Origin of the sequence: Butyrivibrio sp. CB08, assembly GCF_003625485.1 — a bacterium.
Classification (GTDB): domain Bacteria; phylum Bacillota; class Clostridia; order Lachnospirales; family Lachnospiraceae; genus Butyrivibrio.
In genome coordinates this window covers 173,015-288,357 of record NZ_RAIR01000004.1, presented here as the reverse complement: position 1 = coordinate 288,357, position 115,343 = coordinate 173,015, and the positions used below count along the sequence as shown (strand labels likewise).

Below are 115,343 nucleotides of genomic sequence, written 5' to 3'. Positions count from 1 at the left end.
CTTACACCTGAGGTTGATATCAAAAAGATCAGGATAAGCCAGCCAGATATTAACAGACCTGCTCTTCAGCTGGCTGGATACTTCGAGCACTTCGAGGCCACCAGACTTCAGGTCATCGGATTCGTTGAATATACATATATGGAATCTCTTCCTGCCAACAAGAAAGAGCAGATGTACAGAGAGTTCCTTTCCTTTGATATCCCTGGAGTTGTGTTCTGCAGAGACTTAACTCCAGATCCACTTTTTGTAAAGATCGCAGTTGAGGAGAAGGTTCCGGTTCTTATCACCAAGAAGTCAACTTCTTCATTCACTGCAGAGATCATCAGATGGCTTAATGTTAAGCTTGCACCATGTATCTCTATCCACGGCGTTTTAGTTGATGTATATGGTGTCGGCGTTCTTATTACAGGTGAGAGCGGAATTGGTAAGTCTGAGACGGCCATCGAGCTCATTAAGAGAGGACATCGTCTTGTATCAGACGACGTTGTTGAGATCAGAAGAGTAAGTGAGGAGACACTTATCGGTTCTGCACCTGATATTACCAAGCACTTCATCGAGATGAGAGGTGTAGGTATCATCGATGTTAAGACCCTATACGGTGTATCAAGCGTAAGAGAGACCCAGACCATCGACCTTGTAATAAAGCTCGAGGATTGGGACAAGGATAAAGAGTACGACAGACTTGGACTTGAGGAGGAGTACACAGAGTATCTTGGAAACAAGGTAGTGTGCCACAGGATCCCTATCCGTCCAGGTAGAAACCTTGCAGTTATCTGCGAGTCTGCTGCGGTTAACCACAGACAGAAGGCAATGGGCTACAACGCAGCTCAGGAGCTCTACAACAGAGTTCAGAATTCTCTTGCACGCAGGAGAAGCGACGAGGATGACGACGAGTAATAAACAATTAATATAGAAAAGAGGTTATGGCATGGCAAGATACGTATTTGGGGCAGATGTTGGAGGAACAACAGTTAAGATCGGTCTTCTTACAGAGACCGGTGAGAAGGTGGATTTCTGGGAGATCCCTACAAGAACAGAGGATCACGGATCACAGATCATTCCTGATATTGCTGAGTCTATCAGAGCCAAGATGAAGGAAAAAGGCATTGAGGACACACAGGTAGTTGGAGCAGGTGTTGGCGTTCCTGGCGCAGTTAACGCTGATGGTGTATGCTATCAGGCTGTTAACCTTGGATGGGAAAAGGTCAACGTTGTAAACGAGCTCCACTCAAAGCTTAAACTTCCAGTTAAGGCTGGTAACGACGCTAACGTAGCAGCTCTTGGAGAAGCATGGAAGGGCGGCGGACAGGGCTACAAGAACCTTTGCCTTGTTACTCTTGGAACAGGTGTCGGCGGCGGAATCATCGTTGAAGGCAATCTCCTTTCTGGTGCTAAGGGATCAGGTGGAGAGATCGGACACATCCACCTTGTAGATGACGAGCCAGAGACTTGCGGATGCGGCAATCACGGTTGCTTCGAGATGTATGCCAGCGCAACAGGCGCAGTAAGAATTGCTAAGAGAGTTCTCGCTGCAACTGATGAGGACAGCGTACTTAGGGGCAAGGACTTCGAGTGCAGAGACATCTTTGATGCAGCTAAGGCTGGAGATAAGGTTGCAAAAGAGTGTGCTGAGAAATACGGCTACTACCTTGGTAAGGGAATAGCAGTTGTTGCTTCAGTAACTAACCCTGAGATCATCGTTCTTGGCGGCGGAGTATCCAAGGCTGGAGATATGCTCTTTGACCTTCTTATGCCAAGCTTTAAAAAATACGTATTCCCAGGCTGCGGAGATGCTAAGTTTGCTCTTGCAAAGCTTGGAAATGATGCTGGCGTATTTGGCGCAGCACGTCTGGTTATCGGCTAAAGAGGATTTGCTTTGAACAGTGAAGTTTTAGAGGGACTAAGAGAAATAGTCCCAAATGAAGACATATTAATAGATGAACTTATGAGCAGGCACACCACGTTTAGAACTGGTGGGCCTGCCAGCTTATTTTTACGACCAGGTGATGAAGAGGCGGCGCTAAAGGTTGTCAGATTCTTAAGGCAGAATGACCAGCCTTTCTTTATCCTGGGTAATGGAAGTAACCTCCTGATCTCAGATAAGGGCTATGATGGAGTTGTTATTTCCCTTGAGAAGCTCAATGACCTTCGCATCGAAGATGACACCACAATCGTGGCTGAGGCGGGAGTACTTAATTCCGCCATCGCCTCTTTTGCCAGAGATAACGCTCTTGCAGGCTTTGAGTTTGCAGCGGGGATCCCTGGGACCATTGGAGGTGCCATGATCATGAACGCCGGAGCCTACGGCGGAGAGATGAAGGACATCACAGTATCTGTAAGGGCCATAGCATCAGACGGAGTTGTTGTTACTTATAAAGGTGAAGAGTGCGACTTTGGATACAGAAACAGTGCGCTTAAGAAAAGAGGAGATGTGGTTACCAGTGTAAGGCTTACGCTTTCAAAGGGTGATCAGGAAGAGATCTCTGAGCGTATGAAGGAGCTTGCTCTTAAGAGAAAAGAGAAGCAGCCTCTTGAATATCCAAGTGCCGGATCCACATTTAAGCGCCCGGAGGGGTACTTTGCAGGAAAGCTCATTGAAGATGCAGGCCTTCGCGGATTTAGTGTGGGCGGAGCGCAGGTTTCTGAGAAGCACTGCGGTTTTGTAATTAATAAGGATAACGCAACTTCTGCTGATATCTATGAACTTATCTGCGAAGTTAAAAAGCGTGTTTATGAAAATTCTGGAGTAACACTGGAACCCGAAGTCATTATGCTTGGTGAATTTTAAGGAAGGACAGCCATCATGAGATTCGTCATTGTAACAGGAATGAGCGGCGGTGGTAAGGCAACCGCTATACATATGCTGGAAGATGCAGGATTTTACTGCGTTGATAACCTTCCGGTTTCTCTTATCGAGAAATTTACAGAGCTGATCACTATGCCTGACAGTGGCATCACCAAGGTTGTCCTTGGAATAGATGCAAGAGCCGGTCAGAGTTTTGAAGGTGTTTCAGGTATCATTGAGTCCCTTAAAGACAAGGGAATACCTGTGGAGATACTGTTTATGGATGCCAGTGATCAGGTGCTCATAAAGAGATACAAAGAGACAAGACGAATCCACCCAATGAACGCTGTTGGGGACAGACTTGAAGATGGCATAGCAAAAGAGAGACAGGTCCTTGCAGAGATAAAGAGCAAGGCCGATTATATCTTTGATACATCAAGCCTTCTTACCAGAGAACTCAAGGAAGAACTGGACAAGATCTTTGTACAGAATGAATCTTACAATTCTCTTATGATCAACGTTCTCTCCTTTGGATTTAAATATGGGATCCCATCAGATGCAGACCTTGTTTTTGACGTAAGGTTTTTGCCAAACCCATATTATGTAGATGAACTTAAACACCAGACAGGTAATGACAAACCTGTTCAGGACTATGTTAAGAGCTTTCCTGCCTGCGGCGAATTTGTGGACAAGCTCACAGATATGCTGGCGTTTCTCATTCCTGGCTATGTTGAGGAAGGCAAGTATCAGCTGGTAATAGCTATAGGCTGTACCGGAGGCCAGCACAGAAGTGTTACCATAGCCAATGAACTGTACGATAGACTTAAGGAGCTTGGGGGCAATTTTGGACTTAAGCTCACCCATAGAGATGTGAAAGAGGCCAAGTGATATGTCTTTTTCCGCAGAAGTTAAAGAGGAGCTTTTAGGGCACACCGCTTCTTCCAGACACTGCCAGCTTGCAGGGATGGCTGCCATCATTACAAGCATTGGTCATGTCGGAGAGATGGAAGACGGCGGAAAGGCACTGTATTTGCTGACTGACAACGCCCAGGTACTTAGAAAGCTCTTTACATTATTGAGAAAAGCATTTAATATAGTTACTAGCATTTTGGAAGACGTGCCAGAGGTGCGCGTAGGTGGGCGTGTTTACAGCCCTATCCTTACAGATGCCAGGCAGGTTGAAACTGTTCTGATGGCCACCAGGCTCATGGACAAGGATGGAAACATCAGAGATTTTGGTGAGGGCGCAAGCCCGTTAGTTGTCAGGAATTCCTGCTGCAAGAGAACATTTCTTAGAGATGCTTTCTTGTGTACCGGCTCCATAAGTGATCCTAATAAGGGTTATCACATGGAGTTTGTCTGCAATTATGAAGGGCAGGCAATGCTACTAAAAGACCTGATCGAGAGCTTTGATATAGAGGCCCGCATAGTACAGAGGAAAAAGTACCATGTGCTTTATATCAAGGAAGGGGCAGGGATTGTAGACCTTCTGAACATCATGGAAGCGCCCATCAGTCTTATGAATCTTGAGAATCTCAGGATCGTGAAGGAGATGCGTAATTCCATAAACCGCAAGGTCAATTGCGAGGTGGCCAACATCACCAAGACAATCAATGCCGCCAGTAAGCAGATAGAGGATATTACCTTCATCAGAGACCAGATGGGTTTTGGGGGACTCCCGGATAACCTTAGGGAGATGGCCGAGGTGAGGCTTGAACATCCTGATGCATCATTATTGGAATTAGGTAAGTTTTTAGATCCGCCTGTTGGGAAGTCTGGAGTTAATCACAGATTGCGTAAGCTATCGGAGCTTGCGGACAGGATGCGATTGTAAAAGGAGGAAATTATGATCACAAAATCTATCGAAATCAAGCTGCCAAGAGGTCTTGAGGCAAGACCAGTAGCTGAACTTGTTCAGCTTGCCAGCAAGTACGAGAGCACAGTTCATATTGAGGCTCAGTCTAAAAAGGTCAACGCCAAGAGCATCATGGGAATGATGACTTTAAACCTCACATCTGGAGAGGCAGTTACAGTTATAGCTGAGGGAACTGACGAGGAATCAGCAGTAGCTGATATGGAGAAGTTCTTACAGGGCAGCAACAAATAACTAACCCGTAAAATAAAAAAAGCCCTATAAAAGGGAGGATGCCAGGTAAGCTTCCTTACCTGGCATATTATGAAAAAGTTTTTGTTTGGTATTGTCTTAACTCATCTGACACTATTATATTAACAAGTGTATGTGTCTAAAAGATGATTTGAAGTAACCATTCTTTTAATTAATTATGAACAAATTGTAAACAATGAAAACCGCAAGAAATAAGACATTTCTTGTGGCTTTTTTATATTCCGCCTAGTAGTTATCTTTGTTCCGATAATGTATAATAAGAATACTACGACTTTACAAATTTTGGGGATGTTATGAGGAAGCTTAGATCCTGGAAGAGCTGGGGTGTAATTCTTTTCTGTATTTGCATAAATGTCCTGGGCAGAAATCTGGCACTTAAGCTGGAACTGCCGATCTGGCTTGATGCGGTAGGAACAATAGTGGCAGCAATAGGGTATGGGCCCTTTGTTGGCGCTTTTTGTGGTGTTGTTGCCAACATTATTGCATCTGCCGGGGATGTGATGGCATTCCCATATCTATTGGTTTCTGCTGGAATTGGTATTACGGTAGGACTCTTTTACCCAAGGACTAATCTGAGCTATCTTAAATGCACATCTGCAGCGGTACTTACAGGTATCGTATCTGCACTTCTTTCCACACCACTTAACTTAATAATGTACAACGGAAGAACTGGGAATATCTGGGGTGATGCCCTTATGGACATGATCTCCTTGGATATTCAGGTTCCTCTTCTCACTTCATTTATAGGAGAAGCCTTTGTTGATATTCCGGACAAGACAGTGAGCCTTCTGATCGCAATAGCCATAAAGATATTTGCTGACAGGGTATTAAAGATCCTTAAGAAGAGGGGCATTGTGCTTGCGCTGTGCATCTGTCTTCTGATTCCTTGCTTTGCGATAAATGCACAGGCTTATGACTTTGGTGCAGAATATGCCGGCGTTCTGTATGACGCAGACAGTGGTCTTGATTCTGTTGAGGTAAACGCCCTGGCCCAGACAGAGGATGGCTACGTGTGGGCTGGAACCTATACCGGTCTGTACATCTATGACGGATACAGATTCAGGATCATGGATATTGACGACAGGATCAAGAACGTCACAGAGCTTTTAGTGGACAGCAGAGGCCGCATGTGGATAGGAACCAACGACAACGGAGTTGCCTGCTACGATGTAAAATCAGGAGATATTACATTCTTTACCATTGAGGAGGGTCTGTCCTCTAACGTTATTAAAACCATTGCAGAGGACTACGAGGGAAATATCTATGTTGGAACAGCCACCCAGCTGTGCATGATAGGCCTTGATATGTCTGTTGAGAGCTTTGGCGGAAACAGTTATTACGGAATAAATAAACTTGCCAGCAGCGGAGACACTGTGGCAGGTATAAGAAGTGATGGAAGCATTGTTGTATTTAGCGACAAGAGACTTATCTATGTTCTTGGCGGAGACTTCACCACCGTGGCTGCTGAGAGCGAAGGTAACTATATTGTAGGTAGTTCAACCAACTTCACAGGAAGACTGTTCTTTAGCGAAGGTAAGACAGACCTTATGTCCAAGCAGTACTCAGATGATCTGTCCTACTACAACAAGATCCTTTATTCAAGAGATTACAAGGGAGCTTTCCTTTGCTGCGAAAACGGAATTGGCTTCTTGTCAGATAAAGGTTCACTCTCTACCCTTACCACCGATGATTTCGCAAGCTCCATCGTTGACGTCATTACCGATTATCAGGGAAATGTATGGTTTGCATCTAATAAGCTTGGAATCAAGAAATACTCATGGAACCCATTTGAGGATATCTTTGCAAGATCCGATGTGCCTTCAAACGTTGTAAACAGCGTCCTTGTATGGGGAGGCATTCTCTATGCCGGTACCAGTACCGGTCTTGTGACCATAGATCTTAAGACCTATTATTCTGTGCCGATTCCGCATCCTGAGGTTTTGCGAAACGTCCTTATCAAGAACATTATGTGTGACAGCAAAGACAATATCTGGTTCTCCACCTATGGTGAAGCAGGTGTTGTTAAAATGCGTCCGGATGGCAGTATTGTCACATTCAATCAGGAAAACAAAGGCGCTGAAGGAGATGTGTTCAACTTAACCTATGAGCTCTCCGACGGACAGATCCTTGCGGCGTCAAATACCGGACTTTCATATATCCAGGGCAATGCAGTAGTTAAGACCCTTGGAGAGTACGACGGTATCACAGAGCAGATCCTGTGCATTCAGGAAGGCGCTGGCGGCGTTATCTATGCGGGTTCTGACGGCGGTGGAATTTACGTTATCAGAAACGGAGAGCTGGTAGCTACGCTGGACGAAGAAGAGAATCTTCAGACCATGGTGGTACTTAAGATAGTTCCATGTAAAGGCGGATATATCTTTGTCACCAGCAATGCGCTGTATTATTACAACGGACAAAAGATAAAGCGCCTTGATGCCTTCCCTTACAGCAACAACTATGACGTGTTCATATCTGATGCTGGTAAGGCCTGGGTTCTGTCCAGCAATGGAATCTATGTTATTGATGAAAAAGACCTTTTGGAGGACGGAGAGTATAACTATCTGGTCCTCAACAGGAGCAGAGGCCTTCACACTTCCATAACTTCAGGCTCCAACTATGTTTTAAGCGGAGATAAACTGTATCTGTCCTGTACTAACGGAGTCAGAAGGATATCCACCACCGACTACGATTCTTTCAACAATGACTATGACATCAGGCTCTTCGAGCTTAAGGCTGGCGATGAAGTCATTCAGGAGAAGAATGGAGAATATACTATCCCTGCTACATCAAGCCGTATCCAGTTTGATGTGGCGGTCTTGAATTTCTCTTTTTCAGATCCGCTTTTGCACATATATCTTGAGGGTATTGAGGACGAAGGTATCTGGTGCAATCAGACCGACATGAGATCCCTTACCTTCACGAACCTGCCCTACGGCGACTACATGCTTCACGTTGAAGTCCTTGATACGTCGGGAACTAACGTAATTAGAGAAGAGGTATTTCCTATACATAAGGAGTCGCAGCTCTTTGAGAGGTCATACTTTAAGCTGTATCTGGCAGCTGTTGTGGCCTTCCTTGTTATGTATATTGGCTGGCTCATAAGCGGAATCCTTCAGAATTTCAGCAATGTGGAAAGGCTTCAGGAGGAAGCCACCAACGATCCTCTTACAGGTCTTTACAACAAGAGAGGGGCAAAAGAGATACTGGAGCCTCTGTGCGAAACTGAGACAGGCATACTGGCTATCTTTGACCTTGATAACTTTAAATCTGTTAACGATATTTATGGTCACGACATGGGCGACAGGATCCTTATTGAGCTCTCTGGCATCTTAAAGAGAACCAGTGGCGAGGATGACGCCCTTTGCAGAACCGGTGGTGATGAGTTTGTGGCTTTCTTTAAGGATCTTGATGAGGAAGGTCTTAAGCTAAAGAGTAAGCATTATAATGAAGAGATATTAAAGGTTGCCCATAAGATCATGGGAAAAGATATGGCGATTCCCCTTGGAATATCCATAGGAGCTGTTGAAGTCAACAAGGACGGAGAAAAAGAGACCTTTGAGCTTCTGTTCAAGAAAGCAGACAGAGCACTTTACATGGTCAAGAATGCTGGTAAGCACGACTGTCTTCTCTACAATGAAGACAGCTTAACTGCTGGCTCACGCTACGATACAGAATACATTATGGGTCTTGATGAGCTCAGGAAGGTCATCAGCGAAAGAGGTGGCAGCGACACCGCCTACAGAGCTGAGGGTGACAAGATCTTTGATGTCTACAGGATCCTTGTGAGGATGAAGCAGGGCGGAGTAAGCGATGCAGCTCTTCTTCGCTACAATATTCAGGGTCCGGTTTCAGGGGAAATAAGAAGCGATGTTTTGGAGGAGTTCTATGACATATTAAAAGAAGTCCTTGGAAGCACGGACATCTATTCTCCAGATGGCCATGGAAACATCCTTGTAATGATGACTGGAGCTGGTCTTGAAGAAGCTAATGCCGCTGCTGACAGGATAATGGAAAAATGGAATGCTAATCCTAATAGCAAGGACTATACAGTTACCTTTGAGAAGGAGATGCTCTAAAAATTGTTAAAAGCTTTAGTTTTTCTTATTGATAAAGATAAATACTGTGATGAGAAGATAAAGGCAGACATCGACGAAACCGTAAGGTACGTTCGGGAGTGCGGATATTCCTCGGAGCTTTTTCATAGCGCAGAGGAGATCGAAAGCTCTTTTGCCAGTGAAAAAGAAACCACTCTCGTGGCAACTGACAGGGGCGAGGCGTCAGAAAAGCTCCTTGCTGATGGCTACTACGTTGTTGGGGTGCTGCACGACGACAGAGACGTTCAGGAATTTAAAGGGGCGAAATATGTCTTTTCCGAGATAGAAAACGTAGATATGGACTCCTTTGTAAAGGTGTTCCAGAGGTATGCTGAGGAGCCCTGGGAGATACTAAGGACGGAGCGTCTTCTTATAAGAGAGACCACCATTGAGGATGTGGATGAGTTCTACAAACTGTACAGCGATCCGTCCATGACAGAGTTTATCGAGGGGCTCTTTGAGGATCCGGAGGATGAAAAGAGATATCAAAGGGACTACATCAAGAAGGTATATGGCCTCATGGGCTTTGGCGTGTGGACGCTTGTTAGGCTGTCCGATGGGGCAATCGTTGGAAGAGCAGGGTATTCCGTAAGGAACGGCTTTGATGAGGTTGAGCTTGGATATCTTATAGGTAAGGACTATCAGAGGCAGGGCTACGCCATGGAAGCCTGTCAGGCGATCCTTGATTATGGAAGGGATGTCCTACAGTTTGACAAGGTCCAGACCCTTGTTAAGGCAGAGAACGAGGCATCAATCGCCATGTGCGAGAAGCTTGGATTTGTGAAAGACTCTGAAGTTGACGTGGAAGAAAACATCTACGGCAATGAGTATAAAGGCGGCGGAAAGGTTGATATCAGTAAGGCTACCTTCGGAAAATACGTAAGGATGACCCGAGTCTTCTAGTCCGCAAAAGAAAAATTGACCAGACGCAAAGATTTTTATGGTAATTTTTAGGTTTATCTTGTAATATATATGCTGTAACAGAGAAAAATACTTGATTCTGGCGGATATGAAGAGGCAGGAGCCTCTTATGGAGAGTATCCACCCTGGAGGAAAAATGAGTTCTTTAGAAATCTTTAGTCTGGTAGCGGGATTGGTCGGCGGACTTGCAATGTTCCTGTATGGAATGAATGTAATGAGCGGCGGACTGACCAAGGCAGCAGGAGGCAAGCTTGAAAGCGTGCTTGCCAAGGTTACAGAGCACCCTATAATTGCTTATATCTTCGGCGTTGGAGTCACAGCGCTGGTACAGTCTTCATCAGCATCTACCGTAATGGTAGTTGGTCTTGTTAATTCAGGTATCATGACCCTGAAGCAGGCAGTAAATGTCATCCTTGGTGCAAACCTTGGTACAACCTTTACAGCATGGCTTCTTTCCTTAAACGCAATCAGCAGTGACAACTTTATAATAAATCTTTTAAAGCCCAAGTCATTTACACCGTTCCTGGCGATCATTGGCATTGGCCTTTACATGTTCTCCAAGAACGACAAAAAGAAAAACATCGGAACCATCCTTCTTGGATTTTCTGTTCTTATGTTTGGAATGAGCACCATGTCTGATGCCGTTTCACCACTTAAGGACGTGGAGAGCTTTAAGAGAGTTCTTACAACCTTCAGTAATCCTATTATAGGCTTCCTAGTAGGTATCATCTTTACCATGGTCATCCAGAGTTCTGCTGGTACCATCGGTGTACTTCAGGCATTATCACTTTCAGTTAAGATCAAATACAGCATGGCTATTCCTGTTGTTATCGGTGCAGAGGTTGGAACCTGTATCACAGCTATCCTCTCTTCTCTTGGTGCCAACAAGAATGGTAAGAGAACAGCCCTTATGCATCTGTACTTCAATGCTATCAAGGCTTCTCTTTTCATGATCATCTTCTACGCTCTTCACGCAACTCTTAACTTTGCGTTTATGGAGAACGAGATCGGAATGGTTGGAATCGCTGGTATCCACACCCTGGTTAACCTCGTGGCAACACCACTTATGCTGCCATTCTCAGGACTTCTTGTTTCCCTTGCCCTCAGGACTATTCCTATCGACGAGAAGGAGAAAAAGGAGCAGGAAGAGCAGAAGGGTATCCAGACACTGGATCCAAGATTCCTTGCGAACCCTCCATTTGCTCTTGAGCAGGCAAGGATCGCAGCCATCGCCATGGCGAACATGTCCAAGGATGCGCTGGTTAAGGCTATCAGCCTTATTGATAACTATGACGCTGAAGTTGCAGAGGATGTTGACTATCTTGAGAGAAAGGTCGACACCTACGAAGACCAGCTTGGAACATACCTTATGCAGATCAACGCCCATCACCTTGGCGTTAAGGACAGTCACACTCTGTCAGTTCTTTTGCACTGCATAACTGACTACGAGAGAATCAGTGACCACGCCCTGAACATCATGCAGAAGGCTTCTAATATGAGTGAGAACAAGAGGTCCTTTACTCCTAAGGCCAAGTCTGAGATGGAGATCTTTGCAAGCGCCGTTGAAGAGATCATGGATCTTTCAATTCAGGCTTTTGAGAATCAGGACGTTGCTATCGCCAAGAAGATCGAGCCTCTTGAGGAAGCTATCGATGGTATTCACATGGAGGTTAAGCGCCGCCACGTTAGAAGACTTCGCAAGGGCAAGTGCACCATCGAGCAGGGCTTTGACCTTTCAGATATCGGAACAGACTTTGAGCGTATCGCAGATCACTGCAGTAACATTGCAGTTGGCCTTATCGAGGTTGACGAGGACGCTTATGATTCACACGGATATATCCAGCAGCTCAAGGCTGACAAGGGCAAAGACTTTGAGAAGGAAGTCGACTTCTATCAGAACAAATATCTGCTTCCAGCAGTAAAATACTAATGATTATTTGGGGAATGTGTTATGAATATCAGAAAGCTTAACAGGCTGGATACTCTCATTGAAAAGCAGAGAGAATCAGGCGCTCTTCAGGGTGCCACAATAATAGTTGAGCACAAGGGCAAAAGAGTTTACGAAAACACTTACGAGCCAGACAGACCAGACAGCATCTACAAGATCTTTAGCATGACCAAGCCTGTCACAGCAGTGGCAGCAATGATGCTCTATGAGAGAGGCGAACTCGATCTCATGAGCAAGGTCAGTGACTATCTTCCAGGATATAAGGACTGCAAGGTCGTATCATCCGAAGGAATCCGCAAGGCCCAGAACCAGATCACAATAAGAGATCTCCTTAATATGACCTCCGGAATAGTTATGACCGGAGATTTTGGAGAGGCTGAAAGGCTGATGTCCAAGATCTACAAAGAGGCCAGAATCCAGAGAGAGTCAGGGATCCTTAAGTCCAACGTGGACATCTGCAATAAGCTTGCAGAGGCAGGAGTTGCCTTTGAGCCAGGAGAAACCTTCAGATATGGTTATTCTGCAGATATTCTCGGCGGAGTGATCGAGGTCATCTCAGGAATGAAGCTCTCAGAGTTCTTTAAAAAAGAGATCTTCACTCCCCTCAACATGGAAGACACAGACTTTAAGATCGGTGAGGGAAAAGAGTTCCGTCAGGCCGTTCTATATAGAAGAGATAAAAAAGGAAAAGTCGTAAGGGCAGAGGACGACGTAAGAAGACGCCTTGAGATGGAGACCCCCACAAGGGATCCATGGTTTGAAAGGGGCGGAGCAGGTCTTTACTCCACAGCCGGAGACTATGCCCACTTTGCGCAGATGCTCCTTAACAAGGGTTCATACCACGGAAAAGAGCTGATCGGAAGACGCACCATGGAGTTCATGACATCTCCTCAGCTTTCAGAAGCGCAGCTTCAGACCAACGACTTTGAGTCCTGCATTGGATATAACTACGGAAACCTCTTCAGGATATTAACAGACCCAGCTAAGGCTGCTTCTAATGGCAGCATTGGTGAGTTTGGATGGGATGGACTTGCTGGAACATACTTCTTTGTTGATCCAAACGAGGAGCTTATCTTTATCTACATGCAGCAGATCGCAGAGGGCCTTGATTTCAGTTTCCTTCGTGGCCTCAAGCAGATAATCTACGGCGCATGCTAAGGACTTAAGGAGTTATCATGGAATTTCAGTATATAGAAAAGAAAGAGCAGGGCAATTTCATTACCCGCTATGATGTCCATTACAAGATGATGGATGGCAATGAAAAAGTGTATGAGATGATCAGCAGGAATCCTGATCTTAAGACCTTTGACCAGCTTCAGAACATGGAGGGGGAAGATGCAGTAGCCATCATCATGCACGATGAGACCGGAGAGAAGATCCTTATTAACAGAGAGTTTCGTATGGCTACTGGCAGATGGGTCTACAATTTCCCAGCTGGTCTTATAGATGAGGGAGAGACCCCTGAGGTTGCAGCAAAGCGCGAACTCAAGGAAGAAACAGGACTTGATATTTTAAGGATAGATAAGTGGTGGGGACCATGCTACTCTGCCATAGGATTTTCAAACGAGAGAAATGCATGCTGTGTGGGAGTTGCAGGAGGAACTTTTTCTGAGAGCACTTCCTGCCAGGAGGAGATCCACTGCGCCTGGTACACTAAGGCAGAGATAAAAGAGCTTTTGGAGAAGGAGCCTTTTGCAGTGAGAACCCAGGCTTATTGCTACTGCTGGATAAACAGCTAATGGTACTTTTATGAATTCAAAAAGTGGTGTATACCGCGACGACAGTCACGGAGAAGAATTAAAATTAGGATTGGCAGGTATCAATATCTGCGAAGAATGCGGGGGCTTTTGTACCCAGAATGTCCCGCTGATGGAAGGACTTCCTGTTGACCTTCAGGTAAGCCTTATGGAGCATTCCATGCACGATTCTCTTAAAAAGGGAAGCTACCTTTTTAGAGAGGGTGAGGAAGTTGACTCCATCTGTATCATCAGAAAGGGAAGAGTTAAGCTCTGCAGGTACGACTCCCTTGGAAGAGAGCAGATCATTACCATCCTTGCTGATCACGATATCATCTGGGAGGGAATGTTCCTGGATGGAAGCGTTTATCCATATTCAGCAGTGTGCCTTACCAATTCCTCAATATGCCAGATCCACAAAGATGACTTTATCAAGGTGGTAGATGATCCGGCAGCAGCCATGAACACTATAATCCTTCTTAGTAAGAAGCTTCATGATGCCAACGAGAGAAATATGCTGTTATCTACTAAGGACCCAATGGCAAGGCTTGCTGGTTTCCTGCTCTACAGAGTTGAGAGAAGTATTGACGACGATGTGATCCTTAAGCTCGATGATATAGCAGCCAGTGTGAGCCTTCGTACTGAGACTGTGTCAAGGAAACTCCGTGACATGGAGAAAAAGGGTCTTATAGAGAGACTTGGACATGCAAGGATAAGGGTGATGGACAGAGACGCCCTCAGGAATATATATATTTCACAGTGATAGTTCTTTTACCAGATAAAAAGCCCTCAGATTATGAGTGATTCATAACCTGAGGGCTATTATTATGCGTTGTCTGTGATGGCTATCCGTCATGTGGCCAGATGAAGCAGGCTGGTTGCGATGTTGAAGTACACAAGAAGTGAAAGTGCATCAACGATGGTTGTGATGAATGGGCTGGCCATTACTGCAGGGTCAAAGCCAAGCTTGGACGCCAGCATAGGAAGGCAGCAGCCAACCAGTTTTGCAATAAGTACTACTATAAGAAGTGTCAGGCATATGACAAGTGCTACTGTTATCTGAAGTCTGTCGAGGAGAAGGAGCTTAACGAAGTTAGCGGCTGCAAGGGTGAGACCACAAAGAGCAGCAACTCTTATCTCCTTCCATATGATCTTGAACAGATCCTCGAACTCGATCTCTTTAAGCGAAAGTCCACGGATAATGGATACGCTTGCCTGGGAACCTGCGTTACCGCCGGTGTCCATCAGCATTGGGATGTAAGCTGTAAGTACAACAAAAGCTGAGAGGGCATCTTCAAAGCCTGTGATGATAGCTCCTGTAAAGGTGGCGCTGATCATAAGGAACAGCAGCCAGGGAATCCTGTTTTTGTAGGTCTCAAAAATTCCAACCTTAGGATAGGGCTTGTCCGATGGCACGATAGCTGCCATCTTTTCGATATCCTCGGTAGCCTCTTCTTCAAGGATGTCCACTACGTCATCGATGGTGATGATACCAACCATACGGGATTCGTTGTCAACAACGGGCATGGCGGTGAAACCGTATTTCTGGAAGGTTCTTGCAGCTTCCTCCTGGTCGGTCATGGTGCCAATGCTGATGACGTTGGTGTTCATGATGTCACCGATTATCTCTTCAGGCTCCATGATGAGGAGGTATCTAAGAGCAACAGTTCCGACAAGGACCTTCTGTTTGGTTACAACGTAGCAGATATTGATGGTCTCTGAATCAACACCCTTTTTACGGATGCGCTCTATGGCATCACTTACTGTCATGTCTTCCCTAAGGTCAACATACTCCACAGTCATGATAGATCCGGCGGAGTCCTCAGGGTACTGCAGAAGGTGATTGATGTCAGCTCTTGTCTCCGGGCTTGCATTAGCCAGGATACGCTTAACAACGCTGGCAGGCATTTCTTCCAAAATGTCTGTAGCGTCATCGGCCATCAGATTTTCAATTATGTTGGATGCTTCCTTATCAGACATAGATCTGATGATGTACTGCTGTACATCAGCTTCCAGATCTGCAAAGACGTCAGCCGCCATATCTTTGGGAAGGATCCTGAACATTTTAAGGGAATCTTCCTCTTCCATCTCACTCATGGCAGCAGCGATATCTGTTGTGTTCATGTCAGAGATGGTCTGGCGAAGCTTGGTGTATTGTCTGGACGACAGAAGTTCTTTAAGAACGACGGATAGAGTCTTCTCTTCTTCTAATTCCATGGTAATCTCCTTTATGTGTGATTTTTATGGTACTTCGGCCAGGAGCAGAATCGCTACTGCATAAATGATTATCTGACTTCATAAAAACCACCACCTTTCTATCGGAGATTAGTGAGCAAATGCGCGTCACCTCTATTACTTTAGCACATTAGAAAAAAACATGACAACCCTAAACCTGTATCAAAAATGAATTTTCTAAAGAGTTTATAAATATTAGCCTTTTTCTTTGCCTTTTACGAAAACGTATTCGTATAATGGTTTGTGGTTGAAAAAATAGAAAAAAAGAACAGGTATTATGAGGAGGAAAAATACTATTATGAAAAAGTCAATTGCAATGATCATGACAGGCCTTATGGTTCTTTCACTTACTGCTTGCGGACAGGCAGCTCCAGCAGAGGCTCCTGCAGCAGAGGAAACAGAGCAGGCAGCAGCTGAGGCATCTGTAGAATCTACAGAGATTGCAAACCCTTGGAGAGATGCATCTGAGGAAGAGTGCAGACAGCTTGTTGGAAACGGCTTTAGTGCTCCAGAGGGTGCAACAAATGTAAAGTGGAGCGTTATGGATTCAGGTGATCCATACAGACAGCTTGTACAGATGACATTTGACCTTGACGACAAGAGCTTTACTGCAAGACAGCAGGCTACAGGTGATAATGCAGAGGACCTTTCAGGCATGTACTTCGACTGGACAGTAGAAGATGATGTAACTCTTGCTAACTGGGCAGGCGGAAACATGGCAGGTAAGTGCAAGCGCTTTATTGGAGATACTGAGTGGGTAGATGTCTGCACATGGTACGATGTTGAGACTGGTGATTCATATTCACTTAGCACAACAGCCAAGGACCTTGACGGATTTGATATCCAGGCAATCGCTGAGGCTATCTACGATCCAAACAAGCAGTTTGGTGCAAATGCTCCAGAGGAGAGCGGAGAGCTTCAGGAGCACATTCCAATGGTAAACCTTGATGGATGCGATACATTCACACAGATCGTTGACAAGCTCCCTGCAGGAAGCGGATACACAAACATTAAGCTTGGAGATACAGATGTGCTCCTTGTAGCATCATGGACATTTGATGACCTTGAGGGACACAATGCAGCTATCGACGCAGAGGTTTACTCATACACTGACAGCGGAACACCTCAGTACGCAGGTTTTGTAGAGGCTGCCGGAACAGCATATCCACTTGCAGTTAACAACGACAAGCTCTATGTTGGTGGAAATCACTTCATGAAGGTTTATACATCATCCTACGGATTCCCTTGCTGGGACGAGTTTGCATGGGAAGAGTTTGATACAGATGGCAAGGCAACATATTACTATCGTTCAGACCTTCATGACATCGCAGATGTTGGTGCAGATGAGAACGGAGTTCTCAAGGACAATTCAGTCCTCAGCAGACTTTACGATGAATGCTTCTCTGGCGAGATCCTTAACTTTGATGTGATCAAGTAATTATTTAATGAATTCAGGGCCATGTGAGAATTAGTAAATTTCTTACATGGCTCTTTTTTTATGACTTGAAAGAACGTGGATGATGGTCTAAAATATCTTAGTTAACGAGATTAATTTGTAGAAATGGAGTATTACTTATGATGCAATCACGTACACATAACTGTGGTGAGCTGCGCATGGAGAACGTCGGCGAGAGCGTAACACTTGTTGGCTGGCTTGAGAACATGCGTGAAGTTGGTAGTGGACTTGGATTCGTTGTCCTTCGTGACTTCTATGGCACAACCCAGATCGTTTTAGAGACAGAAGAGATGGTTAAGCAGGCCAAGGCCATCAACAAGGAGTCAACAATTTCTGTAAAGGGCGTAGTAAGAGAGCGTAGCTCTAAAAACCCCAAGCAGGCAACTGGTGACATCGAGGTTGTTCCAGAGAAGATCGATGTTCTTGGAAAATGTCATCATAACGAGCTTCCTTTTGAGATCAACCACTCAAGAGAGGCTGATGAGACAGCCCGTCTTAAATATAGATATCTTGACCTTAGAAATCCTGAGGTTAAAAAGAATATCATCCTTAGATGCAATGTTGTTGCAGCGCTCAGACAGTCAATGACTGAGCACGGATTTTTGGAGATCACAACCCCTATCCTTACAGCATCATCTCCTGAGGGAGCAAGAGACTACCTTGTTCCTGCAAGAAAGCATCCTGGTAAGTTCTATGCCCTTCCACAGGCACCTCAGCAGTTCAAGCAGCTTCTTATGACAGCTGGTTTTGACCGCTACTTCCAGATCGCACCTTGCTTTAGAGATGAGGATGCAAGAGGAGACAGAAGCCCTGGAGAGTTCTATCAGCTCGACATGGAGATGGCTTTTGCATCACAGGAAGACGTATTTTCAGTATGTGAGGATGTACTTCCTCCAATCTTTGCTAAATATGGCACATACAACCGTGCTTCAGGATCACCTTTCATGAGGATTCCATATCTTGAGGCTATGGAGAAATACGGATCAGATAAGCCTGATCTTAGAATCGACCTTACAGTGCAGGATGTTACAGATAAACTTGCTGACTGCGGATTTGGTCCATTTGCAACCAAGGCTGAGGACGGAACAGCTACAGATGTGCGCATCAAGGCAGTTGTTATTTCTGATTTCAAGGAGAGCCGCAAGTTCATCGATAAGACAATCGGCGATGTAGAGGTTCAGTCTGGTAACAAGGCTTACTGGTTCAGAATGGATGAGAATAATGAGCTGGTTGGAGGTATCTCCAAGTTCGTTGCTCCAATTAAGGACGACGTAGTTGCAGCTCTTTCACTTAAGGCTGGAGATCTTGTAGTTCTTTCAGCAGGTAAGCTTGGCGCAGCCCAGAAGACAGCCGGTGTTATCGTTAAGACCTTCGGTGCAGCTGTTCCAGGACATATGGATAAAGAGCAGTATGCATTCTGCTGGATCGTAGACTTCCCTATGTACGAGATTGGTGAGGAGTCAGGCGAGCTTGAGTTCTGCCACAACCCATTCTCAATGCCTTCAGGCGGTCTTGAGACCCTTCTTAAGGCTGAGAGAGGCGAGATCGATCCTCTTTCAATCACAGCTGATCAGTACGACCTTGTATGTAACGGCGTAGAGCTTTCATCAGGTGCTGTTCGAAATCACGATCCTGAGATCATGATCAAGGCCTTCGAGATGGTAAGACTTGGCGAGGATGATGTTAAGGCCAAGTTCCCAGCTATGTACAACGCATTTACTTATGGTGCTCCTCCACACGCAGGAATCGCACCTGGAGTAGACCGTATGGTAATGCTCCTTGCAGGAGAGGATACCATCAGGGAGATCATTCCATTCCCTATGAACAAGAATGCACAGGACGTAATGATGGATGCTCCTGGCTTCGTTACAGACAAGCAGCTTGAAGAGCTTCACATCAGGACTGTAGTAGAAGACAAGACAGAAGAGTAATAACTGACGAAATTTTGATAAAATGTTTATAAAGAAATATAGCCGAAATTCGCTAAAGCAGAAAAATAGCGGGTTTCGGCTATTTTTTTATAATTCTGAGAAAAGCCAGAATTGTCTAACTTTAGTTGAGAAAAGCCCATAAAAAGTGTATTATTATAGTGTTATACTGTTTGTCGTATACACAAATATGCAGGAAGGAGCGGAAAAGAGACGTCCATGGAAGTTCGAAACGCATCAAAACTGATTGGACAGTTTGCTATGGTAGGTCAGCTTGGCTTATCACTTCTTATGCCCCTTCTGATGTGTCTTTTTGCGTGCTACCTTCTGGTAAGCAAGCTTTCTGCCCCTCTGTGGGTGTACATTATTGGCTTTATCTTGGGGATTGGGGCTTCTATGACAACCGCTTATAAGGTGTATCTGTCAGTGGTTCACAAAGAAGAAAAAAAGAAGATAAAAAAAGACCCTAATGAGGTTTACTTTAGTAAGCACATCTAATACTTTTTGCGGGAGAAATTAAGGGTATGAAAATTCAGCCAGCCGTTAAGACTGAGACGGGGAAAATAGCACTTGGCACCGGAATTGGTGTCCTTGTAATGTTTTTGGTGTTTTTTGTTTTGCACATGGTAGTTCCGCAGGATGCTCCATTTAATCTGGCGGTACCATTTGATTATAAGGTTATCCTGGGAGGCATCTGCGGCTTTTTAGTAGCTGTCGGCAATTTCTTCTGGATGGCTATCACAGTGCAAAAGGTTGCATCCATGGATGATGAGAAGCAGGCCCGCAGTACCATGGGCGTCAGCTACAGGTACAGGACTCTTCTGCAGCTTCTGTGGGTAATACTGGCTATAGTTGTTCCAGTATTCAACTTGGTAGCGGGCATTGTTCCGCTATTCATTCCTAGTTTAGTAATAAAACTACGCGGTATCATTTCTGCGGGGAAAGGAGGTTGAAGAGTAAAGCATGAGTCAGAGCTTCGAAGTTGATTACGCGAAGATATACTGCTCAATAAAAACCGGAATTCCCATTCTAGGGGATCTAAAGATCACAGAGACGCTGATAGTCAGCTGGATCGTAATGATCATTATTACCGGTTTGTGTATCTTCCTGACGAGAAATCTCAAGGTTGAGAATATCTCGAAGAGGCAGGCTTTTGCAGAGATGCTGGTTGAAACGGGCAACAATTTTGTCCGCAATAACACAGGAGGCACCAAGTTTGACAAGTTGATACCATTTGTTTCGGCGCTGTTTGCAACGAGCGTGGTATCCAATCTGATAAGCCTTGTGGGACTTAGAAGTCCAACAGCAGATCTGTCAACAGAAGCAGCCTGGGCGGTAGTCGTTTTCACAATGATTACTGCAACCAAGATCAAGACCAACGGTTTTGGCGGATATTTAAAGGGGTTCACGACACCTATTGCGGTCATGACACCATTCAATATCCTGTCTGAGTTGGCAACTCCAGTTAGTATGGCGTGCCGTCACTTTGGAAATATCCTTTCCGGCGTAGTTATCGACGGACTTATCTACTGGGCATTAGGGCTTGCGTCAGCAGCCTTGTTTGGACTGATACCGGGTGCGGTTGGACAGTTCCTGTCCAAGATCCCAATTCTCGGCATAGGTCTCCCTGCTGTAACCGGCGTATATTTTGACTGGTTCTCAGGATGTATGCAGGCGTTTATCTTCTGCATGCTGACCGTCATGTATATAGCAAATGCGGCAGAGGAATAATTCAAAAAACAAAATAATAATTCATATCTTAGGAGGCAAAGAATTATGAGTGATTTTCAGTTACTAGCTAAAGGTATTGCACTTGCAGGATGTGGTATTGGTGCCGGATGTGCGCTTATCGCAGGTATCGGACCTGGTATTGGTGAAGGAACTGCTGTTTCAAAGGCTCTTGAGGCTATCGGACGTCAGCCTGAGTGCAAGGGCGATGTAACCGGAACAATGCTTCTTGGTTGTGCCGTTGCTGAGACAACTGGTATTTACGGTTTCGTTACAGGTCTTCTTCTTATCTTCGTTGCACCTGGAATGTTCATGGGATACCTCAACTGATTAGCTTATCTGTTATCCCGGATAAAGGAGATTAAAATATGCAAACACAGGAACTAGTAACACTAGTACCCTGGACCTTTATCATTCAGATCTTGAACCTTTTCATTCAGGTGTATCTCATTAAGAAGTTTCTTTTCAAACCGATCAATGAGATTCTGGAAAAGAGAAAGAACCTAGCTGATAAGGAGATAAGGGAAGCCAGGGAGGCCAAGGATGCAGCCGATTCTCTTAAAGTTCAGTATGAAGACAGCTTGACAAATGCCCACGCTGAGGCAGCTCAGATCGTATCTGATGCCCAGAAGGAAGCCCAGAGCAAGGCAGATACCTTAGTTCATGAGGCAGAGGCAGAAGCTCAGAGCATCAAGGCTAGAGCAGCAGCTGATATTGAGCAGGAAAAGAAGAAAGCCATCAATGAGGCCAAGGATGAGATCGGATCCCTTGCAATGGAAATTGCAGGCAAGGTTGTTGAGAAAGAGATCAGTGAATCCGATCATAAGAAACTTATAGAAGATTTCATTTCTAAAGTCGGAGCATAAGGAGAATTAAAATGTCAAAAGCTGGAGATCTTTATGGGCAGAGCCTATATGATCTGGCAGCGGAAGAGAACCTATCGGATGATATTTTGGGCGAAATGGAGGCTGTGAAGGGGATATTTGATGATAACCCTGATTACGTAACCCTCCTGTCGGAGCCTTCGGTCCCTAAGAAAGAGAGACTGCAGCTGGTGGACGAAGCACTTGGCAGCTCTTTGACCGCTTATCATCTGAGCTTCATCAAGATTCTCATCGAGAAGGGGCTGCTCCGTGAATACTCAGGATGCCTTAAGAGATTCAGAAAGGCTTACAATGAGGACCACGGAATAGCAGATGCGTTAGTGACAACAGCAGTTGCACTATCAGGCGATCAGCTTAATCAGCTCAAAGAGAAACTTGAGAAGATCAGCGGTAAGAAGGTACTTCTTAAACAGAAGACAGATCCGGACATCCTCGGTGGTGTCAGAGTAGATCTGGAGGGACAGCTCTTTGACGGTTCAGTCAAAGGCAGGTTATCCGAGCTTCGCAAGAAAGTTGATGAGACTGTCATCTAAAACAATACATCGGAGGATGATATGGAACTAAAACCAGAAAAAATATCCGAGGTCATTCGAAGCCAGATAAAGAATTATCAGAACGCTATAATTCAGAACGAGACTGGAACAGTTCTTACCGTTGGTGATGGTATTGCCAGAGTTAGCGGACTTTTGAACTGTATGTCCGGTGAGCTTTTAGAGTTTGAGAATGGTACATTCGGAATGGCTCAGAACCTCGAGGAAACAGTAGTATCCGCGGTTTTGTTCGGCGAGGATGTAGGTATCAGCGAAGGACAGACCGTTAAGCGTACAGGCAGAGTCGTATCTGTTCCTGTAGGCGAGAAGATGATCGGACGTGTTGTAAACGCCATCGGTCAGCCAATTGATGGACAGGGACCAATTGAGACCACAGAGTATAGGCCCGTTGAGTCACCTGCACCAGGTATTATCGCAAGACAGCCCGTTAAGGAGCCACTTCAGACAGGTATCAAGGCTATCGATTCCATGATCCCTATCGGAAGAGGACAGCGTGAGCTTATTATCGGCGATAGACAGACTGGTAAAACTACAATCGCAATCGACACTATCATCAACCAGAAGGGCAAGGATGTTATCTGTATCTATGTTGCTATAGGACAGAAGAGATCCACAGTTACAGCTCTGGTTGAGGATCTTAAAAAGGGCGGCGCTATGGACTACACAATCGTTGTAGCAGCTACAGCGTCTGAGCCAAGCCCATTGCAGTATATTTCACCATACACAGGCTGTGCTATGGGTGAGTACTTCATGAATCAGGGTAAGCACGTTCTTTGTATCTACGACGATCTTTCCAAGCACGCCGTAGCTTACCGTGCACTCTCACTGCTGATCAGAAGACCACCTGGACGTGAGGCTTATCCTGGTGACGTATTCTACCTGCATTCAAGACTCCTTGAGAGAGCAGCTAAGCTCTCCGATGAGAACGGCGGTGGTTCACTTACAGCCCTTCCTATTATCGAGACACAGGCTGGTGACGTATCAGCATACATTCCTACAAACGTTATCTCCATCACAGATGGTCAGATATTCCTTGAGACAGAGCTCTTCCACTCAGGAATCATGCCAGCGGTTAACCCTGGTATTTCCGTATCCCGAGTTGGTGGTAATGCTCAGATCAAGGCTATGAAGAAGGTTGCTGGTACACTGAAGCTGGTTTACTCACAGTACCGTGAGCTTGCAAGTTTCGCTCAGTTCGGATCAGACCTTGATGAAGACACCAAGGCTCGTCTGGCACAGGGTGAAAGAATCGTTGAGGTTCTTAAGCAGGATAAGAATCAGCCGGTTGCTGTTGAAAAACAGGTTGCCATCCTTTATGCCGTAGTAAATAACATCCTGATCAAGGTTGCAACAACTGATGTTGCAGAGTATGAGGCAGGACTTTATGAATTCCTTGACAACGATCCATCCGGAATCGCAGCAATGCGTGAGATCCGTGAGACTGGAAAGCTTGAAGGGGATACTGAGACCAAGTTAAAAGAGGCACTGGACGCTTACACAGAGAAGTTCGTTAAGCAGAAAGAAGCGAAATAAGGAGGAATAAATAATGGCTGGATCAATGAAAGCTGTTAAACTCCGAATCAAGAGCGTTCAGAGCACGATGCAGATCACCAAGGCTATGCAGCTGGTTGCAGCATCTAAGCTGAGAAAAGCCAAGGAAAGAGCTGACGCTTCAAAGCCCTATCTCGAGACCATGATCGGCACACTTACAGATATAGCCAATTCAAACACTGATTTCCAGTCTCCATTTACGAAGACTGTGGACAATGACAAATGGTTGTACGTTGTAATTGCCGGTGACAGAGGCCTTGCAGGTGGATATAACTCCAACCTGTTCAAGTTCATGGAAGCAGAGACCAAGGACAGAGAAAACATAACAGTTCTTCCCATTGGTAAAAAGTCTGTAGAGTATTTCAAGCACAGAAACGTGCCGCTGTTCACAGAAGAGTACGCGGAAGTTGCTAAGGTAACTATTTCAGACTGTTTCCAGGTTGCAAAGATTGTCTGCGACGCATATAAGAGCGGCGAGTTTGGACACATTTTCCTTTGCTATACAAACTTCGTGTCCATGCTTTCCCAGGTTCCAACAGCAGCATCACTTCTTCCTCTCTCTGACCTTAGAACTGAGGAAAAAGAGTCTGATGGAAAAGCTAGGGACCTTATCCTATATGAGCCGGACTCAGAAACCGTGTTCAATGCAATTGTTCCGGAATACCTGGCGGGAATTCTTTATTCCAGTATCAATATTTCCTATGCAAGTGAGCTTGCTGCCCGCAGAACTGCAATGGAGGCAGCAACTGACAATGCAGAAGAGATGATCGATACTCTTAGTCTGTACTATAACAGAGCTCGTCAGGCTAGCATCACGCAGGAGATTACAGAAATCGTGGCAGGCGCGGAAAGCTGACGCACTGCTAACAAATTAAGGAGTCATAAAATGAGTGAGAATCATGTTGGAAAGGTAATACAGGTTACAGGCCCTGTACTTGACATCCGCTTCAAAGAGGGTGAGCTTCCAGATCTTCACAATGCCATAGAGATCATGATCGAGGACCGCAGGCTGATCGCTGAGGTAGCGCAGCAGGTTGGTGACGACGTGGTTAGATGTGTAGCCATGAGTTCCACAGACGGACTTGTTCGTGGAGCTGAGGCAAAAGACACAGGAAGCCCAATCACTGTTCCAGTTGGTGACAAGTGCCTGGGTAGAATATTTAACCTCCTTGGAGAACCTGTAGATAATGAACCTGCTCCAGAGGGTGTAGAGAGATGGGCTATCCATCGTCCAGCTCCTTCATACGAAGATCAGGTTCCAGCTACAGAGATCTTTGAGACAGGAATCAAAGTAGTTGACCTTATCTGCCCTTATGCTAAGGGTGGTAAGATCGGTCTTTTTGGTGGTGCCGGAGTTGGTAAGACTGTCCTTATCATGGAGCTTATCAATAACGTAGCCAAGGCTCACGGCGGTATTTCAGTATTTACCGGTGTTGGTGAGCGTACCCGTGAAGGTAATGACCTTTATGGAGAAATGAAGGAAAGTGGAGTTATTGACAAGACCGCACTGGTTTATGGTCAGATGAATGAGCCACCCGGAGCCAGAATGAGAGTTGGTCTTTCAGGACTTACAATGGCAGAGTATTTCCGTGATGTTAAGAATCAGGACGTGCTTCTGTTCATCGATAATATCTTCCGTTTCACACAGGCTGGTTCAGAGGTTTCAGCGCTTCTTGGACGTATGCCTTCAGCCGTAGGTTATCAGCCTACACTGGCTACTGAGATGGGTGCTCTTCAGGAGCGTATCACTTCAACCAAGAAGGGATCTATCACATCAGTTCAGGCCGTATACGTGCCTGCCGATGACCTTACAGACCCTGCTCCTGCTACAACATTCACACACCTTGATGCTACCACCGTTCTTTCCAGAGATATCGCATCAAAGGGTATTTATCCAGCTGTTGATCCTCTTGATTCAACAAGCCGTATCCTTTCACCTGATATCGTAGGAAAAGAACATTACGAAGTAGCCAAGGGAGTTCAGCAGGTGCTTCAGAGATATCGTGAACTTCAGGATATCATCGCTATCATGGGTATGGACGAGCTTTCAGAAGACGATAAGCTCACTGTTTACAGAGCACGTAAAGTCCAGAACTTCCTGTCACAGAGCTTCTCAGTTGCTGAGCAGTTCACAGGACTTCCAGGAAAATACGTTCCTCTTAAAGAGACTATCCGTGGATTTAAGATGATCCTGGACGGCGAGTGCGACGATCTTCCAGAGTCAGCATTCCTCCTTGTAGGAACCATTGACGAAGTATTCGAGAAGGCTAAGAAACAGTAAAAAGGAGCTACTATGTCTACTTATCATTTACAGGTTGTATCCATGGATGGCCCCGATTTCGATGGCGAAGTCCAAAAAATACTTTTGCGTACAATAGACGGTGATGTGGAGATTCTTGCAAGACACACCGACTACTGTACAGCTATTGGTATGGGCACGGCCAGGGTAACCATGGCAGACGGCACAGAAAGAAAAGCAGCCTGTATCGGTGGAATGCTTTCGGTCATGAAGGGTGAAGTCAGAGTTCTTCCAACCACCTGGGAGTGGAGCGAAGATATCGACTTGGAGCGTGCGAAGGCCGCTAAAGAACAAGCGGAGGAAAGGCTTAAGGATCAGCTTCTTGATAAAGAGGCAAGGATCCGCGCAGAGGCTAAGCTCTACAGAGCCCTTGTACGAATTGGCACCCACGGACAGGAACACGAATTATAATTAAGAGTAATAAATTAAGGCCCGGAGTTTTCTCCGGGCCTTTAAAGTGCCATAAAATAATTATTCTTTTACACCACCGATTGTAAGACCTGCAACAAAGTATCTCTGCAGGAATGGGTAGAGCATAACGATAGGAGCCATTGTGATAATGGTTGCAGCTGCTCTTACAGAAATAGGAGTGATATTTACTGATGTTCCTGTGGTTGCAGCACCTGCGTTACCCTTAAGACTTGTTACAGCTGAGAGCATCTTCATCAGCTCGTACTGAAGTGTGGTGTACTGATCTGCCATACGGTTGTAGAGCATTGTATCAAACCATGAGTTCCACTGACCTACAGCTACGAAAAGAGCTATTGTAGCGTAGATAGGTTTGCACAGAGGTGAGATAACAGATACAAAGATCTTCATATATCCGGCACCGTCAATCTGTGCTGCTTCCTGAAGGGAATCAGGAAGACCTTCCATGTAGGTTCTCATAACCAGCATGTTGAATCCGCTCAGCATTCCAGGGATAACATATACCCAGAAGGAATTGGTAAGGTGAAGATTCTTATAAAGGAGCATGATAGGGATCATACCACCGTTAACATACATGGTGATTACCCAGAAAAGTGAAAGCTGGGATCTGAATACAAAGTTCTTCTGGCTGACAATAAACGCAAGAAGAGCGTTGGCTGCAACTGCCAAAAGAGTTCCAATAACTGTACGAAGTACAGAAATAATAGCGCCACGTCCGATGTTCCTAAGGGCAAGAACTACGCTGTAGTTCTGAGTTGTAAAAATTCTTGGCCAAAGGTGTACGCCACCTCTCATGGCATCTACACCATCATTGAAGGAGATGGCCAGTGTATTGAGAACCGGATAAACGGTTACAATACAGAAGATTGTCATGAACAGAAACAGGAATATATAAAAAATTATGTCACCAAGTTTTAATTTATGAATTTCGCCTGACTTACTTAAGCTTTCCATACAGCACCTCCCCTTAGAATAACCTTTCTCCACCGTGTCGCTTAGCAATTGAATTAGCGATCACGATGATGGCTATTGATACTACGCTCTTGAAGATACCGGCAGCAGTACCAAGTGAGTAGTCATTCTGGCTGATACCCCAGGTCAGTACATAGATGTCGATGGTATCTGAAACGCTTTTAACAAGACCGTTTCCTAAGAGATACTGTACTTCAAAACCTGCATTTAACAGGTTACCCATGTTCATAATAAGCAGGATAATGATCGTAGGTTTGATTCCTGGTAATGTAACATTTTTGATCTTGCCCCATCTGCCTGCACCATCGATAGATGCAGCTTCGTAAAGACAGGGATCAATGGATGTAATAGCTGAAAGATAGATGATGGCGTTCCATCCGGTTTCCTTCCATACATGCGCAAAGGTTACGATTGGCCAGAACAGCGCAGGTATCGAGAAGAAGGGAACGGTATCTTTAACTAATCCAAATTTAACAAGTAACTCGTTTACAATACCTGTAGATGAAAGAGCATCGTTCATGATACCTGTAACGATGATCCATGAAAGGAAGTGAGGAAGGTAGGAGATTGTCTGTACTACCTTTTTTGCCCTCATCAATCTGAATTCATTTAAAAGAATGGCAAATACGATAGCTGTAAGGGTTGTGAATATAAGATTCAAAGTACCCATACAGAAAGTGTTTCTGATAACTCTAAGGAATGTGGCATCAGAAAACAGGAATTTGAATTTATCAAGTCCAACCCACTTGGAGTGGAGAAGTCCTGTCTTATTCTTATAATTTTCAAAGGCCATCAGCCAGCCGGCAAGTGGCAGATAACAGAATATGAATCCGTAAATTACAAACACTGCAGACCATGCTATAAGAACCTTTTGCTTTGCAAGCTCTTTTCTGGTTATGACCCTCTTTTTTGGCTTGGCGACGGTAGTACTCATGTTATCGGTTCCTTTCGTTTAACTATATCTCTTAAAAAAGGCAGCCATATACTTGATCGGCATATGGCTGCCCTGTAATTCAAAACCTGAAAGTTAAGCTTTATCAGCCTGCATTCTTAGCAGCTTCAACTCTTCTGTCAAGCTCTTCCTGCATCTGGTTGAGGAAGTCCTGAGGATTGCATCCCTCATAAGCCTTCATGTAGTTAGCCCACTCGCTCTCGAAGTCAGAAGCCATAACTACCTTAGGAAGCCACTCGTGCTTGCACTCGCCCATCTTTGTCCAAGCTACACCACCCTCTGTTGATGTATCGAGGTTGTTTGAGTATGACCACATTGGGAACCAAGGATGTGTTGCGTTTACATCTTCCTGAACTGAACCGATAAGGTCAGGATAGTTCTTAGCGCCGTATGCATCGAAGCACTTCTGAAGAGGCTCTGCCAACTTGTCATAGAACTCAGAAGGCTGCTCTTCTGGAAGGTTAGCGTTCTTGCCGTCATCACTTGTTCCGCCGTACTGTGGAAGGTAGCTGTACATGCACATGTGATCAGCCTTGTATGTAGGATCAGCAACCTTAGCTCTGATCTCGTCAGTTCTGTAGAAGAGACCGTTCTCATCTACGAGGTAATCTTCACCTTCAACACCCCAGAAACGGAGGTTCATGATATCCTGGTCAAGCATCTTGTCAAGGAATGAGAATGCAAGGTCAGGGTCTGAGCAGCTTGTTGTAACTGCGATACCTGAAGCTGTGTTAAGTGTGTCACCATATGTGTGCCATCTGTTTGGCATACCTTCTTCAATTGTAAGTCCTAAAGGAACATAGTTGCATCCCTGCTTGTCAAGGCCTGCTGTAAGGAGTGCGTCGTTGATCTGCTGGAAATCCCAGTACTGATCGCACATACCAAGTACGTTACCATTTGAAAGCTTCTGGATGTAATCATCGTACTTCTGTGTTCCGAAATCTTTATCTACGATACCCTTCTGGTACTCTTCGTTAAGCTTAGCGAAATACTTCTTAGCTGTAGGAGTTGTGTTGTAGTCAACGATAGTTGGCTTGTCCTTGCCTTCAAAATCTACGATAACAGAACCGTCGTTTGGATATCCATCGAGGAACTGAGGAGCGTTCTCAATACAGAAATATCTCCAGTCATCACAGAGACATGTGTAAGGGATGATGTCCATCTCGTTGCCGTTAGCGTCCTTAGTCTTAGGATTAGCTGCTGCATATCTCTCAAGAAGATCGAAGTACTGGTCAAGAGTCTTGATCTCTGGGTAGTTATCCCACTCAAGAACACGAGCCTGAATCCAGAAAGCTTCGTCGTTGTGAGCTGTTCCTGTAGGAGCGCCCTTTGTGTTCTGGAATACGTTACACCAGTAGATGTGTCCATCGTCCTGTCTGAACTGATCCCACTCGTTCTTGGTGTAGTAGTTTGTAAGGTTAGGATACTTGCCGCTCTCAAGATACTCATCCCAAGGTACAAGTACGCCTTCGTTGTAAAGGTCTGCACATCCGTCACCACCATCGATAAGATCTGGATATGTTCCAGATGCGATGATTGATCCGATAGCCTCAGCAACTGTCTGTCCAGTAAGCCATGTCTCTTTAAGACGAACGCCTGTCTTCTCAGCGATCATGTCCTGGATCTCGTTGTTGCCGCTGTTGATCTCTGTTCCTGGCATTCCAGCGAAGAATGTGAAATCAACGATGTCGCCGCTAGCTACTGTAGTATCAGTTCCTGTTGACTGAGCTGCAGTATCGCTACCGCCACTTGTTGTTCCTGTGCTGTCGCCTGCATTCTGAGCAGCGCCGCCGCAGCCAACAAGAGCAGCTGCCATGAGCATAGTACTCATAGAAAGAGCAACAACTTTTTTCATTGTTTTGTTTTTCATACTAAACCCCTTTCTCCCATATTGTTTTCAATAGATGAAAAACCAATGTGCTTCTTTTTATAAAACCATTATAAAAATTGACACCTATTTTTTAGAATGGAAATCTTTTACTTTTGTAAGCACTTTTTTTACTTTATTCACAAAAAATTAAAGATTTGTACTTATTTGTTGTGGGAATTATACAATACGAAAAGCACTTTTTGTTCAAAAGTGCTTAGGAGGATTGGCATAATGCCAATTAAATGAAAAAGATATTGGTTTATTATATTAGTAATGTACAACTTGATGAGTAATGTATCTACTCAAATAATTGCATTAGCATCTCAATAAATGACAATGGGTGACAAAGAAAACTAAATTTCGTTGTCACCCAATGCTGTCTTAGTGAATAAATTCTATTGATTCAAGTGAGCAGTTACCTGTTCCTTTGTAGATAAGATACAGAGAGCACTTTGCATCTGTAAGAGGAGCAGTAAACTTGCAGCTGTGTTCTGTCCAGATATTGGAGCCATTTCCTTCGATAACTCCGATAGGATCTTTGTCCAGAGCTGTCTTTATCTCAAGCTTTCCGTTATAGTATGCCCTGGTTTTGATCTTAAGGCCAGTTGCGTTCGTAACATCAAAGTACTTAAAGCCTACTGTGGTTCCGTCGGTAATACCCTTGATGTAGCCATCATTCTGCTCACCGTCTCCGCCTTCCTGAACAATCCTTGGAGCGCTTTCCTCCACGTACATCTTCTTTTCAGGAGTGAAGATATTGCAGGCAATGTAGGCAGGATACTCACCGTAGTCGGAGAGAGGACCACCATTAAGACCGCAGGATGTGATCTCAACCTGAGGGATCTTTCCATCTTCTGTAAAGGTTATCTTTTCAGCACAGCCCTGCCTTGAGAACCAGGTTCCATGGGTATGTCTGTGGTAAAAGATATACCAGCTGCCGTCAATCTCTACAATGCTTCCGTGGTTGTTGGCGCCGTAAGCTGATGGCTCCTCTGCGTTCTTGTAGGTTCCGATGTGCATGTCACAGTTACTTACGATAACACCGCCATAGGTAAATGGACCTTCAGGCTTGTCAGATGTTGCATAGCAAAGCTCATGCATAACCTCTGATGAATAGATGAAGTAATATGTATCCCTGTGCTTTCTAATAGAAGGAGCTTCGAAGAAAGCATGGTTTTCAAAACCTGTGCCCTTGCTGTACTGATCTCCGGGAACAATGATCTGTGGAGCTTTTTTGACAGTGAGCATGTCCTTATCAAGAACAGTGAACATTGCGCCGTGTCTTGACTTATCACCCTGTCCGCAGAATCCTGTGTAAAGGTAAGTAACGTCACCCTCTGTCATAACACCTGGATCAAACTGAGGCTCATCTCCCTCTTTATCTCCAAGCTTGGTTCCGTCTTCATAATGAACATATCCGTAGAACTCAAATGGGCCAGCTGGAGTATCAGCTACTGCAACAGATACAATGCTTACCTTATCAAGTACATAGTAGAGGTAATATCTGCCGTCAGGACCAACTGTGATATCAGGAGCATACAGGCACATGTGACCGTCAGGGTTAAGAGGGTCTGAAATCTTGGGATAGATAACTCCCTCGTAGTGCCAGTTGCCAAGATCGTTAACTGGAGCTGACCAGCATACATAATCTCCAAGGCAGAAGGTCTCGCCCTTATACAGGTCGTGGGAACCATATACATAAACCCTGTCGCCAAATACGTAGGGCTCTCCATCAGGGATGTATTCCCAGGATGGAAGATAAGGGTTAACAGCCTGTTTCTTGCTGCCCTGTCTTATGCCGCCTTCCTTTTTAAGATTAGATCCGCGGCCGGTAAATTCCATTTCGTTTCTGTTTTCTTTTGTGAAGGTCTCCCACTTTGGAAGAGGAGTGCCTCCCTTATCATTGCCATTGGGATCACCAGTCTTAATAAAGTTCGCGAAGTAATCGCACATCTGACAAGCCAGCTCGAAATGCCTTCCCTCGTATGGTCTGTGGCAAAGGTGCAGAGTGTTAAAGAAGAACCAGAGATCGCAGGAGTGGAAGGTTCCAGGATACGCATCGCCAGGATGTCCATCTCCAGGGATATCCGGATCAAATCTGTAATAGTAGAAGCTTCTGCCTGGACACTTTTGTGAAGCGCTGTCAAAGACCTGCTTAACTGAAAGCTCAACGTTATTGACACCGGCATCTGAAAACTCATCTGTGGTGTTGCCTGAAATGACAGGAACATCAAGGCCTATGCCATTCATCAGATTCTCTGTAGGGTCTCCTGTGCAGAACTGTCCATCTACAATAGGGAACATTCTTCTGTGGCCATCTGCAAATTTGTTATAGCCATCAAGGAGCTGTCTTGAAGAAAGAGCCCGTGCCTCTTCAAGGGTTGATACCCCAAGGCAGTCAAAAAACTCTTTTCCCAGATCCTCTGCCTGACTTAAGTTAAGAGGATGGAAGATATCTGCGTCAGAATTTTCTAATCTGATAATTCCGCTAAAGATAGCAGCGGCTTTGATGATATCCTTGTTGTCTTGGCAGCTTAGCTGGTGCTGAACACTTGCTCCGCCAGCTGACTGGCCGCCGATAGTGATCCTGTCAGGGTCACCACCAAAGGCGGCGATATTTCTTTTAACCCAGGCAAGGCCTGCTTTCTGGTCAAGAAGTCCAAAGTTTGAAGGAGCATCAGGAGACTCGCCTGTGATCTCAGGATGAGCCATAAATCCAAAGCATCCAAGACGGTAAGCGATGCTGACAACTATAACGCCGCGCTCAGCAAGAGGCTCTCCGTTAAATTCCATCTCGGCTGTGTAGCCCCACTGGAAGCCGCCGCCGTAGATCCATACAAGGACAGGAAGCTTATCTTCCCTGCTCTTAGCTGGAGTCCAGATGTTGAGGTAGAGACAGTCCTCACTCATTGGAATCTCAGGATCCACGTGCCACTCTCTGTTATAAACGATATCTCCAATTCCAGGGGTGTCCTGGTATGAGATTGGTCCAAACTGGAAAGCATCGAGCGTGCCATCGTAGTCCTTGCAGGGCTGAGGCGCTTTCCATCTGTTCTCGCCAACTGGAGGTGCTGCAAAAGGGATGCCCTTAAAGACAGTGACTCTTGGGTCGTTGCCAGGAAGGCCCCTTACTTTTCCGTTTTCTGTAGTAGTTTCTCTAAGCATGTAATTTCCCCCGAATGCCGGATTTCTGAACCCAGCATAATATAGTTTTTGCTAATTGTAATTTACTGTATCCGCAAAATGCCTTCCACCTAATTATTGCCATGGTCATCCCAAAGGTTGCTAACATTTTTTCGATTAGCAATTTATGAAAAGAAATTCGCAGTATCTTGGTGGAGAGGATGAGGGACCGGATTGTATAGTTTTATTACACTGTTATATTTTGGGGTTACAGCACTTATAAAGTAGGGAGAGAAGGTATGTCAGATAGCATAAACAGAGGACCGGTAGCACCTAAGGATCCAACAAAAAAGAGGCCCTTCTTCTATATTATGAAGGACAAGGAGATCTTCGGAGCTCCTCAGCCAGATGGCAGTTTTGCGCACTTTTTGTACATGGATATGGGAAGGCTTATTGATGCTGCAAAGCTTACGGGAAACGTCACTGATGAAGATATGGTGGAGTGCATGAAGTCAAGGGCTGGACTTCAGAAAATGGTCCACTCCATCGGAGTCAGCGTATCTTCTGCAGATGCAGATAAAAGTGTAAAGTTCGTGGTCGAGATGTATCCGGTAACTCCTGGGGATGAGGTTACAAATATCGAAGCGCTTGTTCCCATGGACGACATGGAGATGGTGATCGACCTTTCAAAGGTTGACTGGAAGGACGGCGACAGAGAGCTTGGCCAGATAAGATACGTCTTTGACGCAGAGGGAATTCAGGGTACCACAACCGTTAAGTTCTATTTAAATGACGGGTTTGAAGCTCCCGAGCAGCCAGCTGAAGAGCCGGTAGATTTTGAAGGCGCTGCTTATAAGGCCATGATACAAAAGAGCCTTATGCAGACCGGCAATGAAAGCAGAATAAAGAAAGTTCTTGAGAAAGCGAAAAACGGTCAGGACGTGACCCTTGGATTTATCGGAGGCTCCATAACCCAGGGTGCAGGAGCTATTCCCATAAACGAGAAGTGCTATGCAAGGGTCTTCTACGAGGACTTTGCAAAAAGATATATGAAGGGCGGAGAGTGCATCTTCGTAAAAGCCGGAGTTGGAGGAACTCCCTCTGAGCTTGGAATGATAAGGTTTGAAAGAGACGTCCTTAGAGATGGCGCTGCCAAGCCTGACCTTATCGTCATAGAGTTTGCGGTTAACGACGAAGGTGATGAGACGCAGGGTGTATGCTACGAGAGCCTTGTAAGGAAAGCTCTTGCGCTTCCCTGGAAGCCTGCAGTAGTACTTTTGTTTGCAGTGTTCTCAAACGACTGGAACCTTCAGGACAGACTGTCTCCTGTTGGAAGAAATTATTGTTTACCAATGGTCAGCGTCCTTGACGCAGTAAGCCCTCAGTTCCCGCTTTTGCCAGGTAAGGGAAGGGTGATCTCCAAGAACCAGTTCTTCTATGATGTTTATCATCCAAGTAATCTTGGACATCAGATTATGGCGGACTGCCTGTCAAACCTTATAGATACTGTAAGTGAAGATGCTGTCGAAGTTGCAGAGGAAAAGGCTCTTGAAGAAATCGCCCCTGTCATCGGAGCGGACTTTGAACATATTGAGCTTCTTGATAGAAAAGAGCTGCCAGCTCTTAAGGATAAGTTCAATATAGTAGAGGTTACCGAAGGCTCTTTTGACCAGAAGGACACAGATCTTCAGGCTGTGGAAATGGACAAGGATATCGAGATGATACCTGAATTTCCACACAACTGGTGCCACGAAGAAAGCACTGATGGCACAAGGCCATTTAAGATGACACTTACCTGCAAGAGACTTCTTCTTATCTTTAAGGATTCCGCAAGCGCAACTCACGGAACTGCAGAAGTTTTTGTTGACGGGAAGTTTATAAGGGATGCTGATCCCCACGTCAACGGATGGACTCACTGCAACGCGGTAGTTCTTATAAATGAGGCTGAGGCAAAGCCAAGAGAAGTGCTGATACAGATGAAAGAAGGCCATCAGAACAAGAAGTTTACAATCCTCGGTTTCGGGGTGGAATGACAAGAAAGTCAGAAAATGTAAAAAACATGGCGGAAAATGTGAAGGGACATGACGCCATGTTTTTATATAATGAGCAAAGAGAGTGGAAAATTATGGAGTCACAGGCAATGAATAAATTAACTCTTCCAAAGATCATTTCAGATGGAATGGTCATCCAAAGAAGAAAGAGAATACATATATGGGGATGGGATAAGCCCGGAACCACTGTAGAAGTAACATTGGACAATCTGTCTTCAAAGGGCGAAGCGGATGAGAAGGGCCGCTTTGATATCTTCCTCTCTGCCAGGGAAAGCGGAGGTCCTTTCGAGCTTATTGTTTCAGATGACAGGGGAGAATCCATAACTGTTAAGGACGTGATGATAGGACTGGTGTGGCTTGTGACCGGTCAGTCAAACATTGAGCTTCCTATCGCCAGGGTAAAAGACAGGTATCCGTCCCTCGCATCTATAGAGGAAAACCCAGGGATCAGAACCTTTAAGATCCTTGAAGATACAGATTTTAACGGACCTCTTGAGGAGCACAGAACCGGTAGCTGGAGCCATGTAAGTGCAGATACTATTATGAACTACTCTGCAACCGGATACTTCTTTGCTGCATATCTTCAGAAGATAACAGGCCAGACAGTTGGCTTTATCAATGCATCTCTTGGCGGTTCCAAGATCTCTTCCTGGATGTCAAAAGAGATGCTATCTGGATATGATGAGCTCATCGCCGAAGGTGAGAAGTACGCCGATGATGACTTCAGACAGAGCCAGATAGATAAGAATGATATAAATGAGAGTCTCTGGAGAGAGAAGCTTGATAAGCAGGACAGAGGCCTTTCTGAGAACTGGAAGGACCCGGATCTTGACGAGCGCAGCTGGAAGGAAATGGAGATTCCAGTGATGTTTAAGGACACTGAGCTCTCTGGCATGAATGGCTCTGTGTGGTTTAGAAAGAGCTTTGACCTTCCAAAGGAACTTGCAGGTAAGAGTGCAAGACTGTTCCTTGGAACTTTGGTAGACAGAGACCAGGTCTTTGTTAATGGCAAATTGGTAGGAGGTATTGAATATCAGTATCCTCCAAGAAAATATGATATCCCTGAAGGTCTTACAAAAGAAAAAGATAACCACGTTGTTATAAGACTCTGCGTTGAACACGGCCTTGGAAGGATAACTCCAGACAAGGAGTACAAGATCTTTAACGATGATGCTGAGGTGCGTCTGGATGGCAAGTGGTACTACAAGGTGGCAGCAAGATGCGATGCTATCCCTGAGCACGACTTTATCAACTGGCATCCAACTGGACTTTATAACGCCATGACAGCACCATGCCACAACTTCCCAATCGATGGAGTTGTATGGTATCAGGGCGAATCCAATACCTTTGAACCCTGGGACTACGAAGATCTCTTGCGCCGCCAGATAAGTGGTTACAGAGAAAAGTGGGGAGAGGAAAACCTCCCCTTCATCATCGTTCAGCTCCCTAACTTTGTTATCGACGTAGCGCCCGTTGACGATCCATGGCCTACCTTCCGTCTGACCCAGTCAAAGCTCCTTGACGATCCAATGGTCGGCATGACAGTAAATATGGACCTTGGCGAAGACAATGACCTTCACCCGACCGGCAAACGCCGCATTGGTAAGCGCCTTGCTCTCTGGGCTGCCCACATTAAGTACGGCTATAGCGCTGAATACACTGGCCCAAGCCCAGTCGCTGCCAAGATTGCAAAAAGCGGCCTCATCAAAGATACACTGATTGAGCTGTCACTTGATCATGCTAATGGACTTGTTGCGAGAGACATCGGAAAAGGTATAGAAATAAAAGACTTTGAAATTGTTGATAACAAAGGAAATGTTTCTTCTGCTGTCGCAGAAATTTCAGATGAGAAGATTTTACTAAAGACCAGCATTAAACCTGATAAGATCGCTAAACTCCGTTACCTTGTCAAATACACTTATTCCGGAGCAATGCTTTACAACAAGGCAAACTTGCCTATGGGACCTTTCGAAATTCCTGTATTTCACTAGATACAGCATTATCCTCCCAAGGGGATGAGACGTAAATTGGCCAAATAATAATCCTTTGTCCCCCGCAGGGCTTTTGAGCCGGAGCCAGGCGAAAAGTACTGAAAATCGGATTCGAAAGAACCTCATCTCGATTTCCAGCATAGCCTACCGCTAGGCTCGAAAGGACCTCGCCAAGCGGATATGCCAACCGCAAGCGTCCCAAGAGGACAAAGAATTATTATTTGGCCAGCTACCACTCACCCCTCGGCAGGAACATCTGCACCTTGTCGATACAGTTTGCGGAATTCTGTGGGTGAGCATCCGTTGGTCTCCTTGAATACACGGTTGAAGGTAGACAGACTGAAGAAGCCGCTCTGCAACGCAATATCCATTACGGACAGGTCAGTGTCACCAAGAAGTTCCTGCGCCATCATTACGCGGCGCTTGGTGATGTACTGATAGCAGGATATTCCCATGCAGGACTTAAAGAGCCTCTCAAAGTGATACTTGGAGAAACCTGCAAGATCTGCAAGCTGCTCAACTGAGAGGTCCTCGCTTCTGTGAGAATCAATGTAGTTAGTTACGGTTACTAACTTTTCAATATTTTTAGACTGGGCATCTGATGAGCCAGATGGCAGTACAGCATCAACAAGATGCATGCTTCCGATCTGAGCAAGGATCAGAGTCACCAGAGAATAAACTGAGATCTGCAGGAACTCATCGCTCTCTCCGTAGAGCCTCTCAATATCCCAGAAATAGTTCTGGAGGCGGGCTGCTTCCACGGGATAAGCACTCTGCTTAACATGAACGTAGGGTGGAAGAGTCTTAAGGAGGGGCACCAGCTGAGAAACCTGTGAATAACTGGTTATGTCAAAGAGCAGAATCATCTTTTCACCGCCTGGCGCAACAGCCAGATATTCGTGAAGAGTTCCGGGAGCGATCAGCATGATATCTCCAGGGGCACAGTTTACCACAGCAGAAGAGTCGTTGTGGAACTTGACCTGGAAGGAACCAGAAAGCGGCAGAATGAGCTCCACCTCGTTGTGCCAGTGGAGTGGATATTCATTTAGCGTGTTGTGGTAGAGAAGAACTCCCTTAAGGGTGTCATAGTAGATATCTTCTCTGGACTGGGCGTTAATATCAGCGATCATTACCCTGCTCCTTTGTAAGTTAACAGCTTAATACCCTGTTATTCTAGCATAAAAGCTCCAAATTAAATACCAAGATATGGAAAGAGGTTTATTAAAATGGAACCAAAAAAATGGACACAGCTATGGCTTGACTATCACAAGATGTATGAGGGACAGAAGTCCTGGATAATAGCTGTTACCGGCTTTGACAAAGAAAATAAGGTTTTGCGAAATGCCCTTTCGGAGTTTGAAAAGGGTATCCTTGCCATGACTTTAGAAACTGTCACTGAGGAAGTGAGCGCAGATGCTCTCACCTTCACAATTTCCCAGAACAGAACCCTTCCTATAGAGGGCTACCGCATTGACGGAAGCCACGACGGAATCCTTCTTGAGGCTTTTGATGAAAAGGGTGTTCTCTACGGCGTGTTCGCCATCCTTCGTCAGATCGCCTGCGGGAAAAGAGCTACAGAGGTGGAAGAAAATGCGGCTCCAACTAACCCTCTTCGAATGATGAACCACTGGGACAACATGGATGGCAGCATCGAGAGAGGTTACTCCGGAGAATCCTTCTTCTATGTAAATGAAGAGATCGTAATAGATGACAGGACCAGAGACTACGCCCGCTTCATGGCCAGCATTGGCATCAATGGCATCGTAATAAATAACGTAAACGTCAAGGGCGCAGCATCCTACCTTATCACCGACAGATATTTTGATAAGGTAAAAGAGCTTTCAGATATCTTTGAGGGTTATGGCATCAAGCTGTACATGTCCCTTAACTTTGCATCCCCTATTGAGCTTGGTGGCCTTGATACCTGTGATCCTTTAGATAAAGATGTCATCTCCTGGTGGGAGGACAAGATAAAAGAAGTTTATGACAGACTCCCGGGCTTTGGAGGTTTTCTTGTAAAGGCTGACTCTGAGGGAAGACCCGGACCATTCACTTATGGCAGAACCCAGGCTGACGGAGCCAACATGCTTGCAGATGTGATAAAGCCCTACGGCGGAATCATCATCTGGAGATGCTTTGTATATAACTGCACTCAGGACTGGCGCGACACCAAGACTGACAGAGCAAGAGCTGGTTACGATTACTTCAAGGATCTTGACGGAGCATATCATGACAACGTCATCCTTCAGATCAAGAACGGACCAATGGATTTCCAGATCCGCGAACCTGTATCACCTCTTCTTGGTGGCCTTATGCACACCAACCAGATGCTTGAGGTTCAGGTCGCTCAGGAATACACAGGTCATCAGATAGATCTTTGCTACCTTATCCCAATGTACAAGGAAGTCCTTGATTTCCACACCCACTGCAACAGGGGTAAGGACACAGTAGCAGATGTAGTAAGCGGCCGCACCATGGGCAATAAGCTTGGTGGAATGGCAGCAGTAATCAACACAGGAAACGACGAGAACTGGACTGGCAATGACCTGGCTGCAGCCAATCTCTACGGTTTTGGAAGGCTCTCTTTTAACACCCGCCTTACATCCGAGGAGATTGCAAAAGAGTGGATTGCCCAGACCTTTAACCTTCCTGAAAAAGAGAGCGACATCCTTTGCAGCATGCTCCTTAGATCCAGAGAGATATACGAGAAATACACAAGCCCTCTTGGAATTGGCTGGATGGTAACACCTATGGGCCACTACGGACCAAGTGTTGACGGTTATGAATATTCAAGATGGGGAACTTATCACAGAGCTGATCATTTGGGAATCGGCGTTGACAGGACAGATAAGGGTACAGGCTATGCTCAGCAGTACTACGAAGAGAACGCTAAGATGTACAACGACCCCAATACCTGTCCGGAAGAGCTTCTTCTTTTCTTCCATCACATTCCATATACATGGAAGCTCAAGACTGGTAAGACTTTGATGCAGCACATCTACGACAGCCACTTTGAGGGTGAGGAAGAGGCAAGAGGCCTTGCTGCTGACTGGGATAAGTTAAAAGAAGTGATCCCTGCCGAAAGCTTTGACAGAGTTAAGAAGAGATTTGACCTTCAGCTTGATAATGCCAGAGAGTGGAGAGATCAGGTGAACTCATACTTCTATAGAAAGAGTATGATCCCTGATGAGAAGGGCAGAACCATCTATTAAAGAGTCGCCCTTAACTTGCGCGATAAGACAGCTGGAACTGTTTTGGTGACATTCCGATCTGTTTTGAGAAGCGCCTTGAAAAGCTGGAATAGTTATTATATCCAACCATAAAGCAGACATCGTAAGGAGAATTGTTCTGAAGCAATAATTTTTGCGCCAGAGCAATTTTCTTTGCATTAATGTAATGTTTTAAAGAATCGCCAGTTGCTTCGCTAAAAGCCCTGCTCAAGTGGTCAGAGCTGTAGTGAAGCTCAGCAGACATGGCATTTATAGTGATATCTTCCGAGAGATGTGTGTCGATATAATCAAGGATCTTGGATACGACTACAGGCATGGAACTTCTCTTTTTCTGAGGAGGAACGTTCTCTGAATACTTGCATGTCAAAAGAAGGAACTCGGCAAGATATGCCTTGGACAGGACGCTGTGGCCATAGCTCTTTGAGTGGAGCGCTTCTTCGAGCTTACCAGCGATAGAGATAAACTTGGAGATGGACTCCTCAGGAATACGAAGGTGATTCATGTTGGCGGAGTCGCAATTTCTAAAGAGGGTACTGAAGTCTGTCTCAGCATCCCCAAGGTTCTTCAGGTATTCGTACTGCACGTTGATGACGATTCTCTCGTAGCCAGTGATATCTTCAAGGTCTATCCCATGGAAAACAAGGGGGCTGATAAAGAACATGTCCCCTCTTTTCATCTTAAAGAGCTCAGGCTCTATCATGATGTTTACATCCCCCTTAAGGAACAGAACAACTTCATAGCCATCATGATTGTGAACGGTATTTATATCTTCGGGTGTAACTCTGGCCATTTTGTGCTCACAGATGATCTCCTGATCGATCATACTGTATGGGCAGTTAAGGCTCTTTTTCATGGTTTAAACCCCTCCGGAAATGGTTGTGCAGTTTATATCGGAAAATGCAAAAAACTTACTGCATTTTGTGTATTTATTATAAAATCCCATATCTTATGATTATTTATATCATTGAAATGGGGAAACATCAACAAGCAAAAGTGAAATCAGAACCTGGTGGGGGTTAAAGTGTCTAAGGTAAGTTTCGATAACAGGTTAATGTTCACTTACGAGTCTAAATCATTTCCCGGAGTCAATAAGGTTGCAGCCCTGGTCAGACAGGACCTGTTTCTGGTCACTGGTTTTCACGCAGGTGAGTACACAAGAGGCTGTAAGTGCAGAAATCTGATAATCTTTGGAACTGTAGATAGAAGCGATTACCTTAAGGAACTGGAAGATAACGGACTACTGGATTTGGATGAGGTAAGGGGGAGATGGGAAGTCTATAGCTTTCAGGTTATAGATGCTCCGATGGAAGGCGTAGATCATGCACTGGTCATCGCCGGAAGTGACAAGAGAGGAACGATTTACGGACTGTTCCATCTGTCAGAACTCCTTGGTGTTTCACCACTTGTTAACTGGAATCATGTAATTCCCAAAAAGAGAAAGAACGTATCCCTGACAGACGAGGTCAATGTGGTTACAAAAGAGCCTTCAGTCAGATACAGGGGATTCTTCATAAATGATGAATGGCCAGCTTTTGGAAACTGGGCCATGGAGCACTTCGGCGGAATAAACGCCATGTGCTACGAACGGATTTTTGAACTGCTACTAAGACTTAAAGGCAATTACCTGTGGCCAGCCATGTGGAATTCAAACTTCAGCATGGACGGACCGGGACTTGAGAGTGCAAGACTTGCAGATGAGTACGGCGTTGTGATGAGTACCTCACACCACGAACCCTGCATGAGAAGCGGCGAGGAGTACAGACTCCTTCGCGGAGAGAACTCTCTCTACGGTGATGACTGGAGTTTTGTTAATAACAGAGACGGCATCACGAGATTCTGGAGAGACGGACTTCTTAGAAATAAGTCCTTTGAAAATGTTATAACGCTGGGTATGCGCGGTGAGAGAGACAGTAAGATCCTTGGAGAAGACGCAAGTCTTGAGGACAACATAGATCTCCTTCGTGATGTTCTTAAAACTCAGAACGACCTTATCCGCGAGACCATAGATATAGATCTTGATAAAGTACCGAGGCAGATAGTTCTTTTCTCCGAAGTGGAAGAGTTCTTCTACGGAGATGACAAGACTAAGGGTCTTATGGGAGATCCCGAGCTTGAGGGCGTGACCCTGATGCTATCTGACAACAACGTTGGATACACAAGGACGCTTCCGTCAAAAGAGATAGCAGACCACCCGGGCGGATTTGGCATGTACTATCACATGGATATGCACGGCGGACCATATTCCTTTAAATGGATCGGAGCCACATATCTTCCAAGGGTTTGGGAGCAGATGACTGCAGCCTACGAGTTCGGAGTAAGACAGATCTGGGTCGTAAATGTTGGAGATATTGGAACCCAGGAGCTGGGACTTTCCTACTTCCTGGACCTTGCATACGACATAGAAAAATGGGGCGGCACAGATGCAGCCATCACACAGGAATATGTAGATAACTGGGCAGAGAGGCAGTTTGGAGCAATGCTTCCTCTCTCTGGCAGGAATAAGATAAAGAAGATCATATGGGATTACACATCCCTTCTTGAAAAGAGAAGACATGAGATCATGAACCCATATGTGTACGACCCGCTTCATTATGGCGAGGCAGACATGGTGCTTGCTACTTCCAATGAGATCCTCAAGGAGGCAGCTGCACTTAAAAAGAAGATTCAGGAACAGGATATGTCGGCATTTATATCCCTGCTGTATTATCCGTCCTGCGGAACAGCCAACCTGATGAAGATGTGGATACTGGCAGGCAGAAACATGTTTTATGCAAGCCAGAACAGAGTAGAAGCCAACATCGTAGCTGATGAACTTGACGTGTGTGTCAGGGCAGATGCTGAGATCATAGATGAGTACGAGACAGTTGACGATGGTTACTACAAGGGCTTTGGTAAGTCCGAGCACGTTGGATTTATAAACTGGAACGAAGAGGACAACAGGTATCCGGTAAGACACCTTGTTTACGGGGCTAATTCCCCAAGGATGCTGGTGGCAAGAGCTGATGATGAGCACTACATGACAGGACTTGAGTGGTGCGACAAGCCCCAGACCTGGAGCAACATGCTCCGCCCTGATGTTAGTAGTATCCAGTTTGACCTTATAAGCGGAAGCGACAAGCCATTCAGATACAGGATAAGAACTGATTGCAGCTGGCTGAACTTCTCCAAAACAGAAGGAGAGGTTTCCGTAAGAGAGAGGATCACCCTTTCGGTAGATAAAGCTCTTTTAACTGATAAGGCAACAGGTACATTTACAGTAGAGAGCATCGGTTTTGGAACTGCTCATGTAACGGTACTGGTAGCTCCGCCAAAGGCACCGGAGGGCATGTTTGTTGAGAGTGATGGATACATCTGTATGGAAGCTGAGCACTTCGCAGAAAGCGAAGATACGTCAAAGGGTTGTTTCAAGGTACTTAAGCCCTACGGCAGAACAGGAAGCGCCATTAAGGCATTCCCTGTGATCCATGATTTTACAGGTGATAAGAAAAAACCATCTGTTACATACAGGTTCTATACCAGGGATGAAGGGGATTATGACCTGACCTTTGACCTGGCACCAACTACACCGGTTACGTTTAAAGAAGGTCAGTATCTGAGCTATTCCGTAAACGGCGGCAAGATCCAGACTGTAAACACAGTCAGAGAGCCGGACAAGGAGTTCTTCTTTAGCAAGCAGTGGCGCGAGGAAGCAAGGGATAGCGTTAAGAAGGTTTCAGTCTCGGTTAAGTGTAAAAAGGGAGAAAACACCCTTAAGTTCTACGGCGCAAGCCAGGGGATCGTACTTGAGAGAGTACTGCTTGTGAGATCTGGAATAGAGCTTCCAAAGTCCTACTTGGGACCAAGGGAGAGTTACATCAGACTGGAAGATGAATCTTCCAGTGAAAGTTAGGAGGAAGAAAATGAGTAAACCAGCACAGACGCAGTCTAAACAGAAATTCGGCGTCTATATGAAGAAGTACTGGCAGCTGTACGCAATGCTGTTTTTGCCTCTTCTGTATCTTTTGATCTTCAAGTACGTTCCTATGGTGTACGTACAGATCGCCTTTAAAAAATACAGCCTGATGGGCAGCATTTGGACACAGCCACTTGCCAAGAATCACGGATTTGAGTATTTCATCAAGGCATTCCAGAATAACGATTTCAGATATGCCCTGAAGAACACTCTTACACTTAATCTGCTGGATCTTATTTTTGGATTCCCGGCACCAATCATCTTTGCACTTATCCTTAACGAGCTCTGCTTTGTTCGTTATAAGAAGGTGGTTCAGACCATAGCATACATGCCCCACTTCCTTTCATGGGTCATCATCTACAGCTTGGCTCTGCAGCTCCTTGCACCAAACGCAGGTCTAGTTAACATGGTTATCCAGAACCTTGGCGGAGAGGCAATTCCTTTCCTTAATGACGAGGCACACTGGGTAGGCAGTTACATCGGATTTGGTATATGGCAGAACTTTGGATGGGGCTCCATCGTTTATCTGGCAGCAATTGCTGGTATCAACCCAGAGCTCTACGAGGCAGCTTCCGTTGACGGAGCTGGCAGATTCAGAAAGATCTGGCACATCACACTTCCAGGCATCAAGCCAACAATCGTCGTTCTTCTTATCATGAGCCTTGGTAACATCCTTGGCGGCGGATTTGACAGACCATTCGCATTCCAGAACAACCTCGTAATGCGTGTGGCAGACGTTATCGCAACATTCGTTTACAGAGTCGGTATTAAGGGTCTTCAGTTCTCCCTTACAACGGCCGTTGGACTATTCCAGTCCGTAGTAGGAGTATTCTTCCTGCTGATGGCTAACTGGATCTCTCGCAAGCTTGGCGAGAGAGGAATCTGGTAAAGGGGGGCTAAGAGATGAAAATTAAATCAAACGGCGAAAAAGCCTGGGATATGTTTTTTGTATTTCTTTGCCTGATTGTCAGCGCAATATGTATCATCCCAATGCTTAACCTTCTTGCCAAGTCCCTGAGCGGAACTGATTTTCTGGTAAGAAACGAAGTATATCTCATTCCAAAGGGCCTTAACTTCAACGCGTACTCAACAGTCCTTAAGGACCCTAAATACATAAGAGCCTTTGCATGGACAGTAATACTTACAGTTATCTGCACACTTCTGTCCCTGACTATGACAACACTGTGCGCATTCCCTCTCATCTTTGAGAAGCTGCGCGGCAGAAAGGCTATCAACATCTTTATTACCATCACTATGTTCTTCAACGCAGGTACAATTCCTAACTACCTGCTGATGCAGAAGCTGAACCTTCTTAGTAACCCACTGGTTCTGATCCTTCCTGGAGTACTTAGTGTTTACAACATGATCATCATGAGGAGTTTCTTTTACGGAATTCCAGACAGCCTTAGAGAATCTGCAGAGATCGACGGAGCAACATTCTTCGAGATCCTCTACAAGATATATGTTCCTCTTTCCAAGCCTGTTATGGCTACACTGGCACTGTTCTACGCAGTAGGAAGATGGAATGGCTACTCAGATGCTTTGATGTACATGAGAGAAGAGAAGTATTATCCACTGCAGCTCCTTTTGTACAACATCATCAACAACATCAACTCAGTAGAAGTAGCAACTCAGGAGGGCTTCTCAGCTCCCGGACTTTCAGAGTCACTTAAGGCAGCGATCGTAATGTTTTCAACAGTTCCGATCCTTTGCATTTACCCGTTCCTTCAGAAGTACTTCATCAGCGGAGTTACTCTTGGTGCGGTAAAAGAGTGATGGGCACAACTTACGGATCCTATCCCACGAAACGGGATCACATATTATCTATCAACAAGCAAAATGGAGGTAAAGTTATGAAGAAAAAGGTATTATCCATGCTCCTTGCTTCTGCCATGGCACTTTCAATGGTTGCCTGTGGACAGTCTAATGGGGGCGCAGCAACAACAGAAACACCTGCAGCTACAGAGACACCTGCTGCAACAGAAACTCAGGCTGAGACACCAGCTGAGCCTGCTGGCTCATCAGAGCTTACAGATGGTAAGTTCGCTGACACAAGATCTATCACAGTAGAGATCTATGACAGAGGAAATGACGGTGGTTCAGATCCTGAGAACAACATGTACACAGAGTACATCAAAAAGGGAATGCTCGAGGAGCACAACGTAGAAGTTACTTTCAAGAAGGTTCCAAGATGGACAGAGACAGAGGATATCAACAACCTCCTTGCAGCTCAGGAAGCTCCAGACATCTGCGTAACATACAGCTATCCTACAGTTCTTACATACGCTGACATGGGCGGTGTAATCGACCTTAAGGACCTTGTAGAAGAGTACAAGGCTGACACACCAAACCTTTGGGCTTGGCTTGAGGACACAAACATGCTTTGGGACAAGGATCCTAAGACTGGATCTCTTTGGGCAATCGAAGGTAGAAGAGCTGAGCAGCAGAGAATCGTTACTTTCGTTCGTCAGGACTGGCTCGATGCACTTAACATGAAGGCTCCTACAACAACTCAGGAGTTCGAAGACATGCTCGTAGCTTTCAGAGACAACGCTGATACTCTTCTTGGCAAGGATGCTTCCAAGATGGTTCCTTTCTCAACAAGCTATGATATCGGTTGGAGAGCAAGCAACATCATCACATCCTTCATGGATCCTCAGATCACAGATAAAGAGTATTACATCAACGGCTTTGATGACAGAATGGTTACAGAGCCTCAGACAAAGGAAGCTGTTAAGCTTCTCAACAAGTGGTACAACGACGGCCTTATGTGGAAGGATTTTGCTCTTTATGGAAGCGGAGACACAACAGAGGACGATATGATCAAGGCTGGTTATGTTGGTGCATTCCAGCACAACTGGGATTACGTATTCAGAAACGGTGAAGATTCAATCAACGCTAACCTTAAGAGAAACGTTGGCGAAGACGCTAAGTTCGTAGCAGTTGACTGCTTCAAGAACTCAGCTGGCAAGTATGCTAAGTGGCTCTACTCAACAGCAGGCGACAGAAAGCTCTTCTTCCCTACAACAAACGATGAGCCTTTAGCTTCTCTTCTTTACCTTGACTTCATTTCAAAGCCTGAGACAATCAAGTACCTCCAGGCTGGTGATGAGGGTGTTACACACGAAGTACTTGAGAGCGGCGCTATCCAGATCAAGGCTGCTGAAGGCGATGCAATCCAGAACTCTGGTAAGAACATCGACTACACAATCACATGTAACGGAACATACTTTGGTGACTGGGATCTCGCTAACCTTTCAATCGCTTATGGTTATGCTGAGGCTGATCCAGAGCTTGTAGATGCAGCTAACAAGATCTCACTTGCTGATGGTCTTGCTCCTATCAACGTTAACGTTGGTGTTATCGAGGCTGAGGCTGGTGTTGGTGATACACTTTCATCAAAGAGAGATCAGATCTATGACAACGCTGTAGTTGCAGCTCCTGCAGACTTTGATTCTACATGGGACAGCTACATGTCAGATTACCTCTCATCAGGCGGACAGGCTATCATGGACGAGCGTGCAGCTAAGTGGGCTGAGTACTTCGGCGATGCTGATATGCTTCCATAATAGATGCTGTAATAGATGATTTAATATAATAGGTTTATCCGGGGCCCCACGTTATGTGGGGCCCTTCTTTTATGCCCTGCCACACATATTTAATAACAACATGGCAAGATGTGGTGAGATATAACCATGTGCAAAAATATAGAATAGACTCAGTAGCATTAACACCTATTATTTTGAGAATATTGAGGGTATAGCGATGAACAGACAAGAAGCAAGAAAAAGAGCTACAGAGCTGGTTTCCAAGATGACAGTGGAGGAGAAAGCATCACAGCTAAGATACGATTCTCCAGCCATCGACAGACTTGGAGTTCCAGCATATAACTGGTGGAACGAGGCTCTTCACGGGGTTGCAAGAGCAGGTACAGCCACCATGTTTCCACAGGCCATCGGAATGGCAGCAGCCTTTGACAAGGACCTTATGAAGGAAGTGGGTGAGGTCATTGCAGAGGAAGGCAGAGCCAAGTACAACGAGCAGGCTAAGCGCGGAGACAGAGATATCTACAAGGGACTTACCTTCTGGTCACCAAACGTAAACATCTTCCGTGATCCAAGATGGGGCAGAGGCCATGAGACATACGGAGAGGATCCATACCTTACAGGAGCCCTTGCAGTTCCTTTCATCAAGGGAATTCAGGGAGATGGCGAGTACATGAAGGCAGCAGCCTGTGCCAAGCACTTTGCTGTTCACTCAGGACCTGAGGGCGACAGACATTTCTTTGACGCCAAGGCATCAAAGAAGGACCTTGAAGAGACATATCTTCCAGCTTTTGAGACCTGTGTCAAGGACGGCGGCGTAGAGGCAGTCATGGGTGCTTACAACAGGACCAACGGAGAGCCATGCTGCGCAAACAAGCCACTTATGGTTGACCTGCTTCGTGGCAAGTGGGGATTTGAAGGCCACTTCGTATCAGACTGCTGGGCTATCAGAGACTTCCACGAGAACCACAAGGTTACAGCAACAGCTGAGGAGTCAGTTAAACTGGCACTGGATATGGGCTGTGACGTCAACTGCGGATGCACATATCAGAAGATGATGAACGCATACAGAGCAGGCCTTATCACAGAGGATCAGATAACAGAGTCCTGCGTAAGACTCTTTACCACAAGATTCCTTCTTGGAATGTTTGATAAGACAGAGTACGACAATATTCCATTTACAGTAGTTGAGTGTGACAAGCATCAGAAGGTGGCACACAAGGCTGCATTAGAGGGCATAGTTCTTCTTAAGAATGACGGACTTCTTCCTCTTAATAAATCTAAGCTTACAACCATCGGCGTTGTTGGACCTAACGCTGATTCAAGAATAGCCCTTATGGGTAACTATCACGGAACATCATCCAGATTTGTAACAGTTCTTGAGGGTATCGAGGACAAGGTTGCTGGAGATGTGAGAGTCCTTTACTCAGAGGGATGCGACCTTTGGAAGCCAAACTTAAGTAACCTTTCAGATCAGGATTATCCTGACAGACTTTCTGAGGTTCAGACCATCGCAGACTACTCAGATGTAATGGTAGTTGTAGTTGGTCTTGATGAGAACCTTGAGGGAGAAGAGGGAGATGCAGGTAACCAGTTTGCATCAGGAGACAAGGTAAACCTTGAGCTTCCTATTCCTCAGAGACAGCTTCTTAATTCGGTTCTTGACTGCAACAAGCCTACAATAGTTATCAACATGTCAGGAAGTGCGATCAACCTTGGAGTAGCTCAGGAGAAGGCAAGTGCCATCATCCAGGCATGGTATCCAGGCGCAAAGGGCGGACAGGACGTGGCAGATATCCTCTTTGGTGACGTATCACCATCAGGTAAGCTTCCAGTTACTTTCTATAGTTCCACAGACGACCTTCCAGACTTCAGGGATTACTCCATGAAGAACAGGACCTACAGATACTTTACTGGCACACCTCTCTACCCATTTGGATATGGTCTTACTTATGGTAAGTGCAGGGCAAAAGAGATGTCGGTTGAGGCAGGATCTGATGGAGCAACCGTTAAGGTGACCATGGTCAACGATGGCGCTGTTAAGACTGCTGATGTACTTCAGATCTACGTTCAGGACACAGGCTATGAGCTTGCTATCCCTAACCCATGTCTTGCAGCCTTTGAGAGATTTGAGCTTGCAGCAGGCGAGGAAAAAGAGATCACAGTAAATCTTCCAAGAAGAGCATTTACTTCTGTAGATGAAGAGGGTAATCGAGATGTCTTTTCCCATAACTTCAAGATCTTCGCTGGCACATCTCAGCCTGATGAGAGGTCAAAAGAGCTCACAGGGGTAAGCTGCATCGAGAAAGATGTAACAATTTGAGCTTCAAAAAATACAAGCATAAGAAATTATGTATAAAAATTAGCGGTTATTTTCTGCAATCTATGACAATGTAAGTTTAGTATCAATAATGATACTCTAGTTGTATGGGACAGGTGTACAAGTTGCCTGTCCATACAGCGCTATAGGAAAGGGGCAAGGTATGAATTATCTTATAGGAATTGACGTAGGAACTTCTGCTACCAAAACAGTTCTATTTGATGAGAACGGAACCGTAGTAGCTGAGAAGGCCTATGAGTATCCAATGTACACACCTCAGAATGGCTGGGCTGAGCAGGAACCATCTGATTGGAAGAAGGCTAGTCTTGAGACTGTAGCAGCAGTTGTTAAAGAGGCGATTTCAAGCGGCAAGGTAGCCAATGCAGCTGATATCAAGGGAATCGGTATTTCCGGACAGATGCACGGACTTGTAATGCTTGATGAAAACGGGGAAGTTATAAGGCCATCCATTATCTGGTGCGACCAGAGAACTGGCGAAGAAGTAGAAGAAATGCTTCAGATAATGCCAAGAGAGAAGTGGATCGAGATCACAGCTAATCCACCACTCACAGGATGGACAGCAGCCAAGATCCTCTGGGTTAGAAACAAAGAGCCAGAGAACTACAAGCGCTGCAGACACATTCTTCTTCCTAAGGACTACATCAGATACGTCCTTACAGGAGAGTTCGCAACAGAGGTTTCAGATGCTTCAGGAATGCAGCTGATGGACGTTGCAAACAGATGCTGGTCTGACGAAGTACTTGAGAAGCTTAACATCGACAAGTCACTTCTTGGTAAGATGTACGAGTCATGTGAGGTTACAGGTAAGCTTACAAGCGAGGTAGCAGCACAGCTTGGACTTACAACTGATACAGTTGTAGTTGGTGGTGCTGGCGACAATGCAGCAGCTGCTGTAGGAACCGGCGTAGTAAGAGAGGGAACAGCCTTCACTACAATCGGTACTTCCGGAGTTGTATTTGCACACACAGACAAGGTAAGCATTGACCCTAAGGGACGTGTTCATACATGTTGCTGCGCAGTACCAGGCGCATGGCACATCATGGGAGTTACACAGGCAGCAGGATTCTCACTTAAGTGGTTCAGGGACAACTTCTGCCAGAGCTATATTGAGGAAGCCAAGGAAAAGGGCGTAGATCCATACGATCTTATCAATGCTGACATCGAGACAGTTCCAGTTGGAAGTGACAGACTTATCTATCTTCCATACCTTAACGGTGAGAGAACTCCACACCTCGATGACAAGGCAAGAGGAGTATTCTTTGGTCTCTCAGGTATCCACACACGCAAGCACCTCTTAAGAGCAGTTATGGAGGGAGTTTCATATTCACTCTGCGACTGCAACGATATCCTCAAAGAGATGGGTATCAGCGTAAAAGAGATGATGGCCTGCGGCGGCGGTGGAAAGAGCAAGATCTGGAGACAGATGTTATCTGACCTGTATGAGTGCAAGGTTGCAACTATCAACCAGGAGCAGGGACCTGCACTGGGTGTAGCTATTCTTGCTGGTGTTGGTAGCGGAGTATACGCAAGCGTACAGGAAGCAGCAGATAAGCTTATCACCAAGGCAAAAGAGACTGAGCCTGTAGCAGACAATGCTAAGAAGTATGCAGCATATCACGAGCTTTACAAGAAACTCTATGCAGACCTTAAGGATGATTATAAAGCACTTTCAGAGCTTTAAAATTTAAAACGTTTAGCGGCGGGGGCCGCAGGAAAGGGGATTATTATGATCAATGTACCAGAGTTAAAAATCGGATTAGTTGCAGTGAGCAGAGACTGTTTCCCAGCTTCACTTGCTGTTAACAGAAGAAAGGCATTAATGGATGCCTACAAGAAGAACTTCAACGACAAGGACGTTTATGAGTGTCCTGTATGTATCATCGAGAGCGAGATCCAGGCTATGGAAGCTCTTGAGGATATCAAGAAGGCTGGATGTAACGCTCTTTGCGTATATCTTGGAAACTTCGGACCAGAAATTTCTGAGACACTTATCGCTGAGAAGTTCGACGGACCTGTAATGTTCTGCGCAGCTGCTGAGGAGTCACAGGGTGACCTCATCGACGGCAGAGGAGATGCTTACTGTGGAATGCTCAATGCAAGCTACAATCTCCACCTTCGTGGCGTTAAGGCTTACATTCCTGAGTACCCAGTTGGAACAGCTGAAGAGTGCGCTAAGATGATCAACGAGTTCGTGCCTATCGCAAGAGCTATCTACGGCGTATCAAACCTCAAGGTTATCGCATTTGGACCTCGTCCTATGAACTTCCTTGCATGTAACGCACCTATCCAGCAGATCTACAACATCGGTGCAGAGGTTGAAGAGAACTCAGAGCTTGATCTTTTCGAGAGCTTCAACAAGCACGCTGGTGATCCTAGAATCGCTGATGTAGTTAAGGATATGGAAGCTGACCTTGGCGCTGGTAACAAGAAGCCTGAGATCCTTGAGAAGCTTGCTCAGTACGAGCTCACACTTCTTGACTGGATCGAGGAGCACAGAGGAAGCAAGAAGTTCGTATGTATCGCTGGTAAGTGCTGGCCTGCATTCCAGACACAGTTCGGATTCGTTCCTTGCTATGTAAACTCAAGACTTACAGGACGCGGAATCCCTGTATCTTGTGAGGTTGATATCTACGGCGCTATTTCTGAGTTCATCGGAACATGCGTAAGTAACGACGCTGTTACACTTCTTGATATCAACAACTCTGTACCTGCTGATATGTACAACGAGTCTATCAAGGGCAAGTTCGACTACAAGCACACAGATACATTCATGGGCTTCCACTGCGGAAACACATGCACAAGCAAGCTTGCTAGCTGCGAGATGAAGTTCCAGAGAATCATGGCTAGAAACCTTCCTGAGGAAGTTACACAGGGAACTCTTGAAGGCGATATCGCTCCTGGAAACATCACATTCTACAGACTTCAGAGCACATCTGATAACCACCTTCGTGCTTACCTTGCACAGGGCGAAGTTCTTAACGTTCCTACAAGATCATTCGGTGGTATCGGTGTATTCGCTATTCCTGAGATGGGAAGATTCTACAGACACGTTCTTATCCAGAATAACTTCCCTCACCACGGAGCAGTTGCATTCGGACACTATGGAAAGAGCCTCTTCGAGGTATTCAAGTATCTCGGAGCAGAGACAATCGGCTACAACCAGCCTGCATCTCTTCCATACCCAACAGAGAATCCATTCTGCTGCTAATGTGACATAAGTCCGGTTCCGACCGGTGCAAAATCCGCCATCTATGCGTAAAAAAATCGCATAGTATGGCGGATTTTTTGCGCTGTTCGGAACCTGGGATTGTGGTACAATGGCAGAAAAGAAATGCGGGAGGAAAGTATATGCGTATAGTAATTGCGGATAAAGATAGTGTCGGAAATGACATGGATTACAGTATATATGATGAGTTGGGAGAAGTAAGTTACTACGACGACAAGGTGACTGAGGAGAATGCGAAGGAGAGGCTTGCTGGGGCGAAGGTACTGGTTATAAATAAGAGCCAGATCACGGATAAGCTTCTTGATGATGCGCCGGACCTTGAGCTTATATGCGAGTTTGCAACAGGCTTTGATAATGCCAATATTCCTGCATGTGACAGACATGGAGTTAAGGTGGCAAATGTGGTGAACTACTCAACGGATTCTGTGGCGCAGCACACCTTTGCGATGCTCTTTTATCTTATGGAGAACCTTAGACACTACGACGAGTTTGTTAAGTCTGGTGATTATGCTAACCAGGAGCATTTCTGCTGTCTTGATATTCCTTATGAGGAGCTTGCTGGTAAGACCTATGGAATTGTCGGAATGGGAAATATCGGAAGGAAGGTTGCCCAGATAGCTACAGCTTTTGGCGCAAAGGTTATCTTCTATGCATCTTCAGGACACAGCGACTGCACAGACTATGAGCAGGTAAGCTTTGATGAGCTCCTTACAAGATCAGATATCATCTCACTTCACTGCCCGCTCAGTGACAGGACAAGAGACCTTTTTAACAAAGAGGCATTTAGCAAGATGAAGAAGACAGCTATCCTTATTAACGTGGCAAGGGGAGCAGTGGTTGTTGAGGATGACCTCTATGAAGCTCTTGCAGATGGAACTATAAGGGCAGCAGGACTAGACGTACTTAATCCTGAGCCTATGGCTAAAACTTCAAAGCTTCTTAAGATCCAGGATAGTGGAAAGCTCATAGTCACACCACATCTTGCATGGGCCAGCACTGAGGCCAGAAAGAGATGCCTTGATGAGGTTAAGAAAAACATCCAAAGCTGGATGAACGGAGAACCAAGGAATATCGTTAACTGAATCTGTGCTATAATCGCAATGTCTTTGAAATAAAAGGTCTGGACTAATGATAAGTCCAGACCTTTTTATAGTTTATTCTATAGCCTTTTTGATCTCTTCGATGACAATCTTCAGAGCCTTTATTCTGGCGTATTTCTTGTCCACTGATTCAAGAACATACCATGGTGCAAAAGCTGTGCTTGTTTTTTCTATCATCTCGTCGATGGCAGTCTCATAAAGATCCCATTTTTCCCTGTTTCTCCAGTCTTCATCTGTGATCTTCCACTGCTTTTCCGGAGTGTTCTGCCTGTCGTTGAAGCGCTTTAGCTGAGTGTCTTTGTCGATCTGAACCCAGAACTTGATGATGACTGCGCCCCAGTCCTTTAGCTCTTTTTCGAACTCATTGATCTCGTTGTAGGCTCTCTGCCAGTCGTTCTCGGAGCAGAACCCCTCAAGTCTTTCTACCATAACGCGGCCGTACCAGGTCCTGTCAAAGACAGTTATGTGACCGGTCTTTGGAAGTCTTGTCCAGAAGCGCCACAGATAGTGCCTTGCTTTTTCGTGGGGCTCAGGACTTGCAATAGGCTCAACCACAAAGTCTCTTGGATCAAGGGCCTCTGTGATCCTCTTTATATTTCCGCCCTTTCCTGCTGCGTCCCATCCCTCATAGGCGATGATAACAGGGATTTTCTTGCGGTAAACCTTATTTCCAAGATCCTTAAGCTCCTTCTGGAGGCGGTCAAGCTCAGCGTCGTACTCCGCATCGCTCATGACCTTTCCATCAAGGGAAATATCCGACAGCTTTCCGATCTTTTCCATAGGGAAGGTGTTCTGAAGGATCGGAACGTTCATCTTCTGGTTCTTGAGGGCAATATCTATTCCCTGATTAAGGAACTGAAGAACCTGAAGCTCAGCAAATTTCTTGTCCTTGGCATCAATTATGTACCATGGAGTTCTGGACTCGTTGGTGTCCTCAAGGTAGCGCTCAAATACGTCGAGGATCTTGTCGTAGTGCTTGTTCTGCAAAAGGTCATTTTTATCTACGCGCCACTTGGTATCTTTACTGCTTCGAAGGTCATCAAGTCTCTTTTTCTGTTCTTTTTTGGATATATGGAAAAAGAACTTTATGACCAGATATCCGTTGTCGACAAGCTGGCGTTCAATGACGTTTATGGAGTGTACTCTCTTTTTATACACTTCATCCGTGAGATTTCCTTCAATGACGCCGGATACAACTTCTTCCATCCAGCAGGTGTCAAAGAACCTGAATTTTCCTGCTTCAGGGATCTCCTTTATGTATCTGTAGAGGAAGGGATATCTCTTTTCCTCGGGACTTGGCTCCCTGTCCATGGTGGCAACCTTAAAGAATCTGGGATCGATGTTCCTTATGACTTTGCCAATGACAGCTCCCTTACCAGCGGCGTTCCAGCCTTCAAACAAAACCATTACAGGAAGCCCCGCCTCCTTGATCTTCATCTGAAACGCAGAAAGGCGCATGCGCTCTTCCTTAAGCTTGGCCTTAAGCTCTTCTTCCTCTGGCATTTCAACCTTAACAAAGTCCTTCAGCATAGGGATACCTCCTTTATGGCGAAATCGACGATATTCTAACAATATAATACCATAAAACCGAACAAAGATAGAGCCCGTAAAATGGCGCATTTGCGTTGACCATGGGCCATTTTTTCCGTATAATAATTGTTAAGTATTTTGTAAAGAATTGAGGGAGAGGAAGTATGTTTAAAAGTTTAAAGAAGCTCTTTATTTCTACGGGAATGCTGGTTTTCTTTTCAGCACTCCTTTTCTTAAGTCCGGCTGCAAGCTTTGAGTCAGAGGCCAGAGGTCCTGAGGTAGCAGTTGGAATCGACGTTTCCAAATATCAGGGAGGAATCAACTGGGGACAGGTTGCAGGCCAGGGCGTGCGCTTTGCCATGATCCGCGTAGGTACGACCAAGAAGGGCCTGGATGAGCAGTTCATCAACAATATCAACGGCGCCAATGCTGCTGGTATCAGAACTGGTATCTATATCTATTCATATGCGACAACTCCTGAGGCAGCAGCTGCTGAGGCCAATCAGGTTCTTGCATGGATAGCTCCTTATACTGTTACTTTCCCTGTTGCAATCGATATAGAAGATTCTTGCCAGAAGGGACTTAATCCTGGTCAGCTTCAGGCAATAGCAGATACATTCTGTGGAATCATTAACGCTGCTGGTTATGAGCCAATGGTTTACGCAAGCAGAAACTGGTTCATGGGCAGAATGCCAAATGTTTCAGCTCCCAAGTGGGTTGCTCAGTACAACACAGCCTGCGATTATCCAGGTGAGTATGCTATGTGGCAGTCAAGCAGTCATGGCTCATACGCTGGAATTCCTTCAAGAGTAGACGTTAACCACCTCTATGTTGATTATTTCTCAAGACTTATCCCTGAGGGATTCAACAGCTGGGGCGGACACGTATATTACTATCACAACTACAGAAAACAGTACGGCTGGATCAACTTAAGCGGCCAGAGATACCACGCAGATCCAAACGGATTTATTCAGACTGGATGGTTCCAGGATGAGAGCGGTATCTACTACCTTGATCCTAACAACGGCGGTCTTGCAGATGTGGGCTTTGCTGATATCGAAGGCGGTCACTTCTACTTCAACGAGAACGGTCAGAGATGCACAGGTCTTCTCAATCTTGGTGGTACTGTTTACTATGCTAATCCTGATGGACTTTGCCAGAGAGGCTTTGTTCAGCTTGAGGATGGAATCAGATACTTTGACGAGCAGTACATAATGCACACAGGTCTTACACCAGTTGGTGACAAGCTCTATCTCTTTGATGCCAACGGCCTTATGCTTACAGGTATGCACGCTCTTGAGACTGGCAGATATATGTTTGGTGCAGACGGTGTCGCATTAAGCGGATGGTATTCAAACGAGCTTGGTCAGAGATATTACTTTGGACCTGGCAATGCTGCATTAGTTGGCATTCAGACAATTGACAAGGACGTATATCTCTTTGGCGATGACGGTGTTATGTTCACTGGATGGTCAGGAGAGGTTGGTGCAAAATACTACTTCGGACCAGACGGCAAGATGGTCAAGGGATGGAATAACATCGACGGTCAGGACTACTACTTCGCAGAAGATGGAAATATGGCAGTTGGCTTTGCATCTCTCAAGGATGGAATCTACTATCTGGATCCTGCAGATGGCCACCGCGTACTTGGATGGGTTGAGCAGCCAGACGGATGGAGATTCTTTGATGGCAACACTGGAAGAATGCTTGTTGGTGTGACAGTTCCTCTTGATGGAGTAAACTGCACATTTGACAAGAACGGACTTCTTGCTGATCCTGCTGGCTGGGTTCCTGGAACACCACTTCCTGCACCAGCTGAAGCACCAGCAGATCCTGCAGCAGCTGCAGCTCCAGCAGGAAACTGATCCAGATCCACAATTGGAGGTTATAGAAATGACATTTGAAGAAGCTAAGGCGAAACTTGAAGAGTTTGGACAGCTTCATGTTCTTAAGTATTACGATGAGCTTTCTGAAGCTGAGAAAGCAGACCTCATCGCCCAGATAGCGGATACTGATTTTGCAGTTGTTGATAACTGCAAGAACCTTGGCAAGAGCCAGGGAAGAGGCGAGTTTGCTCCTCTTGCTGCAATGCAGGTTTCAGAGATAGAGTCAAGGAAGGAAGAGCTCTTTTCCATTGGCGCTAAGGCTCTTAAGGAAGGCAAGATCGCTGCCTGCCTCCTTGCAGGTGGGATGGGCACAAGACTTGGCTCAGATAATCCAAAGGGAATGTATGACATCGGACTTACCAAAAACGTATACATTTTCCAGAGGATCATCGAGAACCTTCTCGATACAGTTAAACAGGCAGATGGCACATATCTTCGTCTGTTTATCATGACCAGTGAAAAGAACAACGACGCTACAGTATCTTTCCTCAAGGAGCACAATTTCTTTGGATATCCTGAGGATAAGGTTACATTCTTTAAGCAGGAGATGGCGCCAGCTTCAGATTACGATGGCAAGGTTTACATGGAGAGCAAGTCAAGGATCTCCACATCACCTAATGGTAACGCTGGCTGGTACGCATCAATGTTAAGAGCTGGACTTCGTGACATTATTCTGAAAGAGGGTATCGAGTGGATAGATATCTTTTCCGTAGATAACGTTCTTCAGAGAATCGCAGATCCATGCTTTGTTGGAGCTACACTTGGCGCGGGCGTAAGCTGCGGAGCCAAGGTTGTAAGGAAGAATGCTCCTGATGAGAAAGTTGGCGTTATGTGCCTTGAGGATGGCAAGCCATCAATCGTTGAGTACTACGAGCTTTCACAGGAGATGATGGATGCTAAGGACGCAAACGGCGACCCGGCATACAACTACGGCGTAATCCTCAACTATCTCTTTAATGAAAAAGATCTTTATGAGATTTCTAAGAAATCCCTTCCACTCCACGTGGTTGAGAAGAAGATTCCTTATATAGATGAAAATGCACAGCTCATTAAACCTGAGAGCCCTAATGGCTGCAAGTTCGAGCAGCTGGTTCTGGATATGATCCATGAGCTTCCAAGCTGTCTGCCATATGAGGTAGTCAGAGAGTATGAGTTTGCGCCTATCAAGAACAAAGAGGGCGTAGATTCTGTGGATACAGCCAGAGAGCTTTGCAAAAAGTGCGGAATTGAACTATAAGTTAACATTTCGACAGGTAGTCATAACAAAAGGAAATTGTAATAGTTGCTGATTCTCTATACAATACTGCTGTAGGTAGACAAAAACACTTATTATGTACAACATAGAAAAGAGGTAATCATGGCTATTCTTGTAACAGGTGGTGCTGGTTATATTGGATCACACACAGTAGTAGAACTTCAGAACGCAGGGGAAGATGTAGTAGTACTTGATAATCTTGCCAATGCAAGCAGGAAGTGTTTGGACAGAGTTGAGGCTCTTACAGGCAAGAAGGTTCCTTTTTATGAGGCTGACATAAGAGACAGAGATGCTCTTGAGAAGATCTTTTCCGCTGAAAAGATCGACAGCGTGATTCACTTTGCTGGTCTTAAGGCGGTTGGCGAGTCTGTTCAGAAGCCATGGGAATATTACGACAACAACGTAACAGGAACTCTTACACTGGTAGATGTTATGAGAAAGCACGGATGCAAGAACATCATCTTCTCATCATCAGCAACAGTATATGGCGATCCTGCTATCATTCCTATCACTGAGGAATGTCCAAAGGGACAGTGCACTAACCCATACGGTTGGACCAAGTCAATGCTTGAGCAGATCCTTTCAGATATTCAGAAGGCTGATCCGGAGTGGAATGTAGTTCTCCTTAGATACTTCAATCCTATCGGAGCTCACAAGAGTGGAACAATCGGAGAGAATCCTAACGGAATCCCTAACAACCTGATGCCTTACATCACACAGGTTGCGGTTGGCAAGCTTCCTAAGCTCAACGTATTTGGTAATGACTATGATACACACGACGGAACAGGCGTAAGAGATTATATCCATGTAGTAGACCTTGCAAAGGGACATGTTAAGGCTCTTAAGAAGCTCGCTCCTGGCAGCGGACTTAACATCTACAACCTGGGAACAGGCGTAGGATACAGCGTACTTGATATCGTCAAGAACTTTGAAGAGGCAACTGGAGTTAAGATCCCATACGAGATTCAGGCCAGACGCCCTGGCGACATTGCAACCTGCTATTCCAAGGCAGACAAGGCAAAAGAGGAGCTTGGCTGGGTTGCTGAGAACGGAATCAAAGAGATGTGTGCTGATTCCTGGAGATGGCAGAGTAATAATCCGAATGGCTACGAAGGCTAATATGTGATACATTATGTATAAGGTTTACCATGTATATGGTAAGCCTTATATTTTTGCTTGAAAGGTAGAGAGATGTTTAGACTCTGGGTTAAGCTAATATCAGATAATCACCTTATGAAGGATATGGTGGTGTGCGATGACACAATGGACACCAGAACCCACAAGGTTATGAATGCAATTGAGAAGGCGTGTTATGAGATGGACCTGTCAAAACCAATATGGCTTGACAGTGTAGTTAAGGATTTTCAGCTCCACGCAAAGTGCCGTTTTACCAGGGATAGCTTCGTTGAAGAAGTATCTTTTGACTATATGGAGATAGAGGTTATAGAGGACGATTATTAATTTTTATATAAGAAATTAATCACAATTTCGACACAGAACACTTCTATACTAAAGCCATAAACGGAAAGGAAGGTACATTATCATGTATGAAGACACCAACAACAGATCATCAGTAGATAATGGATCAAATGCAAACCCTACATCTAATCCATACAATTACAACAACAGAGGATACAACTACAACAACAATCCTTACTCATATAATTCAGGATCTGGGAATTCAAGCTATTCTTATGGGCAGAACAGCTACAGTTACAATCCAAATGGTCAGCAGACCTATGGCACATATCAGTACAATGCTCAGACAGGCCCTGCTGTTCCACCTGAGAACACACCCAAGAAGAAAAAGCACACCTTTGCCAAGGTTGTTGCAGCGCTTTGCATTGTAGCTCTTCTTGCAGGCGGAGTAGGAGTTGCTTATAACACAGTTTCTAAGGGATCATTTGATCTGTTTGGAATTGGAGGAAGCAAGGCAGTTGCAGAGATAGAGCAGCAGGATGAAGATCTTACACCTGCACCAGAGGTTGCAACAGCTGACCCTGTTACAGAAGAAAAGAATGAAAAAGAGATCCAGACAACTACAGTTTCTGGAGCATCAATGGCAGTTGTGACTGACGTAACTGCAGTTGTAGAAGAAGTAATGCCAGCAATGGTAATGATCCACAACAACTATACAGCATCAGCCAGCTACTTTGGATATGTTCAGAAGGAAGAGGCAACAGCATCAGGAAGTGGAATCATAGTTGGTGAGAACGATTCAGAGCTTCTTATTGCAACCAACTATCACGTTATTGAAGGTGCTGATACCCTTGAAGTTATCTTCACTGATGACACAACAGTTCCTGCAGTAGTAAAGGGCACAGATTCAACAATGGATCTTGCTGTTATTGCAGTAATGCTTGATGATATAGATGATTCAACAAGAGATGTGATCAAGATCGCTACACTTGGAAACAGCGATACACTTAAGCTTGGTGAACCAGCTATCGCTATTGGTAATGCTCTTGGCTATGGCCAGTCAGTTACTACCGGTGTTATCTCAGCGGTAAATCGTGAAGTTGAGATCACTGAGGGCGAGACACAGACATTTATCCAGACAGATGCAGCTATCAACCCAGGTAACTCTGGTGGAGCTCTTTTAAATCTTCAGGGCGAAGTAATCGGAATCAACTCTAATAAGATCGGTGGTGATACCATCGAAGGTATGGGATACGCTATTCCTGTTTCAGTTGCTCAGCCTATCATTGACAGACTTATGAATGAGGTAACAAGAGTTAAGGTTGCAAGTGAGGACAGAGGTTACATCGGAATCTCAGGAGTAAGCGTAACAACCAGCGTATCAGAAGGATATGGAATTCCTCTTGGAGTATACGTAGCTGAGGTTACAAATGGCGGTGGAGCCCAGGCTGCTGGTATTGAGAAGGGCGATGTTATTGTTGAGTTTGATGGTGAAGAGATAACATCAATGGATGACCTTCAGACAAGGCTTCAGTACTATGAAGCTGGTACTTCAGTTACTATCAAGGTAATGAGACAGAACGGTCAGGAATATACAGAGAGAGAGTTTACTGTAAATCTCGGACATGCAGCAAATTCACAGGGCGCTGATTCAAACGCAGCAGAATCTGAAGGCGGACACTGATAAATACTTGATATTATAAATATAGGCCACGATTTTCCTTGGAAAGTCGTGGCTTTTTGTTTGCCCACTACAGGGGTTTAGTGGTAAAATTTTAATTGGGTATGATTAGTTAGGAGGAAAGTATGGGAATTAATAGTATTGATGCTGAGGACGATCAGTTCGCGTATCGCTACGATACACAGCTTCTTATTGATAGAAGAGACAAGGATCTCGATGAAGATGAGATCGCAGATTACATTACAGAGCACTTTGAAGGCAATTCTCTTATTGCAGCAGGTGATGAGGATCTTGTTAAGATCCATTTCCACACCAATGAACCATGGAAAGTTCTTGAGTATTGTAACAGCGTCGGCGAGATATATGACATCGTAGTTGAGGATATGATCAGGCAGTCTTCAGGATTACAGGGGTGAGACGGAGGATAATCCTATGGGATTATTTCACAGGCTTCATGAGCTAATAATAAAAGAATCGCCATTTGAGGATGAGGCAAATGGTCTTCTTTTTTTGATTAGAACGGTGCTAATTATATGGATGCCATTCTACCTTATTATGGGAATATATTCCCTGATAAGTGGCCTTGGAATGCAGCCCTTTATTGTTTTTGCGGCAGGACTTGTGATCTATGGCGGTGTTTTCGCAGAAACCTACACCAGAAGATCCAAACACTGTCTGTATTATCTTCTTATCAGTGCCACCATCATCACCGGTCTTCTGACCATCGTGTTTGGATGGCGTGCGTCTTTCCAAAACTTTGTCTATATTAACTTCCTTATTCTGTGGTATGATCCCACATCAGGTTCCAAGAAAAAAGCTATATCCAGTATCTTCATGGCCATATCAATGTGTGTAATATCTTTCTTTACACCTTTTGGACAGACCATTCTTACACCTGGAACAGTACCACACTATGTTGTTGTATATTCCAATATCATTCTGTTTTCCATTTGTCTTTCAATCGTTGCATATTACTTCTGCAATCAGTACATCGAGTCTGAGCACAAGCTAAGGGAGTACAACTCCAAGCTCAAGCAGATTGCGGAAACGGATCCTCTTACCAAGCTCATGAACAGAAGATCCGCTGAAAAAGAGATCCAGGAGGTGGTAAAAGAGAGCACCTCCCTCAAGTACATGTTCTGCCTGGCAATTGGTGATATTGATTTCTTTAAAAACGTAAACGACACCTATGGTCATGAGGCTGGAGACTACATTTTGCAGACTCTGGCTGAGGAGTTTAAGAACTTTATGAAGGCCAGAGGATTTGTTGCCAGATGGGGAGGAGAAGAATTCCTGTTTGTTCTTCCCAGAGTAAATGGCGATGAAGCCATGGCAATCCTGGATGAGCTTAGACACCAGATCAAGGAAAAAGAGTTTGTCTACAAAGACAACACTATAAAGCTCACCATGACATTTGGCGTGGAGGAATTCAGTAAGATCACAGGAGTTGATAAGACCATCGAGGAAGCTGACAAGAAGCTATACCTCGGTAAACAGAGCGGAAGAGATAAGGTTGTTTTCTAAATAAGGAGGCGCTATGGATCAGAAGATGAGACTTATTGGAAGAGACATGTCGATTAAGATGGGAATCACCATGAGCTTTTTTCTTTCCCTGATTGGAACTGCTACATCTGGACATTTTACTATTCCAGGTTTTTTGATAAGCTTTGTTGTCAGCACCATCATAAGCCTGATAATCGGATTTCTGATTCCAATGGGTAAGCTCTCAAATGGTCTTTTAACGAAGCTCCATCTTGTAAGAGGAACTCTTGGAGCAAGATGTGTTGAGACTTGTGTTTCTGATCTTATCTATACTCCTATCATGACCTTTGCCATGGTATTTCTTGCTTACAACATGGCAATGAAGCAGAGCGGAGGAATGGCTCAGCTTAATCTGGGCAGAATGTTTTTATCATCCCTTATCATATGCTTCCTGGCAGCTTTTGTGATCATCTTTATAGTTCAGCCTATATTCATGAAGCAGGCAATGAAGAAGCATGGAATGGTTAAGCCAGAGGAATAAACAGTTGGAGGAGATTTAATATGCACGAGATGGCTAAAAAGAGAAATGAACTGTGGGCTCAGACAGTAATAAAGGGCCTTGAATCAAGAAATATGTCAGGATACTATGCTGCAACCAAGGAAGAAGCCCTTAAAAAAGCACTGGAGCTTATACCAGAGGGAAGCACTGTATCAATGGGCGGCGCAATGAGTGCCCACGAGATTGGCCTTGTAGATGCTATCAAGAAAGGTAACTACAATTTTATTGACAGGGATGCTGCAGAAGATCCGAGAGCAGCTATGCTTGCTACTTACGATGCAGACGTTTTCCTTGCCAGTGTAAACGCCATGACCCAGGACGGAGTCCTTGTAAATATCGATGGTAACTCCAACAGAGTATCAGCTATAGCTCAGGGACCCAAGAAGGTTGTATTTATAGTTGGAATGAATAAGGTATGCGGAGATGTGGACGGAGCACTTAAGCGCGCCAGAAACGTGGCAGCACCTGTTAACGCACAGCGCTTTGGCCTTTCAACACCATGTGCCAAGACCGGAGCCTGCATGGACTGCAAATCACCTGACACAATCTGCTGTCAGTTCCTTATCACAAGATTTTCAAGACATAAGGACAGAATTCATGTGATCCTGGTTAACGAGGAGCTTGGATTCTGATCATGGGAAATAGTAGCATTAAAGCCGTACTGTTTGATCTGGACGGAACCCTTACAGATACAGAGAAATATTACCAGATAGCGTGGCCAAAGGCCCTTAAGCACTTTGGCTATGAGGCGCAGGACTGGATGCCCTTGGAACTTCGGTCCCTTGGAAGACCCTTTGCGCCAAAGCAGTTTAAGGAATGGTTTGGCGAGGACTTTGATTACAACGAGGTAAGAGAATACCGAAAGAGTCTGGTTGAAGAGATGATAGGGGAGAGCGGGATCCCGCTTAAACCCGGGGCAAAAGAGATCCTGACATGGCTAAGGGAACATGGCATTCTGACAGCTCTTGTAACCTCAAACAATTTCCCAAGAGCAGAGAGGTACCTCAAAAAGATAGATCTCTTCGACTACTTCGATAAAATAATCTGTGCGAACATGGTAAGTCAGGGTAAGCCTGCACCGGATATTTACGCCTATGCCTGCAAAGAGCTGGGGCTCGATCCCAAGGAAACCTTTGCAGTTGAGGATTCGCCAAATGGTGTGACCAGCGCATATCTTGCAGGGTGCAATGTAATAATGGTTCCAGACCTTACACAGCCAGACGAGGAGCTTTCTAAGAAGTTATACAGGAAAGTAGATAAGCTTCTTGATATAACAGAACTTTTCTAAAACAAAATACGGACATAATAAAACCCCATTAGTTTGTAACTAATGGGGCTTGTTTTTGGTTTAAGTGCCTGTTATCAGGCCTTCTTTTCAGCTTCCATTGAAGCCTTGAGTTCGCCGCTCTTGTATCTCTCAATGATGCTATTGATACGCTCAACAGGATTGAGAAGATCGCTTATAGATGCGTCGTGGTTAAGTGTATCTATGAGGTAAGCGATGTACTTACTCATATCGCAGCTGATGTACCACTCTCTTGAAAGAAGTTCAGGAGTCTGGTAAACCAGGTTGGTTGTAAGTACTCTGTCAATGATGCCTTCCTTGTAAGCCTCATCAAATCTCTCAAGACCGCCGGTGAATAATCCGAAGGTTGAGAACGCGTAGATTCTTGCTGCCTTTCTCTCTTTAAGAGCTCTTGCTACATCGATCATGCTCTCTCCGGAAGAGATCATGTCATCAACGATGATAACTGACTTGCCCTCTACACTTGTTCCAAGGAACTCATGTGAGATGATAGGATTTCTGCCATCAATAACCTGTGTGTAGTCACGTCTCTTGTAGAACATTCCCACATCCAGACCAAGTACGCTGGCAAGGTAGATAGCACGGCTCATTCCGCCCTCATCAGGTGAAATGACCATCATGTGCTCTGAATCGATCTGAAGATCATCAACGTTCCTGAGAAGAGCCTTGATGAACTGATATGTTGTACGAACGGTCTCAAAACCGTTAAGTGGAATAGCATTTTGAACTCTTGCGTCATGGGCATCAAAGGTAATGATGTTGTCTACGCCCATGTTTACAAGTTCCTGAAGTGCGATAGCACAGTCGAGAGATTCTCTTGAGCTTCTCTTGTGCTGTCTTGACTCATAAAGGAATGGCATGATGACTGTGATACGTCTTGCCTTGCCGCCTACAGCAGCGATGATTCTTTTAAGATCCTGATAGTGATCATCAGGGGACATGTGATTTTCCTGTCCAAAAAGAGAATAGGTCTCTGAATAATTACATACATCAACTAAAAGATAGAGGTCGTCTCCACGAACGGAGGTTTTAATAACACCCTTTGCTTCACCGGTTCCAAACCTTGGAATCTCGGCCTCGAGAATGTAGGTAGGGCGCTCATAACCAGTAAATGCAAGGCTTCCCTTGTGCTCATTCTCTCTCTCAGCTCTCCATTTTACGAGATAGTAGTCAACCTTCTCTGCAAGGGGCTTGATTCCCTTTAAAGGGATCATTCCCAAAGACCCAACGGGGATGGTCTCCAGATTACGCTTCTCTTCTCTTCTTGGCATTACTTAATGTCCTCACTTTCTTTTTTGGCTATCTTTTTAACCTTACGAATATCTGGTCCTGAGAGCTTTAAGAGTTTAAAGTTGCTGGCAACTCTTGAAAAGATTCGGTCAGAGTATGTGTTCTGCAACTGTTCCAATGAATAATTGGTTGTGATGATCGTGGATTTCTTCCTGGACTCACGCTCATTTAGAAGAGCGAAGAGCTCAGAAGCGGTAAATGTACTGCTCATCTCTGTACCAAGATCATCTATAACAAGAAGCTCACACTCGTAGAGGTCATCATAAATAGCCCTAAGGTTTTGCTTGGATTTATAGTCGAAAGTGTTCTCGGCGATAAGCTCAAACAAACCTTGTGAACTGAAATAAATGACGGAATGTCCCTTTTTTATCAGCGCATCAGCGATACAAACTGAAAGGAACGATTTACCAGTACCCACTGTACCATAAATAAATAAATTTTGGTAGTCGGTGCTGAAATTGTTCACAAAATCTTCAGCAGCCTTTCTGGCCCCCTGAAATCTCTTGAGGTCCTCACCTTCGTAGTACTGTTCAGAAAGAAGTTTAAAGTTAGCGCTCTTAGTCATCATCCGAAGATTGGACTTATCATAAAGCGTCTCTATAATTTTCTGTCTAAAGCAATGGCACTTCTCGTTGCCAACATAGCCAGTATCCTTGCAATCCGGACATGTATACCCCATATCCAGATAATCTCTGGAATAGCCAGAATCTGTAAGGAGAGTGAGCTTACGCCTGGCAATCTCCTCAAGCTGGCTCTTGAGTACTCGTCTGTCCAGCTTTTCTCCTGATAAGATTCTTCTTCCGAAATCTGCACTAGCACTTGCGGTCTCGTCGTCTAAATCTTTGTACCCAGGTACATTATCATAGACAATTTGAAGCCTCTCTTCCAGCTCCTGTCTATGTAAACTTCTACGATCCTCATACTCGTGCATTATAGCGTCATACTGCGCGTTAGTTAGTGCCATAGATCATTCTCCTTATACTATGCCCGGGATTTCTGTTTATCGTCCAGCTCCCAGAATATTTCCCCCTGGCGATTTTCAAACCGTGGAATTGAGACATATCAATCTCGAGCGGTTATCCGCGATGAGATTGATGCTCATGGCTCAATGGAACGCTTGGTTTGACGAGCAAAGGGGGAAATATTCTGGGAGCTGGACAATTAACACAACCCCCAGCATTTCATAAGTATGGCCCTGTACGTGTTTCAGGGAAGGCCGGAGCCGCCGCCGAACCAAAAGTACAGGGCCGAGCTTATGTAGTCTCTCCTGAAAGATTCCCCAATCTTGCAAGAGGCTCTAGTTGTCCAGAAGCTTCTTCTCCAGTTCAACAAAATCGTAGGTATTCTGCTGGAACTGATTGAAGCGATTCTGGGATCCGCCCAGACGAATAGATGATTCGCTCAAGCGGAGCTTGGTATCGATGGATGATACGGAAGCCTTGGATCTCTTCTTGAGATCTGCGGTAAAATCAGCATCTAGCCTGGCAATATCCTCCCGTGTACTTACTCCTTTTTCATGCCAGGAACGAAGAATACTATCGCAATACTTCAGACGATTCTTCTGTGTTGCCATAACAGTGCGGTCGCAGGCTTCCAGGATTATATCCATCGAAAATCCCAACTCCCCACGCCACTTACGAATGAAGGTACCTTCCTTCTCCGTGGGGCTATTTTCCATACCGAGTGCCTTCATGATAGTGATGATGTCACTGTCATGTTTGTAAATTTCCGCACGCGCCTGTTTTGGCGTTTTGATGCTTTGCTGATTCCAGTTTATGGCCACCTTTTCCATATACCTGAAATCTTTCTTATGATTATCGACGCAATACTGCATCAGATAGTCCAAAAGGTCATCTGAGAATCCGAGTTCATCGTGGATGTAATAAACTGTGGACATCTCAGTTGGTGTAAGAGTTCTGCCAAAATACTGTTCAGCTATAAATAGAAGATTGGATCCTTCTGACTGCTTGAAAGCCTTGAGCTGAGAAGCAGAATAGCTTGGCTTGGCTGGAACATCACTTACGATCTGAGCTTCAGGTTCTGCTGAAGCTACTGGTGAAAGAACGGATCTTGTAGCTGAGTCGTTCCTTCTTCTTCCATAGCGTCTTGATGCACTGGAAGTAATGTCTTCCATATGGATTCCTGTAAGGTTCTGGGCTCCGTCATACTCCAGTGAAATGAGCCCTTTCTTTTCCCAGTATTTTAAAGAACGCAACACATCTGATTCTGTATGATTGAATTTATCTGCCAGAGCTGGAACGCTGGTAGGTAAATTCGCACTCATCATACGCAGCAGATAGAGGTAGATCTTAATCTGCGCATCGTTTGCGTCCTGCATGTATTCATCAATAAAAATGTTGGAAACATAAGTAGAATCCTCCCCACAAGTAGAACTAATTGTAACTCGCCCCATCATATACTTTCATCACCTGCTTTACTAACATATCCGAAAAAGAATTGTTTGCTTCATCGGAACAATTCGAATTATAACATGGGGATTTCCAAAATGATATGGGTAAATATGCCGAAGAAATCCAGTAACCATCACGGTTTCCGGAATTTTAGATTTATTGTGGACAATGTGGATAACGTGGATTATTTTATTAAAAATCTATAAAAATAGGTCTGACTGTGGGTGTTGCCAGTCAGACCTTTATCCACCAAAAGTGATTTACATAAACCGGTTTCAAAAGTGGAAATGTGGATAAGTATTACCTGCCAAGGAGCTCATCGCCTATTTTAACCACATCTCCGGCTCCCATGGTTATCAACAAATCTCCCTTAGTGCAATTTTGCAAAAGGAATTTTTCAATTTCACTAAAGTTTTCAATTGTTGGAAAATAATTACATTCGTGACCCAAACTGACAATTTTGTCAGCAAGAGTTCTTGAACTGATTCCGAGATTATCCTTTTCTCTGGCTGCGTAAATATCAGCAAGAACAACGTGATCTGCAAGAGAAAGAGCCTCTGCAAATTCGTTTAAAAGAGCCTTGGTCCTGGTGTAGGTGTGTGGCTGGAATACGCACCAGATCTTGTTGTGAGGATAGTTCTGGGCTGCAGTTAATGTTGCCTTTATCTCTGTTGGATGGTGAGCGTAATCATCAATGATTGTAACGCCGCCAATCTCGCCCTTGTGCTCGAATCTTCTGCTGGTTCCGCCAAAGAGTGAGAGAGCATTTACGATGTGCTCATCTTCTATATTAAGTATAGTAGCAACAGCGATAGCTGCCAGAGCGTTATAAACGTTGTGGATGCCAGGTACTGCAAGCTTGATCTTTAGCTCTTTTCCCATAGGAAGGTGAGCTGTAAAGGATGGATTACCGTGATCGTCGTAGGCAATGTCAGTTGGGTAATAGTCAAAATCTGCTGATGAACCATAGGTTACAATGCTGCAGTTAAGACCATCTGTGATCTCGCCAACGTTCTCAATATCTCCGCTGATAACAAGAGTTCCGTCATCAGGAAGGAGCTGTGCAAACTTTCTGAAGGAATGTCTGATATCATCAAGATCCTTGAAGAAATCAAGGTGGTCAGCATCGATGTTGGAGATGACGCTGATCTTAGGGAAGAAGCTAAGGAAGCTGTTGGTGTACTCGCAGGCCTCAGTAACAAAGTACTCAGACTTACCAACCCTTATGTTTCCTCCGATGTCCTTGAAGACGCCTCCGATTGAAAGTGTTGGATCTGTGTCTGCCTCAAGAAGGATCTTGGATACCATGGAAGTTGTTGTGGTCTTGCCATGGGTTCCGCTTATTGCTACAGGAATCTCGTACTGCTTCATGATCTGGCCAAGAAGCTCAGCTCTTGTGAGCATTGGAATACCTGCGTTTGCGGCTGCAGCGTATTCTGGATTATCAGGGTGAACAGCTGCAGTATAAACAACTACATCGATCTTGTCTGCTGATGTTATGTTCTCGGCTCTCTGGCCGTAATTGATCTTAACATTCTGTGCTTCAAGAGCCTTGGTCATTGCTGACTCCTTGGAATCAGAACCAGAGATCTTGAAGTTCTCCTGAATAAGGATCTGTGCAAGGCCGCTCATGGAAATGCCGCCAATGCCTATGAAATATACGTGTACCGGATTATCGAAATCTATTTTATACATATTTATATATGCCTCCAAACTTCTTTATTCTAGCACTTATTCGGGCAAAGTCAAAAAAACAGATAATTCGAAAACGTTTAACTAAATTATATATCTTATTTACTTCATTTCGTATTTTTTTCATCAAAACATGTGATATACTTATAATTAAGAACAAAGCGGTTTCTGTTATATGCTGAAGTTGAGCATATTTGGTGAAATTCTTAGCAACGAGGTGGAACATGATAAAAAAGGAAATGATCGCCATGCTTCTGGCAGGGGGCCAGGGCAGCAGATTAGGTGTGCTGACAGCGAAGATGGCTAAACCCGCAGTTTCTTTCGGAGGGAAATACAGGATCATTGACTTCCCGCTTAGCAACTGCATCAATTCCGGAGTGGACACTGTAGGCGTTCTTACTCAGTATCGTCCTCTCAGACTTAATTCCCACATTGGAATAGGAATACCTTGGGACCTGGACCGTAACTTCGGTGGAGTTACAGTTCTTCCTCCTTATGAAAAGAGCGCAAACAGTGAGTGGTACACAGGTACTGCCAATGCGATCTATCAGAACATGGAGTACATGGAGAACTATAATCCTGATTACGTTCTTATCCTTTCTGGTGACCACATCTACAAGATGGACTATGAGACAATGCTTGATTTCCATAAGTCCAGCGGAGCTGATGTCACCATTGCTGTTATGCCTGTTCCCATGGAAGAGGCCAGCAGATTCGGTATCATGATCACCGACGAAAATAAGAGAATCGTGGACTTTGAAGAAAAGCCAGAACACCCACGTTCAAACCTTGCATCAATGGGTATCTACATTTTCTCCTGGAAGGTCCTTAAGGAAGCCCTTATCAAAAATAAGGATCAGGCCGGACTGGACTTTGGTAAGCACATCATCCCTTACTGCAAGGAGAAGGGACAATCCCTTTTTGCATATGAATTTGATGGTTACTGGAAGGATGTTGGAACTCTTACTTCTTATTGGGAAGCCAACATGGAGCTTATCGACATCGTTCCTGAGTTTAACCTTTACGAGGAATATTGGAAGATATACACAGCAAGCGACGTTCAGCCGCCTCAGTACCTGGGACCTGACAGCGCCATCGAGCGTAGTATCGTAGGTGAGGGCTGTGAGATCGAAGGAAAGGTTTACAACTCCGTTATCGGACCTGGCGTCAAGATCGGCAAGGGCTCTGTTGTAAGCCATTCAATCATCATGAATGACACGGTGATCGGCGACAACTGCAACGTTGAGAAGGCCATCATCGCCGAGAAGAGCCAGATTGGATCTGGAGTTACACTTGGAGCTTTTGAGCAAAAAGAAAATGAGACCAAGCCTGGAATATATTGCGAAGGCCTGTGCACAATAGGCGAGCGCTCAGTTATTCCTGACAACGTTAAGATAGGTAAGAACACCATGATCGCTGGAATTACTACTGCTGAAGACTACGCAGATGGAATCCTTGACAGCGGACGTACATTAGATAAGGCAGGTGATTGAGTATGAGGGCGATTGGTATTATTTTAGCGGGCGGCAGTAGCAGCAGGATGCAGGAGCTTTCCAAGAGGAGAGCGGTTTGTGCCATGCCAGTGGCTGGCTTTTACAGGAGTATCGATTTTGCTCTTAGTAACATGACAAACTCCCACATCCAGACTGTAGCCGTATTCACACAGTACAATGCAGGAAGCCTTAATACACACCTTAGTTCTTCCAAGTGGTGGGACTTCGGTCGTAAGCAGGGCGGCCTATATGTTTTCACTCCGGCGGTTAAGGCGTCAGGAAACCTCTGGTACAGAGGTACAGCAGATGCCATTGCGCAGAACCTTGATTTCCTACGCAGCTGCCACGAGCCATACGTGATCATCACTTCCGGTGACTGCGTATACAAGATGGACTACGGTAAACTTCTCGAGTATCACATTCAGAAGCAGGCTGACATCACAGTTGTCTGCAAGGACATGCCAGCTACCATTGACACAGAGAGATTTGGTACTGTTCGCATGAACGAGGAATGCAGGATCGAGGAGTTCGAGGAGAAACCTGTAGTATCCAAGTCAAACACCATCTCCTGCGGTATCTACGTAATCAGACGCCGCCAGCTCATCGAGCTCATCGAGAGAGCAGAGGAAGAGGAGAGATACGACTTCGTTAGAGACATCCTTGTAAGATACAAGGACATGAAGAGGATATATGGCTACAAGATCAAGGAGTACTGGAGTAACATCGCTTCTGTAGCAGATTACTACAGAACCAACATGGACTTCCTTAAGCCCGAGATCAGACATTACTTCTTCAGGGAATATCCGGGTATCTATACCAAGGTTACGGATCTTCCACCAGCCAAGTACAACGTGGGCGTCAGCGTCAAGAACGGTCTGATCTCCAGTGGCTGTATCATCAACGGAACCATTGAGGATTCAGTTATCTTCAAGGGCGCCTTTATAGGAAATAACTGCTACATTAAAAACTCCATTATCCTTAATGATGTTTACATAGGAGATAATTCACACATTGAAAACTGCATCGTTGAGAGCCACGGAACCATCCAGGCCAACTCCTTCTATAAAGAAGAGAACGGCATAAAGGTGGTTGTGGAGAACAACGAGAGATATGTAATTTAATGTTAGGAGTTTTAGTTTACTGTCACTTCAATCTGTTACCAAAGAGGGGGTACTTAAATGAAGATTACAGATATTCGCGTAAGGAAAGTAACTAAGCAAGGCAAGATGAGAGCAGTAGTATCTGTTACCTTTGATGATGAGTTTGTAGTACATGACATCAAGGTTATAGAAGGCGAGAAGGGCCTGTTTATCGCAATGCCCAGCAAGAAGTCTTCTGACGGAGAATACAGGGATATTGCACATCCCATCAACTCAGAGATGAGAGGCGTTCTTCAGAGTGCCATATTAGAGGCTTATGACAAGGCTGCAGTAGAAGAGGAAGAGGCAGCGCCAGAGGCTTGACAAGACATTCAACAAAGTGAATAATCAGTAATAAAAACAGGGGACTTAAAGTTTTTAAGCCCCCTGATTTTGTGTTGGGGTGCGGGGGATGTTTGAAGCGTTAAAAGCTTTTTTTAAGAAAAGAGATAAAGAGGAAGACGGTAAGATGTTTGTTATAGTGGGTCTTGGTAACCCGGAAAAGAAATACTTCCACACGAGACACAATGTGGGTTTTGACTGTATAGATGCACTTTCAGATAAGTATGGAATTGAGCTTACAGAGACCAAGTTCAAGGCTGCCTACGGAAAAGGTAGAATCGGGGCGGAGAGAGTCATTCTTGTTAAGCCCCTTACATATATGAACCTGTCAGGAGAAGCAGTTGCACCTATATGCAACTACTTTAAGGTAGATTCCAAAGAAGAGCTTATAGTGATCTCCGATGACGTGGAACTTGATGTTGGAAGACTTCGCGTAAGACCAAAGGGCAGCAGCGGCGGACATAACGGTCTTAAGAATATCATCGCCCAGCTTGGCCACGACGAGTTTTCAAGAGTAAGGATCGGCGTCGGCAAAAAGCCTAAGGAATGGGATATGGTGGACTGGGTTCTTGGCCATTTCGAGGGAGAGGACGCTGCGGCCATCAAGGAAGGCATAGATAACGCCTGCAGTGCAGTTGTTGAGATAATGGAGAATGGTACTGACAGTGCCATGAACAAGTTTAACGGTAAAAACTAATGCGAGCAATGACAAATCCCTTAAGGGAACTTAAGGAATTTAATGAGATAAATAGTTACCTGGAAAAGCCCTTCGCCTGCTGTCAGGTTACGGGCTGCGTGGATTCCCAGAAGCTTCATTTCATAGATGGGCTCTCCGAGGATTTCAAGTACAGGATCATCGTGACATATTCTGATCTTAGGGCAAAAGAGATCTACGAGGACTACAAGTTCTACGACAGGAATGTCACTGTTTACCCTGCAAAGGACCTTATCTTTTACCAGGCAGATGTTCACAGCAATGAGATTGCAAGACAGCGTATCAGATGTATGAGGCGTCTCATTGAGGGAAGACCTGTTACGGTAGTCACCACCTTTGCGGCTCTGATGGCTCCCCAGATCAAACCGGAAGTCATTAAGTCACACATTCTTTCCATAGACAAGAGAACAAAAATAGACGAGGTTGAGATCAGTAAGAAGCTTATCACCATGGGCTATACCAGGAATTATCAGGTAGAAGCTCCTGGAGAATTTTCCGTGCGCGGAGATATTGTTGATGTCTTTGATCTCACAGAGGAAAACCCATATAGAATAGAGCTTTGGGGCGATGAGATAGAAGCCATCAGAAGTTTTGACATTCTCTCACAGAGATCCCTTGAGAAGCTGGAATCCATCAACATCTATCCGGCATCAGAGATCATCCTTGAAGAGGACGAGCTTGAAAAGGGTATGGACAGGATCCAGGAGGACACTGACAAGATAGTTAAGGCCCTTCGTGATCAGTTCAAGACTAAAGAGGCCCACGAGCTTAAGGTCAGGACCGAGGAACTAAGAGAGCAGCTCTTTGAACTTAAGTCCGCAGTAAACCTTGAGAGCTACATCAGATATTTCTATGAGGATACAGTTACCATCCAGGAGATGTTCCCCAAGGGAAAGAGCTGTATCTTTATCGATGAACCACAGAGGGTTCAGGAACATGCTAATGCTGTGGAGATGGAATTTCGTGAGAGCATGAGCCACAGAGCCGAGAAGGGATATGTCCTTCCTGGCCAGATGGAGCTTCTTTATTCCATAGACAACGTAATAGCAAGAATGTCCAATGGCAGGAGAGTTCTTATTTCTGCCCTTGCAATGCCAGAGTCGCAAAATCTCTTTTCCCCGGAAAAGAGCTGGGACATCAAGGCGAGAAGTATCGCGGCTTACAACAACAGCTTCGAGTCTCTGGTCTCTGACCTTAAGAACTATGTAAAGAAGGGATTCAGGGTTCTGATCCTTTCTGGTTCAAGGACAAGGGCCAAGAGAATTGTTGAGGACCTTCGAGACAATCAGGTTTCAGCATTTTACAGTGAAGACCCAGGAAGAGTTCTTGATCCTGGCGAGATAATGACCTACTACGGCAGGATCTTAAAGGGCTTTGAGTACCCTGACATCAAGTTCGCTGTCATTGCTGAGAGTGACATTTTCACAGAGCACGCCAAGAAGAAAAAGAAGAAAAAGAGCCAGTACAAGGGCGAGAAGATATCAGACTTTGCTGATCTTAAGATCGGCGACTATGTTGTTCACGAGGACCACGGTCTTGGAATCTACAGAGGTATCGAGAAGATCGAGACAGACCACGTGGTTAAGGATTATATCAAGATAGAATACGGCGGAGGCGGAAACCTGTATGTACTTGCTACAGGTCTTTCTGTCATTCAGAAATATGCATCGGGATCAGATGATGAGAACGCCCACAAGCCAAAACTCAATAAGCTTGGAAGCGGCGACTGGAGTCACACTAAGAGCAAGGTTAAGGCTGCGGTTGAAGAAGTGGCCCAGGACCTTGTGGAGCTCTATGCTAAGCGCCAGCAGGCTGTTGGATATCAGTTTACCAGCGACACTGTATGGCAGCAGGAGTTTGAAGATGCCTTTCCATATCAGGAGACAGAGGATCAGCTTACTGCCATCGAGGATACCAAGAAAGATATGGAGTCCTCAGGTATCATGGACAGACTTATCTGTGGAGACGTTGGCTTTGGTAAGACCGAAGTGGCCATCCGTGCAGCATTTAAGGCAGTTCAGGACGGCAAGCAGGTGGCGCTTCTTGTTCCAACCACCATCCTTGCCCAGCAGCACTACAACACCTTTGCGGAGAGAATGAGGGCTTTCCCTGTAAGAGTGGATCTTATGTCCAGATTCAGGACAGCCTCTGAGCAAAAGAGAACTGTTACGGACCTTAAAAAGGGTCTTGTGGATATCGTTATCGGAACCCACAGACTTCTTTCAAAGGATATTCAGTATAAAGACCTTGGACTTCTCATCGTTGATGAGGAGCAGCGCTTTGGCGTAACACACAAGGAAAAGATAAAGACCATGAAAGAGAACGTGGACGTGCTTACTCTTTCAGCGACGCCTATCCCAAGGACACTTCACATGTCACTGGTTGGCATAAGGGACATGAGCGTTCTTGAGGAGGCTCCAAACGACCGACTTCCTATCCAGACCTACGTCTGCGAGTACAACGACGAGATGGTCAGGGAAGCCATAGTCAGGGAGCTTTCAAGAAATGGCCAGGTCTACTATGTCTACAACAGAGTCAGCACCATTGCTGACATGGCGGCCAACATCCAGAAGCTGGTGCCTGAGGCGAACGTGGCTTTTGCTCATGGTCAGATGAAGGAATCAGAGCTTGAGAGGATCATGTACGATTTCATCGACGGAACCATAGACGTTCTGGTATCAACAACCATCATTGAGACAGGCCTTGATATTCCAAACGTAAACACCATGATCATCCACGATTCCGACAAGATGGGCTTATCCCAGCTCTATCAGCTGAGGGGCCGCGTTGGCAGATCCAATAAAACTGCCTATGCCTTCCTTATGTATAAACGTGATAAGATGCTTAAAGAGGTAGCGGAAAAGAGACTTGCGGCCATCAAGGAGTTTACAGATCTCGGAAGTGGATTTAAGATTGCCATGAGGGATCTTGAGATAAGAGGCGCAGGAAGCCTTCTTGGTAAAAAACAGAGCGGCCACATGCAGGCTGTTGGCTACGACCTCTACTGCAAGATGCTCGGAGAGGCGGTCAAGATCAAAAAGGGCGAGGATACTGACGAAGTCCTCGATATGCTCAACACCAGTATCGATCTTGATGTTGACGCCTATATTCCAAACGAGTATATCTTAAATGAAGAGCAGAAACTCGAGATATACAAGAGAATAGCAAGCCTTGAGAACGATCAGGAGTGCGAGGATATGAAGGACGAACTCCTCGACAGATTCGGTCAGATTCCTGAGGCAGTAGATAACCTTCTTAGGATATCTCTTTTGCGAACCAGGGCGAAGGCCCTTTATATAGTAGAGATCACCGGTGGATCTTCGGAGATCGAGATCAAGGTCAATCAGGCAGCCAGGTATGACCCAGGCAAGATTCCGGGCTTCATAGCAGGATATAAAGGTAATATGTCTTTTCATCAGGGACAGACACCAGTGTTTGTCTATAAATATAAAAAGGATCCAAACCCTAAGAAAGCGGAAGCGCAGCTTCTTAAGGACGCAGAGGATCTGGTGGAGAGTATGAAAGCATTACTGAAATAGTATTAAGGAGGAGCACATGATCAACGAAACTTACAAAAACATGCTGGGAGCAAAATCTGTTATCCGCGAGCTTTCAGAGTATGCTACAGCAAGGGGAAAAGAAATCGGATACGAGAACGTTTTTGACTTTAGCCTTGGAAATCCAAGTGTTGAGGTGCCAAAGGAGTTTACTGATGAGATGATCAGGCTCCTTCAGGAAGAGGACACCATGACTCTTCACGGCTACACACCAAGCCTTGGTAATCCTCTCTATAAGGAAGAGATCGCAAAGAGCCTCAACAAGAGATTTGGAATGAACTATGGCCCTGAGCACATCTTCCCTACAACTGGAGCAGCAGGCGCTATTTCTCACGCTGTAAGAGCAGTGACAAAACCTGGAGATGAGGTTATTACTTTTGCGCCATACTTCCCGGAGTACAATCCATACATTACAGGAGCAGGCTGCAAGCTTACAGTTGTTCCAGCTGATACTGAGAGCTTTCAGATCAACTTCGATGCGTTCCTTGAGCTCATCAACGAGAACACAGCAGCAGTGCTTGTTAACACACCTAACAATCCATCAGGAGCCGCATATTCAACAGCTACCCTTGAGAGATTATCTTCTATATTAAAAGAGAAGTCTTCTGAGTTTGGACATACCATCTTCCTTTTGTCTGATGAGCCTTACAGGGAGATAGTTTTTGAAGGCGCTGATGCTCCTTACGTTTCAAAGTTCTATGACAATACACTTAGCTGCTACTCATTCTCCAAGTCACTTTCACTTCCTGGAGAGAGAATTGGCTACGTAGCAGTAAATCCTTCCTGCGAGGGAAGCGATGTTATCGTTCCTATGTGCGGACAGATTTCAAGAGGAACCGGACACAACTGCCCTCCATCAATCATTCAGCAGGCAGTTGCCAAGGTTTGCGGCCTTACAGCAGACCTCTCTGTATACGAGACCAACATGAACATCATCTACAACACTCTTGTCGAGCTTGGATTTACAGTAGTTAAGCCAGGTGGAACCTTCTACATCATGCCAAAGGCTCTTGAGGAGAGTTCGATTGAGTTTTGCAAAAAAGCTAAGGACTACGATCTCATCTTTGTTCCAGCAGATGGCTTTGGTGCTCCTGGGTTCTTTAGAGTTGCATACTGCATCGACACCGAGAAGGTTGAGAGAGCAATGGTTCAGCTTAGGAAATTTGTAAAAGAGGTATATGGCAAATGAACAGTACAGTAAAAAAGTATAAGCAGCCTATAGTTTTACTTTTTGTGACAGTTCTTTTCGCAGTACTTACATATGTGGTTGACAGAAAGCCCATAGGATACGACGGAACCTCCATTGGATTTTCATCAATAAACGGACTTTTTGCAAAGAGCTTTGGTTACAACGCAGGAATGGATCTTGCATCTGACATAGCAATGTACCTGTCATTTGTAGTTGTTGCGGTCTTCGCTGTGATCGGAGTTATGCAGCTTGTTAAGGGAAAGAGTCTTTCAAAGGTCAGCAAAGTAATTCTTGGCCTTGGCATTATTTATGTCATAGTGGCTGTTCTTTATGTGGCTTTTGATAAGATCCCAATCAACTACAGACCTATCCTTCAGCCAGGAGAGACTGAGATCGAGACATCCTTCCCATCTACTCACACACTGGTTATCTGCACCGTAATGGGCAGTGCTCTTATTGCATGCAAAAAGCTCATTAAGGATGAGAAGATCATGAGAGTGGTGAAGATACTGGCTACAGCGGTTATGGTCATCGGAGTATGCGCAAGGCTCTTCTCTGGAGTGCACTGGCTTACCGATATTGTGGCAGGAATACTGTTCTCAGTTACACTTGTGTCTCTTTATACCGCATGGATTGCGGATTGATAGAACTCATTTTCATAAACGTGCGTTGACAAGGGGAATTATAGAGTGTAAACTCTATTTCGTAATCACTTTATTGTTTTAACGAGCTACACAAATCGTTTATGATTTTGAGGAGGAAAAAACAAAGATGGCAGAAATCAAAAAGACAGAGGCAGCTGTAAAGCCTGTTGCAACAATCAAGACACCTGTAGCTGCAGAAGTTAAGACACCAGAAGTTAAGGCACCTGCAAAGACAGAGGTTAAGGTAGAGGCTAAGAAGCCTGAAGTTAAGAAAGCAGCACCTGCTAAGAAGGCAGCAGCTAAGAAGCCTGCAGCAAAGAAGGCAGCACCTGCTAAGAAAGCAGCTCCAGCAAAGAAAGCAGAGCCTAAGAAGGAAACAGCTAAGAAGGCAGCTCCAGCAAAGAAGGCAGCACCTGCTAAGAAGGCTACAACAGCTAAGAAAGCTACAACAGCTAAGAAGGCTACAGCAGCTAAGAAGCCTGCAGCAAAGAAGGCAGCTCCTAAGAAGGCAGCAGCTGCAACAGTTAATGTAAAGGTTGAGCTTCAGTATTCATATAAGCATGTTACATTTGAGGAGCTCGTTCAGAATTCTAAGAACAACTATCAGTTCGAGATGGGCGGAAACGTTGACGAGATCAAGAAGCTCAGCATCTATGTTAAGCCAGAAGAGGATGCAGCTTACTATGTAGTTAACGATAAGGTTCAGGGAAGAATTGGTCTCTAATCTTTAAATAATTAAGCAGGCGATACGTCGCCTGCTTTTTTTATGCTTATTTTAGAAAGCAGATGTTGACATTGGGTTGCGCTAGTGATATTTTATGATACAGAAGATGTTAGCACTCGAAAGAGGTGAGTGCTAACATCCCAAAAGAACCATTCCAATGAAAACCGGTTAAGCATAGGAAGAGGTGCAGTTTGGAACTTGATGAGAGAAAAAGGATCATACTTCATGCAATAGTTAAGAACTATCTGGAGACAGGAGAGCCTGTTGGCAGCCGTACTATCTCCAAGTACACAGATCTTAACTTGAGCTCCGCCACCATCAGGAATGAGATGGCAGACCTTGAGGAGATGGGACTTATTTTGCAGCCCCACACTTCAGCTGGTCGTATCCCTTCAGATCAGGGCTACAGAGTTTATGTAGATGAGATGCTAAGGGACAAGGAAAAAGAAGTTGAGAACATGAAGGAGATGCTTCTTGATAAGGAAGAGAAGCTTGAGAACCTTCTTAAGCAGGTGGCTAAGACACTGGCGATTGATACCAACTATGCCACAATGATCTCTGCTCCTCAGATCCGCAAGAACAAGCTCAAGTTCATCCAGATCTCCAAGGTTGACGATGAGCATCTGCTTGCAACCATTGTCATTGAGGGCAATGTCATCAAGAACAAGATCATTACTGTTGACGAAGTATTAGATGACGCCACGATGCTCAAGCTCAACATTCTCATGAATACAAGGCTTGACGGACTGGCTGTTGAGGATATCAACCTTGGCCTTATTGCTGCAGTCAAGCAGGAGGCAGGTATCCACAGTGAGATTATCGGTAACGTGATCGACGCAGCTGCTGAATCAATTACAGCTGATGAAGATCTTCAGATATACACAAGCGGCACCATGAACTTCTTTAAGTATCCTGAGCTTACTGATTCAACCAAGGCCAGTGAGCTTATCAGCACCTTTGAGGATACCAGCGATCTGTCCAGTATCGTTGAGGATACATTATCTGCAGAGAGCGGAGAGACAGGCATTCAGGTTTACATCGGAAACGAGACACCTGTACAGGCCATGAAGGACTGTAGCGTTGTTACTGCAACCTACGAGCTTGGCGATGGAATGAAGGGTACCGTTGGAATTATTGGACCTAAGCGAATGGATTATGACAAGGTTATTTCAACTTTGAAAAATATGCGACATGCGCTTGATGATCTATACAAGAAAGACTAGTAACTTAAGGAGGCATTAGATTTGAGCGAAGCTAAAAAGACCGCTTCTGCCAAGGGAGCTAAGCCCATGGACAAGGATAAGGAAGAAGTCCTTGAGAACATCATGGAGGAACTTGAGCAGGAAGCCAAGGATAAAGAGAAGGCTGCAGAGGAAACTCCTGTAGAGGAGGCAGCTGCCAAGGAGCCTTCCGAAGCTTCAGAAGAAGCAGAAGGCACTGAGGAAGATAAAAAGAAAGGGCTCTTTGGTAAAAAAGAAAAGAAGAACCCACTTCAGGAAAAAGTCGATGAGCTCAACGACAAAGTTCTCCGCCAGATGGCAGAATTTGAGAACTTCAGAAAGAGAACAGACAAAGAAAAGGCACAGCAGTTTGAACTTGGACAGAGCAATGTACTTGAGAAGCTCCTTCCAATAGTAGATAACTTTGAAAGAGGCCTTGCAGCAGTTCCAGAAGCTGAAAAAGATGGAGCTTTTGCAGATGGCATGAACAAGATTTACAAGCAGCTTATGACAGAACTTGAGAATCTTGGTGTAACCCCGATTGAAGCTGTGGGAAAAGAGTTCGATCCTAACTTCCACAACGCAGTAATGCAGGTTGAGAGTAGTGAATACGAATCAGGAATAGTTGCACAGGAACTTCAAAAGGGATATATGTTCCACGATACCGTGCTCAGACACAGCATGGTAGGTGTTACGCCGTAAGGGCGAGGAAGTATTTCGCCATACCGCATATATAGAATAGAGAGTTAATTACGGAGGATAATAAAATGAGTAAGATTATAGGTATCGATCTTGGTACAACAAACAGCTGCGTAGCAGTTATGGAAGGTGGTAAGCCCACCGTTATCGCAAACGCTGAAGGCGCTAGAACAACTCCTTCAATCGTTGCATTCACCAAGAATGGTGAGAGAATCGTTGGTGAGCCTGCTAAGCGTCAGGCAGTAACCAATGCAGACAACACAATTTCATCAATCAAGAGAGATATGGGTACAGACAACGGTCGTACAATCGATGGCAAGAAGTACTCACCTCAGCAGATTTCAGCAATGATCCTGCAGAAGCTTAAGGCAGATGCAGAACAGTATCTCGGCGAAAAAGTTACAGAAGCAGTTATCACAGTACCTGCATACTTCAACGACGCTCAGCGTCAGGCTACTAAGGACGCTGGTAAGATCGCAGGTCTTGAAGTAAAGAGAATCATCAACGAGCCTACAGCAGCAGCTCTTGCTTATGGTCTCGACAACGAGAAAGAGCAGAAGATCATGGTTTATGACCTTGGTGGTGGTACATTCGATGTATCTATCATCGATATCGGTGACGGTGTTATCGAAGTTCTTTCAACAAACGGTGATACACACCTTGGTGGTGATGACTTCGACCAGGCTATCATCAACTGGATGGTTCAGGACTTCAAGAACAAAGAGGGCGTTGACCTTTCAGGCGACAAGATGGCTATGCAGAGACTTAAGGAAGCAGCAGAGAAGGCTAAGAAGGAGCTCTCTTCTTCAACAACAACCAACATCAACCTTCCTTTCATCTCAGCTGGAGCAGATGGCCCTAAGCACTTTGATGTAGACCTTACAAGAGCTAAATTCGAAGAGCTCATTCATGATCTTGTAGAGAGAACAGCAATCCCTGTACAGAACGCTATGAAGGACGCTGGTCTTACAAACGCAGATATCGGAAAGGTTCTCCTTGTTGGTGGATCAACACGTGTTCCTTGCGTAGTAGAGAAGGTTAAACAGCTCACAGGCCAGGAGCCTTCTAAGAACCTCAACCCTGATGAGTGCGTAGCTATCGGTGCTGGTATCCAGGGCGGTAAGCTTGCTGGTGATGAGGGCGCTGGTGACATCCTTCTTCTTGATGTAACACCTCTTTCACTTTCAATCGAGACAATGGGTGGTGTTGCTACAAGACTTATCGAGCGTAACACAACAATTCCTACCAAGAAGAGCCAGGTATTCTCAACTGCAGCTGACAACCAGACAGCCGTTGATATCAATGTTCTTCAGGGTGAGAGACAGTTCGCTAAGGACAACAAGTCACTTGGACAGTTCAGACTTGATGGAATCCCTCCAGCAATGAGAGGTGTTCCTCAGATCGAGGTTACATTCGATATCGATGCAAACGGTATCGTTAACGTATCAGCTAAGGACCTTGGAACAGGCAAGGAGCAGCACATCACAATCACAGCTGGTTCTAACATGTCTGACGAGGATATCGATAAGGCAGTTAAAGAGGCTCAGGAGTATGAGGCTCAGGACAAGAAGCGTAAGGAAGGCATCGACGCTAGAAACGATGCAGATTCATTCGTATTCCAGACTGAGAAGGCTCTCCAGGATGTAGGCGACAAGATCGACGCATCTCAGAAGCAGGTAGTTGAGGACGACATCAAGGCCCTCAAGGAGACACTTGAGCAGACTAAGGATAAGGAGCTTTCTGACTCTGAGATCGATTCTCTTAAGAGCCAGAAGGAGAAGCTCATGAACGATGCACAGGCACTGTTCGCTAAGATGTATGAGAACGCACAGGGCGCAGCTGGTGCACAGGGTGCAGGCCCAGACATGGGACAGGCAGGTCCTGACATGAACGCTTCTTCATCTGCAAACGACGACAACGTTGTTGACGGAGATTACAGAGAGGTTTAATCCCTCACATAAAAAGTGATATACTCATAGCCAGGCGAAGAAATTCGTCTGGCTATTAAGAGACTTATAAGGAGTATTATGGCAGAGCAGAAACGCGATTATTATGAAGTCCTTGGTGTTGGCAAAAATGCTTCGGACGAAGAGATAAAAAAAGCATACAGAGTCCTTGCTAAGAAGTATCACCCTGATATGAATCCTGGTGATGAGTCTGCTGCTGAGAAGTTCAAGGAAGCTTCCGAGGCTTATGCTGTACTTAGTGACCCTGAGAAGAAGCGCCAGTATGACCAGTTCGGACATGCTGCATTTGAAGGCGGAGCCGGCGGATTTGGCGGATTCGACTTTAATGGTGCAGACTTTGGCGATATCTTCGGTGATATCTTTGGAGACTTCTTTGGAGGCGGACGCTCAAGAGGAGCCACAAGAAACGGCCCATCTAAGGGAGCTAACCTTCGTGCCAGCGTGCGCATAACCTTCCTAGAGGCTGTATTTGGCTGTGAAAAAGAGCTTGAGCTTACCATCAAGGATCCATGCCCAACCTGTCACGGAACAGGCGCTAAGCCAGGTACATCGCCACAGACCTGTACTAAGTGCGGTGGTAAGGGACAGATCGTTTATACACAGCAGTCATTCTTTGGAACAGTCAGAAACGTTCAGACATGTCCAGAGTGTGGCGGTACTGGTAAGGTAATTAAGGATAAGTGTACTGACTGCCACGGAACAGGATATATTGCCAGCAGAAAGAAGATCAAGGTTACAATTCCTGCAGGTATAGATAATGGTCAGAGCGTAAGGATCAGAGAAAAGGGTGAGCCAGGAATCAACGGCGGACCAAGAGGAGACCTTCTTGTAGAGGTTGTGGTTTCAGATCATCCTATCTTCCAGAGAGAGGGCTTCAACATCTACTCAATGGTTCCTGTATCCTTTGCAGTAGCAGCTCTTGGCGGAACAGTTCTTATCGATACTGTTGATGGCAAGGTGGCATATGACGTTAAGGCTGGAACCCAGACAGACACAAGAGTAAGACTTCGTGGCAAGGGTGTTCCATCTCTTAGGGACAAGGAGCAGAGAGGAGATCATTACGTAACTCTTGTAGTTCAGGTTCCTGAGAAGCTTTCAAAAGAGGCAAAGGAACTTCTTAAGAAATTCGATGAGAAGACTGGCGACTCCCTTACAGCAGCTGAGAGACTCATGGGCGGAGATGATAACGAACCTGTGAATCCAAACGGCGGTAAGAAAAAGAAAAAGTTTTGGGAATGACCGCGTGAATTGTAGATAAGCAGCAGCTAAGAAATATGAGAGTATGCAAACTTGTTTGCGTATACTCTTATATTTCTTGGCTGATATTTGTCGAAAGACGTGTGTTGCGGAAATGCGCAGCATTTTCGCAACTGCTTATCTACAATTCTTTTTTCGTTAAGCAAAGGAGATCTACCATGAAGTGGATGAGATTTAGGATTAGGACCAATGAAGAATCTGAGGACATTATCGTTAGCTACCTTCAGGACATAGGCCTTGAGGGAGCGCAGATCGAGGACAATGTTCCACTTTCTGCTGCAGACAAGGAGCAGATGTTTATCGATGCCCCTGAGCTTGAGCCTGATGAGAAGGGCCCATCTATTGAAGCGGGCGTGGCATATCTTAGTTTCTTCTTAGAGATAGATGACAACAATATGCTGACAGTGGAGCTCCCAAATGATGAGGGCGAGGTAGTAGCTACCAAGAAGACTCCTGAAGAAATGGAAGAAGCCATTAAGGAATCTTTGGAAGAGCTTAAGAGCTTTACAGACATCGGAGATGGCACTATTTCTGTATCTGTAACAGAGGACATAGACTGGATCAATAACTGGAAACAGTACTTTCATAAATTTTATATTGATGATATACTTGTAATTCCTTCCTGGGAGAAAGAGTCCAAGGAAGACGAAGAGAAGGCAAACATGGTGCTTCACATAGATCCTGGTACAGCCTTCGGAACAGGAATGCACGAGACAACACAGCTTTGCATCCGTATGCTGAAAAAGTATGTGACCAAGGATACAGTTCTTTTGGACGTAGGAACAGGAAGCGGAGTATTATCAATCCTTGCTCTTATGTTTGGTGCTAAGCATGCAGTTGGAACAGACCTGGATAAGTGCGCGGTTCCTGCTGTAAAAGAAAACATGGAAAACAACGGCATCTCAGAAGACAAATTCGAGATGATGATTGGAAATATAATCGATGACAAACAGGTTCAGGACAAGGTGGGCTACGACAAGTACGACATCGTTGTTGCCAACATCCTTGCCAACGTCCTTGTTCCTCTCACCCCGGTTATCTTAGATAACCTTAAGAGCGGTGGTATCTATATCACTTCAGGTATCATCGATACCAAGGAAGAAGAGGTTAAAAAGGCTCATCTTGATGCGGGTCTTGAGATCTTAGAGATCCACCATCAGGGCGACTGGGTTTCAATTACTTCGAGGAAAAACTAATGTATCATTTTTTTGTAGAGAGCTCTCAGGTCTCTTCCGATTTTAAGGAAGTGACCATCACGGGCAGTGACTACAACCACATAGCAAACGTCCTTCGAATGAAGGTGGGAGAGCAGTTTTCCGTGAGCATCCTTTCTGATGATTCGGGAAAAGAGCTCTTTTACGAGATCTCATCTTTTGAAAATGAGAGCGTTGTAGGTAAGCTCTGCTTTATTGAGGAGAACGGACACGAACTTCCCTCCAGGATATATCTATTCCAGGGGCTTCCCAAGGTTGATAAGATGGAGCTCATCATCCAGAAGGCAGTTGAACTTGGAGCCTACAGGATAATCCCAATGTCCACCAAGAGATGTATCGTCAAGCTTGATGAGAAAAAAGCTGCTTCAAAGATAAAGAGATGGCAGGCTATTTCCGAAGCTGCAGCCAAGCAGAGTAAGCGCGGCATTATTCCGGAAGTTGAAATGCCCATCACCATGAAGCAGGCCATAGAGTATTGCAAAAATGAAGGCATTGATGTTAAACTCATACCTTATGAAAATGCTAAGGATATTTCTTTTACCAAAAAAGTCATTGAGGGCATTGAACCAGGTAAGAGCGTAGCAGTATTTATAGGTCCTGAGGGCGGATTCTCTGAGGATGAGATCGAGCTGTGCCTGTCAAACGACATACAGCCAATCACTCTTGGAAAGAGGATCTTAAGGACAGAGACTGCAGGATTTACAGCCATTTCATGGCTTATGTATCACCTTGAGAGGTGAGGAGATTATGATAGCGTATTTAGATAATTCAGCTACAACAAGGGCATACAAGGAAGTCGCTGAGCTTGTGGCTAAGGTAATGACAGAAGAATATGGCAACGCCTCAAGTGTTCATCACATGGGAACTGTTGCAGCAAACAGACTCTTTGGGGCAAAAGAGACTATCGCCTCCACTTTAAAAGTTGACCCCGCCGAGATCTTTTTTACCTCAGGCGGAACTGAGTCTGATAACCTTGCAATAATCGGCGGAGCAAGAGCCAATGCCTGGAGAGGCAAGCACATCATCACAACCAGCATTGAGCATCCTGCGGTACTTGAGACCTGCGAGGCTCTTAAAAATGAAGGCTTTGAGATCACATATCTTCCAGTTAATTCAGAGGGAGTTGTAAGCCTTGAGGAACTTAAGAATGCCATAAGAGAAGATACCATCTTAGTTTCCATGATGATGGTAAATAACGAGATAGGCGCAGTTGAGCCTGTTTCAGAAGCGGGGAAACTGATCAAGTCCATTAATGAACAGATTCTTTTCCATGTGGACGCTGTTCAGGGCTATGGCAAGCTGGTAATAAGACCAAGATCCATGAACATAGACCTTCTGTCTGTTTCAGGTCACAAGATCCACGGACCTAAGGGAGTTGGCTTTTTATATATCAAAAAGGGCACCAAGATCAAACCCATTTGCTATGGCGGTGGTCAGCAAAAGGGCATGAGATCAGGAACTGAAAACGTTCCTGGAATAGCAGGAATGGCGCTGGCAGCCAGCATGTGCTATGAGGATCTTGATAACAAGAACGCCAGAATGTACGAGCTTAAGAAATATCTTATTGATTCTCTCAAGGAGAGGATTGCAGATATTAAGATAAATGGCCCGGAGCCTGATAAGGGAGCACCACATATCGTCAGCGTTTCCATAAGGGGCCTTGCAGCAGAGACTATCCTTAACATGCTAAGCAGCAAGGAGATCTACGTTTCGGCCGGATCTGCCTGCACTTCCAACAACCCTCACATTTCAGATACACTTCAGGCAATAGGTCTTGAGAGGGATCTTTTGGAATCAACCATAAGAGTCAGCATGTCACAGGAAACAACCAGGGAAGAGATCGATTATCTCTTGGACACACTTGAGAGTCAGGTGGAGACCATGAGAAAGTTCTACAGACATTAAGGGAGAATAGAATGCAGTACCATGCTTTTGTAATCAAATATGCAGAGATAGGAGTTAAGGGCAAGAACAGATACATCTTTGAGGATGCCCTTGTTAAGCAGATAAAAAGAGTTCTCGGAAAGTGCGACGGAACCTTTGAGATATCCAAGACTGCAGGACGAGTATATGTTGAGGGAAAAGATTTTGACTTTGACGAGACAGTATCTGCCCTTCAGACAGTTTTTGGAATAACAGGAATCTGTCCTGCTGTTTCAATCGAGAGAGACGGAGAGAACCACCTTCCTGACGTTAATGGTGTATGTCAGGCAGTTATTGACTTTGTGGACGGTGTATATCCTGACAAGAACAAGACCTTCAAGATCAAGGTTAGAAGAGTTGATAAGAGCTATCCTATGGATTCCATGGAGATGGCCGCTGAGATCGGTGCTCAGGTGCTTGATGCTTACGACACCATGAAGGTTGATGTACACAACCCTCAGGTTCTTATCAATGTTGAGATCAGAGAAAAGCTCAATATCTTTTCAGAGATCATCCCAGGTCCTGGCGGAATGCCAATAGGAACTGCCGGCAAGGCAATGCTTCTTTTATCTGGAGGAATCGATTCTCCTGTAGCTGGATACATGATCGCAAAAAGAGGTGTAGACCTTGAGGCTATTTATTTCAATGCGCCACCTTATACCAGCGAAGCTGCCAAGCAGAAGGTTGTTGACCTTGCGGGAGTTATTGCAAAGTACACAGGAAGCATCAAGCTTCATGTCATCAACTTTACAGATATTCAGATGTACATTTATGAGAAGTGCCCTCACGATGAGCTCACTATCATCATGCGCAGATACATGATGAAGATTGCAGATATCATCGCTGGTAAGACCGGATGTCTTGGTCTTATTACCGGAGAGAGTATTGGACAGGTTGCGTCCCAGACCATGCAGAGCCTTATGTGTACTGGAGAGGTGGTAAGAGACATGCCTGTTTACAGACCACTTATTGCTTTTGATAAGCAGGACATTGTAGATATTTCTGAAAAGATAGGTGCCTACGAGACATCAATCCTTCCTTACGAGGACTGCTGTACTATCTTCGTTGCAAAGCACCCTGTGACCAAGCCAAGACTTGATGTTATTGAGAGACACGAAGAGAACCTTGTAGAGAAGATAGATGAACTTGTTCGCATTGCACTTGAGACAGACGAAATAATTGAGATCAAAAAATAAGCATAAAAAAAGACCATCCTAAGAAATATCTTAAGATGGTCTATAATAATCTTTTTTAGTAGATCTGATCAAACAGTGATCAGACCATGTAAGGCTTCAAGATCTCGAGAACCTCATCTGCGCCGTCTTCTGCATGGATGTTAAGATCGATTGGCTTAGAAAGATCCAATGAAAAGATACCCATGATAGACTTAGCATCGATAACGTATCTTCCAGAAACGAGATCGAAATCATAATCGAACTTCGTAATATCGTTTACAAAAGATTTAACCTTATCGATAGAATTAAGTGAAATTTTAACTGTCTTCATTGCGCAAATACCTCCTTTTCTTCTTAATAGTAAACGTAAGATTGTAAAAAGTCAATGAGATAAAGTATGGAAAATAACATAAAAGGCTTAAAGGTAGCCCTTCACAACCTTGGATGCAAAGTAAATAGTTATGAAATGGATGTCATGATACAAAAGCTTGTGGACGCAGGCTGCATTATTGTGCCATTTAACGAGAAAGCGGATGTCTATATCATCAACACCTGTACAGTTACAAACATCGCTGACAGAAAGTCTCGTCAGATGCTCCACAGGTCCAAAAAAGAAAACCCTGATGCAATTGTTGTAGCAGTTGGATGCTATGTTGAGACAGGGATCGAGGGAGTTAAAAAGGACGAGGCCATCGACCTTGCCATCGGCAATAACAAGAAGTCAGAGATTGCCAGCATCCTGGATGAGTTTGTGGCTGCAAGAGGCGACTACGACGATAAGACCATGGGCGGAAAGTCCATGATCGATATAAATCACACAGATATCTACGAGGAGATGAAGCTTACTAATCTCCCTGAACATACAAGAGCCTATATCAAGGTTCAGGACGGCTGCAATCAGTTCTGCACCTACTGCGTTATCCCTTATGCAAGAGGAAGAGTAAGAAGCAGAGAGATGGAGGATGTCCTTACAGAGATCACAGATCTTTCGGGGAAGGGCTGTAAGGAAGTAGTAATAACCGGAATCCATGTTGGTTCTTATGGCGTAGATAAGGGTCAGCCAATGCTTGTTGACCTGGTTGAGAAGGTTGCTGAGATTCCTGGCATTGAGAGAATAAGACTTGGTTCCATAGAGCCAAGGTTTATCACAAAAGAAAACGTGGACAGGATGGCTAAGATCGATAAGCTCTGCCCTCATTTCCATTTGTCTCTTCAGAGTGGATGCAATTCTGTTCTTAAGAGAATGAACAGACATTATTCAGCAGAGGAGTTTAAAGAGTCTGTAGCTCTTTTGCGAAAGGCCTTTGACAGACCTGCCATCACCACAGATGTAATCGTGGGCTTCCCAGGGGAGACGGAGGAAGAATTTATTGAGTGCAGAGATTTTGTCTCAGACATTGAATTCTACGAGATGCACGTGTTTAAGTACTCTCCAAGAAAGGGCACTGTGGCAGCAGGAATGGCTGACCAGCTCACTGACAGAGAGAAGTCTGCAAGAAGCGATGTGCTCCTTGATATCACTGACAGGGATTCCCAGAATTACAGGAAGGGATTTATTGGTCAGGAGCTTTCAGTTCTCTGGGAGGATGAGGAAGTTCACGGAGGCAAAACCTATATGATAGGTCATACTGACAGGTATGTCAGAGTGGCTGCCTGCGAAGGGACTAAAGAGTACGAAAAAGCCGTATCTGGGGAGCTTTCAAGGGTTACACCAAGAGCTATGCTGAGCCCCGATACATTGCTTATTTAAAATTTCTGTTATACAATTAAATTAACTATAGTGTCACGAGGCTTTAGAGGGCGAGCCCCTTTAGAAAATACATTTGGAAAGGTTATGCGATATGCCAGAGCAGGATTTAGGTAATACCCAATTTTTTAAAGTAGAAGTTGAGCCAGAGACAGGTGTTAAAAAGGTACTGTCTGTTGTTTACGACGCTCTTTTAGAGAAGGGCTACAATCCGGTAAACCAGATCGTAGGCTACATCATGTCTGGAGATCCAACCTACATCACAAGTCACAAGGGTGCAAGAAGCCTTATTATGAAGGTTGAGAGAGATGAGCTCGTTGAGGAGATGCTCACCGAGTACATCAAGAGCAACGATTGGGCTAGAAAATAATGCGAATCATGGGACTTGATTACGGGTCCAAGACCGTGGGAGTTGCCATTAGCGACGAGCTTTTGCTGACTGCCCAGGGCAAAGAAATCATCCGTAGAAACGAAGAAAACAAGCTTCGAAGAACTTTAGCGCGCATTGAAGAACTTATTCAGGAATATGGGGTAGAGAAGATCGTCCTTGGACTGCCCTTAAACATGGATGAGTCGGTCTCTGAGCGCTCACAGTTATGCCTTGAATTTAAGGAAAAGATTGAGAGAAGAACTGGAATTCCCGTGGAGATGCTTGACGAGCGACTTACAACAGTTGCTGCGGACGAGATCATGGATGAAGCGGGCATTAAGGGTAAAAAGAGAAAAGAATACGTTGATATGATTGCAGCCCAGATCATCCTTCAGGATTATCTGGACAACAGATTAAAAAGGTGACTTATTTTGGAAAAGATTATGTTTAGTCCCGATGGGGAAGAAGCGGTTGAGTTTTATTGTTTGGAACAGACTGTAATAGGTGCTAAGACCTATCTTTTAGTAACTGATGAAGAAGACGGAGATTCAGAAGCGCTGATACTGCGCGACGACTCCGATATGAATGATGAAGAGGCAGTTTATGTCATTGTGGACGATGACCAGGAGCTCGAGGCAGTTGCTGGTGTATTTCGTAAGCTGCTCTCTGAGGATGGCGTAGATCTGGATATTTAACGGGCAAGGGGTTTATATCTCTTTCTATGCATCCGCCAATTAAATGGAGGAATTATATTGAGCAAAAACAAAACTGAAAATACTTCCAAGCTGCAGATCATCCCACTGGGTGGTCTTGAGCAGATTGGAATGAACATCACTGCCTTCAGGTATGAAGACAGTATTATTGTAGTGGATTGCGGTCTGTCATTCCCTGACGACGACATGCTGGGAATCGACCTGGTAATCCCTGACATCACATATCTGCAGGAGAACATTGACAAGGTCAAGGGCTTTGTCATCACTCATGGACACGAGGACCACATTGGTGCGCTTCCTTATATTCTTCATGAGCTCAATGTCCCTGTATATGCAACCCGCCTTACCATGGGCATTATCGAGCACAAGCTCGAGGAGCACAACCTTCTTAAGAAGACTCGCAGGAAGGTTGTTAAATTTGGACAGTCTATAAACCTTGGAAACTTCAGGGTTGAATTTATAAGAACCAACCACTCTATCGTTGACGCTGCAGCTCTTGCTATCTATTCACCTGCAGGAACTGTTGTCCACACAGGAGACTTCAAGGTCGACTACACACCTGTATTCGGAGATCCTATCGATCTTCAGAGATTTGCTGAGATCGGTAAAAAAGGCGTTCTCGCCCTTATGTGCGATTCAACAAACGCAGAGAGACCAGGCTTTACTGCTTCTGAAAAGACTGTAGGAAGAGCTCTTGATTCTCTCTTTGAAGAGCATGAGAACTCCAGGATCATCGTTGCTACCTTTGCATCAAACGTTGACCGAGTTCAGCAGATCATCAACACTGCCCACAAGTGCGGCAGAAAGGTTGTTGTCGAGGGCAGAAGTATGGTCAGCATCATCGACATTGCCCAGAAGCTTGAATGCATCCAGATACCAGACAACACTCTGGTTGATATAGATCAGATCAAGAACTATCCGGAAAACAAGACTGTTATCATCACAACAGGCAGCCAGGGAGAGAGTATGGCTGCTCTTAGCAGAATGGCCAGCGGTCAGCACAGAAAGATCAGCATTGGCGTAGGTGATACAGTTATCTTCTCATCTCACCCTATCCCAGGTAATGAGAAGGCCGTTACAAATATCATCAACGAACTTCAGATGAAGGGCGCTGACGTTATCTTCCAGGATGTCCACGTTTCAGGACACGCATGCCAGGAGGATATCAAGCTTATCTATACTCTTGTTAAGCCCAAGTACTCAGTTCCTGTTCACGGAGAGTACAGACACCTCATCGCTCAGAGCAATATTGCAAAAGAGCTTGGAATGGACAAGGACAATATCTTTATCCTTCACTCAGGAGAGGTTTTGGAGCTGGATGAAAATGGCGCCAAGGTTGCAGGAAAAGTCCCTGTTGGAGCTATTCTTGTAGACGGTCTTGGAGTTGGAGATGTTGGAAATGTTGTTCTCAGGGACAGACAGCATCTTGCAGAAGACGGTATAGTTATAGTAGTATTTGGTATCGACAAGGCAAGTTGTCAGATCGTATCAGGACCAAGCATAGTATCCAGAGGATTCGTCTATGTAAGGGAGTCTGATAAGCTTATAGACGACGCAACAGACCTTGTTTACGATGATGTGACAGAGGCCCTTGAGAAGGGAATCACTGACTGGGCTAAGCTCAAGAACATCGTCAAGGATGCGCTTAGTGATTATATCTGGAAAAAGACAAAGAGAAGACCTATGATCATGCCCATTATTATGGACACCAACTTCTAAAGTCTTTTTGAGGAGACTTATTTATGAACGTAAAAAGAATTTTGCTGGGGCTACTTGATACCGCAGTAAAGGTGGCATTTGTCATTGTGGTTGCAATGATGATTTCAAAATACGCCAAGGTTGCTTACAACTACGGCTATCAGATCTTTAACCAGTCGGCAGTTTCGTCTGGTACAGGAAGAACCGTTACATTCAAAGTTGGAGACGGAGATTCCGCTGACACCATCGCGGAGAACCTGGCAGGTGTCGGACTTATCACAGACAAAAATCTCTTTAAACTTCAGGAGAGATTCTCGGAATATCACGGAATGGAACAGGCTGGAACCTACGAACTCAGCACTGCCATGACTCCTGAGGAGATGCTCACAATAATGTCCGGAGGTCAGAAGGCTTCGGATTCTGAAGAGACTGAGGAGTCAGAGGATGGCTGATCAGGACAGGATTACAACCTTTATCAATTCCCTCGACAGAGGGAATGCCCCATACCTCGATGAGGTTGAGAGAGTGGCAATAGCGGACGAAGTGCCTATTATCCGCAAGGATACCCAGACGCTTCTTAAATTTTTAATGGCGCAGAACAGACCTGTAAACATACTGGAGGTCGGCTGCGCTGTTGGCTTTTCAGCTCTTTTAATGGCCGAGTACTCCGGGAATGACACCAGGATCACCACCATTGAGAAGTATGAAAAGAGAATTCCCGTGGCCCGGGAAAACTTTAAAAAGTATGACACCAAGGGAAAGATAACCCTCCTTGAGGGAGATGCCATGGACATCTTAAAAACTCTTTCTCCGGGATATGACTTTATATTCATGGATGCTGCAAAGGGTCAGTACATCAACTTCCTTCCGGAGTGCATGAGGATCCTTAATAAGGGAGGTCTTCTTGTATCAGACAACGTGCTTCAGGACGGAGATGTGTTTGAATCAAGGTTTGCAGTGACAAGGAGAAACCGCACCATCCATGCAAGAATGAGGGACTACCTCTATGAGCTGACCCACAACGATCAGCTAAACACAGTGATACTGACAGTTGGAGATGGCATGAGCCTCTCCGTGAAGATTTAAGAAACAGGTGAATTTATGAAAAAACCAGAACTACTTATACCTGCCAGCAGTCTTGAGGTTTTAAAGACCGCAGTAATGTTTGGCGCAGACGCAGTCTATATTGGCGGAGATGCTTTTGGACTAAGGGCAAAGGCCAAGAACTTCAGCAAGGAAGAGATGAAGGAAGGCATTGCTTTCGCCCACGAGCATGGCGTGCATGTCCATGTCACAGTCAATATCCTTGCCCACAACTACGATCTTGACGGCGTTGAGACTTACCTTCATGAGTTAAAAGAGCTAAAGCCGGACGCGCTCATTATCGCTGACCCCGGTATCTTTATGAAGGCCAGAAGGATCTGCCCTGAAATAGACATCCACGTATCAACCCAGGCCAACAACACCAACTATGAGACCTACAACTTCTGGCACGATCTTGGAGCCAAGAGAGTTGTTGCAGCCAGAGAGCTTTCAATGGCGGAGATAAAAGAGATCAAGCAAAGGATCCCCAAGGACCTTGAGATGGAGAGCTTCATTCATGGAGCTATGTGCATTTCATACTCGGGAAGATGTCTTTTGTCCAACTACTTCACAGGAAGAGATGCCAATCACGGCGCCTGCACACACCCATGCAGATGGAAGTATGCAGTTGTTGAGGAAAAGAGACCAGGAGAGTACCTGCCTGTATATGAGAACGAGCGCGGAACCTATATCTTCAACTCCAAGGATCTGTGCATGATAGAGCACATCCCGGAGCTTGTCGATGCTGGCGTTGACAGCTGCAAAATCGAAGGCAGAATGAAGACTGCTCTTTATGTAGCAACTGTGGCAAGGACCTACAGAAAGGCCATTGATGACTACTTCGAGTCTGAGGAAAAGTACAGGCAGAACATGCCATGGTATCTTGATCAGATCTCAAAGTGCACATACCGCCAGTTCACCACAGGCTTCTATTTTGGCAAGCCCAGTGATGAGATGCAGATTTACGACAACAATACCTATGTAAGCGAATATATCTACCTTGGAATCGTCTACGACATAGACGAGAGAGGATTTGCCAAGATCGAGCAGAGAAACAAGTTCAGTGTTGGCGATGAGATCGAGATAATGAAGCCCGACGGAACAGACGTAAAGGTCACAGTAAAGGGCATGTACAATGAGGAAGGAACTGCTGTTGAATCCTGCCCTCACTCAAAAGAGATCATATATCTTGATCTTTCAGAGCAGCCAAGCCGCTACGATATTCTGAGAGTCAGCGCAGAAGCTGAAGAATAATATTAAATTTGTACTTTAAGTTTTTGGATAATTAATGTAAACTGTATGACAAATATTTTTGATGAAAGGTCGTAGCGCTATGAGCAGCATGGTTAATGTGGAAGAAATATTCGGACAGAACGTCTTTACCCTCTCCAAGATGAGAGAGCGTCTGCCCAAGAATGTATACAAAGAGGTTGTAAATGTAATAGAGCACGGAGGAGCACTGTCCAAGGAGTCAGCTGACGTTGTGGCAAACGCCATGAAGGACTGGGCAACAGAAAACGGTGCAACACATTACACACACTGGTTCCAGCCTCTTACAGGTATCACAGCTGAGAAGCATGATTCCTTTGTTGGAAGTGCAGACCAGGACGGCCGCATGCTTACTTCTTTCTCTGGAAAAGAGCTTATAAAGGGTGAGCCTGATGCTTCCTCATTCCCATCTGGCGGACTTCGCGCTACTTTCGAAGCAAGAGGTTATACAACCTGGGATATCACATCTCCAGCATTCCTTAAGGAATCTGGCGCTGGTGTTACACTTTGTATTCCTACAGCATTCTGTTCATACACAGGAGAGGCTCTTGATAAAAAGACACCTCTTTTAAGATCCATGGAGGCTGTTAATAAGCAGGCCCTCAGGATCGTTAAGCTTTTTGGTAACGACACAGCAACAAGGGTCAATGTTTCAGTTGGACCAGAGCAGGAATACTTCCTGGTTGACTGGGATAAGTCAATGAAGCGTGAAGACCTTATCTTTACCGGAAGAACCCTCTTTGGTGCAATGCCTCCAAAGGGTCAGGAGATGGAGGACCACTACTTTGGTGTAATCCGTGAGAGAGTTGGTGAGTTCATGAAGGATCTCAACACTGAGCTCTGGAAGCTTGGTGTTCCTGGCAAGACTCAGCACAACGAGGTTGCTCCTGGTCAGCACGAGCTTGCTCCAATCTATGAGACTGCAAATATCGCGGTAGACCACAACCAGATCATTATGGAGACCATGAAGAGAGTTGCTGAGCATCACCACATGAGATGTCTTCTCCACGAGAAGCCATTTGCTGGTGTTAATGGCTCAGGTAAGCACGACAACTGGTCTCTTTGCACAGACGATGGCAAGAACCTTCTTGATCCAGGTGATACACCTAACAAGAACGTTCAGTTCCTGTTTGTACTTGCCTGCATTTTGAAGGCAGTTGATACTCACGCAGATCTTTTAAGACAGAGCGCAGCTGACGTTGGTAACGACCACAGACTTGGTGCCAACGAGGCTCCTCCAGCGATCATTTCTGTTTTCCTTGGAGAGCAGCTTGAGGACGTTGTAAGACAGCTCATCGAGACTGGCGTAGCCAAGTCAAGTAAGCGCGGTGGCAAGCTCAAGACTGGTGTTTCAACTCTTCCTCAGTTTGAGAAGGATGCAACAGACAGAAACCGTACATCACCATTTGCCTTTACTGGTAACAAGTTTGAGTTCAGAATGGTTGGTTCATCTGACTCAATGGCAAGTTCAAATACAACACTTAATACAATCGTTGCTGAGGCTTTCTGCGAGGCAGCAGATATCCTTGAAAAGGCCGATGATTTCGATATGGCAGTTCATGACCTTATGAAGGAGTACTTAACTGACCACCAGAGGATCATCTTCAATGGCGACGGATATTCAGAGGACTGGGTAAAAGAGGCTGAGCGCCGCGGACTTCCAAACATCAAGTCCACCATCGAGGCAGCAGATACTCTTACAACCAAGAAGGCAGTCAAGCTCTTTGGCGACTTTGGTGTTTACACCAAGACTGAGCTTGAATCAAGAAAAGAGATCATCTTTGAGAACTATGCTAAGACCATCAATATCGAGGCTCTTACAATGATCGATATGGCATCCAAGCAGATCATCCCAGCTGTAATGAAGTATGCTGGAAGACTTGCCAAGGATGTCAATGAGGTAAAGGCAGCAGGCGCAGATGAGAGCGCACTTCTTTCAGAGCTTAAGGAGATCACAACAGAGCTTACCAAGATGAAGAAGGCTCTTGATGATCTTAAGACAGTTGAGAACAAGGCTAGAAAGATCACAGATGCAAGAAAGCTCGCTTACTTCTATAAGGACAAGGTAAGACCAGCTATGGATGCTCTTCGTGATCCTGCAGACAAATTGGAGATGCTGGTTGATAAAAAAGATTGGCCATTCCCAACATATGCAGATCTTCTTTTCGAAGGATGATGTCCTGGAAGCGGCATAAATACTGGCTTTCAAATGAATTATAAAAGTTTTAAAAAAGTACTTGCATTTTGATGGAGTCTCAAGTATAATTACTACTTGTCGATGGGCTATCGCCAAGCGGTAAGGCAACGGACTCTGACTCCGTCATTACGTAGGTTCGAATCCTACTAGCCCAGCTACTAAAGCGAGATTGAAATCTTCAATCTCGCTTTTCTGTATTAATGCGAAGCATCTGAGTTTACCGTGACGAAATGGGGGAACTATCAATGTACACTTTTGATTCAAGGATCAGATACAGCGAAGTCGATAAGAATGCAGAACTCACCATAGAGTCTCTGATCAATTATTTCCAGGACTGTTCCACCTTTCAGACTCAGGACGGACCAGCCAACATGGCATACTTAAGACAACAGGGCGTGGCATGGGTTCTTAACTCCTGGCAGATCGTCATAAACAGATACCCAAGGCTCTGCGAGGAAGTCACCATAGGAACAATTCCCTATGAGCTGAAGGGCTTTTTTGGCCACAGAAATTTCTTCATGGATACCAAAGATGGAGAGAGGCTTGCAACAGCCAACTCAGTCTGGACGCTGTTTAACTTTGAAAAGGGTATTCCAGCCAGAATAAGCCAGGAGATGGTGGACGCTTATCCCCTTGGCGAGAAACTTCCAATGGATTATGGTGACAGGAAGATCGCAATTCCAGAGGATGCAGAGATTTTTGAAGCTGATGAGATCCAGGTAAGGACTCACCACCTTGATACCAATAACCACGTCAACAACGGCCAGTATATCCGCATGGCCATTGAGAGCCTTCCTGACAAGGATATCAGAGTGGGAGCTCTCAGGGCTGAGTACAGGAAACAGGCAGTGCTTGGAGATACTCTTTATCCTGAGATCAGGAAAGTTTCAAAAAGCGCAATAATGACTTATACTATTAATTTGAGGGACGCAAAAATGAGTCCCGTATGTATTGTAGAACTGACAACGCAGTGATGTTGCTGCAGGTTTCAAAAAGAACGGAGAACAAAAAATGATAAGATTAGGCGAAAAGCAGACCCTTGAAGTGATCAAGAAGGTGGACTTTGGTGTTTACCTTGGGGAAAAGGCTGGAAGTGATGAGAAAGTTCTTTTGCCCGCCAAGCAGGTTCCGGCAGGAGCAGACCTTGGAAGTAAGGTGGAAGTGTTCATCTACAAGGATTCAGATGACAGGCTTATTGCTACCACCAGTGAGCCCAAGATCATGCTCGGGGACGTTAGAGTCCTTAGGGTAAAAGAGACTACCAGGATCGGAGCTTTTATGGACTGGGGCCTTGAGAAGGATGTGCTACTGCCTTTTAAAGAGCAGACTGCCAAGGTTAAGGCTGGAGATGACGTTTTGTGCGCCATGTACATCGACAAGAGCAGCCGCCTTTGCGTCACCATGAACGTATATAAGTACCTTAAAAACGACAGCCCCTATGGCAAGGATGACAAGGTTATGGGAACTGTCTATGAGATGAGTGATAACTTTGGAGCCTTTGTTGCTGTAGATGACATTTATTCAGGCCTTATAGCCAAGAAGGAGCTCTACGGGAACCTTAAGATAGGCGACAGGATCTCAGCGAGAGTAGTATCAGTAAAAGAGGATGGAAGGCTTAACCTTAGTGTCAGAGAGAAGGCATATCTTCAGATGGACACTGACGCTGACAAGATCTTTTCAATGATAGAAAACGGCGGAGGAAAGCTCCCATTTACCGACAAGGCATCTCCGGACCTCATCAGGGAAAAGACCGGAATGAGTAAGAATGAATTCAAGCGTGCTGTTGGAAGACTTCTAAAAGAAGGTAAAATAGTAATAGGACCAGATTCAATCGAACTTAAGTAAGGAGAAAACATGGACTACAGGAAGGCTAACAGGCTCTTTTTATACATGATCCTTTTCACCATTGCTTTTACCGGGCTCTATGCGGTATGGATGATCCGTACCATGGCTTCAATGCCTATACTTCTTAACAATGTTATCTCGGAGCTTTTGTGCCTGGTGCCAGCCCTTGCGATGGTTTTGTTTTACGGCGAGAGAATATCGGTAATCGTTCCTCTTAAGAAGATCAGGATACCATCAGCCCTTATGATATTTTTGTATGTGCTGCTTCTTTATCCTCTGGTGATATTCTTCAACTCGTTGTCCATGATATTTGTAGAGAACACCGTTGTTGAGATGATGGATGAGATAACAGCTCTTCCATGGTGGCAGATGTTTCTCTCTATCGGAATAGTTGGACCCTTTATTGAGGAGTTTGTTTTCAGGGGAGTTATACTTTCGAGCTTCCAGAGATCAGGCAGGATAATAGGTTCTATAATCATATCATCACTTATGTTTGGTATGATGCATCTTAACATCAATCAGTTTGCTTACGGCGCTGCAATGGGCGTTATGTTCGCTCTGCTTGTAGAGGCCACAGGAAGCGTACTGTCATCCTTTATTGCCCACGCTATCTTCAACTCAGTCGAAGTAATCATGCTCTACGCAGAAAAGGACGTCCTTGGACAGGCCCAGGACTATATGGACAGTATAGACATCCAGAATGTTATGCTCGTTACAACTGCCATTTACTTTGTTTTGGCCATCATTTCCACAGCCATTGCGATATGCGTCCTTGTTAAGATAGCTTACATGGAAAAGAGACATGAGTTCTTTTTAGGGATTCCAAAGAGCAAAAAACAGGGATACAAGCTTGTTACAGTTGCGCTTGTGGTTGCTGTGGTCATTGCTTTGATCTACATGGTTGGAATGGAGATAATAATGAAAATTGCTGGATAGATCAGCATTTTAAAAGACCCGCTCAAAACTGAGCGGGTCTTTCGTGCATAAAGCACATTTGATGGCCTGTTTATACTCTGATGTCAATGTTGGCGCCAAGATTAGGGTCCAGGGAAACAGCTGGTGCTGCCTCGATGGTTTCTACCATTGCTGCACCCATGTCCTGCATGTTATCAAGGCTCTTTGAGAGCATTGCGATACCAACATCGTTCAGAATACGGTTCTGAGACAATGCCATCGATAAAGCAGGGATATCCATAGGCCACCTCCTTGTGAAAAGAATCCACTTTATCTTATCTTTTTTATCGGAGCATTAGTTAATAAATATAAGTACATGGAGCAAAAACCATAGCTAAAAATGAGACCTGGTTTTTGTCACTTTTGACCACAAAAATTGAAAAATACACAAAAAAGATAGTGCTTTCTATAGATTTTTTTGTACATTTGTATTAAAATGGAAAAGTGATGTGGTTTATTCACGATAGAATGTAATTATTTTTACTGCACAACGTGCAAGAAAGAGTGACACATGATTTCCAATCAGATTTTGCAGAACACAATAGACGGGCTTAAAAACATAGCACACGTGGATCTTTGCGTCCTTGATATCGATGGAAAAGAGGTTGCATCCACAACCACAGATATTGGCAATGTGTCTACTGTGGCCAGAGATTTCGTTGAATCCCCTGCTGATTCTCAGGAGATTCAGGGATATCAGTATTTCAAAATATATGATGAGCAGCAGCTTGAGTATATACTCATTTGCACCGGCAGTGGTGACAACGTATATATGCTTGGCAAGATGATCGCATATCAGATCCAGAGCCTGCTTGTAGCTTATAAAGAGAGATTTGATAAGGACAACTTTATCAAGAACCTGCTTCTTGATAACCTGCTCCTGGTGGATATTTATTCAAGAGCTAAAAAGCTCCACATCCAGAGCGATGCCAAGAGAGTTGCCATGATAGTGGAGTGCGCAGGCGGAAGAGACAGCAATGTCTTAGAGCTTACAAGGACCTGCGTTGGAAGTGGAACAGACTTTGTCACAGAGGTTGACGAGGACAATGTGATAATCGTCAAGGATGTCAGTGAGATGGCTAAGCCTTCCGAGATCACCAAGTCTGCAGAGGAGATTCTTGCAAATCTTGAAAAAGAAGGACTTTCTGGAGTAAGGATCGCCTACGGAACAGTGGTTGGTGAGATCAAGGAAGTGAGCCGTTCATATAAAGAAGCCAAGATGGCACTTGATGTTGGAAAGATCTTTTTCGACGAGAGAAAGGTTATCTGCTACAGCGAACTGGGTATAGGACGTCTTATTTATCAGCTTCCTATTCCGCTTTGCAAGATGTTTATCAAGGAGATCTTTGGAGGAAGGAACCCTGACGACTTCGATCAGGAGACCCTCACAACCATAGACAAGTTCTTCGAGAACTCTCTTAACGTATCAGAGACATCAAGACAGCTCTTCATCCATAGGAATACTCTTGTTTACAGGCTGGACAAGCTTCAAAAGAGTACTGGTCTGGACCTTAGAGTATTTGATGATGCAATTACTTTTAAAATTGCACTTATGGTTGTAAGATATATGAAGTATATGGAGAAGTTTACTTGATAGTCTATAGTTTTTGGACTACGAGGGAGGTTTATGGAAAGAGGATATAGAAAAAGAAGATCAAACAGGCAGATTCCCGAGGATGAGGTTATCACGCTGGAGAACGTGACTAAATCTTATTCTACGGGTGCACCAGCCTTAAACGGAGTCACCCTTCATATCAAGAGGGGTGAATTTGTTTTTATAGTGGGCGACAGTGGATCAGGTAAGTCCACTCTCATCAAGCTCCTTCTTAGAGAGCTTGTACCCACAGACGGAGAGATCACTGTACTTGGTTACAATCTTCGCAGGATCAAGCACAGCAAGATCCCTAAGTTCAGGAGAAACCTTGGAATCGTATTCCAGGATTTCAGACTTCTAAAGGACAGAAACGTCTACGAGAACGTTGCTTTTGCACAGCGCATAGTTCAGACTCCAACAAGAGAGATCAAGAGAAACGTTCCATCTATTCTTGCCACAGTTAACCTGGCAGGCAAGTACAAGAACAAGATCAATCAGCTGTCAGGTGGTGAGCAGCAAAGAGTTGCTCTTGCCAGAGCTCTTGTCAATAAGCCGACAATTCTTTTGGCTGATGAGCCTACTGGTAACCTGGATCCAAATAATTCATGGGAAATCATGAAACTCATGGAACAGATCAACGAAAATGGTACAACTGTCATAGTGGTTACTCACAACAGAGAGATCGTTAATGCTATGAAGAAGAGAGTTATTACCATGAAAAAGGGTGTCATCATAGAAGACGAGGAAGAGGGTATGTACATCGATGAGGAGTAGTAGTTTCTTTTATACCATAGGACAGGGCTTTAAGAATCTTGGCAGAAACAGATGGTACACATTGGCTTCAATAGCTACCATCACAGCGTGTCTGTTTCTATTTGGTCTGTTTTATGCCATAATCACTAATTTCCAGAATGTAGTTAAGACCGCTGAAGAGGGCGTGTCCGTAACAGTTTTCTTTAACGAGGGAACCAGCGAGGACGAGATCCTTGTAGTAAAGAGCGAACTTGAAAAGAGACCTGAAGTAAGAGAGATCACCTATGTTTCAGCTGATGAGGCGTGGGAAGGCTTCAAGGAGGAGTATCTTGGAGAGTACGCAGACGGATTTACAGAGAATCCTCTTGCTGAATCAGCCAACCTTCAGATCTACCTTAACGACGTATCAATGCAGCAGGCTCTTGTAACTTACATAGAGTCCATCAGCGTTGTTCGTGAGGTCAACAGATCTGAGGTAACAGCTACAACATTAAGCGGACTTAACCTGCTCATTGCTTATGTATCTGGTGGTATCATTGTTCTTCTTTTGCTGGTATCTGTTTTCCTTATCAGCAACACAGTTACAATGGGTATCTCAGTTCGTAAGGATGAGATCAATATCATGAAGTATATTGGTGCCACAGACTTTTTTGTAAGAGCACCTTTCGTAGTAGAGGGAATTCTGATCGGACTTATTGGATCGATCATTCCGCTGATCATCATCTACTTTGTTTATACACATGTGATCAGCTATGTGGCTTCTAGATTTACTATGCTCAGTTCCCTTTTGAATTTCCTGCCTGTTGAGACAATTTACAACAAGCTTGTTCCAATATCTCTTTTGATCGGTATTGGCATAGGTTTCCTTGGAAGTTTCATTACTGTTAGGAAACACCTGCACGTATAAAAGCCAGAAAAGGGAATTCTCACAAGTTGAAGAATATTGTTAAGGGTAGAAAAAAAAGAATAATTTGCGTCCTTATGTGCATACTGGTGGCACTTGTATCTACCTGCAGTATGAAGATCACAAGTAACGCCGCTGTCACTGAAGAGTCCATCAAAGCCAAGGAGAATCAGATCAGCCAGGCTAAAAAGGAGAGGGATAGTCTTAAGAATGCCAAGACTGACCTCGAGAAAGTCAAGAAGCAGCTTGAAGCCAGCAAGACAGATCTGAACAATTACATCACCCAGCTTGATGGACAGCTTTCTGACATTCAGTCCAGGATTGATGCTCTTTCAGACGAGATCACAGAAAAAGAACAGCAGATAGAGACCACTACAGCTGAGCTTGAAGAGGCTGAAGCTATCCAGCAGGCTCAGTATGAGGCTATGAAAAAGCGTATCAAATTTATGTACGAGAGAGGCGATACGCTTTATTTTGAGATGCTCCTTGAATCTGGAAGTTTTGCTGACATGCTTAACAAGGCGGAGTACATCGAGATGCTCTCCTCCTATGACAGGCTCAAGCTCAACGAATATATTGAGACTACAGAGCTTATAAGGCTCACCAAAGAGGCTCTTGAGGAAGAAAAGCAGACTCTTGATGAGGCTAAGGCGGCGAAAGAGGAGGAAGAGGCTAATCTTCAGGCCCTCATTGACACCAAGAACAATGAGCTCTCAGTAGTAAAGTCAGATATTTCCAGCAAGGAAGCGGCTATCAAGGCCTATGAAGAAGAGATCAAGGCTGAGAATGCAGCTATCGCTGCTCTGGAAAAAGAGGTTGCGGCTGACAAGGCAGCGCTCTACAGCAGATATATGTATGATGGCGGCGTGTTCACATGGCCATGCCCCAACTACACAAGAATCTCTGACAACTATGGAATGCGAGTGCATCCAACCCTCGGCGTTGAGAAGATGCACAATGGAATAGACCTGGCAGCACCATCAGGATCTTCGGTCCTTTGCGCTTACAATGGCACTGTGGTTGCTGCAGATTACAACTCCACCATGGGTAATTACATTATGATCAACCATGGCGGCGGACTTTACACAATTTACATGCACTGTTCAGCCCTTTATGTATCAAAGGGACAGGACGTGACATCAGGCACCAAGATAGCAGCTGTTGGTTCAACAGGTAGATCAACAGGACCACATCTTCATTTTGGTGTAAGATTAAATGGTAATTATGTGAGCCCGTGGAATTACCTCAAGTAAGAGGAGGGCAGGAGTAAGCTATGGATAGTAATTTTGGTAATAATATGGATATGGTCCCACAGGATGGGCAGCAGGAGCCTGTGCCTCAGATTACACCAGGTGTTGCACCAGTGACAGAGAATGGCAGGCTTAGAAGACGTTTTATCAGCGGAATTCTTATTGGATGCCTGTTAGCTCTTTTCATCGTGGCTGGAATATATGTGTTCTGGGGATTAAATGCCGGATTTGGAGCACCCTTTAGTTATGGTTCCAGTGCTCTGGTGGGCGGAGATGGCGATGAACTTCTTTCTGATGAGACACTGGGCAAGATCCAGGCTCTTGAAGATGTTATCGACACCTACTATTACAAGACAGATGTTGATAAAGAGGAAGAGGCCATTGGAATGTACAAGGGTCTTATGGATTCTCTTGGAGATCCTTACTCTGTATATTATACCGAGGAAGAGCTCAATGAGCTTATGACTGATACTGCCGGTGTTTACTATGGAATTGGCGCTTATGTCAGCCTTGACAGTGATATGAATCTTCCACGTATCTCAGGTGTTATGCCTGGAACTCCCGCTGAGAGAGCGGAGCTTATGACAGACGACATCATCTATGAGGTGGATAAAGAGTCTACTCAGGGAATGGAGCTTGACGAAGTGGTTTCACTTATCAAGGGACCTGAGGGAACAACAGTGCATCTCACACTTCTTCGTGGATCTAAGATGGAGGAGATCGAGGTTGATGTTGAGAGGTCAGCAGTAGAGGTTCCTACAGTTAATACCAAGCTTCTTGGAGATAATGAGAATATCGGATATCTCCAGATCACAGAGTTTGACGATATCACTCCTGATCAGTTTGCAGAGGGAATGGCTGAGCTTAGAGCCAGTGATATCGAGGGACTTATCATCGACCTTAGAAGTAATCCTGGCGGAAGCCTTCAGGCTGTATGCGATATCGCAAGGCAGATCCTTCCTAAGGGACTTATCGTATATACCGTGGACAGAAACGGTGAAAGAGATGACTACACCTGCGACGGAGCTCACGAGATAGACATTCCTGTTGTTGTACTGGTGAACCAGTATTCAGCAAGTGCTTCAGAGATCCTTTCAGGAGCCATCAAGGATTACAAGATCGGAACTCTGGTTGGTAAGACTACCTTTGGTAAGGGAATCGTTCAGAGAGTATTTGACCTCAAGGACGGAACTGCAGTTAAGCTTACAGTAAGTGACTACTATACACCTAATGGCAATAACATCCACGGTATTGGAATTGAGCCTGATGTTGAGGTTGATTATGATGCTGATGCTTATGCCAAGGACAAGACAGACAATCAGCTTGAAAAGGCAATTGAGGTTATGAACGGTCTTCTTGACAAATAAAATATTTGATAGTAATATTCATGACTGTGTCACGTATCTGTGACACAGTCATTTTTTATTTTCAGAGCATTTATTCATAGTGCTATCTGATTTGTCCGTTTCGGACGTTATTTTCACTTTTATTTTTTGAATTTAATGAGGTTAAACAACATGGAAGTAAAAGCGTGTATTTTTACCGATGCAGGGAAGGTGCGCAAAGTTAACCAGGACTCCTGTCTTGTAAAGGTGGCCAACACTAAGAGGTATGGAAGGATTTCTTTTGCCGCTGTATGCGATGGAATGGGCGGATTGTCCAAGGGAGAGGTTGCGAGCTGCAAGATGATAAGGGCTCTTGAAGGCTGGTTTGGAGAGGAACTGGCACTTATGCAGAACCTGCCTGAGGACAAGCTCTGGGATACCATCGAGACTTCTCTGATGCGTCTCATAGTAAAGACCAGCAGCGATATAAGGCGATATGGCAGGCACAGGGGGATAAAGCTTGGGACCACACTGACAGCTTTTTTGCAGATTGGCAGAAAGTATATGACGTTTAATATCGGCGATTCCAGGATATATCTCGTGGACAGAAAAAGAGCTATGGCAGTAACCAGGGATCAGAGCCTTGTGCAGGATAAGCTTGATAAGGGGATAATAGTTGAGGCTGATGTAGCTGCAGATCCTGACAGAAGTGTGCTGCTTCAGAGTGTTGGGACGAATTTAGAGATCAAGCCTGATGTGAGTAGGGGTGAGATCGGCTCAAATACAACGGTTCTGGCTGTAAGTGACGGATTCTGGAGGACACTAGAGGGAGATGAGATCCATGGTAAGCTTTGTCCTCAGATGTGCGTAACATCAGATGACATGCTTGATAGCTGCAGGAAGCTGGCAGAGCTTGCTATGGGCAGAGATGAGGATGACAATATCTCGGTTGCTGCCATGTGTCTTGAGTATTGATGGCGCGATTTTTAGATGGAGGATTTTGCGGTGGAGTATTTAAGAAACGAGAGTGTGTACAGGGGCAGATACAGGATCTTAAGAAAGCTTGGAGAGGGTGGCAGCAGCGTGGTTTACATGGCTGTTGATATGAAAAGTGCAAGGCCTGTTACAGTAAAGGTTATCAAGGAGCATGTGTTTGATGGGAAGGCAGCAGCTCAGATTGTAGAGGAAGAGACGAGGGTCTTGAGGTTTGCTGATCACCCAGGGATACCATCAGTTGTGGCGGAGTATGATGACGCCTTTGTGCTTGATTATGTTCCTGGAAATAGTTTGGAGAAGGTTCTGAAAAAGAAGGGGCGATTTGATGAGAAAGAGGTAGTTACCTTTGGATTTGAGCTTTTGGATATGCTAGGACATCTTCATGGCCTAAAGAGACCGGTTGTATATAGGGATCTTAAGCCCGCAAATATCATGCTAAGGCCGGATGGTCATCTGTCTCTTATAGATTTTGGGGCTGCCAGATTTATGGAGCAGGGAGCGCTGACGGATACCCTAAATCTTGGAACTGAAGGTTTTGCGGCTCCTGAACAGTATGGAAATCTTGGGCAGACAGATCCAAGAACTGATATATACTGCTTTGGCAGGACAATGCTCCTGCTGCTTGGTGGAAAGTGCTCCCCTGAACTTATGGAGGTTATAGATAAGTGCATAAAACCTGACAGGGAGGACAGGTATGAAAGCTGCGCTGAGATTGAAGTGGCGCTTAGGAAGTATCCTGGCAGGAGGACGAGGAAGAGAGCATTGAAGGTGGCACAGCTCCTTGCGGCGTCTGCAGCTGCTTCCGCCGTTATCTCTTTTGCCGCTGCCCATTACGACGCTGCACTTAGCTACGCAGCGGAGGATGCGCAGGTAAGAGTTCCGGCGGTGAAAGAGAGAATGGGTAACGCCGGGATTCGGATAAAGATGATATTGAAGGAAAGGTACGGCGTCGATGTGGACGATCTTCTGGCGCCAGAGGGAGAAGCAGACAGATGATGATTTTTGTATATACGTTTGTGGTGATATTTGTGGGGCTTGTGGTGATCTTTGGATTTGGGAGCTTCTTATCCGGAGACAAGGACGTTTCAGACATTCCTGTAGAGGGAGAAGTTACCGCCGCCATGTGCACCACCCAGCTCCTTGACCGTGGCAGCAGCTTTGGAACTGTATGCGACGAGGATTTTGTTATTGAGCAGGATATGGTGTACACCTACGATTCGTTTAATCTGTAAGTTTAGTTGGCGGAAGGGCCGATTTCTCCTATAATGTAATGAGTTGGGAAAAATAGCATTTAGGGGGATAGAATATGGCAAAAACAGATCGTGATCAGAACATGCAGGTAACTGAAAATGCAAAAGAAATGCCTGTTAGGCACAAGACTTTGGAAGAACGTGCTAGCGAGTACGGGGATGAATTAAAGGTGAACGGAGAGTTTGACTGGGGAGAGCCTGTGGGGCGCGAGATTTGGTAAGGTCAAATTTGGGGAGAGAGTATGTTTGGGAGAGTTTTGACTATAGTACAGATCGTTATCGGACTGATAATGACAGTATTGAATACGGTCTTTGGGGTTCAGTTCTATGGGGAGTGGGAAATAAATCCGGAGCATTTTGGACCGAATACTCTGAGTAGTGAGTACTACGTGTATGATGGACCAAACGCTGACGGGAAAGATAATCAGGTAGTAAATCTCTATGACATAAGAACCGGGGAAACAAAAGAGATATTTAAGGTAGATGGCGAGCAGGAGCGTGTCACCAGAACCTACACTGATGGCAAGCAGGTGAAGTTCATGGTCTATGATGGCGAAGATGTTCTTCAGTACACTTACGACCCTAAGACGGGAACCATGACCAGCGAAGAGTTCGTCACTGATTCTAAAACATGGTACATCCTGGACACAGAAGCCAGTATCACGCTGGATGATGGCAGAGAAGTGTATTTTAAAAAGAGATTTGGCGACAGTGAGCTTATGTATTCCACAAATGGCGAGGACTTTGAGGCTATCGAAGGAACAGACCTTGCGAGAAAGTCTGGAATATACAGCGATCAGATGATATACGTGGATGGTGTGATCTACGGCGCGTTCACTGAGATAAAGGGAATTCTATGTGGCCCTCAGATGTATATATCGCCTTTCGAGGCTGATGTAGATGATATAAGGTCTGACAGACTTTTTTCCTTTGACCCCAAGACCAAAGAATTCAAAACCCTTTATTTTTCTAAGGGTGGCAAGACAAGGGTTATCGGTTATCGCTACGGATATGTATATCTCTGGAAAAAGAACAAGATCTACAAGCAGAATCTGACAAAGGGTAAGAAAGCAAAAATCTATAAGATTCAGGCAACAGAAAATGTTAGACTAAGTTGGGCCGGGGATGTGTTGATCATCTTTGATGAGAATAATAACGTGGTAGAAACAACGATTAAGGCAGAGTAAAGGGGATGCATATGGGTATAGCACATAGGAAAGTAAGCAAGAAGATCCGTTTTGTAGATGGGCAGGGTAATCCCATCGTAAACAAGAAGGTTTCGGTTAAGCAGACAAACCATGAGTTTTTGTTTGGCTGCGGGGCTTTTGATTTTATGCCTTATGTTCAAAATGGTGATGAAGAACATAAGAAGATAACTGACAGCTGGCTTGAGATCTTTAACTATGCGACACTTCCGTTTTACTGGGGCAATTTTGAGCCGGAAGAGGGCAAGCCAAATACTGACATCCTCATGAAGACTGCGCAGTACATAAACAGCAAGGGTGCCAGGGTGAAGGGACATCCTCTTTGCTGGCACACAGTATGCGCTGACTGGCTTATGAAATATGACAACGCCACAATCCTTCAGAAGCAGCTTGAGAGAATCGACCGCGAAGTCAAGGGATTTAAGGGCGTTATTGATATGTGGGACGTTATCAACGAAGTGGTCATCATGCCAATCTTTGATAAGTACGACAACGCCATCACAAGAATCTGCAAGGAAAAGGGAAGAGTTGGCCTGATCAAGGAAGTGTTTGAGAGGGCTCACGCTGACAATCCGGACGCAGTCCTTCTTCTTAACGACTTTAATACTTCCATCAATTATGAGATACTTATCGATGGATGTCTTAATGCAGGTGTTCCTATAAGCGCCATAGGTATCCAGTCCCACCAGCACCAGGGCTACTGGGGAAAAGAGAAACTGGAAGAGGTACTTGATAGATTTTCCCACTTTGGTCTTCCTATTCATTTCACTGAGAATACTCTGATCTCAGGCGATATCATGCCAGCACATATCGTTGATCTCAACGACTGGCAGGTAGATGAGTGGCCTTCAACCCCTGAAGGGGAACAGCGTCAGGCAAAAGAGATCGAGGAGATGTACAGGATACTCTTTGAGCATCCTCTGGTAGAAGCCATCACCACCTGGGATTTTAAGGACGGAGCATGGCTCAAGGCACCAAGCGGATTTCTTCGTTTGGACAATAGCAAAAAGCCATCATTCGATATGCTTAAAAAGCTTGTAAAAGAAGAGTGGTGGACTGATACTGAAATTACAACAGATGAAAATGGGTGGGCAAACGTAGAAGCTTTCAAGGGTGACTACGAACTTAGCTGCGATGGCAAGGCAGCTTCAGCCAAGCTCATTGATGATAAAGAAATAGTAGTTACTTTATAACTGGAGACGGATTAAATGTGGCTTGAAGCGTTAAAGAAAAAGCTTTTAAAGGGAAGCAAGATCACTACAGTAAGCTTTTTACATTACATAAGGCTCTTTTACCGAAGCGTGATATTTGTTGTGCTCCTTGTCTGCTATATTGTAGACAGGGTTCATGGAAAAGAGACAATCCTTACGAGGATGGAGAGCATTCCTGCGGTTTTGTGGATTGTTTGGGCGGTCTTTGTTCTTGAGATGATATTCAGATTCTTCCCTTCAAAGACGGAGAGTCCTGGATGCCAGAAACAGTTTGCAAGAAATTATATCAAGTCAGGTAAGACAGATATCAAGATACAGGACAATAACGCATCAATGCTGGTACTCCTCATATGGATCTCTTTTAATCTGGTATTTGGTGCTCTGCATATGAAGGGAATCTTCGATGATGGAATAATGATACTTCTTTGCAGTGCATATTCTGTATGTGACGTTATCTGCATCCTGTTCTTCTGCCCTTTCCAGAGCTGGTTTATGAAGAACAAGTGCTGCAGTACCTGCAGGATCTACAACTGGGATTACGCCATGATGTTCACGCCGCTTTTCTTTGTATCTAAGACCTACACCTGGACACTTCTGGCACTGTCAGTCATTCTGGTTATCCGCTGGGAGATCACTTTCTATCGCCACCCGGAGCGCTTTTCAGAAAACACCAATGACTATCTGAAGTGTGCCAACTGTAATGAGAAGCTCTGTGCCCATAAGGATCAGCTTCAGAGCCTGTGGAAGCAGATAGAGGCTTATACAGCAAAACGCAAGAGCCAGCTTGAAAAAGAATCAGAAACAGGAGATTTGAAATGATAAAGGAAGCATATTTTGCTGGGGGATGCTTTTGGTGCGTTACTCCAATCTACAAGATGTACGGAGTAGACCAGGTAATCTGTGGCTACGCAGGAGGAGATGAAGTCAATCCCACCTATGAGCAGGTAAAGCACCAGGAGACAGGACACAGAGAGACAATAAAGCTTGTTTATGATGACGAGAAGGTATCTTATAACAGGCTCCTTGATATCTACTTCGCCAACGTGGATCCATATGACGGCGAGGGACAGTTTATCGACAAGGGATTTTCCTATACGCTAGCTATCTTCTATATGTCAGAAGAGGAGCTGCAGATAGCAAAAGAAAAGCTGACAGCCCTCGAACAGTCATCAGGTAAAAAGACGGAAGTAGCTCTTTTGCCCTACAAGAACTTCTATGAGGCAGAGGAATATCATCAGGACTACTACCTCAAAAACCCTGAAGCTTTTGAAAAAGAGCTTATAGAATCAGGCAGAAAGAAATAAGAATTTTAGGCTACCCAAGACCTTATGTCCTGGGTAGTTTTTTATTGCGCAAAAAAGAATGTTGACAAAATGATAGAAAATGATATCATAATGATATCAAAACAAATTACATCGCCTTATGACATCAATGAAGGCCGCAGCAGCGGCCGGCAGACACAAATGGAGGAACAGTCATGAACGAAAATATTAAAGAAAAGGTAATCAGTGGACACAAAAACGGGATCGCAATGATGATCCTCACAATAGCACTTTATGTACTGGCGTTCTTTACAGTACTGGCAGGTGGCATCATAATGGACGAGGGCCAGGAATTTAGCACAATTCTCTTTATCGCAGCTATCCTGTATCTGGCATTTGGATGGATCCTTTTCCTTGGCCTTAAGGTTCTTAAGCCAGGTGAGGCTCTTGTGCTTACCCTGTTCGGTAAATATGTAGGAACCCTTAAGGGCGACGGATTCTTCTTTGTAAATCCATTCTGCACAGCATTTAATCCTGCAGCAGACACCAAGCTTGGACAGAGCGGAGATATCTCTGATGGTAAGAAGAGCGGCCTTTCAGGAATCGTTGTAAGCGGTGGCCAGATTGGAACAACAGGCGAGCTCAAGGCAGGCCCTAGCAAGAAGATCTCCCTTAAGGTTATGACTCTTAGCAATTCCAAGCAGAAGGTAAACGACATCCTTGGTAATCCTGTAGAGATCGCAGTTGCTGTTATGTGGAAGGTTACAGATACAGCCAAGGCAGTATTTACAGTAGACAACTACAAAGAGTACTTATCACTTCAGTGCGACTCTGCAGTTAGAAACGTAGTTAAGCTCTATCCATATGACATCACTGAAAACGTTGACACAACTGGTGATGGACAGGCAGACGATGGCAGCCTTCG

Annotated in this window: 101 protein-coding genes and 1 tRNA gene (2 of these 102 running past the window's edge); 88 read left to right on the top strand and 14 right to left on the bottom strand. The window is 45.0% G+C overall.

Annotated elements, in window-relative coordinates; translation table 11 throughout:
* The 12 genes from hprK to D6855_RS09295 form a co-directional block, all read left to right on the top strand.
* Nucleotides 1–897: the 3' portion of an HPr(Ser) kinase/phosphatase gene (gene hprK / locus D6855_RS09350; protein WP_120740324.1), read on the top strand. It extends 51 nt beyond the left edge of the window; the window shows 897 of its 948 coding nt (coding positions 52–948); the start codon falls outside the window, past its left edge; the stop codon is at nt 895–897.
* A gap of 31 nt (nt 898–928) precedes the next feature.
* Nucleotides 929–1,864 carry an ROK family glucokinase gene (locus D6855_RS09345; protein ID WP_120740322.1) on the top strand — a complete coding sequence of 312 codons (936 nt, stop codon included), beginning with the start codon at nt 929–931 and terminating at the stop codon, nt 1,862–1,864.
* A gap of 12 nt (nt 1,865–1,876) precedes the next feature.
* Nucleotides 1,877–2,788: a UDP-N-acetylmuramate dehydrogenase gene (murB, locus tag D6855_RS09340; protein WP_120740320.1), complete on the top strand. Its 912-nt coding sequence runs from the start codon at nt 1,877–1,879 to the stop codon at nt 2,786–2,788.
* Between the two features lie 15 nt (nt 2,789–2,803).
* Nucleotides 2,804–3,673 (top strand): RNase adapter RapZ, encoded by an 870-nt coding sequence (gene rapZ, locus D6855_RS09335; protein WP_120740318.1) that lies wholly within the window; start codon nt 2,804–2,806, stop codon nt 3,671–3,673.
* Between the two features lies 1 nt (nt 3,674).
* Nucleotides 3,675–4,619 carry a DNA-binding protein WhiA gene (gene whiA / locus D6855_RS09330; protein ID WP_120740316.1) on the top strand — a complete coding sequence of 315 codons (945 nt, stop codon included), beginning with the start codon at nt 3,675–3,677 and terminating at the stop codon, nt 4,617–4,619.
* Between the two features lie 12 nt (nt 4,620–4,631).
* Nucleotides 4,632–4,892, top strand: coding sequence for an HPr family phosphocarrier protein (locus D6855_RS09325; protein WP_120740314.1), 261 nt, complete (start codon nt 4,632–4,634; stop codon nt 4,890–4,892).
* A gap of 311 nt (nt 4,893–5,203) precedes the next feature.
* Nucleotides 5,204–8,986 (top strand): diguanylate cyclase, encoded by a 3,783-nt coding sequence (locus D6855_RS09320; protein ID WP_120740312.1) that lies wholly within the window; start codon nt 5,204–5,206, stop codon nt 8,984–8,986.
* A gap of 3 nt (nt 8,987–8,989) precedes the next feature.
* Nucleotides 8,990–9,907: a GNAT family N-acetyltransferase gene (locus tag D6855_RS09315; protein WP_120740310.1), complete on the top strand. Its 918-nt coding sequence runs from the start codon at nt 8,990–8,992 to the stop codon at nt 9,905–9,907.
* Between the two features lie 154 nt (nt 9,908–10,061).
* A complete protein-coding gene (locus tag D6855_RS09310) occupies nt 10,062–11,855 on the top strand; it encodes a Na/Pi cotransporter family protein (RefSeq protein ID WP_120740416.1) in 1,794 nt (597 codons plus the stop codon).
* Nucleotides 11,856–11,876: 21 nt separating this feature from the next.
* Nucleotides 11,877–13,031 carry a serine hydrolase domain-containing protein gene (locus D6855_RS09305; protein WP_120740308.1) on the top strand — a complete coding sequence of 385 codons (1,155 nt, stop codon included), beginning with the start codon at nt 11,877–11,879 and terminating at the stop codon, nt 13,029–13,031.
* 17 nt (nt 13,032–13,048) lie between these two features.
* Entirely contained in the window at nt 13,049–13,612 is a 564-nt protein-coding gene (locus D6855_RS09300) for an NUDIX hydrolase (RefSeq protein ID WP_120740306.1), read from the top strand.
* A gap of 10 nt (nt 13,613–13,622) precedes the next feature.
* Nucleotides 13,623–14,372, top strand: a complete 750-nt coding sequence (locus tag D6855_RS09295) for a Crp/Fnr family transcriptional regulator (protein ID WP_120740304.1) — start codon at nt 13,623–13,625, stop codon at nt 14,370–14,372.
* Nucleotides 14,373–14,461: 89 nt separating this feature from the next.
* Here D6855_RS09295 and mgtE read toward each other — a convergent pair whose 3' ends face one another.
* Nucleotides 14,462–15,826, bottom strand: coding sequence for a magnesium transporter (gene mgtE / locus D6855_RS09290; RefSeq protein WP_120740302.1), 1,365 nt, complete (start codon nt 15,824–15,826; stop codon nt 14,462–14,464).
* A 316-nt stretch (nt 15,827–16,142) separates the two neighbouring features.
* On the opposite strand from mgtE, the gene D6855_RS09285 reads away from it, so the two are divergent.
* From D6855_RS09285 to atpC, 12 genes are all read left to right on the top strand, one after another.
* The gene (locus tag D6855_RS09285; RefSeq protein WP_120740300.1) at nt 16,143–17,282 is read left to right on the top strand and encodes a hypothetical protein; all 1,140 of its coding nucleotides are present in this window, start codon (nt 16,143–16,145) and stop codon (nt 17,280–17,282) included.
* 137 nt (nt 17,283–17,419) lie between these two features.
* Nucleotides 17,420–19,231: an aspartate--tRNA ligase gene (aspS, locus tag D6855_RS09280; RefSeq protein WP_120740298.1), complete on the top strand. Its 1,812-nt coding sequence runs from the start codon at nt 17,420–17,422 to the stop codon at nt 19,229–19,231.
* A gap of 216 nt (nt 19,232–19,447) precedes the next feature.
* Complete coding sequence (locus tag D6855_RS09275) at nt 19,448–19,726, top strand: AtpZ/AtpI family protein (protein WP_120740296.1); 279 nt, start codon at nt 19,448–19,450, stop codon at nt 19,724–19,726.
* Nucleotides 19,727–19,752: 26 nt separating this feature from the next.
* Nucleotides 19,753–20,181 (top strand): ATP synthase subunit I, encoded by a 429-nt coding sequence (locus D6855_RS09270; RefSeq protein ID WP_120740294.1) that lies wholly within the window; start codon nt 19,753–19,755, stop codon nt 20,179–20,181.
* Nucleotides 20,182–20,191: 10 nt separating this feature from the next.
* Nucleotides 20,192–20,959 (top strand): F0F1 ATP synthase subunit A, encoded by a 768-nt coding sequence (locus D6855_RS09265; protein ID WP_120740292.1) that lies wholly within the window; start codon nt 20,192–20,194, stop codon nt 20,957–20,959.
* A 45-nt stretch (nt 20,960–21,004) separates the two neighbouring features.
* On the top strand, nt 21,005–21,286 hold the full coding sequence (gene atpE / locus D6855_RS09260) for an ATP synthase F0 subunit C (protein ID WP_120740290.1): 282 nt from the start codon (nt 21,005–21,007) through the stop codon (nt 21,284–21,286).
* Nucleotides 21,287–21,324: 38 nt separating this feature from the next.
* Nucleotides 21,325–21,822 (top strand): F0F1 ATP synthase subunit B, encoded by a 498-nt coding sequence (gene atpF / locus D6855_RS09255; RefSeq protein WP_120740288.1) that lies wholly within the window; start codon nt 21,325–21,327, stop codon nt 21,820–21,822.
* A gap of 11 nt (nt 21,823–21,833) precedes the next feature.
* Nucleotides 21,834–22,373: an ATP synthase F1 subunit delta gene (gene atpH, locus D6855_RS09250; protein WP_120740286.1), complete on the top strand. Its 540-nt coding sequence runs from the start codon at nt 21,834–21,836 to the stop codon at nt 22,371–22,373.
* 21 nt (nt 22,374–22,394) lie between these two features.
* Nucleotides 22,395–23,924: a F0F1 ATP synthase subunit alpha gene (gene atpA, locus D6855_RS09245; RefSeq protein WP_120740284.1), complete on the top strand. Its 1,530-nt coding sequence runs from the start codon at nt 22,395–22,397 to the stop codon at nt 23,922–23,924.
* A 13-nt stretch (nt 23,925–23,937) separates the two neighbouring features.
* Nucleotides 23,938–24,798, top strand: a complete 861-nt coding sequence (gene atpG, locus D6855_RS09240) for an ATP synthase F1 subunit gamma (RefSeq protein WP_120740282.1) — start codon at nt 23,938–23,940, stop codon at nt 24,796–24,798.
* 30 nt (nt 24,799–24,828) lie between these two features.
* Nucleotides 24,829–26,223, top strand: coding sequence for a F0F1 ATP synthase subunit beta (gene atpD, locus D6855_RS09235; RefSeq protein WP_120740280.1), 1,395 nt, complete (start codon nt 24,829–24,831; stop codon nt 26,221–26,223).
* Nucleotides 26,224–26,235: 12 nt separating this feature from the next.
* On the top strand, nt 26,236–26,652 hold the full coding sequence (atpC, locus tag D6855_RS09230; protein WP_120740278.1) for an ATP synthase F1 subunit epsilon: 417 nt from the start codon (nt 26,236–26,238) through the stop codon (nt 26,650–26,652).
* 60 nt (nt 26,653–26,712) lie between these two features.
* On the opposite strand, the gene D6855_RS09225 is transcribed toward atpC, so the two are convergent.
* The 4 genes from D6855_RS09225 to D6855_RS17085 all read right to left on the bottom strand — a co-directional run bounded on the left by D6855_RS09225 (nt 26,713) and on the right by D6855_RS17085 (nt 33,629).
* On the bottom strand, nt 26,713–27,624 hold the full coding sequence (locus D6855_RS09225; protein WP_120740276.1) for a carbohydrate ABC transporter permease: 912 nt from the start codon (nt 27,622–27,624) through the stop codon (nt 26,713–26,715).
* Nucleotides 27,625–27,637: 13 nt separating this feature from the next.
* On the bottom strand, nt 27,638–28,576 hold the full coding sequence (locus D6855_RS09220; RefSeq protein WP_120740273.1) for an ABC transporter permease: 939 nt from the start codon (nt 28,574–28,576) through the stop codon (nt 27,638–27,640).
* 103 nt (nt 28,577–28,679) lie between these two features.
* The gene (locus tag D6855_RS09215; protein ID WP_243111851.1) at nt 28,680–30,464 is read right to left on the bottom strand and encodes a sugar ABC transporter substrate-binding protein; all 1,785 of its coding nucleotides are present in this window, start codon (nt 30,462–30,464) and stop codon (nt 28,680–28,682) included.
* 381 nt (nt 30,465–30,845) lie between these two features.
* Nucleotides 30,846–33,629, bottom strand: coding sequence for a carboxylesterase family protein (locus tag D6855_RS17085; protein ID WP_330546915.1), 2,784 nt, complete (start codon nt 33,627–33,629; stop codon nt 30,846–30,848).
* A 257-nt stretch (nt 33,630–33,886) separates the two neighbouring features.
* Between D6855_RS17085 and D6855_RS09205 the strand changes: the two genes are divergently transcribed.
* Together D6855_RS09205 and D6855_RS09200 are read left to right on the top strand one after the other, a co-directional pair.
* Nucleotides 33,887–35,620, top strand: a complete 1,734-nt coding sequence (locus tag D6855_RS09205; RefSeq protein WP_120740271.1) for an SGNH/GDSL hydrolase family protein — start codon at nt 33,887–33,889, stop codon at nt 35,618–35,620.
* A gap of 107 nt (nt 35,621–35,727) precedes the next feature.
* The gene (locus tag D6855_RS09200) at nt 35,728–37,629 is read left to right on the top strand and encodes a sialate O-acetylesterase (protein WP_158589500.1); all 1,902 of its coding nucleotides are present in this window, start codon (nt 35,728–35,730) and stop codon (nt 37,627–37,629) included.
* A 236-nt stretch (nt 37,630–37,865) separates the two neighbouring features.
* Here D6855_RS09200 and D6855_RS09195 read toward each other — a convergent pair whose 3' ends face one another.
* Nucleotides 37,866–38,759, bottom strand: coding sequence for an AraC family transcriptional regulator (locus D6855_RS09195; RefSeq protein WP_120740267.1), 894 nt, complete (start codon nt 38,757–38,759; stop codon nt 37,866–37,868).
* 96 nt (nt 38,760–38,855) lie between these two features.
* Between D6855_RS09195 and D6855_RS09190 the strand changes: the two genes are divergently transcribed.
* The gene (locus D6855_RS09190) at nt 38,856–40,841 is read left to right on the top strand and encodes an alpha-glucuronidase (protein ID WP_120740261.1); all 1,986 of its coding nucleotides are present in this window, start codon (nt 38,856–38,858) and stop codon (nt 40,839–40,841) included.
* A gap of 10 nt (nt 40,842–40,851) precedes the next feature.
* Here the strand turns inward: D6855_RS09190 and D6855_RS09185 are convergent, their stop codons facing one another.
* Entirely contained in the window at nt 40,852–41,712 is an 861-nt protein-coding gene (locus tag D6855_RS09185) for an AraC family transcriptional regulator (protein WP_120740259.1), read from the bottom strand.
* A 168-nt stretch (nt 41,713–41,880) separates the two neighbouring features.
* On the opposite strand from D6855_RS09185, the gene D6855_RS09180 reads away from it, so the two are divergent.
* The 8 genes from D6855_RS09180 to D6855_RS09145 all read left to right on the top strand — a co-directional run bounded on the left by D6855_RS09180 (nt 41,881) and on the right by D6855_RS09145 (nt 55,005).
* Nucleotides 41,881–44,748 carry a glycosyl hydrolase 115 family protein gene (locus D6855_RS09180; protein WP_120740257.1) on the top strand — a complete coding sequence of 956 codons (2,868 nt, stop codon included), beginning with the start codon at nt 41,881–41,883 and terminating at the stop codon, nt 44,746–44,748.
* A gap of 10 nt (nt 44,749–44,758) precedes the next feature.
* The gene (locus tag D6855_RS09175; protein ID WP_120740255.1) at nt 44,759–45,700 is read left to right on the top strand and encodes an ABC transporter permease; all 942 of its coding nucleotides are present in this window, start codon (nt 44,759–44,761) and stop codon (nt 45,698–45,700) included.
* Between the two features lie 14 nt (nt 45,701–45,714).
* Entirely contained in the window at nt 45,715–46,587 is an 873-nt protein-coding gene (locus tag D6855_RS09170) for a carbohydrate ABC transporter permease (RefSeq protein WP_120740253.1), read from the top strand.
* Between the two features lie 77 nt (nt 46,588–46,664).
* Nucleotides 46,665–48,380, top strand: coding sequence for an extracellular solute-binding protein (locus tag D6855_RS09165; RefSeq protein ID WP_120740251.1), 1,716 nt, complete (start codon nt 46,665–46,667; stop codon nt 48,378–48,380).
* Between the two features lie 196 nt (nt 48,381–48,576).
* Nucleotides 48,577–50,679, top strand: a complete 2,103-nt coding sequence (locus D6855_RS09160; protein WP_120740249.1) for a glycoside hydrolase family 3 C-terminal domain-containing protein — start codon at nt 48,577–48,579, stop codon at nt 50,677–50,679.
* A 160-nt stretch (nt 50,680–50,839) separates the two neighbouring features.
* Nucleotides 50,840–52,378: a xylulokinase gene (gene xylB / locus D6855_RS09155; protein WP_120740247.1), complete on the top strand. Its 1,539-nt coding sequence runs from the start codon at nt 50,840–50,842 to the stop codon at nt 52,376–52,378.
* Between the two features lie 45 nt (nt 52,379–52,423).
* Nucleotides 52,424–53,905 (top strand): L-fucose/L-arabinose isomerase family protein, encoded by a 1,482-nt coding sequence (locus D6855_RS09150; protein ID WP_120740245.1) that lies wholly within the window; start codon nt 52,424–52,426, stop codon nt 53,903–53,905.
* 140 nt (nt 53,906–54,045) lie between these two features.
* Nucleotides 54,046–55,005 carry an NAD(P)-dependent oxidoreductase gene (locus tag D6855_RS09145; protein WP_120740243.1) on the top strand — a complete coding sequence of 320 codons (960 nt, stop codon included), beginning with the start codon at nt 54,046–54,048 and terminating at the stop codon, nt 55,003–55,005.
* Nucleotides 55,006–55,077: 72 nt separating this feature from the next.
* Here the strand turns inward: D6855_RS09145 and pap are convergent, their stop codons facing one another.
* On the bottom strand, nt 55,078–56,553 hold the full coding sequence (gene pap / locus D6855_RS09140; protein ID WP_120740241.1) for a polyphosphate:AMP phosphotransferase: 1,476 nt from the start codon (nt 56,551–56,553) through the stop codon (nt 55,078–55,080).
* Between the two features lie 164 nt (nt 56,554–56,717).
* On the opposite strand from pap, the gene D6855_RS09135 reads away from it, so the two are divergent.
* The 10 genes from D6855_RS09135 to D6855_RS09090 all read left to right on the top strand — a co-directional run bounded on the left by D6855_RS09135 (nt 56,718) and on the right by D6855_RS09090 (nt 66,123).
* Nucleotides 56,718–58,418: a GH25 family lysozyme gene (locus tag D6855_RS09135; protein WP_120740239.1), complete on the top strand. Its 1,701-nt coding sequence runs from the start codon at nt 56,718–56,720 to the stop codon at nt 58,416–58,418.
* Between the two features lie 28 nt (nt 58,419–58,446).
* Nucleotides 58,447–59,676 carry a UTP--glucose-1-phosphate uridylyltransferase gene (locus D6855_RS09130; protein ID WP_120740237.1) on the top strand — a complete coding sequence of 410 codons (1,230 nt, stop codon included), beginning with the start codon at nt 58,447–58,449 and terminating at the stop codon, nt 59,674–59,676.
* 120 nt (nt 59,677–59,796) lie between these two features.
* Entirely contained in the window at nt 59,797–60,813 is a 1,017-nt protein-coding gene (galE, locus tag D6855_RS09125; protein ID WP_120740235.1) for a UDP-glucose 4-epimerase GalE, read from the top strand.
* 72 nt (nt 60,814–60,885) lie between these two features.
* Nucleotides 60,886–61,155: a hypothetical protein gene (locus tag D6855_RS09120; protein ID WP_120740233.1), complete on the top strand. Its 270-nt coding sequence runs from the start codon at nt 60,886–60,888 to the stop codon at nt 61,153–61,155.
* 82 nt (nt 61,156–61,237) lie between these two features.
* On the top strand, nt 61,238–62,797 hold the full coding sequence (locus tag D6855_RS09115; RefSeq protein ID WP_120740232.1) for a S1C family serine protease: 1,560 nt from the start codon (nt 61,238–61,240) through the stop codon (nt 62,795–62,797).
* A gap of 122 nt (nt 62,798–62,919) precedes the next feature.
* A complete protein-coding gene (locus D6855_RS09110) occupies nt 62,920–63,210 on the top strand; it encodes a hypothetical protein (RefSeq protein WP_120740230.1) in 291 nt (96 codons plus the stop codon).
* 16 nt (nt 63,211–63,226) lie between these two features.
* The gene (locus tag D6855_RS09105) at nt 63,227–64,318 is read left to right on the top strand and encodes a GGDEF domain-containing protein (RefSeq protein ID WP_120740228.1); all 1,092 of its coding nucleotides are present in this window, start codon (nt 63,227–63,229) and stop codon (nt 64,316–64,318) included.
* A 13-nt stretch (nt 64,319–64,331) separates the two neighbouring features.
* Nucleotides 64,332–64,817: a hypothetical protein gene (locus D6855_RS09100; protein ID WP_120740226.1), complete on the top strand. Its 486-nt coding sequence runs from the start codon at nt 64,332–64,334 to the stop codon at nt 64,815–64,817.
* A 20-nt stretch (nt 64,818–64,837) separates the two neighbouring features.
* Nucleotides 64,838–65,467: a lactate utilization protein gene (locus D6855_RS09095; protein ID WP_120740224.1), complete on the top strand. Its 630-nt coding sequence runs from the start codon at nt 64,838–64,840 to the stop codon at nt 65,465–65,467.
* Nucleotides 65,468–65,469: 2 nt separating this feature from the next.
* Nucleotides 65,470–66,123 carry an HAD family hydrolase gene (locus D6855_RS09090; RefSeq protein ID WP_120740222.1) on the top strand — a complete coding sequence of 218 codons (654 nt, stop codon included), beginning with the start codon at nt 65,470–65,472 and terminating at the stop codon, nt 66,121–66,123.
* A gap of 74 nt (nt 66,124–66,197) precedes the next feature.
* Here D6855_RS09090 and D6855_RS09085 read toward each other — a convergent pair whose 3' ends face one another.
* The 4 genes from D6855_RS09085 to murC form a co-directional block, all read right to left on the bottom strand.
* Nucleotides 66,198–67,412, bottom strand: a complete 1,215-nt coding sequence (locus D6855_RS09085) for a ribose-phosphate pyrophosphokinase (protein ID WP_120740220.1) — start codon at nt 67,410–67,412, stop codon at nt 66,198–66,200.
* Nucleotides 67,412–68,395 (bottom strand): ATP-binding protein, encoded by a 984-nt coding sequence (locus D6855_RS09080; protein WP_120740218.1) that lies wholly within the window; start codon nt 68,393–68,395, stop codon nt 67,412–67,414. Before D6855_RS09080 ends, D6855_RS09085 begins: the two co-directional genes overlap by 1 nt.
* Nucleotides 68,396–68,728: 333 nt before the next feature.
* On the bottom strand, nt 68,729–69,847 hold the full coding sequence (locus tag D6855_RS09075) for a DnaD domain protein (protein ID WP_243111850.1): 1,119 nt from the start codon (nt 69,845–69,847) through the stop codon (nt 68,729–68,731).
* Between the two features lie 295 nt (nt 69,848–70,142).
* On the bottom strand, nt 70,143–71,537 hold the full coding sequence (gene murC / locus D6855_RS09070; protein WP_120740216.1) for a UDP-N-acetylmuramate--L-alanine ligase: 1,395 nt from the start codon (nt 71,535–71,537) through the stop codon (nt 70,143–70,145).
* Between the two features lie 221 nt (nt 71,538–71,758).
* On the opposite strand from murC, the gene D6855_RS09060 reads away from it, so the two are divergent.
* From D6855_RS09060 to thiI, 16 genes are all read left to right on the top strand, one after another.
* Nucleotides 71,759–73,027 (top strand): glucose-1-phosphate adenylyltransferase, encoded by a 1,269-nt coding sequence (locus D6855_RS09060; protein WP_120740212.1) that lies wholly within the window; start codon nt 71,759–71,761, stop codon nt 73,025–73,027.
* Between the two features lie 2 nt (nt 73,028–73,029).
* Nucleotides 73,030–74,148 (top strand): glucose-1-phosphate adenylyltransferase subunit GlgD, encoded by a 1,119-nt coding sequence (glgD, locus tag D6855_RS09055; RefSeq protein ID WP_120740210.1) that lies wholly within the window; start codon nt 73,030–73,032, stop codon nt 74,146–74,148.
* A gap of 57 nt (nt 74,149–74,205) precedes the next feature.
* Nucleotides 74,206–74,490, top strand: coding sequence for a septation regulator SpoVG (gene spoVG / locus D6855_RS09050; protein WP_120740208.1), 285 nt, complete (start codon nt 74,206–74,208; stop codon nt 74,488–74,490).
* A 145-nt stretch (nt 74,491–74,635) separates the two neighbouring features.
* Nucleotides 74,636–75,205: an aminoacyl-tRNA hydrolase gene (gene pth / locus D6855_RS09045; RefSeq protein WP_120740408.1), complete on the top strand. Its 570-nt coding sequence runs from the start codon at nt 74,636–74,638 to the stop codon at nt 75,203–75,205.
* Nucleotides 75,205–78,762: a transcription-repair coupling factor gene (gene mfd / locus D6855_RS09040; protein WP_120740206.1), complete on the top strand. Its 3,558-nt coding sequence runs from the start codon at nt 75,205–75,207 to the stop codon at nt 78,760–78,762. The genes pth and mfd overlap by 1 nt, the downstream gene beginning before the upstream one ends.
* 16 nt (nt 78,763–78,778) lie before the next feature.
* Nucleotides 78,779–79,969 carry a pyridoxal phosphate-dependent aminotransferase gene (locus D6855_RS09035; protein WP_120740204.1) on the top strand — a complete coding sequence of 397 codons (1,191 nt, stop codon included), beginning with the start codon at nt 78,779–78,781 and terminating at the stop codon, nt 79,967–79,969.
* Nucleotides 79,966–80,613, top strand: a complete 648-nt coding sequence (locus tag D6855_RS09030) for a phosphatase PAP2 family protein (protein WP_120740202.1) — start codon at nt 79,966–79,968, stop codon at nt 80,611–80,613. The genes D6855_RS09035 and D6855_RS09030 overlap by 4 nt, the downstream gene beginning before the upstream one ends.
* Nucleotides 80,614–80,740: 127 nt before the next feature.
* A complete protein-coding gene (locus D6855_RS09025) occupies nt 80,741–81,337 on the top strand; it encodes a DUF6465 family protein (RefSeq protein ID WP_199712425.1) in 597 nt (198 codons plus the stop codon).
* 191 nt (nt 81,338–81,528) lie between these two features.
* Complete coding sequence (hrcA, locus tag D6855_RS09020) at nt 81,529–82,560, top strand: heat-inducible transcriptional repressor HrcA (RefSeq protein ID WP_120740201.1); 1,032 nt, start codon at nt 81,529–81,531, stop codon at nt 82,558–82,560.
* Nucleotides 82,561–82,626: 66 nt separating this feature from the next.
* Nucleotides 82,627–83,259 carry a nucleotide exchange factor GrpE gene (grpE, locus tag D6855_RS09015; protein WP_120740406.1) on the top strand — a complete coding sequence of 211 codons (633 nt, stop codon included), beginning with the start codon at nt 82,627–82,629 and terminating at the stop codon, nt 83,257–83,259.
* Nucleotides 83,260–83,324: 65 nt separating this feature from the next.
* Nucleotides 83,325–85,205, top strand: a complete 1,881-nt coding sequence (dnaK, locus tag D6855_RS09010; protein ID WP_120740199.1) for a molecular chaperone DnaK — start codon at nt 83,325–83,327, stop codon at nt 85,203–85,205.
* A gap of 78 nt (nt 85,206–85,283) precedes the next feature.
* Nucleotides 85,284–86,462: a molecular chaperone DnaJ gene (gene dnaJ / locus D6855_RS09005; RefSeq protein ID WP_120740197.1), complete on the top strand. Its 1,179-nt coding sequence runs from the start codon at nt 85,284–85,286 to the stop codon at nt 86,460–86,462.
* 176 nt (nt 86,463–86,638) lie between these two features.
* Nucleotides 86,639–87,676: a 50S ribosomal protein L11 methyltransferase gene (gene prmA / locus D6855_RS09000; protein WP_120740195.1), complete on the top strand. Its 1,038-nt coding sequence runs from the start codon at nt 86,639–86,641 to the stop codon at nt 87,674–87,676.
* Nucleotides 87,676–88,434 (top strand): RsmE family RNA methyltransferase, encoded by a 759-nt coding sequence (locus D6855_RS08995; RefSeq protein ID WP_120740193.1) that lies wholly within the window; start codon nt 87,676–87,678, stop codon nt 88,432–88,434. Before prmA ends, D6855_RS08995 begins: the two co-directional genes overlap by 1 nt.
* Nucleotides 88,435–88,441: 7 nt before the next feature.
* Entirely contained in the window at nt 88,442–89,599 is a 1,158-nt protein-coding gene (locus D6855_RS08990) for a cysteine desulfurase family protein (RefSeq protein WP_120740191.1), read from the top strand.
* Between the two features lie 11 nt (nt 89,600–89,610).
* Nucleotides 89,611–90,813: a tRNA uracil 4-sulfurtransferase ThiI gene (gene thiI / locus D6855_RS08985; protein ID WP_120740189.1), complete on the top strand. Its 1,203-nt coding sequence runs from the start codon at nt 89,611–89,613 to the stop codon at nt 90,811–90,813.
* Between the two features lie 79 nt (nt 90,814–90,892).
* On the opposite strand, the gene D6855_RS08980 is transcribed toward thiI, so the two are convergent.
* Nucleotides 90,893–91,123 carry an HPr family phosphocarrier protein gene (locus D6855_RS08980; RefSeq protein WP_024866396.1) on the bottom strand — a complete coding sequence of 77 codons (231 nt, stop codon included), beginning with the start codon at nt 91,121–91,123 and terminating at the stop codon, nt 90,893–90,895.
* 66 nt (nt 91,124–91,189) lie between these two features.
* On the opposite strand from D6855_RS08980, the gene mtaB reads away from it, so the two are divergent.
* The 13 genes from mtaB to D6855_RS08915 all read left to right on the top strand — a co-directional run bounded on the left by mtaB (nt 91,190) and on the right by D6855_RS08915 (nt 102,650).
* A complete protein-coding gene (gene mtaB, locus D6855_RS08975; RefSeq protein ID WP_120740187.1) occupies nt 91,190–92,542 on the top strand; it encodes a tRNA (N(6)-L-threonylcarbamoyladenosine(37)-C(2))-methylthiotransferase MtaB in 1,353 nt (450 codons plus the stop codon).
* A gap of 91 nt (nt 92,543–92,633) precedes the next feature.
* Nucleotides 92,634–92,909: an IreB family regulatory phosphoprotein gene (locus D6855_RS08970; RefSeq protein WP_120740185.1), complete on the top strand. Its 276-nt coding sequence runs from the start codon at nt 92,634–92,636 to the stop codon at nt 92,907–92,909.
* Nucleotides 92,909–93,334, top strand: coding sequence for a Holliday junction resolvase RuvX (gene ruvX / locus D6855_RS08965; RefSeq protein ID WP_120740183.1), 426 nt, complete (start codon nt 92,909–92,911; stop codon nt 93,332–93,334). Before D6855_RS08970 ends, ruvX begins: the two co-directional genes overlap by 1 nt.
* 6 nt (nt 93,335–93,340) lie before the next feature.
* Nucleotides 93,341–93,604 carry a DUF1292 domain-containing protein gene (locus D6855_RS08960; RefSeq protein WP_120740181.1) on the top strand — a complete coding sequence of 88 codons (264 nt, stop codon included), beginning with the start codon at nt 93,341–93,343 and terminating at the stop codon, nt 93,602–93,604.
* A gap of 57 nt (nt 93,605–93,661) precedes the next feature.
* Nucleotides 93,662–95,341, top strand: a complete 1,680-nt coding sequence (locus D6855_RS08955; protein ID WP_120740179.1) for a ribonuclease J — start codon at nt 93,662–93,664, stop codon at nt 95,339–95,341.
* Between the two features lie 23 nt (nt 95,342–95,364).
* Nucleotides 95,365–95,772 (top strand): endolytic transglycosylase MltG, encoded by a 408-nt coding sequence (locus D6855_RS08950; protein ID WP_120740177.1) that lies wholly within the window; start codon nt 95,365–95,367, stop codon nt 95,770–95,772.
* Nucleotides 95,765–96,406, top strand: coding sequence for an O-methyltransferase (locus D6855_RS08945; RefSeq protein WP_120740175.1), 642 nt, complete (start codon nt 95,765–95,767; stop codon nt 96,404–96,406). The genes D6855_RS08950 and D6855_RS08945 overlap by 8 nt, the downstream gene beginning before the upstream one ends.
* A gap of 15 nt (nt 96,407–96,421) precedes the next feature.
* Complete coding sequence (locus D6855_RS08940; protein ID WP_120740173.1) at nt 96,422–97,657, top strand: peptidase U32 family protein; 1,236 nt, start codon at nt 96,422–96,424, stop codon at nt 97,655–97,657.
* 79 nt (nt 97,658–97,736) lie between these two features.
* Nucleotides 97,737–99,848, top strand: coding sequence for a glutamine synthetase III family protein (locus D6855_RS08935; RefSeq protein ID WP_120740171.1), 2,112 nt, complete (start codon nt 97,737–97,739; stop codon nt 99,846–99,848).
* 103 nt (nt 99,849–99,951) lie between these two features.
* Nucleotides 99,952–100,024, top strand: a tRNA-Gln gene (locus D6855_RS08930).
* Nucleotides 100,025–100,114: 90 nt separating this feature from the next.
* Nucleotides 100,115–100,843: an acyl-[acyl-carrier-protein] thioesterase gene (locus D6855_RS08925; protein ID WP_120740169.1), complete on the top strand. Its 729-nt coding sequence runs from the start codon at nt 100,115–100,117 to the stop codon at nt 100,841–100,843.
* Between the two features lie 37 nt (nt 100,844–100,880).
* Complete coding sequence (locus D6855_RS08920; protein ID WP_120740167.1) at nt 100,881–101,714, top strand: CvfB family protein; 834 nt, start codon at nt 100,881–100,883, stop codon at nt 101,712–101,714.
* Between the two features lie 9 nt (nt 101,715–101,723).
* Nucleotides 101,724–102,650: a CPBP family intramembrane glutamic endopeptidase gene (locus tag D6855_RS08915; RefSeq protein WP_120740165.1), complete on the top strand. Its 927-nt coding sequence runs from the start codon at nt 101,724–101,726 to the stop codon at nt 102,648–102,650.
* 70 nt (nt 102,651–102,720) lie between these two features.
* Here D6855_RS08915 and D6855_RS08910 read toward each other — a convergent pair whose 3' ends face one another.
* Nucleotides 102,721–102,909 carry a YjfB family protein gene (locus tag D6855_RS08910; protein WP_120740163.1) on the bottom strand — a complete coding sequence of 63 codons (189 nt, stop codon included), beginning with the start codon at nt 102,907–102,909 and terminating at the stop codon, nt 102,721–102,723.
* Nucleotides 102,910–103,179: 270 nt separating this feature from the next.
* Between D6855_RS08910 and D6855_RS08905 the strand changes: the two genes are divergently transcribed.
* From D6855_RS08905 to D6855_RS08845, 14 genes are all read left to right on the top strand, one after another.
* On the top strand, nt 103,180–104,262 hold the full coding sequence (locus D6855_RS08905) for a PucR family transcriptional regulator (RefSeq protein ID WP_120740161.1): 1,083 nt from the start codon (nt 103,180–103,182) through the stop codon (nt 104,260–104,262).
* Nucleotides 104,263–104,295: 33 nt separating this feature from the next.
* Nucleotides 104,296–105,036 carry a cell division ATP-binding protein FtsE gene (gene ftsE, locus D6855_RS08900; RefSeq protein ID WP_120740159.1) on the top strand — a complete coding sequence of 247 codons (741 nt, stop codon included), beginning with the start codon at nt 104,296–104,298 and terminating at the stop codon, nt 105,034–105,036.
* Nucleotides 105,026–105,922 carry a permease-like cell division protein FtsX gene (ftsX, locus tag D6855_RS08895; protein WP_120740157.1) on the top strand — a complete coding sequence of 299 codons (897 nt, stop codon included), beginning with the start codon at nt 105,026–105,028 and terminating at the stop codon, nt 105,920–105,922. The genes ftsE and ftsX overlap by 11 nt, the downstream gene beginning before the upstream one ends.
* A gap of 26 nt (nt 105,923–105,948) precedes the next feature.
* Nucleotides 105,949–107,172, top strand: a complete 1,224-nt coding sequence (locus D6855_RS08890; RefSeq protein WP_120740156.1) for a murein hydrolase activator EnvC family protein — start codon at nt 105,949–105,951, stop codon at nt 107,170–107,172.
* 20 nt (nt 107,173–107,192) lie between these two features.
* Nucleotides 107,193–108,536: a S41 family peptidase gene (locus D6855_RS08885; RefSeq protein WP_243111849.1), complete on the top strand. Its 1,344-nt coding sequence runs from the start codon at nt 107,193–107,195 to the stop codon at nt 108,534–108,536.
* 150 nt (nt 108,537–108,686) lie between these two features.
* Nucleotides 108,687–109,469 (top strand): PP2C family protein-serine/threonine phosphatase, encoded by a 783-nt coding sequence (locus tag D6855_RS08880; RefSeq protein ID WP_158589499.1) that lies wholly within the window; start codon nt 108,687–108,689, stop codon nt 109,467–109,469.
* A gap of 30 nt (nt 109,470–109,499) precedes the next feature.
* Entirely contained in the window at nt 109,500–110,486 is a 987-nt protein-coding gene (locus D6855_RS08875; protein WP_158589498.1) for a serine/threonine protein kinase, read from the top strand.
* The gene (locus D6855_RS08870) at nt 110,483–110,722 is read left to right on the top strand and encodes a hypothetical protein (RefSeq protein ID WP_120740149.1); all 240 of its coding nucleotides are present in this window, start codon (nt 110,483–110,485) and stop codon (nt 110,720–110,722) included. The genes D6855_RS08875 and D6855_RS08870 overlap by 4 nt, the downstream gene beginning before the upstream one ends.
* Nucleotides 110,723–110,796: 74 nt before the next feature.
* Entirely contained in the window at nt 110,797–110,961 is a 165-nt protein-coding gene (locus D6855_RS16695) for a hypothetical protein (protein ID WP_158589497.1), read from the top strand.
* A gap of 21 nt (nt 110,962–110,982) precedes the next feature.
* A complete protein-coding gene (locus tag D6855_RS08865) occupies nt 110,983–111,927 on the top strand; it encodes a hypothetical protein (protein ID WP_120740147.1) in 945 nt (314 codons plus the stop codon).
* A gap of 11 nt (nt 111,928–111,938) precedes the next feature.
* Nucleotides 111,939–113,138, top strand: a complete 1,200-nt coding sequence (locus D6855_RS08860) for an endo-1,4-beta-xylanase (protein ID WP_120740145.1) — start codon at nt 111,939–111,941, stop codon at nt 113,136–113,138.
* Nucleotides 113,139–113,153: 15 nt separating this feature from the next.
* Nucleotides 113,154–113,975 (top strand): hypothetical protein, encoded by an 822-nt coding sequence (locus D6855_RS08855; RefSeq protein ID WP_120740143.1) that lies wholly within the window; start codon nt 113,154–113,156, stop codon nt 113,973–113,975.
* Nucleotides 113,972–114,460, top strand: a complete 489-nt coding sequence (gene msrA, locus D6855_RS08850) for a peptide-methionine (S)-S-oxide reductase MsrA (RefSeq protein WP_120740141.1) — start codon at nt 113,972–113,974, stop codon at nt 114,458–114,460. The genes D6855_RS08855 and msrA overlap by 4 nt, the downstream gene beginning before the upstream one ends.
* Nucleotides 114,461–114,645: 185 nt before the next feature.
* Nucleotides 114,646–115,343: the 5' portion of an SPFH domain-containing protein gene (locus D6855_RS08845; protein WP_120740402.1), read on the top strand. Its footprint extends 346 nt past the window's final position; 698 of the gene's 1,044 nt are visible here — the first part of the coding sequence; the start codon lies at nt 114,646–114,648; the stop codon falls past the right edge of the window.

Coding starts and splice junctions, on each gene's coding strand:
- D6855_RS09165 (WP_120740251.1), top strand. CDS start 46,665: ATGAAGAAAAAGGTATTATCCATGCTCCTTGCTTCTGCCATGGCACTT.
- D6855_RS09100 (WP_120740226.1), top strand. CDS start 64,332: ATGGATCAGAAGATGAGACTTATTGGAAGAGACATGTCGATTAAGATG.
- D6855_RS09275 (WP_120740296.1), top strand. CDS start 19,448: ATGGAAGTTCGAAACGCATCAAAACTGATTGGACAGTTTGCTATGGTA.
- whiA (WP_120740316.1), top strand. CDS start 3,675: ATGTCTTTTTCCGCAGAAGTTAAAGAGGAGCTTTTAGGGCACACCGCT.
- D6855_RS09170 (WP_120740253.1), top strand. CDS start 45,715: ATGAAAATTAAATCAAACGGCGAAAAAGCCTGGGATATGTTTTTTGTA.
- D6855_RS08995 (WP_120740193.1), top strand. CDS start 87,676: ATGTATCATTTTTTTGTAGAGAGCTCTCAGGTCTCTTCCGATTTTAAG.
- D6855_RS09115 (WP_120740232.1), top strand. CDS start 61,238: ATGTATGAAGACACCAACAACAGATCATCAGTAGATAATGGATCAAAT.
- D6855_RS08870 (WP_120740149.1), top strand. CDS start 110,483: ATGATGATTTTTGTATATACGTTTGTGGTGATATTTGTGGGGCTTGTG.
- aspS (WP_120740298.1), top strand. CDS start 17,420: ATGATGCAATCACGTACACATAACTGTGGTGAGCTGCGCATGGAGAAC.
- thiI (WP_120740189.1), top strand. CDS start 89,611: ATGCAGTACCATGCTTTTGTAATCAAATATGCAGAGATAGGAGTTAAG.
- murC (WP_120740216.1), bottom strand. CDS start 71,537: ATGTATAAAATAGATTTCGATAATCCGGTACACGTATATTTCATAGGC.
- D6855_RS17085 (WP_330546915.1), bottom strand. CDS start 33,629: ATGCTTAGAGAAACTACTACAGAAAACGGAAAAGTAAGGGGCCTTCCT.
- D6855_RS08855 (WP_120740143.1), top strand. CDS start 113,154: ATGTGGCTTGAAGCGTTAAAGAAAAAGCTTTTAAAGGGAAGCAAGATC.
- atpD (WP_120740280.1), top strand. CDS start 24,829: ATGAGTGAGAATCATGTTGGAAAGGTAATACAGGTTACAGGCCCTGTA.
- D6855_RS08910 (WP_120740163.1), bottom strand. CDS start 102,909: ATGGATATCCCTGCTTTATCGATGGCATTGTCTCAGAACCGTATTCTG.
- D6855_RS09085 (WP_120740220.1), bottom strand. CDS start 67,412: ATGCCAAGAAGAGAAGAGAAGCGTAATCTGGAGACCATCCCCGTTGGG.
- D6855_RS09150 (WP_120740245.1), top strand. CDS start 52,424: ATGATCAATGTACCAGAGTTAAAAATCGGATTAGTTGCAGTGAGCAGA.
- spoVG (WP_120740208.1), top strand. CDS start 74,206: ATGAAGATTACAGATATTCGCGTAAGGAAAGTAACTAAGCAAGGCAAG.
- atpH (WP_120740286.1), top strand. CDS start 21,834: ATGTCAAAAGCTGGAGATCTTTATGGGCAGAGCCTATATGATCTGGCA.
- D6855_RS09285 (WP_120740300.1), top strand. CDS start 16,143: ATGAAAAAGTCAATTGCAATGATCATGACAGGCCTTATGGTTCTTTCA.
- D6855_RS09090 (WP_120740222.1), top strand. CDS start 65,470: ATGGGAAATAGTAGCATTAAAGCCGTACTGTTTGATCTGGACGGAACC.
- prmA (WP_120740195.1), top strand. CDS start 86,639: ATGAAGTGGATGAGATTTAGGATTAGGACCAATGAAGAATCTGAGGAC.
- rapZ (WP_120740318.1), top strand. CDS start 2,804: ATGAGATTCGTCATTGTAACAGGAATGAGCGGCGGTGGTAAGGCAACC.
- xylB (WP_120740247.1), top strand. CDS start 50,840: ATGAATTATCTTATAGGAATTGACGTAGGAACTTCTGCTACCAAAACA.
- D6855_RS09130 (WP_120740237.1), top strand. CDS start 58,447: ATGACATTTGAAGAAGCTAAGGCGAAACTTGAAGAGTTTGGACAGCTT.
- D6855_RS09265 (WP_120740292.1), top strand. CDS start 20,192: ATGAGTCAGAGCTTCGAAGTTGATTACGCGAAGATATACTGCTCAATA.
- D6855_RS08980 (WP_024866396.1), bottom strand. CDS start 91,123: ATGAAGACAGTTAAAATTTCACTTAATTCTATCGATAAGGTTAAATCT.
- D6855_RS08885 (WP_243111849.1), top strand. CDS start 107,193: ATGGATAGTAATTTTGGTAATAATATGGATATGGTCCCACAGGATGGG.
- D6855_RS09295 (WP_120740304.1), top strand. CDS start 13,623: ATGAATTCAAAAAGTGGTGTATACCGCGACGACAGTCACGGAGAAGAA.
- D6855_RS09160 (WP_120740249.1), top strand. CDS start 48,577: ATGAACAGACAAGAAGCAAGAAAAAGAGCTACAGAGCTGGTTTCCAAG.
- D6855_RS09305 (WP_120740308.1), top strand. CDS start 11,877: ATGAATATCAGAAAGCTTAACAGGCTGGATACTCTCATTGAAAAGCAG.
- D6855_RS08915 (WP_120740165.1), top strand. CDS start 101,724: ATGGACTACAGGAAGGCTAACAGGCTCTTTTTATACATGATCCTTTTC.
- atpC (WP_120740278.1), top strand. CDS start 26,236: ATGTCTACTTATCATTTACAGGTTGTATCCATGGATGGCCCCGATTTC.
- msrA (WP_120740141.1), top strand. CDS start 113,972: ATGATAAAGGAAGCATATTTTGCTGGGGGATGCTTTTGGTGCGTTACT.
- D6855_RS09105 (WP_120740228.1), top strand. CDS start 63,227: ATGGGATTATTTCACAGGCTTCATGAGCTAATAATAAAAGAATCGCCA.
- D6855_RS08935 (WP_120740171.1), top strand. CDS start 97,737: ATGAGCAGCATGGTTAATGTGGAAGAAATATTCGGACAGAACGTCTTT.
- D6855_RS08860 (WP_120740145.1), top strand. CDS start 111,939: ATGGGTATAGCACATAGGAAAGTAAGCAAGAAGATCCGTTTTGTAGAT.
- D6855_RS09310 (WP_120740416.1), top strand. CDS start 10,062: ATGAGTTCTTTAGAAATCTTTAGTCTGGTAGCGGGATTGGTCGGCGGA.
- D6855_RS16695 (WP_158589497.1), top strand. CDS start 110,797: ATGGCAAAAACAGATCGTGATCAGAACATGCAGGTAACTGAAAATGCA.
- ftsE (WP_120740159.1), top strand. CDS start 104,296: ATGGAAAGAGGATATAGAAAAAGAAGATCAAACAGGCAGATTCCCGAG.
- D6855_RS08990 (WP_120740191.1), top strand. CDS start 88,442: ATGATAGCGTATTTAGATAATTCAGCTACAACAAGGGCATACAAGGAA.
- dnaJ (WP_120740197.1), top strand. CDS start 85,284: ATGGCAGAGCAGAAACGCGATTATTATGAAGTCCTTGGTGTTGGCAAA.
- D6855_RS08945 (WP_120740175.1), top strand. CDS start 95,765: ATGGCTGATCAGGACAGGATTACAACCTTTATCAATTCCCTCGACAGA.
- dnaK (WP_120740199.1), top strand. CDS start 83,325: ATGAGTAAGATTATAGGTATCGATCTTGGTACAACAAACAGCTGCGTA.
- D6855_RS09215 (WP_243111851.1), bottom strand. CDS start 30,464: ATGAAAAACAAAACAATGAAAAAAGTTGTTGCTCTTTCTATGAGTACT.
- D6855_RS09325 (WP_120740314.1), top strand. CDS start 4,632: ATGATCACAAAATCTATCGAAATCAAGCTGCCAAGAGGTCTTGAGGCA.
- D6855_RS08880 (WP_158589499.1), top strand. CDS start 108,687: ATGGAAGTAAAAGCGTGTATTTTTACCGATGCAGGGAAGGTGCGCAAA.
- D6855_RS09225 (WP_120740276.1), bottom strand. CDS start 27,624: ATGGAAAGCTTAAGTAAGTCAGGCGAAATTCATAAATTAAAACTTGGT.
- D6855_RS08950 (WP_120740177.1), top strand. CDS start 95,365: ATGAACGTAAAAAGAATTTTGCTGGGGCTACTTGATACCGCAGTAAAG.
- mgtE (WP_120740302.1), bottom strand. CDS start 15,826: ATGGAATTAGAAGAAGAGAAGACTCTATCCGTCGTTCTTAAAGAACTT.
- D6855_RS09035 (WP_120740204.1), top strand. CDS start 78,779: ATGATCAACGAAACTTACAAAAACATGCTGGGAGCAAAATCTGTTATC.
- galE (WP_120740235.1), top strand. CDS start 59,797: ATGGCTATTCTTGTAACAGGTGGTGCTGGTTATATTGGATCACACACA.
- D6855_RS08905 (WP_120740161.1), top strand. CDS start 103,180: ATGATTTCCAATCAGATTTTGCAGAACACAATAGACGGGCTTAAAAAC.
- D6855_RS09025 (WP_199712425.1), top strand. CDS start 80,741: ATGGCAGAAATCAAAAAGACAGAGGCAGCTGTAAAGCCTGTTGCAACA.
- D6855_RS08920 (WP_120740167.1), top strand. CDS start 100,881: ATGATAAGATTAGGCGAAAAGCAGACCCTTGAAGTGATCAAGAAGGTG.
- D6855_RS09060 (WP_120740212.1), top strand. CDS start 71,759: ATGATAAAAAAGGAAATGATCGCCATGCTTCTGGCAGGGGGCCAGGGC.
- D6855_RS09095 (WP_120740224.1), top strand. CDS start 64,838: ATGCACGAGATGGCTAAAAAGAGAAATGAACTGTGGGCTCAGACAGTA.
- D6855_RS09300 (WP_120740306.1), top strand. CDS start 13,049: ATGGAATTTCAGTATATAGAAAAGAAAGAGCAGGGCAATTTCATTACC.
- D6855_RS09080 (WP_120740218.1), bottom strand. CDS start 68,395: ATGGCACTAACTAACGCGCAGTATGACGCTATAATGCACGAGTATGAG.
- mtaB (WP_120740187.1), top strand. CDS start 91,190: ATGGAAAATAACATAAAAGGCTTAAAGGTAGCCCTTCACAACCTTGGA.
- pth (WP_120740408.1), top strand. CDS start 74,636: ATGTTTGTTATAGTGGGTCTTGGTAACCCGGAAAAGAAATACTTCCAC.
- atpA (WP_120740284.1), top strand. CDS start 22,395: ATGGAACTAAAACCAGAAAAAATATCCGAGGTCATTCGAAGCCAGATA.
- D6855_RS09145 (WP_120740243.1), top strand. CDS start 54,046: ATGCGTATAGTAATTGCGGATAAAGATAGTGTCGGAAATGACATGGAT.
- glgD (WP_120740210.1), top strand. CDS start 73,030: ATGAGGGCGATTGGTATTATTTTAGCGGGCGGCAGTAGCAGCAGGATG.
- atpG (WP_120740282.1), top strand. CDS start 23,938: ATGGCTGGATCAATGAAAGCTGTTAAACTCCGAATCAAGAGCGTTCAG.
- D6855_RS09135 (WP_120740239.1), top strand. CDS start 56,718: ATGTTTAAAAGTTTAAAGAAGCTCTTTATTTCTACGGGAATGCTGGTT.
- D6855_RS09270 (WP_120740294.1), top strand. CDS start 19,753: ATGAAAATTCAGCCAGCCGTTAAGACTGAGACGGGGAAAATAGCACTT.
- D6855_RS09190 (WP_120740261.1), top strand. CDS start 38,856: ATGGAACCAAAAAAATGGACACAGCTATGGCTTGACTATCACAAGATG.
- ruvX (WP_120740183.1), top strand. CDS start 92,909: ATGCGAATCATGGGACTTGATTACGGGTCCAAGACCGTGGGAGTTGCC.
- ftsX (WP_120740157.1), top strand. CDS start 105,026: ATGAGGAGTAGTAGTTTCTTTTATACCATAGGACAGGGCTTTAAGAAT.
- D6855_RS09030 (WP_120740202.1), top strand. CDS start 79,966: ATGAACAGTACAGTAAAAAAGTATAAGCAGCCTATAGTTTTACTTTTT.
- mfd (WP_120740206.1), top strand. CDS start 75,205: ATGCGAGCAATGACAAATCCCTTAAGGGAACTTAAGGAATTTAATGAG.
- atpE (WP_120740290.1), top strand. CDS start 21,005: ATGAGTGATTTTCAGTTACTAGCTAAAGGTATTGCACTTGCAGGATGT.
- D6855_RS09220 (WP_120740273.1), bottom strand. CDS start 28,576: ATGAGTACTACCGTCGCCAAGCCAAAAAAGAGGGTCATAACCAGAAAA.
- D6855_RS09175 (WP_120740255.1), top strand. CDS start 44,759: ATGAGTAAACCAGCACAGACGCAGTCTAAACAGAAATTCGGCGTCTAT.
- D6855_RS09075 (WP_243111850.1), bottom strand. CDS start 69,847: ATGATGGGGCGAGTTACAATTAGTTCTACTTGTGGGGAGGATTCTACT.
- D6855_RS09205 (WP_120740271.1), top strand. CDS start 33,887: ATGTCAGATAGCATAAACAGAGGACCGGTAGCACCTAAGGATCCAACA.
- D6855_RS09200 (WP_158589500.1), top strand. CDS start 35,728: ATGAATAAATTAACTCTTCCAAAGATCATTTCAGATGGAATGGTCATC.
- D6855_RS08925 (WP_120740169.1), top strand. CDS start 100,115: ATGTACACTTTTGATTCAAGGATCAGATACAGCGAAGTCGATAAGAAT.
- D6855_RS08940 (WP_120740173.1), top strand. CDS start 96,422: ATGAAAAAACCAGAACTACTTATACCTGCCAGCAGTCTTGAGGTTTTA.
- D6855_RS09120 (WP_120740233.1), top strand. CDS start 60,886: ATGTTTAGACTCTGGGTTAAGCTAATATCAGATAATCACCTTATGAAG.
- D6855_RS09185 (WP_120740259.1), bottom strand. CDS start 41,712: ATGAAAAAGAGCCTTAACTGCCCATACAGTATGATCGATCAGGAGATC.
- D6855_RS08970 (WP_120740185.1), top strand. CDS start 92,634: ATGCCAGAGCAGGATTTAGGTAATACCCAATTTTTTAAAGTAGAAGTT.
- atpF (WP_120740288.1), top strand. CDS start 21,325: ATGCAAACACAGGAACTAGTAACACTAGTACCCTGGACCTTTATCATT.
- D6855_RS09320 (WP_120740312.1), top strand. CDS start 5,204: ATGAGGAAGCTTAGATCCTGGAAGAGCTGGGGTGTAATTCTTTTCTGT.
- pap (WP_120740241.1), bottom strand. CDS start 56,553: ATGCTGAAGGACTTTGTTAAGGTTGAAATGCCAGAGGAAGAAGAGCTT.
- D6855_RS09195 (WP_120740267.1), bottom strand. CDS start 38,759: ATGATCGCTGATATTAACGCCCAGTCCAGAGAAGATATCTACTATGAC.
- grpE (WP_120740406.1), top strand. CDS start 82,627: ATGGACAAGGATAAGGAAGAAGTCCTTGAGAACATCATGGAGGAACTT.
- D6855_RS09345 (WP_120740322.1), top strand. CDS start 929: ATGGCAAGATACGTATTTGGGGCAGATGTTGGAGGAACAACAGTTAAG.
- D6855_RS08865 (WP_120740147.1), top strand. CDS start 110,983: ATGTTTGGGAGAGTTTTGACTATAGTACAGATCGTTATCGGACTGATA.
- D6855_RS09110 (WP_120740230.1), top strand. CDS start 62,920: ATGGGAATTAATAGTATTGATGCTGAGGACGATCAGTTCGCGTATCGC.